Here is a 115,343-nt window from a genome sequence, read left to right as displayed (position 1 = left end):
CGTTCTCGAATGCATTCCTTGGCATCAACCATTCACTTGCCCATAAAATCGGCGCTGAATTCCATATTCCGCACGGCCGGGCTAACGCGATTCTGTTGCCGCATGTCATCCGCTATAACGCGCAAAAGCCGAAAAAATTTGCGGCATTCCCGAAATACGAACATTTTATTGCGGATCAACGCTACGCGGAAATCGCGCGCGTACTTGGTCTTCCGGCAAGCACGACAGAAGAAGGTGTCGAAAGCCTTTGCCAGGAAATCATCCGGATGTGCAAACTGTTCAATATTCCGCTTAGCCTAAAAGCAGCCGGCGTGAACCGGGCGGACTTTGAAAAACGGGTTGCCATTATTGCAGACCGCGCATTTGAAGACCAATGCACACCTGCAAACCCTAAATTGCCGCTTGTCAGCGAATTGGAAGACATTTTACGCAAAGCTTTTGAAGGCGTTGAAGCAAAATAATGGCTTTCATTTTGGAAGAGGCGCACTTTACGTGAAGGGAACCGAAGAGGTTTTGGCGAAAACGCTCATGTAGCCCGTGTCTATGAAAAAGAAGCAATTTAAAAATTGTTGATCCGTTAACATAGAGCCCGTCTAAGTGAAGGAAATAGCCAGAATTTTGGCGATCACTTCACTTAGACGGGTTTTTAAGGTAAGGAACGAGGATCTACGTTAAGATAGGGATGATTTCTGGCGGTCTTCCTTAACGTAGAATGGCTCTACGTTAAGAAAGGGACGATTTTTTTCGATCTTCCTTAATATAGAGCGGGTCTACGTTAAGAAAGCATGACTTTTTTTCGGTCTTCCTTAACGTAGAATGGGTCTACGTTAAGAAAGGGGCGATTTTTTTCGATCTTCCTTAATATAGAGCGGGTCTACGTTAAGAAAGCATGACTTTTTTTCTGTCTTCCTTAACGTAGAGCGGGTCTATGTTAAGATAGGGACGATTTTTAACGGTCTTCCTTAACATAGAACGCCTCTAAGTTAAGAAAGCGTGACTTTTTGGAGGTCTTCCTTAACGTAGAATGGCTCTACGTTAAGAAAGGGGCGATTTTTTTCGATCTTCCTTAATATAGAGCGGGTCTACGTTAAGAAAGCATGACTTTTTTTCGGTCTTCCTTAACATAGAACACCTCTACGTTAAGATAGGGACGATTTTTGGCGGTCTTCCTTAACATAGAACGCCTCTACGTTAAGATAGGGGCGATATTAAGCGATCTTCCTTAACATAGAACGGGTCTACGTTAGATAACTTTTCTTTTCCATACGGGATAGTGTATGATAAAAGAACTGGAAAAGGAAGGTTAGGGAAAAAACAATGGAACCTACATTCATTCATCATTTACAGCCTTTTTTACAACAGGCATGGAAAAATTCAACGTTTGAACATCCTGCTTCTGTACAGGAAAAAGTGATTCCTGCTGTGCTGGACGGCCGGGATGTGATTGCTGCAGCACCGACAGGATCGGGAAAAACACTCGCCTACCTGCTGCCTGTGCTCGACCGGATGGACCCCGGAAAACAAACGGTTCAAGCTGTCATTCTGGCGCCTTCTAAAGAACTGGTCATGCAAATCCAAGAGGAAGCCGGAAAATGGTCACAGGGAAGCGGAATCCGGAGCATCCCGCTGATCGGCGGCGCGAATGTGAAACGGCAAATTGAAAAACTGAAAAAACACCCGCACCTTGTTATCGGGACGCCTGGACGCATCCTTGAATTGATCCACCAGAAAAAACTGAAAATGCATGAAGTGAAAATGATGGTGCTCGATGAAGGGGACCAGCTGCTCGGAAAGGAATACAGCCGCACGGTCGGACAAATTGTAAAATCCGCCATGCGTGACTGCCAGCTCCTTTTGTTTTCAGCCACTTTGCCTGATGCTGCAGCCCATAAGGCTATGGAACAGATGAAAGAACCCCTGTTGATTCGCATTGCAAAAGAGGAGGCGCGGAGCCCGGTTGAACATATTTATATCGTAAGCAGCGATCCGCGCGACAAAATCGAGCAGTTGCGAAAGATAGCCCGAATGGGGGTCCGGGGACTCGTGTTTTTTAATAATAAATGGGATGTTTCGGTTGCAGTGGAAAAACTCCGGTTCAAAGGGCTGGCCATCGCCGAATTGCATGGCGATATGCGCAAGGAAGAAAGAGAAAAAAGTATCCGGTTGTTCCAAAACGGCGATGTCCCGCTCCTTTTGGCAACGGATGTCGCTGCCCGCGGCCTGGACATTCCGGCGATTACGCATGTGATTCAATTTGATTTGCCGGAAGATGGTTCCGCATATGTCCACCGTTCGGGACGGACAGGCCGGCTCGGTTCAAACCCCGGCACAGTTGTCTCTCTTGTCACGCCGAAAGAAGAAACGGTGTTGAAAAAATATGCAAAAGCGCAGCATGTGGAATTGAGGCGAAAAGACATAAAGCGCGGTGAGCTGGTAGATCCCGAATAGGCAAATCAGTTTTTTTGAATGCGAAAAATTTGTCCGGAGGATGGCTTCATTCCCTGGGCGGATTCCAAAAGCGGGAAGATTATTCTGCTTTAAAAAGATGAAATACAAAGTTTCGTTGTCTTTCATGCCGCAGAAGGCCTGCCGGAAATCGATTCTCCGGCAGGCCTTCTGTTTTGGACTTCCTTTTAATTGGGCATAGGCAATCGTCCAGCTGTGTATTGAGACTTCCTTTTGAATAGGTACCGGCCATCGCCTGGTCGTGTTTTGAGACTTTTATTTGAATGAGTATCAGCAATCGCCCGGTCGTATTTTGAAACTTCCCTTTGAATGGGCATTGGCCATCGCCCGATTGTATTTCGAAACTTCCCTCTGAATGGACATCAGCGGAAGCCGTTTGGGTCGGCAATCGCCCGATTATATTTTGAAACTTCCTTATGAATTAACATCGTCCGGGAGGCTGGCCGGTGACAAGCCGGCTTTTTTAAATACTTTGCCGAGTTCATCGTTGGCTTGTTCCAGTTTTTTGTTCGCAGCATCCAGCGAAGGGTTCGTTTTTTTCAACTCATCCGCTTTCATTTGGTAGGACTGTTGCAAATCTTTTACAGCCGTTTTGATCTCCGATTGATAGCTACTTATTTTGGATGGGATTTTCGTATTTTTAATTTCTTTCACTACATTTTCTGCGGATGACTGCGCTTCCTTCTGCATGGTGGCAAGCTCAGTTTTCGGCGGTTTTTCGTCCGTCTTAGCGATCGCCTGTTCATACGTATTTAAATCCCTGTCCTGGGCATTGATATGATTGGTGAGATTCATATAAAAATTCATCAAAGCTGTTTTTGTGCTGCTTTTTGCCGGTTTCTTTGCCCCGGACTGCCCTGAATTTCCGGAACATGCGCCAAGTGCAAGCACAAGGGCAAGGCTAAAAGTTGCAAACCAAATTTTTTTCATGCTGTAACCCCTTCCTAAATCTGTAAATTTTTAATAGACTTGCAGCACGATCATAGCATTTTTTGTTTCTTATGGTAAATAGGGGAGGAAAAAATAAGATTTATGGAAAAATTTTAATTCATATTTTTGTATCCCGGTTTAGATTTCCGGGGAAGGGGTAGAGGTAGGAAAAAGTGCAAAAAAAACATCGGGAGTTTCCGAAGTTTTTTGATCTCAAAGTCTTTTTGCCCCGACGTACCGCGGTTTCCAGTAAGGATTGCTCAGGCTGTCGATCTTTACGCCCTGCGATACGGAGTGGATGACTTGGTTATGGCCGATATAAATGGCGACATGTGAAACGCCTTTTGAATAAGTATGGAAGAAAACCAGATCGCCCGGTTTTAAATTTGACTTGCTGACTTTTTTTCCTTTTTTGTAAATGCTTGCTGCTGTTCTCGGCAAGCTTTTTCCGTTCTTTTTAAATGTATAACCTACAAAGCCGGAACAATCAAAACCTGATGGGCTTGTGCCGCCCCACCTGTACGGGGTCCCTATATATTTCTTTGCCGTACTGATGACTTTTGACGGGGAATAGGATGCAGCAGCCGCTTGTTTAGCAGGCAGTAAAAAACCGGTTCCCAGCATGAATGCAAGCAGTATTGGAGCTACTTTCTTCAAATTTCCCACCTCTGTCTATGAATCTTGTAATCCCACTATACCAATATTTGTCGATTCTTTGGTTACGCTCACATTAAATAATATTACAAAAACATTACGTATACGACAAAAGTGTGAAAAGTTTGACGGCGTCCGGCATGCGGGGCACGGCATCCTTTTTTGTTCGGGTGAACCATGGATTTTGATATCTAACGTTATTTCTATATAATGGAGTCATGACTTTAAAGCAGAAAGGAACGTTCAACATGATCGTCAAGTCAGAAGCGGATTTGGAAGGACTGAAAAAAATCGGGAGGCTTGTTGCCAGCATTCGCGATGAGCTGAAGGAAAAAGCCAGGCCCGGCATCACAACAAAAGAGCTGGATGAATGGGCAGGCAAGAGGTTTGCAGAAAACGGGGCGGTCTCCGGGCCAAAGGGAGAGTATGACTTCCCGGGTTACACCTGTATCAGTGTAAATGAAGAAGTGGCGCACGGCATTCCGGGAGACCGCGTGTTAAAAGAAGGGGATCTTGTGAATGTGGATGTATCCGGATCGCTGGATGGATATTATGCGGATACAGGCATCTCTTTTGTTGTCGGAAAAGGAGATCCCGAATTATTTGCGCTGTGCGAATGTGCGCAGCTGGCGTTTGACAGCGGCCTGAAAAAAATCCGGGCCGGCAATCGGCAGAATCAAATCGGCCGGGCGGTTGAAAAAGCAGTGTACGACAATGGTTTTGAAGTACTCTTGAATTTGACGGGCCACGGTGTCGGGAAGGCCCTGCATGAGGATCCCGAGTATATTTTAAATTACTATGACCCAGACGATACAGGTTTGTTACAGGACGGCATGGTCATTGCGTTTGAACCGTTTGTCTCGACCGGCGCTGATGAAGTGGTAGAATCGGGCGACGGCTGGACGTATGTAACGCCGGACGGAAGCTTTGTAGCGCAAGTGGAACATACCGTCATTGTAACAAAAGGAACCCCCATCGTTCTAACGCGATAAGCGGTGCGCCGGAGCATTGTCCTCCCTAGAGAATCACCGTTTCGGGCGGCTACAGTGGAATAAATAGCCCGCCTCGTTTTAATCATCAAGCGGGGGTCTGAAGTATGCATTTGGAAAGATCCCGTCGTTTTAACGCAGTAAACGGGGAAATGCCCTGCTCCGGAATACTGTCCCACCCGAAGAATGCACCGTTTCAGGCGGCTGCAGCGGGATCGGATTTAATCGTCAAGCGGGGGTCTGAAGTATGCATTTGGAAAGATCCCGTCGTTTTAACGCAGTAAACGGGGAAATGCCCTGCTCCGAAATACTGTCCCGCCTGAAAAATCACCATATCGGGCGGGGCAGTATAAGCGGGGCCATTCTACCGTTTTAACGCAATTAGCGGGGAAACGGCTTTAATCCGGTGTGCCAGCCAGCCCGCAACCAAGGACAAAATGATGTCTTTTGGCAGGGGCACCGCCATCCACACCCAGGCAATTTTGTAGCTGAACGCTTGTGGGGCCTGCGCCCATATTTTGTACGCGGCGTACATCCAGTTGGTCCCAATCAAATAGTTTAAAATCAGGCCAATGATTGCCGCAATAAAGTACGTTGTCAAGTTTTGGCGTTTTTCCACAATCTTGCCCGTTGCCCAGGCTGCGGGGATAAAGCTAAGAATAAATCCGAATGTTGGGCTTAAAACGGTTTGAAACCCGCCGCTGAACTGCGCAAAAACCGGTGCTCCCAGTAAGCCGATCAGCATATAGGCGACCATCGAGATCGCTCCAAGCCTGCTGCCGAGCACTAAACCTGCCAGCACGGCAAAAAAAGTTTGCAATGTGATCGGCACCCCGCCGATAACAAGAAACGGCGCAATGGATGTAATATTTGCCCCAATGGCCATCAGCGCCGCAAACATACCCGCATAACAAAGATCAATGGCACGGAATTTTTTCGCTGCCATTTTTTCACTCCCCTTTTTTCCTTTATCTATTAATAGATTAAAAAACTGCGGCATATATGTCAACCTAAAAATAAAATTGGTTTACATATTTCGGGCTTTGTGTCTTGAAGTTTACTGTAACGTAGAGGGGAGTGACATGGTTCCAAAACACCGAGTGTTGTCAATAATATAGTGAATCAAATCAGTGGGGAGGTCTTCTTCTCTCACTAAAGGCGAAGGTCTTTGTCATCCTAATCGGATTTTTATCCACCCTAAAAGGTTTAATTGTGTCTTGACTATTGGATTTATATATGGAATAATTTGTCTATTAAGAAGATGATCTGTATATTTTTTGAAATTTTTTCAAAACGATTCTTCGTTCAGTACCGGGAAGTTTTTTAAATAGTATTTTTAAAAACTTAAAAAAGTTTGGTGATATCAATGGGTCAATCCTCAACACGTAGAAGCTTTTCATCCGTTATATATTTAGTTGTCGGTTTACTGGTTACTTTTATTCAGCGTACACCAGTTTACTGGGGTGCATTTATCGTCCTATTTTTTATGTCCTTGTATAATATTTATAAAAAACCAAGCTTAGGGAATATTCTTTTCTACATCATTGCTTATTTACTCCTTTTTGCTTATCTATGGTTTTTTATATTACATTAAGTTAAAAACAGGGCAGGTAGAGAGGGAGACACATTTATTAGGATGGAAGAGGTGTTTTTATCATTCCCACTTCCACTCCTTATGAAGAATACGGGTATGTTGCTGCTTCTTGCGTTGTTTAATTTCATTTTCTGAACGGTGTTTGAACTTCCTCTGGTCACTTCCTTAAAAACTTCCTTCAAAAACCAACCAATTTTTCTTTAGCATTCGCTTCGGCAACTTTTCAATACATTTAGGGAAATATAGGCTGGCATAATCAACCAAATCCATGACATGCAATCCCAAAATGGTGCATTCCTGTATAATCGTATTCCCCTCCAATTGTTTCATAATGATAAAAGGAATCCACAATTTATATCTTGAAGTTTACGTTAACGTAAATTGTATGATAGAGGCAAATGGGAAGGAGAGGGGTGCATGACCTGCAAAATTTCTGAACTGGCAGCTGAATTTGGAGTATCCACAAGGACCATCCGCTATTATGAAGAGCTTGGACTGCTCAAGCCAAAAAGAAGCCAAAATGGCAGGAGATGCTATTCGAAAAAGGACTACACCAGGTTAAAGCTCATTTTCCGCGGGAAACAACTGGATTTTTCTTTGGATGAGATTAAAGAAATGATCGAACTGTTCGATTGCGACCGCTCCGGCATAAAACAACTCGAAAAAACGATCGAGTATGGCAAACAAAAACGCCGGGAAGTTGCACAGCAAATTCAAAACCTCCAGGAACTTCAATCCGAACTGGAAAAATATCTGGCAGAATTTGAAACTCGTTTGAAACGCTTAAAGGAGGAGCAGGGATGAATATTTCTGAACTGTTGGCGCGGAATGCAAGAAAGTATCCACAGCAGGAAGCATTGGTTTCGCCTCGTGAACGGCTGAATTATCAGGAATTAAATGTCAGAGTAAACCGTTTGGCGCATGCCCTCCAAAATTGTAACTTCAAGCAGGGAGACAGGGCGGTCATCGTGATGCCAAATACAAATGCGTTTGTCATTGCCTATTTTGCCGTGATGCGGATTGGCGGTATTGCCGTGCCGGTTAATGCCAAATCAAGCCGCGCAGAACTGGAGTATATGTTGGACGATAGCGGAGCAAACGTGTTATTTGTCCATGAGCTGCTTTTCGAGGAACTCAAAGAAGCCACTTTTCCGCCCCATCTCGTAAAAATAAAAACAGGCGAACGTGTGACAGGCTGGCAAATTTTCGATGAAATGATTAACCGTTCGCCTGAAACGGAGATCCTGTGCCGGCTCAAAGAAGACGATGATGCTTCTATTCTTTACACATCGGGCACGACTGGAAAGCCAAAGGGTGTTTTGTTCACCAACCGCAATATTTTGTCAGCCGCCTGGATGATGTGTGTGGAAATGGCAATGAAACCGGAAAGTAGAATCCTACACATGATGCCACTCAGCCATTCAGCGCCTCTTCATCTTTTTTTGGTTGCAGGCACGGTTGTAGGCGCCACACATGTGCTTTCGCCTGTATTTACACCGGAAGCATTGGTGGAAACTGTAGAAAAAGAACGAATCACCCATTTCTTCGGTGCCCCGGTGGCCTATTTGTTCACGGCAAAACTACCGAACTTGCAGGATTACGATTTATCCACCATGGAGTATTGGGTATACGGCGGTGCGCCGCTTTCCAGACCAGAAGTGGGCCTGATTCAAAATGCTTTTCGGTCGGACCGGCTCGTGTGCGTATATGGCCTGACAGAAGCGGGGCCGAACGGGACATTGCTGCTGCCTAAAGAGCATGCGGAAAAAGCTGGAAGCATCGGAAAACGCGCTGCACTTGGCATGGAAATCCGGCTTGTGAATGAAAAAGGCGAAGACGTAGCGGCGGGGGAAGTCGGGGAAATTGCGTTGTACGGGGAAAGCGTCATGAAAGGATATTTCCGGAAACCAGAAGAAACGACCCGCGTATTTCAAAATGGCTGGCTGTTAACTGGCGACATGGCGAGAAAAGATGAGGAAGGGTACTACTGGGTAGTGGACCGTAAAAAAGATATGATCCTCTCAGGCGGTGTAAACGTGTATCCGAAAGAGATCGAGGACGTATTGATTACCCATCCGAAAATAAGGGAAGTTTCTGTGATCGGTGTTCCGCATCCGGAATGGGGGGAAACGGTCAAAGCTTTTCTCGTGCTAGCAGAACCGATGGACAATATCGAAGAAGAATGTAAACGCTTTCTGAAGGGGAAACTGGCGTCCTATAAAATTCCGAGGCTGTACGAAAGAATAGAAGAACTGCCGAGGAACGCCACGGGAAAAATTCAAAAACAAGTATTGAGGAGGATGGCCAATGAACTTTTACCATGACGATCCGAACCTGGCACGGCTTTTGAAACAATATTTGGATCCGCTGTTTTTTGATTGGGCAGAAAAAGAACTGGCCGAATTCGGGGAAATGTGCGCCGGAGAAATTGACGAACGGGCGGCCCACACTGACCGGGAAGGACAGCCCAAGCTGATCAAATATAACCGCTACGGGGAAGATGTATCGAAAGTGTGGGTAAATGAGGGTTATTTAAAAACGGTTGAGCAAGTGTATAACAAAGGTATTGTCGGATATGTCCATAAACCCATTCCGGCATTAGGCCAAAAAGGCAATTATGTGTATGCGTTTGCGCAAGGTTATTTGCTGTCGCAATCAGAACCCGGATTTTATTGTCCGGTCACATTGACGGCAGCAGCCGCCTATTTGCTTGACCATTATGGCAGCCATGAACTGAAACAAGCCTATTTGCCGCAGCTAATTTCAACAGTTGAAGCGGAGCGCTACGAAGGTGCCACTTTTTTAACGGAACGCCAAGGCGGGTCAGACGTTGGCGCCAATGAAACAAAAGCCGTTTCGGAAGGCGGCTGTTACCGGCTTTACGGCGAAAAATATTTTGCCTCTAATGTGGGCATGTGCGGTGTAGCCATGGTGCTTGCAAGGCGTGAAGGGGCACCGTCCGGAACAAAAGGACTAAGCTTGTTTTTGGTGCCCTGGGAAAAAGAAAACGGCGAGAAAAACGGCATCTATATCCGGCGTTTGAAAGATAAACTCGGCGTGCGCGCGGTGCCTTCGGGTGAGGTGGTATTTGACGGTGCAAAAGCTTACTTGGTTGGCGACCCCCGCAAAGGCTTTTACTATATGATGGAGGCCCTAAACCTTTCGCGCATCTGCAATGCCGTTGCTTCGATCGGCATCATGCGCCGGGCATACCGGGAAGCGCGGTCCTATGCGCTGAGACGGACGGCGTTTGGCAGCCGGCTCGCAGATTATCCAATGGTAAAAGAAACACTTGTCAAAATGGCAGCCAAACAGGAAGTGGAAACAAGCGCGGTGTTCCGGCTTGCCACACTTTTTGACCGGACGGCTTCCGGCAAGGCGGATGAAAAAGAAAACATCATGGCAAGGCTTCTCATCGCCATTTTGAAAATGGAAACAGCCGAGCAGGCCATCCATTTTGCCCATGAAGCGATCGAAATGCACGGCGGAAACGGCTATATCGAAGACTTTGTAACGCCAAGGCTTTTGCGTGATGCCCAGGTGCTTACTGTCTGGGAAGGGACCGCCAATATTCTCGGCCTTGAGGTGCTCCGACTGATGCGGAAATTTAAAGTGCACGACATTTTTATCGGCATGATGCGGGAGAAAATAGATCAGCTGCAGGCCGGTACATGGCTATCTGCCGGACTGGAGCAACTCGAAGAAACTTGCCGTTTTGTCATGGAGGAGAAAGAGGAAGCCGTGCAAACGTACCATTGTAAAAAAGTGGCCAAGCAAATGGTTAAAATATATGAAAGTGTCACAGCCCTCGAAGACGCACTGGCCGGGCAGCGGCAAAAATGGATCGCGGAAGCCTATCTCAGGCTGGCTTGGCACGACCCGCTTGCCATCGATCCGGAACTGGCGCTTGTGAAACATTTCGAAGAGATTGTGATGGAAAAAGTGCCGGCAAATGAAGGAAATTAATTGTCACCCACCGGCTTTTAGGCGAATACACTGAATGGAAAAAGCCTGGATAAAGAGGTGGTCCATTTGTATTGGCAGAAGCCAGATATGTATTTTTCCCGGACGGAACCGGGTTACCGCAATCATCCGCAAAAATATGCCTTTCCGCCGCAGCACCAGCCGGAACAGCCAGGGATTGAAAAACTGATGCACCCGCGCCCGCTGATTGAAGACCCGTCCTATAAGGGATCTGGAAAGCTTGAAAATAAAGTGGCGATTGTAACCGGCGGGGACAGCGGGATCGGCGCAGCTACCGCGATTGCGTTTGCAAAAGAAGGCGCGGATGTCGTGATTCCGTATTATTCCAATTATGAAATAGAAGATGCCGTCCGGACAAAGCGGAGGATTGAAGCGCTCGGGCAGCGTTGCCTGCTGATTCCGGGGGACTTAAAAGATCCGGAGCATTGCCAAAACGTTGTGAAGCAAACGGTGGATACATTCGGGCATCTGGATGTGCTTGTGAACAATCACGCCATGCAGTTTGTGCAGAAGGACTTGCTGAATATTACGAATGAACAATGGGATTTTACCTTTAAAAACAATATTCACAGTTTTTTCTACTTGGTCAAAGCCGCATTGCCATATTTAAAAGCCGGCAGCTCGATCATTTTTACCAGTTCTGTAACGGCGTATGAAGGAAATCAAAATCTGATCGATTATTCTGCAACAAAAGGGGCAATTGTGGCTTTCACCCGGGCTTTGTCGCAAAATCTGGTGAGAAAGGGCATCCGGGTCAATGCGGTGGCACCGGGGCCGATTTGGACACCGCTGATTCCGGCAAGCTTCTATCCGGAACAGGTTGCCAAATTTGGCCGTGATGTGCCAATGAAGCGGGCCGGCCAGCCGTACGAACTGGCTCCGACTTATGTTTATCTTGCATCCCGTGATTCCAGCTATGTAACAGGGCAGGTGCTGCATGTAAACGGCGGGACGATTACGGATTCTTAATGGCAAGGGAGCGTGCTGTGCAAATCGACTGCATTCATGCGAAATCACAAGCGGCCGTGAAAACGGGTGAATGAAGATATAACAAACCCGAAGCTGATATATCGATAGCGGCAGGCAGCAAACGAACGCTGATGGATCAATTGGCCGCTGCCGAAGTTGCGCTGAGCGCAGATTGGGTCGCCCAACGCTGATATATGGATAGCGGCAGGCAGCAAACCTAACGCTGATGGATCAATTGGCCACTGCCGAAGTTGTGCTAGGCGCAGATTGGGGCAACCCGATGCTGGCGTATCAATACGAGCCAGCCGGACTGTTGTGCATGCTGGAGCCTGTCCGAAAAGAAATCCGAAAACTAGCGATGCGTTTTTTCCGCTTCTGCATATAAATCATTCAAATATTGCGCGGTAAAGTCGACGAGCGCCCGCTGTTGGATAAGTCTTGACGGGGCAGCGCCAATAAAACCGGTTTTTACTTGATGGCTGCGTTCAAAGGCGCGGCCAATTTTATTAAATAAATCGGAGTTTTCCTCGTAATCTTCATAGGATTGCCAGACCCTTTTTCCGTTTATCGTCATCGCGCAACTCTGCGTACACCGTTTTGTATGCTTCGCCCTCGATTCGCCGAGATGCATGGATGTATTGACGTGGTAATCAACGCCGAGCAGCAAAATACAGCCATCCCGATCATAAATCCGGGCGAGTGGGGACTTTTCTCCGAACGGGAAGTCGAGCGAATGTCCGCTCAAAATCGATTTTGCATCCCGTCCCCAAGCAGTAAACGAACAAGTTGGATGATGGCTTCTTAAAACCCCCGGAAACGTCCGAAAAAGCTCGGCAACCCGGCCCATGCCATAAGTCGGTGTGACGGCGGGATCGAATGCGGGCATAGAGCGTCGTATTTCGTCCCACCATGCTTCCGGAACGGGCGGGTTTTCCCAAAAGGCGGGGTCGGTATTATTCGCTGTTTGGGCCGGCATCACAATGGTGCCACGCTCTGTCACCACTTCCATTAAAGCCAGAATGACGGCAACCTCTCCCCCGCAAACCCAGCCGAGCGCGCTTAAAGATGAGTGGACGATGACCACCATGCCTTCTTTCAGCCCGAGCTTGCGAAAATCTGTTACTAATCTTTCTTTTGTTATGAGCGTTTGTTTTTGACGAATCACGTTTTCTTCTGTCATAGGAGCGCCTCCCATCTCTGCTGATTTATTTGTAATGATTCTCCAGGCTTGCCTCATATCCTTTATAATGGAAAAAGTTTTTCTTGATAAGGAGAAGAGGAAGAACATGGCAGTGTTTTTTAAAGGGGCATTTATGCTGATTGGCGTTGCTTTTATCGGAGAGTGCATTGAATTTTTAACCAATATGGTACTTGCAAATGAACTTGGGGCGCACGGCATGGGGCTGTACATGTCTATTTTGCCGGCCATTTTTTTAATTGTCACCATCGCCAGCATGGAACTGCCCATCTCCATTTCAAAATTTGTTGCGGAACAGGAAGAAAAATATCATCGTGATATGCTGCGGTTTACAATCCGGCTGGCATCTTTGTTTGTCCTATTGCTCATGGCGGCAGTCGCATTGTTGCTGCCGGCGCTTCCAATTTTCCATCATTACCACCCGTATCTTCGCTGGCTGATCATTGCGCTTATCCCGATGATCGCCTTTTCCTCGATTGCGAGAGGTTATTTTATGGGTGTCCAGCAAATGGGGAAGATCGCTGCTGCCAACTTCCTGAGAAAAATGATGCAGCTTATCCTGCTTGTCTTGCTATTTCATTGGATGGAATTTGACGTGCAAATGTCGATTTTTATCGCGATATGCACACTTGTCGGCAGTGACCTGATTGTGCTGCTGTATCTTTTTCATATGTTTGTGCTGCAAATGCGGACGCTCAAGAAAAAAGAACAGGCTCCAATGGGGGGAAAGGAAATCAGAAGGAGCCTTCTTTCTGTTTCCTTGCCGACAACGGGCATGCGCGTATTTCATGCCGTCACAAATGCGATTGAACCATTTTTTATCAAATGGGTATTGCTTAAATCCGGGATGACGGAGGGGATGGCAAACGAACATTTCGGACTGGTGGCTGGTGTTGCTTTTACGATCGGATTTTTTCCGGCCTTTATTGCCCATTCCTTGTCTACCGTTTTGATTCCGACTGTTTCGGAAGCTTATGCCAAAAGAGACGGCATAAAGCTGCAGAAACTGCTTCAGCAGGTGATGATGATGACGTTTCTTTACGGGCTTCCGGCTGTCATTGTCATTCAGTTGTTTTCCGTGCCGCTCACAACTTTGTTTTCCCATTCGGCTGCCGCCGCCGTTTATGTCCGTCTGTTATGGCCATATTTTCTGTTTCACTATTTTGTCATTCCGATGCAGGCGTTTTTAATCGGCCTCGGCCTGGTCAGGGATGCCCTCGCGCATTTTATTTGGTCAACAATGGTTACGTACTGTCTCATTTATTATCTTGGCTCAAATCCCCAGTACCAAATGGCAGGCGTCATTATCGCCATGAATACGGGAACATTGCTTATCATGATGATGCACTATTTAACGATTTGTAAAAAAATTGAAATCTCCCTGATTCTCCGCAAACCGGTGAAACATACTTTCTAACGGGATATGCGGGTTCAAGCAGGCGTCCGTGTTTGTGACCATCCGCGGTACTTCAACTTAGCTTGATCGTTTTATAAGGGGGGAAGCGAGAAAGGATCGAAATTTTTGATAGTAATTTCACATAGAGCGGTTCTACGTTAAGCAACAGACAAAAAATCCGGTCAAAAGTTCACATAGAACGGTTCTACGTTAAGGAACAGACAAAAAATCCGGTCAAAAGTTCACAAAGAGCGGTTCTACGTTAAGGAACGGACGAAAAATCCGATCAGAAGTTCACATAGAATGGTTCTACGTTAAGCAACAGACAAAAAATCCGGTCAGAAGTTCACATAGAACGGTTCTACGTTAAGCAACAGACAAAAAATCCGGTCAAAAGTTCACAAAGAGCGGTTCTACGTTAAGGAACGGACGAAAAATCCGATCAGAAATTCACATAGAGCAGTTCTACGTTAAGGAACAATGCAAAAATCCAACCATAAGTTCCCGTAGAGCACGTCTAAATAAAGGAAAACAAGGGTTTTTGGGGATAAGTTTACGCAAGGAGGCACTTGCCCGGTTCAATTTTAAAAGCCTGTCCGGTATTTCAGGACAGGCTTTTGAAACAGGATTATTTTATAATCAGAACCGGACATTTGGCGAGCTGGGTGACTTTCTGGCTGACGCTGCCAAGCATGAGCCCCTTCAGATTGCCGAGTCCTCTGCTTCCCATAATGATAAGCTGATAGTTTCCTTCTTCCGCCTTTCTGACAATCTGGGCAGCGGGATCGCCCGTTTCATAAAATTTCTCTATCTCAATTTCTTCCTCTTGAGCAAGAGTGGCGGCTTGGTCTAGCAAATCGTCCCCGTCCCTCTGCTGTTCAGAATAAAGGGTATCTATTGACGCATTTGGCATCCCCTCCGGAATCACCGGATTTTTCTCCACATGGATGACACCGATTTTTGTAAACCTTTCTTTTGCAAAATTTAGTGCGGATTTCAGTGCTTTTTCACTCATTTTTGAACCGTCTATTGCCACAAGAATGCGATTAAACATAAAATCATCTCCATCGGCTTTCTTCTCATCAACCTTATCATATCATAAAAAATTGCAACAATTAACAGAGAATACGAGAAAAACATAAAATCTCTCCCCCTTGGGATGGACAGGTGTGGTTTATTTTTTGCATGTTTGACGGATATTTTCTGTTTTTTTCGGAAAAATAAAGGGTATTGAACTATACGAGGTGATATGAAATGGACGATAAGAAAAAGAAATCGCAGGGGAAAATGGACAATCCCGAACAATTTGCAACAGAAAACGAAGACATGCACGATAAATTTATGAGTGAACAAACAGTTGACCCGATCCCAATGGAAGACTTGCGAGAAGAAAAGCTGGAAGAAAAAACGGATCATGACAAAAAAACGACTTCTTCAAGCGAAAAAAAGTACAATCCGTAAACCTTGTAAGCAAGCACCCGCGGGATGGCCGATAAAAACGGAATCCGAATCCCTGGGTGCTTCTATTATGTTTTTCGCCAAGATTCGAGTGGGTACTGTCGCTGCAAACAATGGAACAGCAATGGATCTGTCTTGCCCGGAGGGTAGTTCCTGGCCCTTGCAAAACCTTTGGACAAATGCTAAAGCAGGTTAGCCTGCTGGAAACCCGCCATAAGCAAACGGAACAGGCAGTTGCAGCGCCTGTTCCGTTAATTTTTTTATAGCCAGCCTCCACCAAGTGATAACCTGCATCTGCTTTTTGGTTGCAGCGGCTGTTCCGTTTATATGCTTACAGCCAGTTATTGTCATCCGATCCGCTGTCCCATCCGCCGAAGTCATTGTCATCATTGGAAGTGAAATTGGCTAAATCGAAACCGGTACCCTGCTGGCCGTTGTCTCCATTATCCCCATTGTCATGGCCATCATGGCCGCTGTCTTCAAAGTTCCTTAACGAATCCTCAAGATGGTCAATTTCATCCTGCTGTAAAATATTTTGCTCTTCCAGCTCATGCAGCAGGTCGCTGCCGTCAAGATTTTGAAAATGCTCGAACTGGTCATAACCGATTCTGCCCTGTTCCAGTAAATACGTCAGCAAAGCGCCTGTTGCCATCCCGCCGGCAAACGTGCCAAACCGGCCGATTCCGGCATTACCCCCATCGTTCCATCCGGTTTGCTCCGGGTGCGGGTCATAGGCATCCCCATTGTAAATGCTTCTTCGCGGTTCAATGATTTGCGGGCGGTTCCGCTCGATCAAAGGACGGATGATTAAAAAATACACGAGCAAGATAATAATGATAATCCCGATAAACCAACCCAATTTTATTCCCTCCTGATTAAAAGTCATTTTATGCTACATCCAATCATCTTTGTTGCGTATTGTAACGCATTAGAATGAAAATAACCAGGATAAAAGTAGTTGAGATTACGAGAAAGCATGGGGCAGGCGCACCCCATGCTTCTGCCATTTTTAGCCCATCCTGGAAGAGGCGCCCTGCATGTCGATGACTGCTTTTCGTTGGGTAAAATCAATATTTTTATAGTAAGCATTTTTGACTAAAATGTTCGGTCCGAGACATTTGACTTGCGGGCAATGGCAATTCAGCGATTTTGCAATGGGTGTTTCGAGCCATTTTTCAAAGACGTCGGGCAGCCTGTCATGCTGGATATTGCCAAGCGGTGGTGTATCGCCAAAATCCGTGACAATCACATCACCCGTAAAAATATTGACATTCAGGCGGGAGCGGCCGTCCGGATCATTGCGGAGGGTCACATTTTTGCTTTCGTACAATCTTTTCAATAAGGCCTGGTCTTCTGGATTAGGGCTGCACGGATAAAATGGCAGCGTGCCAAACAGCATCCACACGCTTTCATCACGGATATCGAGCAAATGGTGGATGGCTTCTCGAATTTCATCCAAGCTGAGCACTTCAAGATCAGCAGCAAAATCGCTTGGGTACATTGGGTGAATTTCGTGCCTTGCACATTTCATTTCTTCGACAATTTGATGATGGATTTGTTCCATATAAGGCAATGTGCGCTTGTTTAACATCGTTTCCGCAGAAACCATCACGCCCATCTCCGACAAGGCGCGGCTGTTTTCCACGATACGCCTGAACAATTTTTCACCGTGCTGATCGCTTGGCTTGATCCGCATGTTGGCAAACCCGCCGTCAATATAATCACGGACAGTTCCCCAGTTGTGGGAAATGTGCAGCACATCGAGATAAGGCGCAATTTGCACATATTTTTCGAGTTTCATTGTTAAATTGGAATTGATTTGGGTGCGAATCCCTCTTTCATGCGCATATTGTAACAGCGGCAGAACGTAATTTTCAACAGATTTGGTTGACAGCATCGGCTCGCCGCCGGTAATGCTGATGCAGCGCAGTGTGCTGATTTCATCCAGCCGCCTGAGCAGCAGATCAAGCGGCAGCGCATCCGGATCTTTTGGCTGCAGCGTGTAACCGACCGCACAATGTTCGCAGCGCATATTGCATAAAGTGGTCGTTGTGAATTCAATATTCGACAAAGTCAGTTTGCCGTGCGTCGTGATGTCCATGTATGCTTCCCACGGATCGTATTCAGGCGTAATGCTTCGTTGTGTTTCTTCTTTTAACATGTTTGTGCTCCTTTTTCAAAAAGTCAATCCGGGCGCCTGCTTTGCGCATGATTCCACCTCCAAACGGCAGGCCCCTCCTTTTTCTGCTTTTTTCCTATATATGCCATGGTTCATTATAACATGCAGCCTGTTTCTTTTTTCGCAGATTCCATTTCCTGGGCTCCGGGTGTTTTTCGTAAAAAGTACGGTATGCTGCCTTTGCTAAAGCAGTGACGTCTGTCTTAAAAAGTTGCACCGGCTGTTTGCCATTTTTCTCTGATGCAAGGCTCGTTATGGCACGGGCACCTAGATCGACGCCATTCATCCGTTTTGATATTGGATTTTTTTCTTTATAAACTGATTGAACTTTTCTGCTTCATCGCGGATACTGATGTTTTGTTCCCATGACGCAGCGAGATGAAGAGCTTCCTGACTGGAATAAAGGGCGTATGCCAAATCGCCTTTTTTGGCAAATAATCTGGCCATGCCGTAGTGATAGTACATTAACTCAATCGGGTTGGCTTTGTTTTTTTGATAAAGCATCTTTTCAAATGCCGCCGCCGCTTTTTCAAACTGCTGATTTTCCACGTATGCGATGCCGAGATTAAAATAGGCTTCAATCGTCTTTTCCCCGCCGTAAGAATGGCTGATTTGATTAGCAGCTTCATATGCACGGATGGCCTCTTTGTATTTTTTTCGTTCCAAATATAAATCGCCCTGGACTAATAAAACACGGTGCTTGATCATCGGGGTGGAGGGGACCGGAATGACTTTGCCGAGAATGGCCTCTGCCTGATCGGGGTCGCCCGATTTAAGAAGCACCCTTGATTTTAAGGCATGCCCCCAGACCATCAAGTCGCGGGTATCCTCATTGCCAGCATCCAGGCCGGATAGCCGCTTTAGCCCGGCATCAATTTGTGTGAGCGCCTCTTTCAGCTCATTCATTTCCATCAGCGCCCATCCAACCGTATCAATCCGAAAGAAAGCTTCGAGCATGCTTTTTCCCAGTGCAGCAGTAAAATCAGCTGCTTTTCGCCCGTATTCGACCCGTAAAGGCAGATTGACCCGGCTTAAAAAATGGTTGGTACGGACTACGAATTCAATCAATATTTCCTTTTCGTCTGATTGGCTGGCCCATTCCATTACCTTGCGAATGTTTGTCCATTCCTGCTTCAGATCATCGAGATCCCGGCCAAGCAGATAGCGCCAATAGAATATATTGGGCTGTTCCCGTTTTAAATGGGTATCCAAAAAATGGATATAATAGCGAGCCCATCGTTTTCGTGCCTCTTTTTCCAGCTGCCGGTTTTCCGACAAGTGCTGTTCACCGTAAGCAATCACGGTTTGATGCGCGGGGTAGCGCAATTTTCCGTCTGTCCGATCAGGATGGATCAGCGCATAATTCCGCATTTGTTCAACTGCTGCATAAAAGCCCCTGGCATCTAATCCTGCCGCTGCGGCCCAGGCAGCTTCAACGGGCGGCTTTTCAAAAAAACAGAGCACCTGCCATAAACGGCGGGCTGCTTCATCGATGCGCTTCCATGTTCTCCCGAAAAGAAATTCAAATAACTCCAGTAATGAATACCCGGCGCTTTCGATTTCCTGAATGAGTTGTTCTGCCGGAATGCCGCCGTCACTGATATAGGCAACACTGAGGGACAGCGCTTTTGGATTCCCGGCGGCCGCTTTGATCAGCTTTGCCTGCATCTCCGGTGTCAGATGCCGCAACTCTTCCTGGTTAGGTGCACTGCCGGTTTGCAAATGTTCGCGGATGACAAATGACAAATATGAAAGTGCCTCTTTTTCGTTTAATCCCTTTAACTTGACAATTGTGAAATTTTGAAAAGCGTCTTTATAATCTTGATTGTAGTTTTCACGGGAAGTCAGCATCGCTTTTACGCCTTGAGGGAGGTTGATAATGAATTCAAGCACCTCTTTTTCAGCGGCGTCCATACTATCCACAATAAGCAGTATCGGCTGTTCCCTGGAAAAAAGCTGTAAAGCATGCCGCACTGCAAAACGTTTTTCCATGACGGGTTTATCGATTTGTTCTGTCAGTCCAAGCTGGTAAGCGATTGTATTTAAAAAATCATTGAAACTTAACCCTGTTAAATGGGTGCTGAACCAAATGATGCAGTGAAACGCGGGCCACTTATCAGAGACATTTGCAGCTTCTTCGCCCGGTTCCCCTGCACAAGCATAAGCGGCTTCAAGGGCGAGTGTCGTCTTTCCCACGCCAGGCCACCCTGTAATGGAACAAACAGGCGAAGGGGAAAGAAGCCAGTGATAGATGGCTTGTAAATCTGGTTTTCTCCCGATAAAGCGCCCTGACCAGCGTGCGGGCAGGTTGTGCGCGGAAAATATGTTTTTCTCTTCGTTTTGAAGCATTGCAGTGTTTCCAAACAGACGGGTGATGGTCATATTGATTTCCTCGGGCGGGGGTGTACCGATTGTCCCGTTATCGTTCATCGTTTTTGCTTTTTTAAGGCAGGACGCCACCCATGCCGGCAAGGCCGGTTCGATGACAGGGATGGAAGTGGTTTTCAGCAATTCCACGAACCACGTTACATTCATGCATCCTTTTTCAAGAATGAGCCAGATGACGCCGAACAGTTTGGCATCCTCGATCCGGCCCGGGATATACTTCGGTCCCATTTGGCCGATCCAGCTTTTAACGGTGTTAGGGGATACACCCAATTTGTATGCGATTTTTTCCATGTAAGATTGCCCGGTTTTGTTCCCGGCTTCTCTATTTGTCTTGTAATCCGGGTGTTGTTTTAAAGCTTTAACACCGGAAGATAGCAGACTGGAAAACTTTTTTTGGTTTTCAAGTTCGGCCAAAGCCTGCACCTCCTTTCCTATATTTTATCAATATAATAACCGATGTCTAAGATTTAAGCATAAAACATACAGTGCGGCTGTCCTTTTATACAGCAACAATAGCTGGTTCCCCTTTCATCCGTTTTGTATGATAAAAATAGTGAAAACAGAATATGCCAAAATGAATGCACTTTCATCACGGTATATTCCGGAAATCCAGTTTTTCAAAGAGAGGGACTTTGAAGATGACAAACCATATACCTGAAACAATGAAAGCAGCAGTGATGCACGGGACACGAAATATTTCGATTGAGACATTGCCTGTTCCGCAAATTGAAGAAAATGAAGTTTTAATTAAAGTCATGGCGGTCGGCATTTGCGGTTCGGATTTACATTATTACGAAACGGGCAGAATTGGAAAATATGTAGTGGACAAGCCGTTTATTCTCGGGCATGAATGTGCAGGGGAAATTGCAGCAGTTGGTTCAAAAGTCCGCCATTTTAAAGTAGGGGACAGAGTCGCTGTTGAGCCAGGTGTCACTTGCGGGCATTGTGAAGCATGTAAAGAAGGGCGTTACAATCTTTGCCCACATGTCCAATTTTTGGCAACCCCTCCTGTAGATGGTGCCTTTTGCCAATATATTAAAATGCGAGAAGACTTTGTGTTCGCCATTCCGGATGCGCTTTCTTATGAAGAGGCTTCTCTTGTTGAACCTTTTTCCGTTGGCATTCACGCAGCCACAAGAACAAAACTGCAACCGGGATCGACCGTAGCGATTATGGGAATGGGTCCGGTCGGTTTAATGGCTGTTGTGGCAGCGAGGGCCTTCGGAGCGTCGAACATTATTGTAACGGACTTGGAACCATTGCGGCTTGAAGCGGCAAAAGAAATGGGCGCTACCTATGCGTTCAATATTCGCGAACAAGATCCTTATGAAGCAATTCAAGACATCACCAATGGCAAGGGGGTTGATGTTGCTTGGGAAACAGCAGGTAATCCAGCAGCGCTCCAATCAGCGCTTGCATCTGTACGCCGCGGCGGGAAGCTGGCCATTGTCGGTTTACCGGCTCAAAATGAAATTCCGTTGAACGTCCCATTTATCGCGGATAATGAAATTGATATTTACGGTGTTTTCCGTTATGCGAATACGTATCCAAAAGGCATAAAATTTTTGGCTTCCGGCATCGCGGATGTGAAAAAACTGGTGACGGATCAATATGCCTTGGAAGATACTTATCAGGCGATGGAACGCGCACTGAATTTCAAGAACGAATGCCTGAAAGTCATGGTTTATCCGAACAACTGAAAATACTGAGCCGTTCATTTATAACAAGAGCGAGGCATCCCTATTTAGGAAAAGGGTAGTATCATTCGTTCATTTTATAGAAAATGGTTGCAATCTACATGCGCGGGCCGGATGGGTTTCACCGGAAAAATAGGATCGAAATCATGATGGCCTGTAGGATGTCACACGAATCATAGAATGGGGAGGATGATGCGGGCTGGCCGATGAATTTCAAGCCACCCGCATCCATCATCCATTTGCATGTTTGAAGGAAAAGCCGGTACAAAATGTCTGTTTTTCTGCAGGCAGTTGAATGAACGAATCATTGAAAACGCATTCGGAGGTATCACCTATGTTGGTTTCTGATAAAACAGTACGATTCCATGCAGCGGAAAATCAAAAGAGCGCTTCCGGCGGCAGGTTGTCTTGGACGGAACGAATCGGTTACGGGCTCGGGGATATGTCTTATAATATTATTTTCCAGTTCGTAAACGCCTATCTGTTATTCTATTATACCGATGTGGACGGGATTTCACCTGCTATCATTGGCACTTTGTTCCTTGTTGTGCGCGTTTTGGATGCCGTTTTTGACCCGGTGATGGGCGTCATTATGGATAAGACAAAGAGCAGATGGGGGAAAGCCCGGCCGTACTTATTATGGGCGGCAGTTCCTCTTGCTTTGTTTACTTTTTTATGTTTTACAACGCCCCATTTTAGTGTGGCGGGCAACAGAATTTATGCATACGTGACCTATATTTTGCTCGGGATGTCATTCAGCATGCAGACGATACCGGTAAACAGCCTGACTGCAAGAATGACGGACAATTTACAGGAACGGACATTATTGACAACGATCAGGATGATTTTGGTCTATATCGGAATTCTTCTCTCCATATCTTGTGCAACACCGCTTGCCCAATATTTCGGCGGCGATGACCAGGCAAAAGGATTTCAACTCACGGCGCTTGTTTATGCGGCCGCAAGCTTTGCATTAAATTTGATCAGTTTCCTGACAGTGCGGGAGAGGGTCGCTATAAAACCAGAAAAAAACACGGTGTAAAGAAAACATTGGCCGTCTTGATCCGAAATAAACCTTTGCTCATCCTGGCTTCTTCTTTCCTGGCTTTTGCCGTCGGTTTTAACATTAAATTGACGACAATGGTTTACTACTTCACCTATAATGTCCACCGCAAAGATTTGGTGTTTATGGGGACGCTGTTATTTTTTGGTGCTGCGCTGATCAGCAATATCTTCATCCCCAGCCTGTCCAAAAAATGGGACAGGAAGAACGTCATGATGATTTCGGCAGCCCTTTCCCTGATTTCTTATGTCGGCTTGCAATTTACAGCATATTCCTCCATTCCACTGATTTTGTTTTTACTGTTTGTTTCCGGGTTTTTTACCACCCCGCTGAACACGCTCGCATGGGGGATGCTTGCGGATTGTGTGGACTATGCAGAGTGGAAAACGGGAATCCGCGCAGACGGTGTGGTGATTTCGAGTATGAGTTTTACCAATAAACTGGGTGTTGCGCTCGCCGGTTCGTTTTCAGCGTTCTTTTTAAACAAGGCCGGCTATGTTCCAAATGTAGCCCAGTCCGTTTCATCCCTTCAAGCGATTAAGGACATGAATGCCATCATCCCTGGCATTTTCATCCTGCTGTCTGTTTTGCTGATCAGCTTTTATCCGATTACAGAAAACAGATACAAGAAGATGATGAAGGAACTGGAGCAGAGAAGATGAAACCGCATGTACGGGGGTTTTTGAACAGATCAAGGGGCCGGCCGGGATGCCGGTCCCCTTTTCCCCGGTAAAACGGGAGGGCTGCAGCAACCAGCCCTTTTTTGCATGTCCACATCTTCACCGGCGCTTTTCTGTTTCAACATCGAAACGGATTTTGCAAAAATAAAAATTGACATGAAATGCGTTTCATCATTTACACTATAAATACATAAAAATGAGCCTGCTGGCAGGGGCTTGGTTTAAACACTTCCATCCTAAAGCATGGATGCCTGCTGAAAAATCGCAAGTGTTTTAATAGGTGAGGTTATGACAAATATTAGAGACTTGGCGAAAATGGCCGGCGTGTCTGTGACGACCGTCTCCCGTGTGCTGAACAATCATCCGTATGTGAGTGAAGAAAAAAAGAACGCTGTTTTAAAAGCGGTGAAAGCGACCCGGTATCATAAAAACATCAATGCCGTCCATTTAAGTAAAGGGAAAACAAAATTGATCGGGGTCGTGTTGCCATTTACAGATCATCCTTATTTTGCCCTTTTATTGAAAGGGATCGCAAAGCAGGCGCTGGAGTATAACCATAAACTGCTTTTGTTTCAAACAGACTATATGGAAAGCAGGGAAACGGAAGCCTTACAAATGCTGCAACAAAAGCAAATTGACGGTTTAATCATTTGTTCGCGCGCCTGCAGTATGCGCAAAATTGAAGAATACTTGCCATTCGGGCCGATTGCGCTTTGTGAATGTGTAAAAGGCGGCGAAATATCGTCAACCTATATTGACCACTATAAAATTTTTATGGATGCACTGGAATTTTTGTACCGGAAAGGCCATACGAAAATCGGGTATTGCATCGGCAGGAAATCCGGCACCAACAGCCGGAATCGCGATAAAGCCTATTGGGATTTCCATGAAAAATACCATTTGCCGCACCATCCGGAATATATTTTTGACCAATGCTACGACTATGAGGATGGAGAAAGGGTTTTGAGCCGGGTAAAAGAAATGGACCCGCCTCCTTCGGCATTGCTTGTAACAAGCGACCAGGTTGCAGCGGGGATTGTCATCAGTTGCAACAAACAGCAAATTTCTATTCCGGATGAGTTGGCGATCATCGGATTTGACAATGAACCGATTGCCGGAATGCTGAATATTACAACGATAGATATTCCGCTTGTTGAAATGGGCCGGAACCTTGTCCACCAGGTTTTGACAAAGGAAATTAAAAACAAGGAAATCTCAGCAACACTCATTGAAAGGGGCACGGTATAGGGAAGAGAGTCTGAGGGCTTTCCATTCAGTTATGCCGCGTGTAAAGCCCGGCAACCTCAGCCTGCCAATACAAAAAATTGTACCCGAAACGCCGTCATCAATATGGATGCTTGTGCTTTATCAAACGGGGAGGGAGAAAAGTGAATATACTGGAAGATGCAAAGGGCATGGTTTTAGAACTGTATGCCAGTTTGTGCAGTAAAGTAGGCGATCAACCATTAGAGCAGGTTGTAGATGTGATTGGCCGGTCGAACCGTTTGTTTTTGGCGGGAACGGGCTGTTCGGAAATGATCCTCCGTGTCTTTGCCAACAGGCTGGTCCATTTGGGGTTCCGGGTTGGGATGATCGGCGATTTGATTTCACCTGTTCCTGAAAAAGGGGATACCATCCTGTTCAGCTCAAAATCGGGAGAAAATCCTACTTTATTGAATGCCGCCCGAAAAGCCAGGCTCCACGGCATAAAAATTGTGGCCATCACGGCTTCTCCCGAATCAACTCTTGCAAAAATGGCGGATTTGACGGTTTTGTTGCCGGATGAATCGTCTGAATTTGAAAGCATAAAACAGGCCGGCCCCACCCCGGATAGAATCGGAACCTTATTTGAACTGCTGAGTTTTTTGATTTATGATGTCATTACAGCATCTTTAATGAAAAAACGGCATCCTGAAAATGAGTATGCTTGAAATAGAACGGGAAAGGATTATGAAGAATATGAAGCAACAAAGCGTGATTTTTTTTGATATCGACGGGACTTTGCTGACACATGAGAAGAAGCTGCCTGTCACAACCAAAAAAGCGATAGATAAGCTGAAAAGCGATGGTCATGTCACAGCCATTGCAACGGGCAGGGCCCCGTTTATGTTTGAAGATTTGCGGAAGGAACTCGGGATGGATACTTTTGTAAGTTATAACGGGCAATATGTTGTTATGAACGGAGAGGTATTGTTTAAAAATCCGTTAAACAGGCAATCGCTTGAAGAATTGACTGCATATGCCCTTTCCCACCAGCATCCGCTTGTCTACATGGACCATGAAGACATGAAGGCCAATGTGCCAAACCACGAGGATATTGAAAAAAGCATTACGTCTTTGAAAATTGGCCGGTTGCCTGCGTATGACCCGCATTATTATAAAGGGCGTGAATTGTACCAGGCGCTCCTGTTCTGTTCAGAAGGGGAAGAGAAACAGTATGAACAGGCGTTTCCGGATTTTGAATTTATTCGCTGGCATCCGCTTTCCGTCGATGTTTTGCCAAAAGGCGGGTCAAAAGCGAGAGGAATTGAAAAGATTGTTGAAAAATTGGGCTTTCCTCCAGAACGCCAATATGCATTTGGCGACGGGTTAAATGATATTAAAATGCTGTCCATGATTAAAAACAGTGTGGCAATGGGAAATGCGGAAGAAAAGGTAAAGGCTGCCGCCAAATACATTACAAAATCGGTGGAAGACATGGGCATTCCCCACGGTCTGCAAATTGTAGGGCTGTTATAACCTGTACAGAGCTAGCTGAATAAGCAAACTGCTTAGATTTGGCAAGGATGCTGACAGCTTTGGCAACCATTTAAATGCTAGTTTTACAACAAATCCGGTGAAAAGCTTGCACTCGTAAGCCAAATCAGATAAAATCACCCATTTCTGCAAAAGAATTCTGCTATATTTTGAGACAGAGCTTGCAGACAAACTCAGAATTGGATTCGTTCAGCAAGCCCTAAATAAAGGTGTCACGTTTACTGTGGCAGGAACGTCTATGCCGTTTTTGGGCATTTAAAAAAATACACAAAAAAGAAGCGCCGGCAAAACTATTCTCTTCCGGACGCTTCTTTTTCTTGGCTGATTTTGCTGAAGTATGCATATTCTGTTTCAAGTTCCGTCAATGTCAGGGTGAAAAGCTGCTTGTCATCTTCCTGATAGGCGCCAAGAGCAATCAGCTGTTCTATCAAATATTGCCGTTTTTTCTCTATCGCGTGCCGTAGAAAATTTTTCAAATGAGCATCCTCCCATTCTTTTGGAGCATGATTTAAAACTCATCATATTTCCGTACGGGTTTCGATATGCGCAATTTCTTGAACAAATAATGAACATTGGGCCGCAATCCATTCTTTTTCATGATCCATTGTTGCGACATGATAAGAGTTGCGGAGCGGTACGATTTTTTTCCGGCTGGCATGAATATGTGCGGCAATATACTCTGTATTTTCAGGAGGCACGACATGGTCTTCTGTTGATTGGAACAAAAGTGCGGGGCAATGGATGGCGGAGAGGTTTTCCCGCGTTTCCCACATCACGGACAGAAGCTCACGGATGGAAGCCACCGGCACTTTTTCATATGAAATTTCATGCACGCCCGCTGCTTTAATATCCGGCGGGCCCTCTTGAATAAACCGTCCTTTCGCCAGGCATTTTTCCAGTTCAGGAATGCTTTGGATAGCCGCGTTGATACACACTATTCCCCGGATATCCGGGTGTTTTTCCGCGAGATGCAAAGCCAGTGTGCCACCCATTGACTGGCCAATAACAAAAATATCATGGCAATGCCGTTTCAGCAGCTGATAACCTTCTTCAAGGCTAGCAATCCAGTCTTTGTAAGTGCAGCGTTCCATGTCCAGGATATGCGTCCCGTGTCCCTTTAATCTTGGCGCGCAAACCGTAAACCCGTCCGATGCCAGTGCCTCTCCCAAAAAGCGGACGCTCTGCGGGGTGCCGTTGAATCCATGCGAGATGAGAATGCCAATTTCATTTCCTTTTATAAAAAAGGATTCTGCACCCGAAAGAACGGGATAGTATTCATGCATAAAAAAGCTCCTTCCTAACATTTATATGGTCAGTGAATTTAAAATGTTAACATAATTTTAAACCAATTAATCCTAGTTGTAAAGTATGTTTTATCGGTAAAATGGAATAGGTTAGGTAAAAAACAGAAGGATGCAAAAGAGGCTGGTCTTATGTCAAGAAAGTAGACACATAGATTTGAGATATTTTTATTTAAAACCCCTACCGCACTTCGTTTGGTTAGGCATCAGAAATGATCAATCGAAAGGCGTGATTGATCATCTCTGACGCCGTAAGAGGAATTTGAGTAATTTATGAGATATCTTCTTCTGTTATTTGTTGGTGCTTCCTCTCAAATTGGTTGGGCGAGACATACCCTAAGGTGGAGTGCTTTCGCCGTTCATTGTAAAAACTGCTAATATAGTAATTTATAGCTCTCATTGCCGCAGCCCTGGTTTCAAAGCGCCTCCTGTGTATTAAATCCTTCTTGATAGTGGCGTGAAAAGATTCGATACAAGCATTGTCGTATGGATCTCCTTTTCTGCTCATGCTGATTTGTATTCCGTTTGCTTTTAGAATATCTGTATATTCTTTGAAACAATACTGGGATCCTCTGTCTGAATGATGGACCAGCCCTTCCCCAGGTTGCCTTGAAGTAATCGCCATATTCAATGCTTGGATTGGCAACTCTTTTTTCATACGTCCGCCCATACGCCATCCCACTATTTTCCTCGAAAACAAGTTCATCACGGATGATAAATATACCCAGCCCTCAAGCGTCCAGATATAAGTAATATCCACCACCCAAACCTGATTCGGCCCTTCTGTATTAAACTGGCGTTTGAGAAGATTAGGATAAATCTTCATATCGTGATTGGAATCTGTTGTAACAACGAACTTTTCTTTAGACGAGGCTGACAAACCCATTTCCTTCATCAAACGGGCTACTGTTTTTTGGGAAATGGTATAGCCCCATTCAACCAGGTCATTGTGTACTCTTGGACTCCCATACGTCCCCTGGCTCTCATGAAAAGACTTGCTTATTTTCTGTCGAATTTCTTTCAGAAAAGCCTCTTTTTTTGATGGCCCCTGGTTGCGCAACCACTTGTAATATCCACTTTTAGAAACCTCCAGGACTTTACACATCTTCACGACTGAATGTTCATCATAATGAGCTTGGATAAACCGGTATTTTACTCCTGGTTTTTTGTGAAGATGCGCATGGCCTTTTTTAAGATTTCGTTTTCCTCCCGTATCTCAGCCAATTCTTTCTCATGTTGTTTTTTCATCTTTTCTAATTCTGAAGGGGTAATGTAGCGCTCTGCCGTTTGTTCACCTTTTACCCGTTGCCTATAATCAGCAACCCATCTGCACAACGATTTGTAGGATACTTCCAGTTCATAAGCTACCTCAGTATCCTTTCTCCCCTCCTCAACCACCAATTTTGAAGCATAATCCTTATACTCCCGATCGTAATGTTTCCCCATTATGAACACGTCCTTTTTAATGATGATTGTATTATATACTAATCTCATTTCTCCGTGTCCACTTTTTAGACTAACTTAAAAAGCCCCTGCCGCCGCGGAAGAACTGTCCCGTTAGGTGTTCCAATTGGACATAAGCTCCACAAATACATTATGGGCGGGAAAAGGGGAGGAGTTCAAGAAATTGACTTAGAGATAAAATCAAATGCCTTTCTCTTCTTTTTGTTATGTAAGTTGGTTTTAAATGATAGACAAATAAACCTATTGCAGAAGCAGCTGCTTCCGCAATAGGCTAATCACTGATACTCCGGGCTCACCGGAATGAAGCCATTATTGATACAATTGCCCGCTGTCTCCGGCATTTGGGTTCTGGGACTGTGCCATGTACTGCTGGATTTGCGGCTGGTTTTCCGGAACAACCTGGTACATGGCGCCGATTTTTGCCGTATCCACAGATTCTGCCTGGTCAACCGGATAGTAGCCTTTCGATGCCATATACTGCCACATGTCATAGGCGTGGGCGCAGCTCATCATAAAGGCAGTCTGGCAAAACGACCGGATTTCAGGATTTGCCATTTCCATCGCCGCCCATGCATATTCCCGCCCGGCCCGTTTCAGCGTTAACAGATACGCAGTTGCCATTTCGCGGTCGTTCATATCTTCAACCATCGTCCGCGGCTGGACAGGGACAGCCGGCGGGGCCATTTGCAGTGCCATGTTGGAAATCTCTTGGTTTTCATTTAACAACGGCAATTCTTTTTTTGCCCCTTCAGCTTTGTTTAAAAATTCGACTTTCATGTTGTAGTCCCGGATATGGAGCGGAAAATGTTTTTCAAGAATTTCTTTGAACGCCGGATCCTGGACATGCTGGAGCATATATGCCATGTTCGTAATCGAGTTGACACAGCTCATCGCCAGTTCATTTAAATCGTACAGTTCATGTGCGGCTAATTTCATGATTCAACCTCCACTTCATTTTTTAAACCAATCTTATTTTGTTTTAAACGGGGCAGGATATACAGGAACGTTTTCATTGTTTTTTGTAATGGCCGGTGCTACTGTAAAAATAAAGCCGTCCCGGAAATGGGCAGAAGGAGGAGAGCGTTGTGAAGACAGAAACTTTACGTTTAAAGGCGCATCAGAATGCTGAACTGACAGCGTATGTGCTGGACGGATCCCCTGAGTTCAGCAATATTGAGGCGCGCCCGGCTGTGCTTATTTTTCCCGGTGGCGCCTACCGGTTTACCTCGGACAGGGAAGCGGAACCGGTTGCAATGGCATATTTGGCGGAAGGATTCAACGCGTTTGTACTGCGCTACTCTGTCGGGGAAACATTCCGGTTTGAAGCGGCTTTACAAGATGCGGAAGAAGCGATTGCGATGATCCGCGCGCATGCGAAAGACTGGCATACTGACCCTGAAAAAATTGCAGTTGTTGGTTTTTCTGCAGGAGGCCATCTTGCTGCTGCACTTGGTACGATCGGGAAAAATAAGCCCAATGCCTTGATTTTAGGCTACCCATGTATTTTGGATTCGATGAGCGAAAGCCTTGCTTTTCCGGTGCCGTCTGTTGACAAGGAAGTGACTGCCGAAACGCCGCCGGCTTTTCTGTTTTCAACGTTTGAAGACCAAACCGTGCCGATTGAAAACTCAATTGCCTTCTTGCAGGCGTTGAATGCGCATGGCATTCCATTTGAGTCGCATATTTTTCAAAAAGGCAAGCATGGATTGTCGCTCGCCAAACCCCACACTTCAAACGGATTAAAAGCAAATGTGGATGCAGATGTTGAAAAATGGTTTGGCCTGAGCGTTTCCTGGCTTCATAAAGTGCTCGGCCAGTTTCCGGCTAATGCTTAATTGAGGGGAATTTGACGGTCCGGGAAAACGGTTCTTGATGGCTCAGAAAAGGGTTCAAGAAAATCAGAAGTTTCATGTTTTTGGTGCTTTATCACGCGCACAGAGTCCGTCTATGTAAAGGAAGCTGGCGTAAAAATCGCTGTTCCTTAACGTAGAAGGCGTCTACTTGAAGGAAGCGCGCAAAAAATGTCTTGTTCCTCAACATAGAGCGTGTTTATGTAAAGAAAGCAAGCAAAAAAATCGTAGTTCCTTCACATAGGCTGCAACCGAAACGGCCGGTGCTGTATTATAAACCATTTTTGTAAAATTGGGAGGAATGTATATGTCAAGTCTACATGAAACTTTTGTATTGGAAAACGGGGTGGCGATCCCGAAAATCGGCCTTGGTACATGGCAAGTCCCGAATGGCGAAACCACTTACCATGCCGTATCTTTTGCTTTAAAAAACGGCTATCGCCATATTGATACAGCCTATGCTTACCATAATGAAGAAAGTGTCGGCAAAGCAGTGCGGGATTCCGGCATTGACCGGCGCGACATTTTTGTCACGTCCAAGCTGCCGGCGGAAATCAAGTCGTATGACAAAGCGCTGAAAACATTTGACGAAACAATGGAAAATCTTGGCCTTGAGCAGCTCGACCTTTATCTGATTCATGCCCCGTGGCCATGGAGCGAAAAGGGGGCCGATTATACGAAAGAAAATATTGAAGTTTGGAAAGCGATGGAGGAAATCTATGAAAGCGGGCGCTGCCGGGCAATTGGCGTTTCCAATTTCAGCGTTTCCGACCTGAAAGCCGTGATGGAAAATGCAAAAATCAAGCCGATGGTCAATCAAATCCGTTACTTCATTGGACATACACAGGAAGATGTGACAGCATTCTGCCAGGACAATGGCATTCTGGTTGAGGCCTATTCGCCGCTTGCTACTGGAAAAATTCTGGAAAACACCGAGATACAAAAAATTGCAGACAAATACGGCAAAACACTTCCGCAAGTTTGCATCCGTTACTGCTTGCAAAAAGGCGTGCTGCCACTCCCAAAATCGACGCATGAGGCATTTATCCTGCAAAATGCGGACGTAGACTTTGAAATTTCCAGTGAAGACATGCAATATCTCGATCAGTTGAAAGAGACAGAAAAATAAACGGAAAGAAAAAGGCTGTTCATTTGGACAGCCTTTTGAAATGTACCGGAGCCGATTCCGAAGCGCGATTAAGTGCAACCGTTCTTTTTTCATATTATAATAGTTACAAAAGAACAAAGCAGCAGTTTACAGAAAAGGTATAACAGCAATAACGCCGGCAGTCTGTCAATCCCGGCCGGCACAGGCTGTTTGAAAAAATAGAGAAATCGGCGAACTTTTTACCAGCATTGAAAAATATACAGCAAAGAACCAGGGGGAGCATAAATGAAGATTGTTGCACTTTCGGGCTCGCGAGTCGGCTCGAAAACAAGAACAGCGATGAACTACGCGGTAAACGTGATCCGTGGGAAATATCCAAACGCGGAAGTCACGCTCCTTGATCTGGCGGATTACGATGTGCAGTTCAGCGACGGGCGCCATTATATGGATTACGAAGGGGATACCAAATTTGTGGCGCAAACTGTCATGGACGCGGATGCGCTTATCATCGGCACGCCGGTTTTCCAGGCATCCATTCCGGCGACATTGAAAAATGTGTTTGACCTGCTGCCCGAAAAATCACTTCGGGATAAGGTGGCAAGCATCATTGTCACGGCCGGCTCACCGAAACATTATTTGATTGCCGAGCAGCAGATCAAGCCGATTTTGTCTTACATGCGGGCACAAATTGTCCAGTCTTATGTTTTTATAGAGGAAAAAGATTTTTACCAGAAAGAAATTGTCAATGAAGACGTCCTCTTGCGCATCAGCCGGCTTGTGGAGGACACCGTCATGCTTACGGAAACGTATGCAAAAATAAAAGAAGCAAAAGAAGCAAAAGAAGCAAAAGAAGCAGCGTACATCTCCCGTGATTAAAGCCGCGCACGTACCGGACGATTCAGAAAAGGGCGGACAGCTAAAACTGTCCGCCCTTTTCTGATGCAGGTGGTAGGAGAGTAAAGGAAAATCCCGTTTTTGCAGCTCTCCGGGAAGAAAAAAGATACCAAAAACTGGTGAACGATATTCAATATAAACTGGGAATTAGCCAGGTGTAACTCCTCTGTTTAAACTACAACGGCTTGCAAAAAAACTTACCTAAATATAAAAATTTTTCAGAAAAACGGTTTTTCTCTTGATCATTCCCTCCCTGTCCATGTAAAATGAAAATAGCAAATAAATGTTCTCGTTTTTAAATTTGGGAGGGAGTGCCTTGTCTTTTTCATTTATCCATGCGGCTGATATTCATTTGGACAGCCCTTTGGCCGGCCTGGAGCAATACGAGGGGGCACCAGTGGAAAAAATCCGCGGCGCAACCCGTGAAGCATTTAAAAATTTGGTGGATGCGGCGATTGAACGGCAAGTCCATTTTCTCATCATTGCCGGCGATTTGTATGACGGCAACTGGAAAGATTACAATACCGGCCTCTTTTTCACAAGCCAGATGGTGCGCCTGCAGAAAGAAGGCATTCCTGTTTTCCTCATCCGCGGCAACCATGATGCGGCCAATTTGATGACGAAATCTCTGAAACTGCCGGAGAATGTGCACGAATTTCCGGTAAAAGCGCCGGAAACGGTTACCCTTGATGCGTTTGGCGTCGCCATTCACGGGCAAGGTTTTGCACAACGGGCAGTGGAAGAAAATCTTGTGAAAAACTATCCGCCGAAAAAAGAAGGCTATTTCAATATCGGCATTTTACATACAAGCGCGACGGGGCGTGAAGGGCATGAAAATTACGCGCCGTGCACGATAGAAGATATGATGGAGAAGCAGTATGATTATTGGGCGCTCGGCCATATCCATATGCGGGAATTGCTCCATCCGCATGACCCCGCGATTTTGTTCCCGGGAAATATCCAGGGACGGCATATTCGGGAGACAGGAGAAAAGGGCTGCACCTATGTGGAAGTAAAAGACGGTACGATTGAAAAGATGGAACCCATCCCGCTTGATGTGTTGCGCTGGACATTATGCCCGGTTGATATGGGCGACATCGAAACGGTGGACGGGCTCATGGACGCGGCCCGCAGTGCGCTTGAAAAGGCATATGCGGAAGCAGACGGGCGTTACTTGGCGGTGCGTTTTGAATTGGCCGGCGCAACGAAAATGCACAGGGAACTGATTGCAAAAAAAGACCTCCTCTTGAACCAGCTGCGTTCCATTGCGCTTGAGACAGGTTTCGGCGAAATCTGGGTGGAGAAAGTAAAAATCAAGACAACAGGGCTGAACGATGCCGATGCCTTTTCCGATGAACAATCGCCAATCGGGACGGTGCTAAAATTTATCCGCAGCACGGCCGAAGATGAGGAGATGCTTGAAGCGCTGCTGGATGAATTCAGCGATATCCGCCAGGCCATTCCGCATGAACTGAAAGAAGGGGAAGACGGGTTTGATTTTTCCAACCCTGGCCTCGTCAAAAAGCGGATAAAAGATGTGGAAGACTTCATTCTTTATTCCTTAACGGAAACGGGGGCGGAAAAGGCATGAGATTTGATTATTTGAACCTGCTTGCTTACGGGCATTTTACAGATCAGATGTTTTCCTTTGATCCGGAGAAAAACTTCCATCTGCTGTTCGGGCCGAACGAAGCCGGAAAAAGTACAACACTCCGCTCGATTACGCATTTTTTATACGGATTTCCGCAAAAAACGAACGACGCTTTCCTCCATGGCAATACGAAATTAAGAATTGAAGGGCTTTTGCGCAACACAAAAGGGGAAGCCCTGCAGTTTACCCGTAGAAAAGGGAAAAAGAATACGGCACTTGACCCGGACGGCAACCCGGTCCCGGAAAATACGGTCGCGGCTTTTTTAAACCATATGCCGGAATCCCAGTTTTTAAACATGTTTGCCCTTGACCATGTCCGTCTTCGTGAAGGCGGCGAAAGCCTTTTGGAAAGCGGGGGCAATGCCGGGGAAAGTTTTTTCACCGCCGCTTCGGGCATCAATGTGCTGCGCCGGGTTCTCGAGAACTTTGACAAACAGGCAGGCGCACTGTACAAAAAAACCGGTTCCGTCCCTGAATTAAATCAGCTGCTCAAGCGGGAAAAAGAGCTTTCGAAAAAAATCAGTGAGCAGCAGTTGAAAGTACAGGCATGGAAAGCTTTCGAGGCGCGTTACCGGGAGTTGGAAAAAGAACTCGGCGCCCTCACCGCAAAAATAAAGACGCTGCGCAGCCAAAAAGAACAGCTGCAACGGGTCAAATGGATTTTGCCGAAGATCGCAAACCGGAAAAATCTTTTGCAAAAATTGGAAGCGCTCGGCGATGTCCCGGATCTTCCGGATAATATTGCAGAAGTCCGTGCCGAAGCGGAAAACAAATGGAACGCTTCCCGGGCAAACTTGGACAAAATTTCCCGGCAACTGGCGGGCACCGAAGCGGAAATGAAAGAAATCAGCATTCCGGAACACATTTTAGAACAGGCTGCCGCGATTACAGCCCTTTACCGCCAAGTGCAACAGTACGAAGACGATGAAAAAATGCTGCCTGAGCTCGAAGGGAAAAAGCAGCAGCTCCAAGCCCAATTGATGTCCGTTATGAAGGAGATCGACCCGGGCCGTGCAGCCGTTGAAAATATAGAACTTTACCGGCTGCCTTCCGCCCAAAAAGAAATGATCCGCGAGCTTTGCAAGCAAAAGCCGTTGCTCGACCAGGCTTATGAATCATTGAAACGGGAAGGCGAAAAACTGGAAAAAGAGCTGGCAAAGAAGCTGGAAGAATTGGCTGCCTTGCCTGATCTACCGGACGTGGAAAAACTGGAAGCCGTCCTGACCAAGGTGAACCGTGCGGGAGACGTGGAAGCGGCGATACACGAGCTGGCCGCGGAATGCCGGCAAAAACAGCGGCAAGTGGAAGAAGCCGTCCGTGCTTTGCCGTTATGGGATGGCGGGGTGGAAGAACTTGTCAAACTTCCGGTGCCCGGTTTGGAAGAAACGGTGAAAAAGTTTGAAAAAGAAGCGGAGCAATTGACGCGGCAGCTGGATTCGGTGCAAAGCCGGATTTCCCGGTTGAAAGAGGACATCGAAGTTTCAGAAGAAAGCATCCGCCGGCTTGATTCCATTGCCGAGATCCCGTCTGAAGAAAAGCTGTCGGCCGTCCGTGCCTTAAGGGATGCCGGCTGGCAGCTGATACGCACCAAACTTGAAACCGGCCATTGGCTTGAAACGGCTGAAACATATACAAAGGGAGAGCCGGCCGCGTCGGTTTATGAGAAACATGTCCTTGAAGCTGACCAGATTGCGGATACGATGCGGCTGGAAGCGGAAAAAGTCGGCGAGAAGAATAAACTTTTAGCCGATATTAGAAAGTTCCGCGGGAAAAAAGAACAGCTTGAAAAAGAGAAATCCGGGCTTGAAGAAGCTTTGCGTGCGTGGGAATCCGCCTGGCAAGATCTTTGGGCGCCGGCGCAAATCCGTCCGCTTACGCCTGGAGAGATGCGGGAATGGCTGCAAAAACACGCGCAAATTAAAAGCTTGATGCAGGATTATGAGAAGGCGCAAGAAAAAATGCGCGCGCTTCATGATAGCCATGCGGACTGCTGCAATGCGCTATCTGCCGTGCTGAAAACATTTGCCGCCGTTTCAGAAGGGCAGCCGCTTGCGGAACTGGTAAGTCTTGCAGAAAACGAATTGAAACGAGTCCGCAATCTTGCCGCAAAGAAGGACAGCCTCGAAACGGCTATCCGCGATTTAAAAGAAAAACGGGAAGAGATGCAAACGGAGAAAGCGGAAATCGGGAAGAAACGCGAAGCATGGCTGGCAAATTGGTCTTCGGCTGTCGCGGGCACGGCAATATTGGAAGAGGTGCCGCCGGCGGTTGCTGAATCCCTGCTCGCCCGCTATGAAACATGTATGCAACTCTATGATGCATACAACCAGACTGAAAAAGAGCAGCAAGCCGTTACTGAAAAAATGGCGCGCTTTGAAGAAAAAGTGCAGCATATCCTTGAAACGGCCCAACTTCCATCGAACGGGGAGAATGCCGCTGTTGCCGTAAGCCAGATGTATCAGCTATTGCAAAATGCCCAACAGGACGATGCCGCTTTGAAAAAGCTCAAACGCCGTTTAGAAGACTTGGAGAATGAGAGAAAAGAAGAAACAGAAGCACTGGAAGCAGCTGAAGCGGTTTTAACAGAACTTTTCCAACAGGCAGGCTGCAGCACAATCGAAGAACTAAAGCAAATTGAAACAGCTTTCCTGCTGAAAAAAAGTTTTGAAAAAGACATTCGGCAAATCGAAGCGGACATGCTGGATGCGGGTGCCGGTAAATCACTGCAGGAATTGCTTGATGAGGCGGCCCGGTTTGATGCAGATTCGATTGACGCCGATTTGGCGGAAACCGGTCGTGAACTTGACCGTTTGGAAGCCTCGCGTTCCGAGGTGGAGCAGGAATATGGGGCGGTCAAAAAAGAATACGAAGAACAGATTCGCGGCGCCAACATGACAGCCATTGAAGCCGGCCAGGAAAGGGAAAGCGTGCATGCGCAAATCGCCAGTTTGACGGAGCAATATATCCAGTTGAAACTCGCTGCCGCTTTGCTGCAAAAGGGGATTGAATTTTACCGGAGCCAAAATCAAAATCCGATTTTAAATCGTGCGGGTGATATTTTTGCGCGGCTGACACTTCATTCTTTTGACGGGTTGGCGGTGGATTACAACGAGCAGGACGAGCCTGTTTTAATGGGCGTGCGCGGCGGGGAGAATGTGCCGCTGAACGGGATGAGCGACGGGACGACCGACCAGCTGTATCTGTCCTTACGCCTTGCGAGCATTGAAAAATACGCAGCTGAAAACGAGCCGCTACCGTTCATTGTCGATGACATCCTCGTCCATTTCGACGATGAACGTTCAAAAGAAACATTGAAAGTATTGCTCGAACTTTCCAGCTGCACGCAAATCATCTTTTTCACACATCATCAGCGCCTTGTCGACATGATGCAGGAAATCGCCCCGCCGGAAGCCGTCCAGTACTTGGCTTTCCACGGGCAGAAAATTGCCGTGCATTAAACAGGGCTTGCCGAACAAATCCGTTTTTGCTTTTTATCCGGCCCATTCAGTAAGTGCTGCAATGTTTACCAGATACAGGTTGATTCTTTTCTATCTATGGCTGTGGCTTTTGAATTAAGTTTTTTCGGGATCACTATAAAAGCAAGACAAAATAAAAAAGGCCCCGCTTTGTGCGGGTCCTTCTTTTACATCAGGATTCGGTGGAAGAATATTTGTAAAAGCCTTCTCCTGTTTCTTTTCCGAGTTTGCCTTTGTCAATGTATTCCGTTTTCAGCAAGTCTGCTATTTTTTTATACAGTTCATCGCCGGTAGTTTCTGCTTTTGCCAAACTGATATTGTAGGCGGTGTTGATGCCGACAACATCCAGAATTTGGAATGGTCCGGCCGGGGCGCCTGTTGCAATGCGCCATGTTTTGTCAATCGTTTCCGGATCGGCAACCCCTTTTACCAGCAGCATTTGCGCTGCTTCCAACAGCGGTACGAGCAAAGAGTTCAGAATATAGCCCGGCTGCTCTTTGTGCAAAGGCAGCGGCACCATGCCAATTGCCTCTGCGAATGCGATCACATCCTGAAACACTTTTTCATCTGTGCCAGGATGTTTCATGATTTCTGCTGTATTGTTTTTCCAAATTTCATTGGCAAAATGGAGCGCCAGAAATTTTTTCGGGCGGCCGGTTGCTTCTGCAAACTGGCTTGGCAGCAGGGTCGATGAGTTCGTGGCAAAGACCGTTTTTTCCGGTGCCAATTTTCCAAGTTTTTGGTAAAAGTCCTTTTTAATGGAAACCACTTCCGGAATCGCTTCAATGACCAGATCGGCATTGGCTACAGCTTGTCCTAGATCATCAGAAAAAGAAATTCTATGATAGGCTGCGTCCACTTCTTGCTCTGTTGCACCAAGATCTTTCTGGTACCGGGCCTTCAACCCGGAAATTCTTTCTTTTGCCTGTTCGATTGCCTCGGCAGAAATATCATAAACATATACATGAAAGCCTTTAAAAGCCGTTTGATAGGCAATTTGGCTCCCGAGTACGCCGCTCCCTGCAATGGTGATATTTTGAAAGTTCATCATCATACGCCCTTTCTCGCGTTTTATGTAACCCCTTACAATCCTATCGTATCACCATGGAAATGAAGCGTCAAAATTTGAATGGCTATCAATGGAAAAATGCAGTTTTACAGGCCTCATTTGGCGTGCTGGCGCTTATTTTCCGGGTTGCCTGCTATTCACAAAATCGTAAATTTCGCTAGGCGAAAAAGCTTTACTCTTTTTATCAAGGTGATATAATATGGGTTGCATTCAAAAGAACGGATGAAAAAGCCCGCAAAATGAAGAAGAGAGGTCTTATGGAAATCAAAGCTGTCAAACTCAAGCAGAAGTCTACTTTTTACCTGAACAGATATTTAACGGGGGATTCTATAGATTATCGGGAAGTTATTGGCATTATTATCCCAATTTTGGTGGATCAGGCGTTTTTGATCTTAATGAGTTTTCTAAATACGGCGATGATCAGTTCTGCCGGCGTCAGTGCTGTCAGTGCCGTGAACATGGTAGATTCATTGAATATTTTCCTTGTCAACGTATTTATCGCGATCGCAACCGGTGGAACGGTGATTGTTGCCCAGTATAAAGGAATCGGCAATAAAGAAATGGTGTCAAAGACGGCGACACAGGCCATTTCTGCTGTTGCTATTTTTTCGGTCGTGCTTGCCGTGTTTGTGATTGTGTTCAACACGCCGACATTAAATTTGCTGTTCGGGAAAGCAGATGCAGCCGTTTTTCATAATGCGAGAATTTATTTGATTGGCAGCTGTCTCTCGTATCCTTTTATTGCGATTTTCCAGGCAGTATTAGGCGGTTTGCGCGGCGTCGGAGAAACAAAGCCATGCCTCGGCTTGTCACTGTTTATGAACTTAACGAATACCGTGCTCAATGTTGTATTTATCACTATTTTTCATATGGGTGTCGTCGGCCTTGTGATATCCATTTTATGTGCAAGAATTTTCGGTATGATCGCTTCCATTTTTTATGTCATGAAGTACAATGAGACGATCCGTTTTAAAATTAAAAATGCGCTTCACCTCGACTTTTCTTTATTGAAGAAAGTGATGTTTATCGGGATCCCGTTTGCGGCAGAACAAATATTTTTTAACGGCGGGAAACTGCTGACACAGACATTTATTGTGCAGCTTGGGACATTGGCGTTGACGGAAAATGCGATCGCAAGTTCAATCACGCTGCTCTTCCAGATAGGACCGAACGCGCTTAGCATTGCGATTGTAACGATTGTCGGACAATGCATGGGCCGGCGGAATATCGATGACGCACGGAAATTTGCAAAGTCGTTTATTGTTTTGTCTTCGCTGCTTTATGTTGTAACGACAGCGGTTCTTTTGCCGTTTTTCCCTGTCATGATGCAATTGTTTAATCCGCCTGACTCGATTATTCCGACGATCTTTACGATTGTCCTGATTTCTGCGTTCGGGCAGCCGCTGTTATGGCCGCAAAGTTTTATTATGCCGGCCGTGCTCCGGGCAGCAGGTGACTCAACATTTACATCGGTCGCTTCGCTGCTGTCAATGTGGCTTTTGCGGGTCATACTCGGCTATATTTTAGGGATTACATTCGGTTTTGGCATCATTGGCGTCTGGGTCGCGATGATTGCCGAATGGGGTGTGCGCGGGCTCATTTTTATGAACCGCTTCAAAGGTGCCAAATGGTATGCGCATAAACTGGTTTAACGACGGAAAGCAGTGCGGTTGTCCGCACTGCTTTTATTTTTTGAAATGTGAAAACGTTAACAATTTCGACACAGCTTTTTTCGGCTGCCCATGCTATACTGCAAGTGTAAGGAAGGAAAGCCCTTACAGTTTGGGATTGCAGGAGACTCAACCATCCCGATTGGTTCCGTCTTCACGCGTATATTTCGAAAAGCCCAGAACGGTGAGCACAACCGGTTCACTAAAAAGGAATTGGCGAATGCCCTCCGCCCGTTCAGGCAGCTGAAAAGCAAACCTTTTGCCGGAACATAAACGATTGCCGAAAAAGTGATTTGAAGCATCATGGAAACTCCAGGCACTTGAGTAAATGAATGAAAGCCATTGGGGAACCAGTTTCCGACGATGAAAGTTTTCTAAGGAAAGTTTTCTAAGGAAAAGGCCGCAAAGCAATTCATTCATGAGAAAAAGTGCTGAACAGTCAAATGAAATGTCAATGAACTTTCAGGCAAAAGAATATGGTAAGGCAAAGGAAAGCCGGATCAGTTACGGATCTTTTAAGGCACAAGCTTTAAAAGCAGCAAATCTTAACAACGATTTGTATCTGTCACGGAGCCGACGACAGGCATCCTGATAACATCACACTCCGGCAGCCGGGAAAAGGCTGAAAACTCCATTCATACATTGGGGAGTTACCCCCCGAATGTGAAAATGTATACAGGATGCGGCATGGTTGGGTCCCCTGTAATACCAAACTAAAGGCAGTGCGATGAAGTACCCGTTCATCGCACTGCCTTTTTATTTGGGAAGCATGCCGTTCAAGAAAAAAACAGGATTGCCAAGAAGGTGGGGCTTCCGTTATTTGGAAAAAATGGAGTGGCCGCGATCGGAATAGGGGGCGAAACAGGTTGGGCTGCAGGGTTCAAGAGGAACAAAAGCGAGTTTGACAACGCCGGAATATCTTTTTTCTCGCTTCTTCCCGCAGGTCAGCCAATTGGACAAAACGAACGCCGGTCGGGGAGCTTTTGTCTAATTGGACCTTCTAATTAGACAAAACATTCAGGGAGCGTTGAGCTTTTGTTCAATTAGAGGGGTTCTAAGTCAAGATTGTCTTTTTCCTCCGCTTTCTTAGGCCCAGCCCCCAATCCAAATGCCTGTGCGCCGCGAAACATCCGCGTCCAAAATGTCTTCATCAGGCAGCGGGAGACAAAAAAGGGAGCAAATTCAGCTCCCAGTTTAAGAATGGGCTCCTGTTTTTTGTTTTTTCAACCACTGCCTCATTTGAAATGTTCAGCGTTCCCGTGTACTCCACTAAACCGATCTTGCAGCCGGGGCCGATTTCGATATTTTCCCCGCGAACCGTGCCGGCTTCAGTGTATTCCAAATAGATTTGATCTCCTTCAATGATATCAGCGTGCAATAGATGCCGCTTTTTTCCAAACATGCCGGGAAGCCCGCCTTGCATGCGGACGTCAATTTTCTTCCCGCCGATTTCGCCCGCGCGGCTGTTGCTATACTTTAACGCAATTTCAATTTCTTCCGCATTTAACAGGCCGCCAACTAGAAACTTTCCTTTTAAAATAAAAGCCTCTGCTTCGACATCTTCTTTGACGTCAAGCGAACCTTTGATCTCTGCTTTTTCCGTGCTGAACCGTCCGCCGATTTCCATCTCCCCGCGTACAAGGCTGGTCTTGATTTCCGCATCCCGTTCAATTCGGCAGCTGCCTGAAACTTTCAATTTCTCTGCCTCTACACTGCCGGCAAATATCCCCTCGCCAAAAACTGAAATCGTTTTGGCGGTTGTATTGCCGCTTACCTTGCTTGTACCGCGGATCGACAAGTTCAAACAATCGAGCGCATCGACAATTTCCGCTTCTCCGTTCACTTTTACATTTCCGTACAATCCGCCGCCATAAGCGCCCGAACCATTCACAATCAAAGGATTTCTCTCCATGTTCTGCACGCCTTTCTTTATATTTTCCGGTATTCTTTCACAACCGCTGAGCTGTCTTTTTCAAACGTATCCTTGTACTCCACAAGATCAATTTCGCATTTTGGACCGATTTTTACACGGGCGCCCCGCACCACTTTCGCTGTCGTCATTTCAAGCACAATATCATCCCCTTCAATACTGTCAACCGTGAGGCCTGTGGGCGTAAACGGCTTCAACCAGCTTGAAATAGAATTGACTTTTTTCACCGTGATCTGCTGCTCACCCATTTCGCGGATAAAACAGCGCCACAACGGGTTCATTTCAATCTTTTCGGCATTCAGTTCGCCTTCCATTTTGACGGTGCCGTGGATGTTGATTTCCTCGGCTTCACAATCTCCGGCAACAGACACATTCCCTTCAAGCAGGATTTCCGTTCCTTTCACTTTGCCGCCAAATTTTGCATTCCCGGATACGTGAAGATTTTCTGCCAGGACATCATCCAAAAACTTGGCCGATCCCGAAACCTCCATGCTTTTACTGGAGAGACTACCGTGAAAGGTTGCCGTTCCATTGACAGTGGCATTTTGTGAAACAATGTTTCCTTTAAAAACCGCTATTCCGTTTGATTCCAAATTTTTACACTTGATTTCACTATTCACTGTTCCTTTTCCGCTCACGATTACGTCGTCAAAAGTCCCGCCGTTTGAGGATGCGACTCCGTTTATGACAAGATTTCCCACTTTTGCCCGCCTCCTATAGCCATTTTCCTTTTAATTCTGCTGATAACTCCATCAGATCAAGGTTGACAATCACTTTTGCTTCACGGTCAAACAAAATATCTTCCGCTTTTTTTGTCAAAAAGCAGGTGGAAACGCCGAACTTCCGGATCAGCCATACGTTTGTGCCTTCCGTTGCAAAAGATTTTTCTGCATCCTGCAAGAGCCCAACCAGCATTTTTCCTTCCTCAAGGGAAATCTCCCCGCCGTGCAAAAGTTTTTCCAATAAAAAAATGGCGAGCACTTCCTCAAAAGGAAAAGCCTGTTCTTGCGCCTGCGTTTGGTCGATGTAAAAATTTAGTACAAAATCGGAGGCAATACCCCGTTTCAGTATATCTGCCTTGCTGATCCGTTTCCCGCCGCCCGGTGCAAACATTTCGGCAAGCGCATCAAGCGAAAGGTTTTCTTTCATCGCCTGGATTTTTTCAATCCGCTCCAAAATGCGTTCACGGGGGAAAAAGGTTTCCTGCCCGGTAAACGTCGATTTGCGGATAAACCAGTCTTCCGGAATCAGGTTTTTCCGTTTCCACCGGTATAATTGCCCATAGGAGATGCCGGTTTGTTCGAGCAGATCTTTTTTGGAAATTAAGTCTTCATCCATTTTCGCCACTCCTTTGCTGTTTTTAATATAACATAACACTGTTACACTGTAAACAAGAAAGCAAATTTAGAAAATTTCATCATAACGGGCTCAAAATATGTTATAGTTATATCTATACATAGGATTGATGTTCAGGAGGAAGAAAAACATGATTGCGGAAGAATTCAAAAGGATGCTCGGCCAGAAATCGGTCATCCGGGAAATTGCTGAATACGGGGCAGTGCGGGCAAAGGAAATTGGGTCTGAAAATGTTTTTGATTATAGCCTTGGCAATCCGAGCGTGCCGGTCCCTCAAGCTTTTACCGAAAAACTTATGGAACTTGCGAAAAATCCGGCGGTGCACGGCTACAGCCCGAGTCTTGGGATTGATTCCGTACGTGAAAAAATTGCAAATTCCTTAAAGCGGCGGTTTGGCATGCCGTACCGGAAAGAACATATTTTTATGGCGACAGGAGCAGCCGGCGCCATTGCACACGCGTTAAGGGCGGTAACCGTACCGGGAGATGAAGTGCTCACGTTTGCGCCGTATTTTCCGGAATACATGCCATACGTCAATCAAACGGGCGCGGTGTTAAAAGTTGTTCCTGCTGATACAGAAAATTTTCAAATTCATTTTGACGCGTTCCGCCGGATGATTTCGCCCAAAACGGCAGCCGTTTTAATCAACACGCCGAACAATCCTTCAGGCGCTGTCTATTCGGAAGCTACGATCCGGGAATTGGCGCAGATTTTGCAAGAAAAAGAGCAGGAATTCGGGCATGAGATTTATATCATCACAGATGAACCGTACAGGGAAATTGTGTTCAAGGGGGTAGAGGCCCCATACGTTGCAAAATATCATCCGTACACGATTACATGCTACTCTTTCAGCAAGTCGCTGTCGCTGCCAGGCGAGCGGATCGGGTACGTGGCTGTGAACCCGGACTGCCCGGATGCGGAATTGATTGTCAATATGTGCGGCCAGATCTCACGCGGCATCGGCCACAACTGCCCGCCGTCAATCATCCAGCTCGCTGTTGCCGAAGTGCTGGACATCACGGCGGATCTTTCAGTCTATGAAACCAACATGAATATTTTGTACGATGCCTTGACCGATATGGGTTTTTCCATCACAAAGCCAGGTGGTACATTCTACATGTTTCCGAAAGCCTTGGAAGACGATGCTGTGGCATTTTGCAAAAAAGCACTTGAATATGACCTGCTGCTCGTTCCTTCTGATACGTTTGGTGTTCCGGGCTACTTCCGGATTGCCTACTGCATCCCGACAGAGAAAGTGAAACGGTCGCTTGCAGCGTTCAGGAAACTGGCAAATGAATATCAACTATGAAGCATTTGGCCAGTCCGCCGTATGTCGTGTAAAAAAGACTTAGGCTTTTGCATCGGGGCCAATTTAACCATTTTCATGGTGTTTGCGGCCGGTAGCAAAATAACAATGTTTCGACCGTTTTATAGAATAAAGTGAACTTAACTTTAAAGCCACTTATCCATCTGCATGGTGTTTGCAGTCGGTGGCAAAATAACAATGTTTCGACTGGTTTATCGAAGAAACTGAACTTAATTTCAAAGCCGCGCATCCATTTGCATGGTGTTTGCAGCCGACAGCGAAAAAACAATGATTCGCTCGGTTTATCGAAGAAGGTGAACTTAACTTCAAAACTACGCATCCATTTTCATGTGTTTGCAGCCGGTGGCAAAATAACAATGTTTCCCTGTTTTATAGAATAAAGTGAATTTAATTTCAAAGCCACACATCCATTTGCATGGTGGCTGCTTTTTTCCGGCAGGGAGCATCTCCTGTGGTTCAACAATCCCAATAGTGCTAGAGACAGGCAGCTTATGATTTTGAGATCATTGAGTCTAAATACTTGATGATCTCTTCTTTGTTTCCGGAGACGGATTCTTCCCTAAGCTGGTCTTTTTTCATTTTTTCCTGTGCTTTTTGCAATATTTTTTCTCCTCTTTCTGCCGGTACCACAACAACTCCGTCCGCATCGCCCACGATAATGTCCCCGGGATGTACGGCTACTCCCCCGCAGGAAATGGGGACGTTTATTTCGCCAATACCGCTTTTTCCGCTGGCGGCTACCGTTGTGCCTCTGCAAAAAACAGGATAGTTCAGTTTTTTAACGCCATCTATATCGCGAATGACGCCGTCCACAACGATCCCGCTTATGCCTAAAGTTTTTGCCATCCCGACCACAAAGTCGCCAGCAATGGCCCTGTACTCATCCCCCTTTGCATCCACGACAAGAACATCGCCAGGTTGTGCATGTCTGATGGCTTTTAGGACGGCTAAATTGTCACCCACCGGCATTTTAACAGTAAAAGCTTTGCCGCAGAGAAAATAGGAAGATTTCAATGGCTTAATCCTAGGGTGCAAGTTATTCAAGCCATCCATAGCATCTGATATACATGTGGTAGGAATAGAACCGAATGCCTCTACGAATGCATCCATCGCTGAACCCTCTTTCTTTAAGACTTGTTTTATGTATACTATACTAAAATATAGAAAAAAATGAAAATAAAAAATTGTTATATTCATTCATAATAAAAATGAATAGAGGAGAGGGGAAAAGCCGCTGAAAAAGTCCAAGAGAAAACGGCAAGACACCCCGCCATTCATAGTGTCTCACCGTTTTTCAGTGTCCTCTGCCGGGGAAGAGGGGCGGTGTTTTTACTCGTATACCACCTTAAACTCCATCTTGTAACTTGCAAAGTCCTGTTTGTTAAACAATGGCAAATACAGCCCGATGTTCATCAGTTCGTCGCCGCCGTAGATTTTGTCTGTTTCAATATGCCGGTAGTTTTTGTCCGGGTCAAGGCCTGCCAGTTTTAATATTTTCAACGGGCCGGCTGCTTCAGACAGTACGTTGAAAAAATAGGCAATGGTATGGTTGCGGTCCGGTGAGACAAATTGCCAGGCGGCGCTGTTGCCTTCAAACGGGCTTATCAGGCGGTAAAACCGGCCAAACTGGAACAATTGCCGGTGTGCCTTGTAAAATGCAATCTGTTCCCGGATCACCGCTTTTTCATCTTCCGTGCATTTTGTCAAATCCAACTCATAGCCGAAATTGCCGCCCATTGCCACGTCACCGCGCGTCGATAACGGCGTAACCCGGCCGGTTTGGTGGTTCGGAACGGCCGAGACATGCGCGCCCATCGTAACCGGTGGGTAGGCGAGGCTTGTGCCGTACTGGATTTCCAGACGGTCGGCCGCATCGGTATTATCGCTCGTCCACGTTTGCGGCATATAATACAGCATGCCCGGATCAAAACGCCCGCCGCCGCCGGAACAGCTTTCAAACAAAATATCAGGGTAACGCGACGTCAACTTTTCTAAAAAGTCATACAGCCCAAGCATATAGCGGTGGGCGGTCTCTCCCTGGTTTTCCGGCTCCAGCAGGGCGGAATGGACTTCTGTCATATGGCGGTTCATATCCCATTTGATGTAATCAACATGGACATGATCCAGAATGTCTGTCATCTGCCGGAAAATGTTTTCGCGCACATCCCTACGGCTAAAATCGAGCACATATTGGGAGCGCCCTTCAGAAAGCCCGCGGCCCGGAATTTGCAGTGCCCAGTCCGGATGTTCACGGAAAAGGTCGCTGTCCCGCGAAACCATTTCCGGTTCAAACCAGAGCCCGAATTGCATCCCGCGTTTATGGATTTCTTCCGCCAGGTTTTTGAGCCCCATCCGGATTTTTCCGGCGTATTCATACCAGTCCCCTAAAGAACTGCGATCATTGTCCCGGTGGCCGAACCAGCCGTCATCCAGCACAAACAGCTCAATGCCGAGCTTTTGCGCCTCGTCGGCGAGTTCAAGCAGTTTTTCATCATGAAATCGGAAATAGGTCGCTTCCCAGTTGTTGATCAATACAGGGCGTTCCGCATCTTTATGCTTGCCGCGCAAAAGGTGGCGGCGGTAGAGCGTGTGAAACGTTTGCGACATCCCGTTCAGCCCGTCTCTGCTGTATACCATCACCGCTTCAGGGGAATAAAAAGTGTCACCCGGCTCCAACGTCCAGCTGAACCCGAAATCATTCAGCCCGATTCCAAAGCGTACCTGCCCGAACTGGTCCTGCTGCACCATTCCGGCAAAATTGCCGCTGTAAACGAGGTTCACTGCATATGCTTCACCTTGGAATTCCGTTGTTTCAGGCCGGACAAGCGCCAAAAACGGATTTTCCTGATGGCTGCTGGCGCCGCGCTTGCTGTCTATCCGCTTGATGCCGTCCGTTACGATTTCTCTTGCTATTTGCCGTTCGCGTTTATGGGCGCCGGGGAGATGCAAAAGTTCAAAACTTCCGGCTGGGAAATCGACATTCAGGCTCATCAAGCGTTCAATTCGAACAGGTTTGTTTCCGCCGTTTGTCAGCACAGCCGCGCGGGAAATCGCCGGAAAATCGCGAAAGATGGTATATAAAAGCGTTAATTGAAGGCCTGTAAGCTTGTCTTCCAACATGATTTTCAACGTTTCGGCTTCATTTTGATTGGCAAAAGTAGCGGGAAGCCCGGGAAGCGCCGGCTTGCCCTTTAAAATGTCATACGCCCGGTAGCGGAAGTCCGTGACCGTTGACCCGTCCGCATGTCGGATAATATGTGCCGGCTCACGGAAATCGCCGTTGCCGTAACCCGGGAATTCCTGCAGTACCGTATCAAGCGAAAATTTGCGGTCTTTTGCACCGGGCGGGTTCGGGGAAAAACTGCGGCCAATGCGCGGATAGGCGCGCCCTCCGTGATAGGCCCTCACCGGTTTTCCCCAATACAGATGTTCCACGTAGCCGAATGCATCCACTTGTAAAAGGTAACTCACTTCATCATTTTGCAAATGGAAAGTTTTCGTTTGTTCCTCAAAACTAATCATCCATCTTCCTCCTCGTTTCGTAAGTGCAGAGGCCATTTTCAGTTTTGTCGCATCAGTTGGAATGGCCGAGGCATCCCCGGTTTTGTTCAATATGATAATACGGTTAGAGAAAATTCTTTTGGGTAAAGGAATGGTGCATATGCTTTACCGAAAGAATCCGTTTACACTTTACTATCATTTTAGTGTTTGCATCCGTCCTTGTCACTTGATTTGTAGAGTAGCTGTGCGGGCGCATCCGCATCCAAGGAATGCGGCAGCGGCCTTTCCACGGAAAAATTTGGCATAAAAAAGTTAGCGTCAGGTATTGCATTCTTGTGCTGGCGTTGTAAAATGACTATTATTAAAAGTAGATGAGAAACAATTTGTTAACATTTACACAATGGAGCTGATGATGATGCGGGAAACCATTTCAAAAGAAAATATCCGGGAAAGAGTGCGCGACATTGTGTTGAATGATTTCGATGATGACCCTTCGGAAATAAAGGACGACACCCTTTTTGTCGATGATCTCGGTGCGGACTGGATCGATCTTTCAGAGCTGGCTGTGGAGTTATCGGATGAATTTGATTTCGATATAGAGGAAGATGAAATCAACAAGCTTGTTTCCATTGAAAAGGCAACAGACTATATATATGAAAAACAGCGAAAATGTCGTGAACATCTGGCGATCAAACTGCCAAAAATACTGGAAATCAGAAAGCAAAACAAGGCCCGTGGATAACTCGAGATTCACGGGCTTTGTTTTGCTTCGGGTTTGTTGAATAAGCAAAATTTATAGATTTGGTTTATAAAAATCTAGAGAAAAGATTGCACTCGAGCTGTTTCATCGTACTAGAAGACAGAATCCCTCATTTTGCAGATAGTTTCTTCTATATATTGAGACAGCATCTGCTGATCAATTGGGTAGAAAATCGGATTCGCCCAGCAAGCTCTACTTACGGGATGGCTTGCAACGGCGCGATGCACATTTGCAAACCGCTTTTTTTCCATTATACTATTACAAGGCAGTGAAACGCCCGTTTTTTTGAATCGAAAATTTTACACTTTAAACGTGTTCAAGATATTTGTTTTTCAATGGAAGGAGTGATTGGATTGGCCATTTTGCAAGGGGAATCATTGGTGACAGAAATCCGCGGCCTTGATGCAAAAGGTTCCGGGCAGGCGGTTGTCTGGCGTGAAAATGAACTTGGTAACGCGAAAAAATTAAAACTGACCATTCCGCGTACGCTTCCGGGGGAAAAAGTACGCGTCACCGTGGATCAGCCGGAGAAAAGAAGAAGAAAGGCGCTGCCGGATGAAATTCTGAAAGCCCATCCGGAAAGGGTGGTGCCCATGTGCCCGCACTTTGACCGTTGCGGTGGCTGTGTCTGGCAGCACTGGGCATACGAGGGCCAGTTAAAACAAAAAACTGCTCATGTAAAAGAAGCCATTGCCGCACAAGGCTTTGACCCGGCGCTTGTCCGTGATACGATCGGCATGGACAATCCTTGGCATTACCGCAATAAAATGGAATTTACATTTGCTCCGGATGGATCGCTCGGCCTCCATGAGCAAGGGAATTTCCGGAAAGTGATTCCACTTGAAACCTGCCTGATTGCCGGAAAAGAAATGGTGGATGGCACGATGGAAGTGGCCGCGTGGGTAAAAGAGCATGGCTTAAAAGGCTATGACAAAGATGCGCACGAAGGCCTCTTACGCCACTTAATGGTGCGCCAGTCTTTTGCAACAGGGGAAATGATGCTCGCCCTGTTTGCAACAAAAGCGCCGGATGGGGAACTAGCTGAAGCGGCCCGCGATTTGGCAGAGCGGATCACCGGCAAATTCCCGCAAGTAAAAAGCCTGCTCTGGCTCGAAAATACCGACTGGGCAGACCGGACACAGGCGGAAAAAACACATGTCCTCTCTGGACGTGATTTTATTTACGATGAAATGGGCGGTTACCGTTACCGGATATGGTTCGATACATTTTTCCAAACCAACCCGGTACAGGCACAGAAACTCGTCGATCTTGCGCTTGAAATGGGCCGGCCGGAGAAAACGGAAAAAATGATTGACCTGTTCTGCGGCGTCGGCACATTCTCGCTGCCGTTTGCGGACCGTGTCGGGGAACTTGCCGGCATTGAAATCGTCGAAACCTCGATTGAATCTGCCAAACGGAATGCAAAAGACAATGGCATTTCAAACACATATTTCCTTGCCAAAGACGCACGCAAAGGGATTGATGAAGTGCTGGAAAGCTTCGGCAACCCGGAACTGCTGCTCCTCGATCCCCCGCGTTCCGGCGCCGGCGGCAAAGTGATGCGCAAAATCGGCCGGGCAAAACCACAGCGGATCGTCTATGTTTCCTGCAATCCGGACACATTTGCAACGGATATAAAAGAACTCGAACCGTTTGGCTACAAACTGACTGCCGTCCAGCCGGTGGACCTGTTTCCGCATACGGTGCATGTGGAGTGCGTCACATTGATGTGTGCGTCCAGCGAAGCTGGCAAATGCTAACAGGTGAAAGTCCTGTAGTGGTAAAGGTAGGGCAGCCACTTAGTCAGTAACCAGCGTATGAAGCAATTTATGCGTTGAAGCGTTACGGAATGCTCTGAAAAGAGCAGACAAACTGACGGGTCGTAACATGAAGTGAATACTGCCGCACCGTTATTGACATTCCCGAAAGGGAACAACAGGGAGTCGAGCTGGGACATCAACAGCGAAGACAGCAGACGGTATGAAGAACCCTAAATGCAATACCTAGGAACCCTGCGGTGTAGAGGTAGTGACACGTTAGGAAAGTATTTGTCGGAACTGGAGAGAGCCTACTTTGCACAGGAAACTGTAAAGAGGATGCATATAAGCGATAGCGAAGTTGCAATCCTGCAAAGAGGCAGTCAGAAGTGCTCATAGTACCGAAGATTGTACAGACAGCAAAACTGTACATAGGAAAGGGGCACAACTTTATTCATGTCTGTAAAGGAGGTAGTTACCGGTGATTGCCGATAAAGCTATTAACACCCATGAAAAAGTACGAGACTTCCAAAACAGACTATACCTTGCAGCCAAAGCTGACCGAAAGAGAAAGTTCTATGCAATATATGACAAGATATACCGTAAGGATATCTTAGAAGAAGCATGGAAACGGGTAAAACAGAATGGTGGAGCAGGTGGTGTCGATAAAGTCAGTATTGAAGACGTGAAAGCGTACGGCGAAGAAAAACTGCTGAACGAAATAGCGGAAGAATTGCGGACAGAGAAATATCGATGCAAGCCTGTTAGACGAACCTATATTCCAAAACAAGATGGTAGAAAAAGAGCATTAGGAATACCTACGATTAAGGACAGAGTAGTACAGATGGCTACAAAGATAGTAATAGAACCAGTATTTGAAGCCAATTTTCAGCCTTGTTCGTATGGCTTTAGACCGAAACGAAGTGCTAAACAGGCAATGGATAGGATATTCGAAGTAGCTGACAAAGGTGGGGCATTATGGGTAATAGATGCTGACATAAAAGATTATTTCGGGAGCATCAACCATGACAAACTACTTTTGCTGGTCAAACAGAGAATAACTGACCGTAGAGTGCTGAAGCTGATAAAAGGCTGGCTGAAGGCAGGAGTGCTGGAAGACAGTCAGTACAGTGAAAGTACAGTTGGGGCACCACAGGGCGGAGTTATTTCACCATTGTTATCCAACGTATATCTGAATTATTTTGATATATATTGGAATAAAGCTTTTGGACATCTGGGTGAATTAGTACGTTATGCAGATGATTTTGTGATACTGTGCAAGAGATTATCTCATGCAGAGGAAGCCTTACGTGCAGTCAAGTGGATTATGAGAAAGCTGGAATTAACACTACATAGTGAGAAAACAAGGCTGGTTGATATGTATTTTGGAAAAGACAGTTTTGATTTTCTTGGCTTTAATAATAGATTTCAGCGTTTCAGAAACAAAAGCTGGCAGTGGTATTGGACATTACAGCAGGTACCGTCCAAGAAGGCTATGAAGAAAATGAGAGCCAACATAAAAGAGGTGTTTGCAAGTCCGAGTAAACTGCTGTTGAGCATGGAAAAAATGGTGAAGCTGCTCAATCCAAAAATCATTGGTATGAGAAACTATTATACCAGACGATTTGCCAGACCATGGTTGTGGAAGATAGATAAGTATATCAATCACAAATTTACCCGGTGGTACAATCGGAAGAAACAACGCAACTACAGGCTTGCGAATGCGGCTAAGGTCAGAGAATTGACCGTACAGGCAGGACTGGCAAGTATTTGCGGCTGAATGCTGAAGGAAGAAGAATATCGGAAAGCCGTATGCGGGAAAACCGCACGTACGGTTTGATGAGGGGACGGTGGTATTCCCACTGTTCTACTCTATCAAGAGTTGAGTAATAAAAAACTGAAAAGCTTGTAAATAAAGGGTTTCCAGACATTTAGCTTTTCTCAAGGCCGATCTGCCGGATGTGTGGCAATGTCAGGAAACCCTATTTTTGTTGCTTGAGGGAACATATCAACCGTCCCGAAAATCTATAGTTGAGTTACCAGATTAGATAACCGCCGTTTTTTCGGGGGTTGAGGATACAGGATAGATGTAAATCAAATATAAATTTAGCAATATTTGTATAAATGCGATATTATAAAAGCCGATTCATATCTTCATCAAACTCTTTACGTCTTAAATCCCTGTTAAAGAAATGGAATCCCCATATCCTGTAATTATTGTCGTCTGCAAATTTAACTACAGGAATGGCATTTGATTCAAGTTGTAATAAAAAGTCTTCTTTCCATCCATCATTTTTTACAAGATGGGTACCTTTCGGCTCAATAAATATCTGTAGTTGTTCATACCCATTAACTTTAGGCGAATGTAAAAATAATAGATAATCTGGTTCGAAGCGTTCACCACCATCAAAAGAATATATTGCTAATTGGCGCTCATTCCGTATTAGGTAAACTTTATCATACTTAGCTTTTAGTTTATCAACATATTGTTTGAAATACGCAATAAATGCTTTTTCTTCTGATGTTCCATAGTTATCTTCAAATACAAACCAATTTTCTTTAGATAAATCAAGCTTCCAGGCCATAGGGACAGTACTATCGTTTTGTGAAACACCTAAGCCTCCATCTGTAGGATTAGTATAATTTACCCGCTTATCTTTAAATACCTCTCGAATATATTTTGCAATGAACGTTTTAGATCCTTCATAAGTTTCTTCAATACTAGAAATTGAAGTAGCTATTTTTTTCAAAACATTGACGCAAGCCTCATAAAGGATAGCAGGTGAAGGATCCTCATATCTTGAAGTAATATCTATTTTTACATTTCCAAGATAATTATCGTCAAAGATAAATTGGCTTATAGATTTTAATTGTGGGAAATAGCTTTTTAGTCTATTGAACTTAAACACATCATACTTACGAAGAGCTCGATGTACTAACGAATAATTAATCCTTGCCATTTCAGCAAAAGATGTATGTTTAGTGTATGTTGTTACCGAACTCTCTTTTGTTCCTTCTTCACCTAACATTATAGTATCCTCAGCTGCACGACCAGTTGCAATAGTTACATCATATGAATGATTGCGTATAGTAGGTGATAGACCTGTAACTTCTGATCTGTTTTTTATCAGCCTTTCATTATAGAATACATATCCTTGCTGATAAAGTGGATCTGCTTTAAATTCATCCTTTAATTTATATGTTCTCGTGACTGTATTTTCCATATAGAGACCAATTTCTTTTAGTGCTCTATATAATTCGGCAATATAACGAGATTCATTTTGGCAATGATAATATAGTTCTTCACAGACGCGAAGGGGGTGATCCAAATCTTTATCAAATTTTCGCTGATATTTATTTTGCCATTCTTCCACTTTAAACGGATAATATCTTGCTCCTCGTCCTATAAGCTGTGCTTCTGCTATTGTCGTTTTGCCGGGGACGCCATTTTTTGCATCTCGAGTTTCATAAAGACGTACAATGTCAAACAAATTAAGTACATCCCAACCCTCATCTAGTTTTCTTACTTCAAAAATTGCTCGATAGGGATTATCGGCATCTTCGAGCGAATTGACAATTATTTGATTCTTTTCTGCCTCAGAATCTTCATTAACTGAAAGGCACTTATCTTCCCCAAAAGCTTCTTTTATTTCTTGTGCCAATTGCTCAAAGGTTATTCCGTTTTTTTCAAAATACGAATATACTTTTTTCATAGTGTCTATTTCCGTAATAGATGCCAGCCGTTCTAGGACTGAACCATTCAGATTTTTTATGGTATCAATAAACTCTTTCATAAACGCTTTGCTTTCAGCAATAGTCTTAGCTTTAAATAAGACAACTGGTTTGCAGCTAATGCGAAAATCTTCGAATATTTTTAAGCGGTATTGACTTAATACAATCGCCTGTAATGCTCGTTCCATAATTGGTATGTCGGAACGCATGGTGCGTATTTCCTTTGAGTATCCATCTTCCCTAAACTTCTTTAGAGGATAATCGAATATTATTTTGTTCTCGTATTCGCGTTTTATATTTTCGTTTGCAAGGTCACATGTTGCAGTAAATTCGAGTAATACATTTTGATTGTTCATTTCAAAAATACTCTTAACTGTACTTTCCCAGCTCCTATAATTTTCAATTTCTTTTTTGTTGCCGCGGCGAGTATCAACATTGAGATGGTGGGCTTCGTCCGATATAAGAACTATTTTATTATCACGAAAATCATCTATAGAAACAGAGTTTTCTTTGACAAACCATATATCTGAATGAAGCCCTTGTATAGTTGTAAAGCAAATATTTATCTCATTCGGATCGCTTGCTTGGAAGTTATTAACTTCACGAATTTTAACTTTTTCTCCGTCAATATTAATTTCATCAGCAAAAAGATACTTCGATGAAGTACGATTTAAGAAATTTTCTTTTGTTTTTTGTACGATATTAGATAAATTTACAAAAAAGAGAAAATTTCTATATCCTTGTTTAAAAAGATATAGCATAAGTCCTGCCATAATAAGTGTTTTTCCACTACCAGTTGCCATATGAAAAAGTGTCTGTGTTGGCTTTCTACAAAGTGCTTCATTTTCGAAATATGTTATAAAATCGCAAAAGGCATCTTTTTGATACGGACGTAATTCAAAAGAAGGATTTAGATTATCAGGAATATATTTTGGTAATTCTTTGTATGCTCCATAATTCTTTGCTTGTTGAATTTGCTCATATAGGTACACTATTATACCCCCTCGTAAAAGCTTTTAGTAAATGCCTTGTCAGCTTCTGAAATATTATAATCCTCATCATCAATGTCACAGTAATTAACGTAGAGTTGATTTTTATCAAGCAGCTCCATAAGTAAACGCTTTTTTTCATCAAATGAGAGAGATTTAAAATCTTCTGACTCGATATCAATGTCTTTTGGATTTACATAGCAGCTTATAAAACCGGTTTCCTTCATTTCGTACCAAATACCGGAAAGTTCATTATCATTTTCGGCAATTTGTATTTTATCGGCATAATTCTGATTTAGCTTTACAAGCTCGCAATAAACAAAAGAGCCGCCGCCTTGCCAGTTGTTCTTTTTTGATATGCCGCTTTGTTCTCCTTCGATAACCTTATTCATACGGCGAATACAGATATCTATGTGTTTATCGAGTTGTTCACATACTATATAACGTCGTCTTAATTTATGGGCAACTGCAGCGGTAGTACCGGTACCGCCGAAGAAATCCAATACGATATCACCCTCATTTGTATGCGCTTTTATTATTCGCTCTATTAATTTTTCGGACTTCTGACCTTTTACTTCATCCTGAGGTGTGAGCATTTTTGAAACGGTTTCTCCGGAAAACGATACAATAGCAATGCTATTAAGGTCGTCGTATTCATTTGCGTTCCAAACATCTTCGATAGGGTACCTTTCGATATTAGTATTTGCTATTTCCTTGAATTCGCTTTTTGGAATATAATTTTTTATGAATTTGAGCCTTTTATAATCCTTTGAATAAAATAGTATTGTATCGTGATTTCTTATCCAGTTGTTGTCTGTCGTTTTATAGCCTGACAACCAACCGATTCGCCATATAATTTCACGCTGAAAATTGCTTTCCCCGAATATTTCATCCATTAATACTTTAGCATAATGAACCTGATGATAATCCAATTGAACGTAAATGGCACCCTCAGGAGACAACAGCTTCTGAGCAATATCCAGACGGTTTTTCATAAATGTGAGCCATGTCGAACGCTTAAAGTTATCGTTATATCCGAAAGAATCCGTTCCCGTATTATAGGGTGGATCTATGTAAATAAGATTTATTTTCCCCTCATATCTTTTGAGTAAAGAAGAAATTGCAAGCAGATTATTTCCTTTTATAATGAGGTTATCAGTGTCTTTAAACTCGGTGACGGGCTCTGTACCATCGGTATAATAACGCTTTGCATTGCTGAATACCTTGGGGTATAAGAGCCTGTCCACTTCATCCGGTGCAAGCGTTTCATTGTAAAATATCTCTTCCCGCTTTTGGTCTTCTTTTGTCTGACCGCCTTCAAGTATGCAGTCTTTATAGGGAAAAACGAGTTCCACATCTTTTGATGTAGATATATACTCATCTCGGCTGTTTGCGAGGCCTATTTTATTTTTATAACGAGTATATGAATCAGGCAAGAATTCTCTGTTGTTTATTACCCATCCGAATCCTACTTTATCGAAAACGAGAATTCCGTCAATATCAGTAAAGAAGCGCTTTTTAGTTTCTTCGTTTGATAATAGTAATTTAATGAGATTTGAATCCATTTGCATTGCTGCTTCGTATACAGAATTACGTAGCAATTCCCCGTTATCAGTAAAAAAACGTTGATCCTGTTTTAATATCTCAAGAACAGTATTAAAAAATTGATTATTCATCTCTATAACCTCACTTCAAAATATTTTATTAATTCCAGCTTTGTTCATAATAAATCAATTAACATCATTGTTGCGTTACTATTAAACAAAAGCTGATGCTACACTATTCATCCGGCTCAATCTCCATAATATCAGAAATATCACACTTTAAGGCCTTGCAAATCTTCACAAGAACATCAGTCGTTACATTTTCGTTTTTCCCGAGTTTTGCCATAGAAGATGTACTAATACCAGCCGCTTCTCTTAAATCTCTCTTTTTCATATCTTTATCAATTAAGAGTTTCCAAAGTTTTTTATAGCTTACGGTCATAATTTTCACCTCGCCATTATAGAGAATACCACAAAGTAGGATGAAACACAATAAAAATTTGAGCCCGCAAATTAATTATTGTGTTTTGCGAAATTCATGCTATAATTTACATAAGGAAATATCTGGTCTGTATGATGAAGTGTTATTGGGAGGTACGGTATGGCAAGCGTCAGCTCGTTCAGAGATGTTATTGCAAATATGTATTACAATGAACTCTTTGACGAATTGTCCGAGTATATTGAGGACAACCCGGATAAGCTGGAATCCAACTCATACCGTGTGCAATCACCGGATGAAGCGGCATTATCCGACTTTGACATTATAACTATAGACATAACCGACTCGCCAGGTAACAGTATTTTATTTGATGTAATTATTTCCGCAGAAGTTGAAATAGCAGAAACAGTACGAAGGAATCGCGAGACTGACGGTATAGAACAATGGTTCCGTATCTCCTGTAAAGCTGACCTTGATGACGGGATTCAGAATTTTCAAATCAACTCTGTTTCAATATATAACAAGTACAGAGAGAGCAAATTAGGCCGACTGTCTGAGTATTTAGTGCCAATTATAGAAAAGGAACAGTTTGACGATGTTGCTACTGAGTTTCTAAATGAGTTTTGCCCAGAAGCATTAAGTGTTCCTATGCCCATTCCAGTAGATGAAGTAGTGAAAAGAATGGGGCTTAAGGTTAAGGAAATCCAGCTTACAAAGCATTTCACTATATTTGGTCAAATAGTCTTTGACGATTGCACAATAGAGTATTACGACAGAAATGAAAGAACATATAAGCCTTTGGAAGTTTCAAGAGGAACAATTCTCGTAGATCCTAATGTGTATTTCATGCGAAACATAGGGTGTATGAACAATACCATTATTCATGAGTGTGTTCATTGGTATAAGCATAGAAAATACCATGAGTTAGTTAAGACATATAACAGCGATGCTTTGCTGATAAGCTGTAGAGTAAACGAAACAACAAAATACAAAAAGCAATGGACACCAGAAGACTGGATGGAATGGCATGCTAACGGAATAGCACCTCGCATCCTTATGCCTAAATCAATGACCATTAAAAAGATTGAGGAGCTGATAATAAAGAATGAGCTCCTTTTTGGTACTCATGACAGGTTAAATATAATGGAAAACGTCGTGTATGAATTGGCAGACTTCTTCCAGGTGTCAAGGATAGCAGCCAAAATAAGGATGCTTGACCTTGGATATAAGGAAGTTGAAGGTGTATATACATACGTCGATGACCACTTTATCAGCAATTATTCATTTAAAGCAGACTCATTACATAAGAATCAAACATACAGTATTAGCCTAAGCGATTCCTTTTTTGAATACTATGCAAATCCGGAATTCGCAAAGATTATAGACAGCGGTAATTTTATTTATGTTGATGGTCATTACGTTATTAACGACTCAAAATACATTAAAAGGTTAGAAAATGGAAGCCTCGATCTTACAGATTATGCAAAACTGCATGTAGATGAATGCTGCCTTCTATTTGATTTAAAGCTAAATAAAGCCTCCAAAATTGACATTGTAGTATACCTCGATTCTATAATGTTCCGTAAAGCTACACCGGATTATAACAGAGTGCCGACGTTTAATCCGGACAAGCATAATATGGAAGTATTTAATCGTTCAGAAGAGCTAAAGAAATTTCACGAAGAATTCGTCGAAGAGAGCCAGCATTGAGCCGTACAACCCAGACATTTTCCCAAATACGTGTCAGGTTTTTGTGAAAATCAATTTTTCCAAAATTAGGGCTATTTTTTATTCAACATCGAAAATCTCCAATAAATGGCTTATTACCGGAACCATAATGAATATTTATGATTTGCAATAAAATTTTCCGAATTTTTCTTTTCGCTGAAGTTTAATAAAATAAAGCTGGATAAAATGTGCTAAACATTGCTATTTTTTTGCTGGCTGCGAAGCAATCATGATGCAGAATGGATGACTTGGTCTTAATATAAAAACCTAAGTTCAGTTTTTAGAGTAATATGATTTTTCAATAGAGATGAGGGATAAGAAATGGGAATTGATTTTCACAGTAGGCAAAATCGATTGACTTATACAACCCGTGTTGCGGATCGTTCCTGGATTGACATGATGAGAAGTCTGCTAACTGTCGAGCATATATCAAACGCTTTAGATATCGGGTGCGGAGGAGGGATTTATTCAAAAGCCTTGGCAGATATGGGCGTTCAAACTGTTATAGGCATCGATTTTTCGGAACCGATTCTTGAAGGAGCGAAGGAAAATTGTAAAGACTATAAAAATATCTCCTTTCAACTCGGAAACGCTTATGATACAGGCTTAGAAAGCCAAAGTTTTCAATTGGTGATTGAAAGAGCGTTAATACACCATCTTCGGGATTTGCTTGCTTGTTTTAAAGAAGCACACAGACTGTTAAAGGATGGCGGAGTTTTCATTATTCAAGATCGCACACCCGATGATTGCTTATTAGAAGGAGATAACACAAACATCAGAGGGTATTTATTTGAGTTATTTCCAAAATTAATTGAAAAGGAAATAAAACGCAGGCATAGCAGCCAAACGGTTATCGAGGCTTTGCAAGAAGCGGGGTTCAAAAAAATCGAAGAAGTTAAATTATGGGAAATAAGAAAGGTACACGAGAATAAAGCGCAATTATTAAAAGACATAAGTGAGAGAACAGGAAGAAGCATTTTGTATGAACTGGATGATCAAGAACTAAGTTTGCTGACCGATTATGTCCAGAAAAAGGTGACAAAGGAAAATAACATCGTTGAAAAAGACCGGTGGACAATATGGAAGGCAACTATTTAGCTGATTGACCGCCTGCAGGGCAACGGGTAAGAACAACTACCCACTTTCCCCAATTTTGCAGGCGTAAAATTAGAAGATCCGGAAATGCATCAAAAGGGGGATGTTCAATTTTATTTACTAAATCCTGAACAATATTTATGTGTTTATGAGGCTTCCTCTATGAATAGTTATAGAGCAGATCATAACAATTATAAAGACATTGATAAAATAGATTTCCGAAAATATAAGTCCTGAAATTGAAGTATTTTTAACCAATTTCGGCCATTTCCTGGACAGTGCCGAAACGCGGCAAATTAGGGAAAGTGGCCGGTACTGCTATTTTAAGGCCGGGCCAGAATCAATACCCTTCAATGTCGCAGCAAACGCTATTGATTGAGTATCGTTTTAAAAGATGTCTCATGGCTAACCCAGATTCTGCTTAACGGATAGGACGTCCTGATATCTCACAGCACCTGAGCCATGTGGAGTGTGTTTGCATTTAAAAAATATAATGAGAAAATAAACCACAAGGCGGTGAAACGTTTTGAGAGTGAGCCGTGAAGAATTAAAGCGGATGATTGATCAAATTCCTGAACAAGATGTCCTTGAAGTGTATGATTTTATTGAATTTTTAACCTTCAAGCGGGGAGAACAAGCACTAAACGAAAAGGAAGTTGAATATCTGGCAAAAGATGAAGAAGTTGTTCGTCAGGTTCAAAAGAGTCGCGAAGATCGGCGAAACGGACGCATTTACAGCAAAGAACAGGGGCTTAAGTATCTTCGGAGATGTTTCAAGGGGTCTTAAGCGTGGACAAAGAGTATCGTGTATTTTGGTCACAAACTGCGCTGGACGAATTGAGCAATATTCGGGGATACAAACAAGAAGGCATATGCTTATTGGTGTTAGTATGAAACATAAACGCTTGGAACAAAAAGGATCGCTTGGTCAGCTTTCATTAGCTCGTAAAGTAACGATAAGTCGAGAAACCCCTACTTCGAGTGACCCATCGAAGTGAGAGTAGTTCACTGTGGAGCCATTTTTATACGTATATGTCAATTCTATTTCGTGCAATGTTTGTGCTCGCCTAAAGCGGGAGAAGGGAGAAAAATGAACAATCAATTTCGACGAGAAGATATTGACTTTTATTCAAATGGAACAAGGTGTAGCGCGTGGCTATATCTACCCAATGTAGATAAAAGGTGCCCGGTCATTGTAATGGCTCATGGCTTGGGTGGAGTGCGTGAAATGCGGTTGGACGCATATGCTGAAAGGTTTGCTGCTGCCGGGTATGCCTGCTTTTTATTTGATTATCGTAACCATGGAGCAAGTGACGGAAATAAAAGACAACGGATAAATGTAAAAGAACAACTTGCAGATTGGAACTCTGCCATTGATTTCATCAAAAAGAATGATAGCATTGATGATAGTAAAATACTCCTGTTTGGAAGTTCGTTTAGTGGGGGACACGTTATAACCCTATCAGCTCATCGAATAGATATTCTTGCAACCGTGGCACAGTGCCCATATACAAACACCTTAGCTACAGTGAAAACGGTCTCACCACTATCTGCCCTAAAAATATTCCCCTTTGCCATAGCTGACGTTTTATCTTCTATTACCGGGTATCATCCGGTCATGATTAAATTGGTGGATGCGCCGGGGAAAGTAGCGATGATGGCTGTTTCTGACTACAAAAAGGTTTTTAAGTTGATGCCTGAAAATTTAAAGTTTGTGAATAAAGCCCCCGCAAGATCGGTTTTAGAATTCTTTAAATATTCGCCTAGTAGATACACTAAAAATATAGGAATACCGATATTTTATGCGGTTTGTCGGAAAGATACATTAGCACCTGCTTGGGCAACCATAAAGTGTGCAAAACGCTCCAAGAAAGCAACGATAAAAGAGTATGACTGTGGACATTTCGATATTTATTTAGGTGATTATTTTGAAAATGCAATAGTAGATTATATAGGCTTTTTTGATAAAATTACAAAAGGCTAGTTGGATAATCAAATGCAACAAGCTAAATAAATGAAAAAAAACATGATAAACCGTTTGCGATAAAAACGCAATCAATACGGGGGTTTATCTATGGTGAAGATTGCCACCCTTCGTGCAGAAGGAAATCCATGCAAGTAATCACTGATATGGTTGGCTGTAATAAAAATACCGTATCTCGGGAACTGAAGCGTGGTACGGGCAGCATTTGAGTCAACATTCTTTGGCTCTGTTTCCATATTTTACAAAAACTTAAAAGACGGACAATAAATCTCCTGTTGCACAAAATACGATACTATGATATGGTAAGAGTAATGTAAATGAATATTCATAATAATCTACTAGGGGCGCCGGGTTGGCTGAGAAGTACCCTTTGAACCTGATCTAGTTCGTACTAGCGAAGGGAAGTAGGTGATGAAATTACACCTGATGATTTGTAATTGATACACCCGCTTTCCGATGGAGGGCGGGTTTTTTATTTTGAGGAGCCGCCTCTGGCTATCGCTCGGGGCAAGGGTGAAATCAGCTTGCAAACCGCATTCGGTTTCCCGGTAAACAAGGAGGAATCATTGTTGAAACGATCTTTTACAGAAAGGCTATATCAAAGTGTCCAGCCGATTTGGGAGAAAAACCATAACCATCCTTTTGTCGTGGGACTGGGGAACGGAACTTTAGAAAGAGATAAATTTATCTATTATTTAAAGCAGGATTACGTATATTTAGTTGAGTACGCAAAACTGTTTGCCATGGGTGTTGTGAAAGCGGGTAACCTCGACATGATGACGAGATTTGCTGCGGTTCTCCATGAATCGTTGCATTTTGAGATGGAACTGCACCGCCAATACGCTGCCGAGTTTGGCGTTACTCGGACGGATTTAGAAGCAACCCAACCAACACCGGTTAATCTTGCTTACACGAGTTATATGCTGCAAGTGGCCGCCAATGGAAGCTTGGCTGAACTTGTTGCCTGCTTGTTGCCGTGTGCCTGGGATTATTGGGAAATTGGGAAGCTGCTGAAATTAAATCATCGAGACAAATTGGAGGCCAATCCTTACAAGAAATGGATCGAAACCTATTCTTCAGAAACGTTCGGCTCCGGAACGCAGTGGTTAATTGACTTAATGGACCAACTGGCAAGCGGAAAATCAGAAACGGAACTGGCAGTCTTAGAACGCCATTTTCAAATAGCCTCAAAGTATGAGTATTTATTTTGGGATATGAACGATAAAAAACAAGACTGGCCGGTCTGATTTTCATTCGCAACTAAAAAGGAGGGAAGGTTGGTTCTAATGAGAAAAACACAAAAAATAACAGCAACTGCAGTTATTGCAGCTATCACAACTGCATCCAGCAGTTTGATTTATATCCCGGTTGGTTTTGCAAAAATTTTTCCGGTACAGCATTTTGCCAACATACTCTCGGCTGTTTTGCTCGGCCCCGGTTATGCGGTTGCGCAAGCTTTTATATCCTCGCTTTTACGTAACTTGCTTGGGACGGGGAGTATTTTTGCCTTTCCGGGAAGCATGATCGGCGCGTTTTTGGCAGCTTATCTGTACGCGAAGACGAATAAGCTCATTTTTGCCTTTGTTGGGGAGGTCATGGGGACAGGCATTCTCGGTGCCTTGGCATGTTATCCCATTGCTGTTTTCTTACTCGGCCAAGCGTCAACGCTTTTCGGATTTATCCCTGCCTTCTTTTTAAGCTCTTTTGCAGGGGCCATTTTTGGCTATGTTTTGATAAAAGTTTTACAAAAAAATAAAGGGTGGGACAGAATGATCAATCATACCGTAAGCAACCGTAAGCTTTGAGTGAAGCACCACGGAGGATTGAAGGCATTTGCCATGGTGCATACAGGTTGCCAGCCATTGATAACCGGTCAAAATCCATGCCAGCAAAACCAGGCTCTTGAAAACAGCAAGCTGTCTTGCGTTATTTTTATTCCTGTCCCGAAATCTGTGCCAGCAACAACAGGCTCTTGAAAGCAGAGCCTGATGCTGTTAGCATTATGACGGCACTCCGGCATAGTCTGAGACCTTCGCTGGCCGGATCCATTTGCCAACCGGCTCGCCTGTGATACCACCGCCATCCAGATCGAATATGAGCTGACCTCTTAAAAAAGTTTTCGTAACCCGGCAATCAATTTTTCTGCCGATATACGGGCTGTGCTTATGGCGGTAATAGAGGTCTTCCGCACTTACCGTGTATGGCCGGTCGGGATCGAGAAAGAGAAGATCCGCATCTTTTGCGAGCGCAATTTCCCCTTTCGATTTTAAGCCAAAACGTTCGGCAGGGTTGGTTGCAATCATGCGCGTAAATTGCGTAATGGGAATACTGCGCTTTTTGACAGCCTCATCGAACATCAAATCGACATTATGCTGGCACCCGGTTATGCCGCCCCATACCTCAAAAATATTTCCGGTTTCGCTGTCCTTCATTACAGGCGGGCAAGGGGAATGGTCGGATGTCAGCATATCGATTTTTCCTTGTTTCAATACTTCCCAAAGTTTTTCCTGCTCCGCTTCGCTGCGTAAAGGCGGGGAACATTTTGCAAGTGGGCCGATTTCCGCAAATTGGGCTGTTGTGATGGTAAAGTAATGGGGGCATGACTCAAGCGTGACATCCTGTCCTTCGTTCCGCGCTTTCGTAATTTCTTCCACTCCTTCCGCACTGCTGACATGGACAAAATGCAGTTTGCACCCGGTTTGTTTCGCAAAATACAGCGCCCGCTTGATGGCATCCACTTCTGTAAATACCGGCCGTGTTGAAACATAATCAGCCGGACTTGTTTTCCCTTGTTTGATCATCTCCTCTGCTAACCCATCGGTAATGGCGGCATTCTCTGCATGAATCAATAAAATATGTCCCAGCTCGGCTAATTTTTTCATCCCCGCATAAAGCGTGTAATCATCTACATTTTTAAAGTCTCCCGGCAAATCGGTTCCGCAGCTGGCCATAAAACATTTATAAGCGACCACGCCGCAATCAGAGAGTTCTTTTAAGTGATCGAGATTACCGGGCACTAATCCGCCGTAAAAGGCGTAGTCCACATAGTTTTTTTCGGCGGCAGCGGCAAGCTTTTTTTCTAAAGCATCTTTTGTTGTCGTGGCAGGCAGCGCATTTAAAGGCATATCTACATACGTTGTCGTTCCCCCGGCGGCAAGCGCCTTTGTTCCGGTTTCAAACCCTTCCCATTCCGTCCGTCCCGGTTCGCACATATGTACATGGATGTCGACCATTCCCGGCATTACATATTGGCCTGAAGCATCATAAACTTGTTCTGCTGTTTCCTCAATTTTATCCGCAATTACAGCAATTTTTCCATTTTGGATGGCAAGATCAGCGATTTTAACGCTGTTTCTAAAAACAACTTTTCCATTTTTAATGAGCGTATCATATTTCATTGTGAATGCCCTCCCTGTGATTTGGTTCGAGAACGACTGTGTTTTGAAAAATTGTATCCTTTTTAAATTTTGAAAATGGAAATGCGTATTTTGACAGAATGACATAGGCTAAACCAGCCGCAACAAAGCCGATGATCCATGCCAGTTCCACTTTTGCAAGTGCGGCAGCCGCGCCAATTACTAATGAAATGACAGCCGCAGGGTTATAGCCGGAATAAGGCCCGTCTTCCGCGTACAAGTCGGCGATATTTACCTTTTGTTTTCGGAAGATGTAGTACTCAATCAATAGAATGGCTACAATCGGACCTAAAAATGCCGAGTAAGCCAGAATAAAAATGTCGAGCCCCTTTGCTGAAGAATCCCGGACAAGCACCCATGGAAAAGATGCAAAAGCAAGCAGCCCTGTAATGGTGACAGCATACTTATACTTTAATTTCGTAAGCAATGTAATGACGTAAGTTGGCGGAATAATATTGGCAACCATATTCACCGAAACGGTCCCGATCACGATAAACGCAGACACGAAAAATGTAATATAAGGATTATCGACCACCACCGAAAAGGCCTTTACAGGATTTGTAATACCGGTAGCAGAAGCAAGCATGGCCCCCATCGTTAAAGCAAACCCGTATGCGATAAAGATCGGAATAAAATACAATAACCTTCTTTTTGTATGGCTGATCCCGGCTTTCAATTCTCTTGAATAATCCGCTGCACTTAAAAAGATGGCGGCATAATTGCCCATAAACGTCATGATAAAAGCAAAGAATGGCAGCCCCCACGTTCCTTTTGCATGCACCCATTTGTTTGCAATCGTGGCGCTATGGGATGTGAGAAGAATGCTGAACACATAGAAAAGTGCAGCTAAAATCACGACTGAAGTCAGGGCCTCCACCCACTTAATCGCATGAAAGCCATAGAGGGAGAGCGCAATTTGAAACAATTGGAGCACGATAAAGCAAACAGCCGCATTGTCAAAAGCTCCGCCCGTTGCAATTTTGGCCATTTCATTTAAAGCCGTGCCGCCAATCCAGCTTTGGTATCCGTACCAAACAATGGCAGGTATACCGCGGCAAAGCGATGTGAATATCGAACCCTTTACGCCGAAGGACATTCTCAGCTGGACAACGTACGGAATGCCTGTTTTGTAGCCTAATCTGTCGTTCAATGAAAAGATGGTTGAAATAATACTGATGGCGATCAATGCCGCAGCAAAAGTTTGGTAAATGTTTAATGTCGCCATCCCGGCCACAATCAGACTTGCACCAAGCGTAATATTTCCAATATTGACCCCGTCCCCAATCCACATAAAAATATAATTCAAAGGGCCAACTGTTCTGTCTGCATCTGTTTTCGGGATCAGGGAGGGATCCATACTCGCCTTCTTCTGCGGTTGCGGATAAGCACTTTCCAATTGAGTAGCCATTGCTTCAGCTCCTTTTCAATAAATTTACGGTAGTGAATTTGGGATGTTTCTTTTGATGTCATTTAATATCACATATAATGTCATCTGTATTTTTAATATAGCAAAGGATAAACGATTTTTCATTAGCGATTTTGCACAATTCTTTATCTATTTATTATTCAAAATAGATAAAGTAGAACCAGTGTTGGTGTTTTCTTTGTTTTTTATGTAAGGTAACTTAACATGAATAGGAGGGAGAGCTGAAAGATTTTTTCTTGGTGAAAACAAAAGCTTGGGTTTGAGGAGACATCCTTTATCCAAATAATCGCTGCTGTAGGAAATGTAAAAACAGCAGATTCTGCACATGATTCAACCAGGATTTTTTAGCAAAAATGGTCACGGCCGGATTTGTATGGATGTTTTGCACCGAAAACTCGCCTCAGCAATTTCCCCATTCAGTGCTACCAATTTTGTTATAATAGAAATGCTAGGTGAGAGCCCAAAAATATCAGTGATCATTTCTGGTGAGCGAGGACAAATATTGTAAGCGGTTAAGTATAGAATGGTTTTTATATATTGTTGTGTTTACATCAAATCCATTTAGGAAAAGGAGCGTTGCGCATGTCCTATATCGTTGATTTCAAAAATGTGTCTGATGTTGGTCTAGAGTCTTCACCTGTTGCGAAGGCGCTAGCCGGTTTGCGTGCGAATGAGGCGCGCTATTTTATGAATAAATACAAACACGTATTTACTGTTTTGCCAGCTGCAGAAAGCGGAGAGACCCTAGAATATGTGAATAGGATTTTGAAAGAAGAACGCGGCATTGAATTTGCAGCCAAGCCATTGGAAACTTCGCGTTTTCAAGTGGAAAATATCCAATTTGCTTACGTCTTTTACGAGGATGGCCTCGTTGTCAATGTAATGTATTCCATAGATGATCCGAAGAAGCGGGCGGTTGGTTTTAAACTTTCTGAGGGGATGGAAGTACCAAAGGAATTAGAAGGGAAATTTAAATTTGCCAGACAAAAGTCAAAACTGGCCGGCACCATACGGGGGTCATTTTTTGTCATAAAAGGCGAGTATTAAAAGCAATAATCTGGACGAGCTTGCTGGACGAGTCAGAACAGGCCAAAAGCTGATTCGTCCGGCAAGCTTCGTTACTTTTCGTTCTTCAAGGACGTAAACTATTCTATCAACTGCCATCTACATAACCAATGCCACATTTTCCATCACTTTTTATTAATTTCATTTGTTTTTTCAACTTAACTGTAAGATATTCCAATTTCCGCCCAGCTGAGAAAAACTCCCCATTCTAGTCGTGCTGTTTTAGTTGATCCTTCAATTAAGCAGCCCAATTTTGCACATAGTCTTCTGCACTGATTGCGCTTACATGTTTTAACATTTGTTATATGATGAAAATGTAGGAAGGAGGAACAAATGGGAGTGAAAAATATGGGCGCTTCCAAGAAAAAGCTCATTTTAAACTACTTAGCACATCAAGAAGGATACACATCTGTTGAAGATTTATCAAGCACCTTTAAAATTTCCAAAAGAACGGTCTATTATATTTTCAACGCTCTAAATAAAGAATTGCTTGCAAAAAAAATGGAGCCCATTCAAAATGTCAGGAATGAGGGCTACTATCTAAAAAAAGAAACGAAAGAAAAAATACTTAAAACAGGGGATGCCATCGAAGAATCAACACCGATTAAATATTCAAAAGATGAAAGATGCAACATAGATATTCTGCTTAGTTTAATCAGTACGAAAAAAGTTACCCTTGAAGGGCTGTCTGAACTTGAAAATATCTCAAGAAATACTGCTATAACAGATATTGATCGGGCCAGAAGCCTGCTTAAAAAGTCCAACCTTGCCCTTAAAAATGATCCTAAACACGGCTACTGGTTAAGCGGAAAAGAAGAAGATATCCGTTGGTGGTTTCATGAATTTATTAGCAATCACTCAAATTTGTACAAAAAAATGATAAGCAGTGAACATTTTCAACACTTCATCGATTGCAAAGCTGAAAATCAATTTATACGTGGAACCGGTGCATGGTTAGAAGATGTAGAAAGATTGACGGGAAAACATTTTTCGGACGACGCTATAAACATTTTATCGGTTTATATCCCGTTTGTTATTCAGCGAATTAAAAAGAATAGAACAGTCGGACCATTAAAAGAATACGAATTAAATGTTCTGAAAACGTACCCTGAATACGAACTGGTTTCGCAGCTGTTAAAGTTATTTGATATTAATCCTGAAGTATATGAAAACGAAATCTTTTATATAGAAACACTTCTTTTGAGCAGCCAGATCAATTTTATCAGTTCGGAGTCCAAATATGCACCGCAAAAATTTACCGGATTGGATACGGTCGTTGAAAAAGTGATTTTACGTTTTCAACAAATATCCGGCATCAATTTCGATAATATTTATGAATTGAAAAAGAATCTGTACGTGCATCTTCTTGCTTGTTACTATCGGGTGCGCTATGGTGTGAAGTATCAAAACAGGCTGTTAAAGGAGATCAAAAAGAATTACGGGAATGTATTTTCATTTACAAGATTCTCCATTCAGCCTTTTGAAGCCTTTTGTAAACATTCTATCAGTGAAGATGAAATCTCGTTAATCTCGATTTATTTTGGTGCGGAAATTGATAAACAAAGAAAAAACTGGCCTACAAAAGCAGTTCAAAAAGTTTTGCTTGTCTGCAGCAGCGGTGTTGGAACTGCAGCCATCTTGAAACAAAAACTTCAATCGTTGTTTCCATTTGTAAGTTTTGAAGGTCCAATCACAGAGCGAGAGTATTTAAAACAATCGGAAATACAGGAAAACCTGGTGATTTCCACGGTAAACATTCCGGAAAAAAATAAAAAAGTCATTACAGTTCATTCCATCCCGGATCATCAGGATTTAAAAATACTCACCAAAAATCTTGTTCAATTTGATATTTATCGAAATGAACTTGTCTCATCTATTTTGGATGTTGTTAGTGATTATGCGAAGATTCATGACTTTAATGGCTTAACACAAGGATTAATTCAGCTGTTTAATAAACCAAACTTCAAGAGTGGAACAGGAGGGATCTATCAGCCAATGCTGAGTGAGCTATTAACTGATCATACAATTCAAGTTGTAAAAAATGATGGCCTCGATTGGATGAAAGCCATTCAAAAGAGCGCAAGCCCGCTCTTAATGGAGGGCAAAATTAACCAGGAATATATTGATGCCATGATAAACGTTGTCAATCAGCATGGGCCGTTTATCAATATTGGCAGAGAAATTGCCTTGGCGCATGCACGTCCCGAAAATGGTGTCAAGCACTTAGGAATGTCACTGTTGAAGCTTGATAAACCGGTTGATTTAGTAGATAAAGAACATCCGGTTAGGATTTTTATTACTTTAGCAGCCATCGATAATACGGCCCACTTAAAAGCATTATCCGAGCTTGCAACATTGCTGGGGAAGGAAGAAAAATTAGAGCAACTTTTACATGCGAAAACGAAAGAAGAAATTTTATCCATTATTACAGAGGAGGAGAATATTCAATGAAAATTGCAGCTGTATGCGGATCAGGTTTAGGTTCCAGTTTCATGATTGAAATGAACATCAAGTCGATTTTAGATCAATTAGGGATTAATCAGGATGATATTGAAGTGACTCACTTCGATATGGGAAGTGCTACCCCGGATTCTGCAGACCATTTCTTTGTCGGCCAGGATTTAGCTGAGGCAACTGAAAAACTTGGAGCCGAGAAAGTAACAGTATTAAAAAGTATTATTGATAAAAATGAATTGAAAGAAAAAGTGGTTCAATTTTTGCAAGAATCCGGTCGTTTGCCTGAATAATTCATGGATAAGCAAAAAATTCGTGCATGGATGCGTTTTTATCCAGATCTAACCAAAGATGAATGAACAAAGCATTATTTTTTCATTCAGACAAATTGAGGTGACGAGATCATGAAAGATTTTTTAAATGTATTAATTGGTATTGCCAGTACGCCGGCACTTCTTGTTGCTTTAATTGCCGTTATCGGTTTAATCCTTCAAAAGAAATCGATCAGTAACATATTGCTGGGCGGTATAAAGACGTTTGTAGGATTCCTGGTTTTAACAGGGGGTGCGGGTATTGTACAGAATTCTTTAACACCATTTGGGGAAATGTTTAAACATGCTTTTTCCGTTCAGGGTGTTGTCCCAAATAATGAGGCGATTGTAGCCCTTGCCCTCACAAAATATGGTACACCGACAGCATTGATTATGCTGGTTGGCATGATTGTCAATATTTTCATTGCACGATTTACGAGATTTAAATATATCTATTTAACAGGGCATGCGACTTTATATATGTCCTGTATGATTGCGGTCATTATGACGGTATCCGGTTTTACATCCGTACCCTTAATCCTTTTAGGCGGATTGATTCTCGGAATGGCAAATGCCTTGTCACCGGCTATCATGCAGCCATTCATGAAAAATGTTACTGGTACAGATGAAGTTGCACTTGGACATACCGGTAATTTTGGATACATGATTTCAGCTGTTATTGGTAAATTTTTCGGAAATCAAAACCATTCAACAGAAGATCTTAAAGTCCCAAAAGGCCTTTCCTTCTTGCGTGATTCAACGGTTGCCATAACGCTTACGATGGGAGTTATTTATATAATTCTAGCTATTTTTACTGGCAAAGGATATATTGAAGCAAAACTAAGCGATGGAACAAACTTTATTATTTATGCCATCCAAATGGCAGGTACTTTTGCTGCAGGTGTGTTTGTCATCCTTTCGGGTGTCCGTTTGATCTTAGGCGAAATCATTCCGGCGTTTAAAGGGATTTCTGAAAAATTAGTTCCAAACTCTAAACCGGCACTTGACTGTCCAATTGTTTTTCCATATGCCCCAAATGCTGTTTTGGTCGGCTTTTTCTCAAGCTTTATCGGCGGAATCGTGAGCATGTTTCTGATGATTGCCTTCCACACGATAATCGTTTTGCCAGGCGTCGTTCCCCACTTTTTCTGTGGTGCAACAGCAGGGGTATTTGGCAATGCAACAGGCGGGCGCAGAGGTGCGATACTCGGTTCATTCATCCATGGAATCGTTATTAGTTTCATGCCGATTGCGCTGATGCCGGTATTAGGCAATCTTGGCTTCGAAAATTCTACATTCTCTGACACAGACTATGGTGTTGTCGGCCTTTTCTTAGGAGGTTTAGGGGGATTAGGAGGCGCTGTACTGATAACGACAGGAATTTTTGCTGTTCTTGCCATTATGCTTATTCTAACCGCGTTCAAAAAGAAAAATGCAAATCCTGCTGGAAATAAATAACCAATTGGTTTGGGGAATTTTAGAGATGAGATAAGTGGAAATGGTCCGGACATCCATGGCTGCCATTTTAAAAGACTAAAGCGGATGAATGGATCCGTATGAACGGATGTACTGCTAAAATGCTGTGGACTCTTCAAATCACTTAAAAAGGAAAAGCAATTGGCTTAAAAATGAAAGAAAGCTCTTCTTGTAGCCGCGAAAAGAGCTTTCTTTTAATGTAGAAAGCCGAGTTGCTGATGGTGCCTACTCATGCGAATGTTTAAAATGAAAACAACGGTGTTAAGAAAAAGCCCTTATTATATAAAATGAACTTAAGTTTTTCATCAAGCACGAGCAGCAATTTGCATGAGGCCTACTTTATTCAGCAGGCAACGGAGCCGCGATATTTTGTTCATTTATATAGGAGCTTTTTTAAGATGTTTTTTTCGTGATTACATCTATTAATTTGATGGATGCTTTTATTATAAATGTGATTACTGCAGCGATCACAAAAGATACAAAGATCAAGGCAATATAATTAACATTTATAGCTGGAGACATTATTTGTGATGCAAATGCAACTAAGACAATCAAATAAGTAATAATAAACGTTTTAGATAAAAAGAAGCTTTTCAAGCCGTACACCTCCATTCATCATTCATGCTATGCCCAGATCAAGCTTTGAGCAATTTTATTATAGCATCCTTTCGAAATCGCCTCCATAAAATCCAAGGAAAATTAATTTTTTTCCGAACTGTTAACTGTTTTCTCTTTTCTATGTGGTTATCTTCCCGATCATAGGTTACAATCTTGATCAGACACGGCTGCAATAAAATCTTTTCTGCCTGTGGTCAGAAAAAAGGTATTGAAAAGAGAAAAAATTCATTCTATAATATGCGCATAGTGTTGTTTAGCCAACCGTTGTGATTTTCCGGGCATGGGGACCCCTTTTATATCCAAAATTCTGGCTACTGGTTTCTTCAGTTTTATGGTTGGAGGATGGTTCTCTGTCGGAATGTAATGTGAATAGGTGAATCATTTGTCAAACCCTTCACTGAATCCGCTTACAAAAATGACTTCGAACAGGGGTATGGCATGGCAGATGGCGAAAAATCGATATGGGTGGCAGTGGGGAGGCGCCCGTTTCGCAGAGAAGAATGAAAGTCATCCAGTACATTTTTCAGGATGAATGCCATGCCAGGGCGAACATGGCACCGTCAAAAGAACGGAAGCCCATACCCGCCAGCAGCAAGGCAGTCGGAATATTGCCATTGAGCTGCTTTTGGCCGGGAAATGGGGGGAAGGATGCACACTGTTTTTACGCGCAAAAAAGACGACAGCGTGTAACTTAATCAAGGGGATGGGAGGATGAATGCATTTGCAAACAAAAACGTTACAGGAAACAGATGAAAAATATTTATGGCATGCCATGAGGGGAGCCGCAAGTCCCGGGCAGCCCAATTTGATTATCACAAAAGCGGAAGGTGCTTGGGTAACGGACATTGAGGGTAACCGCTATTTGGACGGGATGGCCGGGTTATGGTGTGTGAATACCGGTTACGGCCGGAAAGAATTGGCGGAAGCGGCATACAAGCAGCTTCTTGAGATGCCGTACTATCCGTTATCCCAAAGCCACGTGCCTGCCATTCAGCTGGCCGAAAAATTAAACGAATGGCTTGGCGGGGATTACGTCATTTTCTTCTCTAACAGCGGTTCGGAAGCCAATGAGACGGCTTTTAAAATTGCCCGCCAATACCACCGGCAAAGAGGGGACCTGGACCGGTACAAGTTTATTTCCCGTTATCGCGCGTATCACGGCAATACGATGGGGGCGCTTGCGGCAACAGGCCAGGCACAAAGAAAGTATAAGTATGAACCGCTTGGACAGGGATTTCTTCATGTTGCACCTCCTGACACGTACCGGCATCCGGATGACGTGGAAACGCTTGAAAGTGCCAAGGAAATCGACCGTGTAATGACGTGGGAGCTAAGTGAAACGATTGCCGGTGTTATTATGGAACCGATCATTACTGGCGGAGGGATTTTACTGCCGCCTGATGGTTATATGGCGAAGGTGAAAGAGATTTGCGAAAAGCACGGTGCCCTTCTGATTTGTGATGAAGTGATCTGCGGATTCGGACGGACCGGAAAGGCATTTGGTTTTATGCACTACGGCGTGAAGCCGGACATCATTACAATGGCAAAAGGGATTACGAGCGGTTATCTCCCGCTATCAGCGACTGCTGTCAAAAGGGAAATTTACGAGGCGTATGCGGGCAGTGAAGATTATGACCGTTTCCGCCACGTCAACACATTCGGAGGAAATCCTGCAGCCTGTGCACTGGCTTTAAAGAATTTGGAATTAATGGAAAATGAAGCGTTGTTTGAACGTTCCCGCATACTGGGTGAACGGCTGCTAGAAGCGCTAATAAGCCTGAAGGATCATCCAAATGTAGGGGATGTCCGCGGAAAAGGATTGCTGATTGGCATTGAGCTGGTGGAAAATAAACAAACAAAGGAACCGGCTGCAGTCGAAAAACTGAATAAAGTGATAAGCACCTGCAAAGAAAAAGGCCTGTTAATTGGCAAGAACGGTGATACTGTTGCTGGATTTAACAATGTATTGCAGCTTTCCCCGCCGTTAAGCATAACCGATGATGACTTTCGCACGATCGTGCAAGTTTTAAAAGAAAGCATCTCCCAATTGTAAAAACGTTTCTTGTTAGAAAATGCGCTTCAAAGGAGAGAGAGGGTTTGGAGAATCAGCAACTGAAGAAGGACTTGAAAATTCGCCATATTACGATGATTTCGATCGGAGGAGTCATTGGCGCCGGCTTGTTCATGGGAAGCGGCGCCGTCATCCATTCGGCCGGCCCGGGTGCAGTCATTTCGTATGCTTTGGCAGGTTTACTTGTCATTTTTGTTATGAGAATGCTGGGGGAAATGGCATCGGTGAACCCGACAAGCGGTTCGTTTTCCACCTATGCGCGTGAAGCCATTGGCCCTTGGGCAGGATACACGATTGGCTGGCTGTACTGGTTCTTTTGGGTCATTGTCATTGCGATTGAAGCAACTGCGGGGGCAGCGAATATTCAATACTGGTTCCCGGAAATGCCATCGTGGCTTTTAAGTTTAATATTAACCGTTTTATTAACGCTCACAAATGTATATTCCGTTAAATCGTACGGTGAATTCGAATATTGGTTTTCAATCATTAAAGTGGCCACCATTGTTTTATTCCTGCTGCTCGGCCTCTCCGTTATTTTCGGCATCGTTCCGGGCGTCCAATCCCCAGGACTTTCCAACTTAACAGGGAATGGCGGTTTTATGCCAAATGGCTTTGGTAGCGTCTTATTGGGCATTACGGTTGTCATCTTTTCTTTTATGGGGACCGAAATTGTGGCGGTGGCGGCGGGGGAATCCTCCGAACCGGAAAGGGCAGTCAGAACGGCTACCAACAGTGTCATTTGGCGGATTCTGATCTTTTATGTCGGTTCGATTGCGATTGTAGCCACCTTGCTTCCGTGGAACTCGGCGAATATTTTAAAGAGCCCGTTCGTCGCCGTTCTTGAACATGTCGGCATTCCAGCAGCGGCTCAGATTATGAATTTCATTGTGCTGACCGCCGTACTTTCCTGTTTGAATTCTGGTTTATATACAAATTCACGGATGCTGTACGGGATGGCAAAAGCCGGCGATGCCCCGAAAATTTTTCTGAAGTTAAATAAAAACGGGGTACCGGTTTATGCCGTTTTGTGCGGGACGGTTTTCGCTTATGTCGGGGTTATTTTTAATTATATTTCCCCGGATAAAGTATTCTTGTTTTTAGTAAATAGTTCAGGCGGGATCGCTTTATTGGTTTACCTTGTTATTGCCTTTTCCCATTTGCGCATGCGCCGGACGGTGGAAAAAACGAATCCGGATGCCTTGAAGGTGAAAATGTGGCTGTATCCGTATTTAACTTATGTCACCATTTTGGGCATTGTTGCGGTTTTAGTCGCGATGATCTTTATCGACTCATTGCGCTCGCAAGTATTGCTGACTTTGCTTATTGCCGTTCTCGTGGTCGGCTCGTATTTCCTTTTGCATCCTAAAAAAACAAATGTGCTGCCACTGGATAGTGAGGATTCAAGTATAAAATCTTAAGCACCGCAAAAAGCACCGCCTCTTTTAAAAAGGCGGTGCCCATTTTCCAGCTGTTAATCTGAAGCCGGTTTTGTTTGCATGGTTTTCTTTCTGTTTTCCTTTTTGGCGCCTGGTTTAAATGTATCTGCCCGTTTCACAAAAAGGGACATGATCAATACGACAATATTAATCGCGAGCGCGACGTAGAAAGAATATTGGATGCCGGCCAGCAACGCTTTTTGTCCTAAGGCGGCTTTATCAGCTGCTGTAAAGTGAAGCGGATTGATCCCGGACATCAGGTCTTCCGCTTTCGATTTTGTGACAGCATTCATGATCGTGACAAAAACGGCTGTTCCGATTGACCCGGAAACTTGCTGTGCCGTATTATTAACCGCCGTTCCGTGCGGGTTCAGCCGGGAAGGCAATTGATTCAAGCCGTTCGTCATAATCGGCATCATCACCATCGACATCCCGAACATCCGGAGCGTGTAAACCAGAATAATATAGGTGTAGCTCGAGTCAATTTGCAAATTCGCCAGCATATAGGTGGAAACAGCTGTGATGGAAAGCCCCGTGACAGCCAGCACGCGGGGGCCGAATTGATCAAACAGCTTTCCGGTGATCGGCGACATAATCCCCATGACAATTGCGCCCGGCAGCATCATTAAGCCGGAGTCAAGCGGAGAGATGCCCCGTACGTTTTGCACATAGGCAGGTGTTAAAATCATGCCGGAAAACATGGCTGCCGCATTTACAATGGCAATGACAGAGGCAAGGGCAAACATCGGATATTTATACACGCGCAAATCCAATAATGGTTCATCCATCATAAACTGCCGAATAACGAAGGCGATTAAAGCCACACTGCCGGCAATCAGTGCCGTTAAAACCACCGGATCTGTCCAGCCGTCCGAACTTGCAGAACTGAATCCGTAAAGCAAACCACCAAACCCGATGGAAGACAAGACGACCGAGAGATAATCAAGCGTTGCTTTTTTATTTTGCTCCATGACGTTTTCCGCTTTCCAGATCCCCAAAACGAGACTGATAACGGCTAGTGGCAAAATCATTTCAAACAGAAAGCGCCAGTCAAAGTATTCGACAATGTAGCCGGATAACGTCGGGCCGATTGCCGGGGCTGTAATCATGACAAGGCCAAAGACTCCCATGGCTGTTCCACGTTTTTCAATCGGAAAACTAACCAGCATAATATTCATGAGCAATGGCCCCATGACAGAAGATCCTGCAGCCTGGATCATCCTTCCTGTCAGCAACAGCCCGAAGTTCGGGGCAAATGCTGCCAGCGCAGTCCCTAACGTGAAGATCAACATGGCCGTAATAAACAACTGCCGGTTTGTAAAGCGGGTCAGCAGAAAAGCAGATGCAGGAACCAGCACGCCGCTGACTAGCATATAACCTGTTGCGAGCCACTGAATGGTGGAATAATCTTTGATGTGTAAATCTGCCATGATGGAAGGCAGTGCTACATTGAGCAGCGAGTTATTGAGAAATGAAACGAAAGCGCCGATAAAAAGAACCCCGATCATGAGATAGGGCGGCTTTTTATGTTGTATTGCTGGATTCATATTATCTTTTTCCCCTTTTTGTAAGTTGTTTTTATTCCTTGCCTGAAAATGCCGGAGAAGGTTCCCTGTACAATCCTTTTTTAAGCAGTTCCATTTGGGCAAGATAATGATCGAGTGCTTCTTCGGCCGTTAATTCCCCGGCAAATGCTTGCACAAGATTATGAAAGGTGACGGCCTCCAAAATCGTGATCATATCCTGCAGTTCCCGTTCGTCATTGATGTTCAGTTTTTTTGTGTTGACGGACCGGAGCAAAGCCAAATCCTGCTTTTTCAGATCCTCTTCAAAAAAATTTTCTGCCAAAGTATTTTCAGTTTTATAATTCATATTGGAAAAAGCATTTTTGAAAAAATTGGCATTTTCCTGGTTTCGGATGTCTTGAATGGCAAATTGAAAGACCTCGGTAAAAGCCGCAAATAAATCCCCGCCCTTTTTTTGGAGAGTGGAAATAAACTGTTCTTTGCTTTTTCGTGAGAGCAAACGCAGCAAATAGTAAAACAAATCTTCCTTATCTTCAAAGTATTGGTAAAAGCTGCCTCTTGGAATGCAAGCCTCCTTTACAATGTTTGCGACAGAGGATTCGTGCAGCGGCGCTCTTGAAAATTCCTTTTTTGCAGCTTGAATCAAAGTATCCTGTTTTTCTTTCGGCAATCGGAAAAAAGTTGGCTTCGGCATGGCAGCATATTCTCCTATCTTGAAAAATTACGGCACGGGCAACTATCCTGAAAATGACACCGTGTCATAAAAGAAACAATAAGAAGATTATATATGACACCGTGTTAAGATGTCAATGAAAAAATGACACCGTGTCACTGGAAACATTTCTTAATAAAGTGCACCGGTCTCTTCGCCGCAGCTTGCCGGGACAAAATAAGGACAACCGTATCTGAAAACACAAAACAGGCTGGGGAAGTTTTAAATCCGGTCTTACCGGTCGCGAATCTGCGGGGAAATCGTCGCAGGTCCAATTATGGAAACACAGGCTGGTGCCCGTCCCAGTTTTTACTATATAAAGTGAACGGAAAAAGGCTATTCTGTTGCCTGCAAAAATAATCGTCCTGAAGTATAACGAAATATTGCCTGCTGTAAGCTATCATACAATGAATGGTTTGGCGCTCATCAGAATTTTTCCTTCATTAAAAATAAAATTTCAAAGGCCGAAATGGAAAAAATCGGTGATTGTTTAGACAAAATTAGAGAAAGCAAATCCGAACTCGGCATTTCCAATGTGATTGACCCGATCCATACGCCGGAAGCCAAAAGTTCCCTTTTATCAAAAGACGGCACCACGCTTATGGTCAGCTTCAAGCTGGATAAAAAAGGGAAAGAAATCGATGACATCCAAAAACAGTTTGATGCCAGGCTGAAACATTCGCCTGTCGATTATTATTTGAGCGGGGAAGATTTTATTAACAATGACTATTTGAAGGCCTCCCAAGCCGGTGTGGAGCGGAGCGCAGCATTAACGGTCATTTTTATTCTCGTTGTGCTGGTGATTGTGTTCCGCTCCGTTGTGACCCCGCTCGTCTCGTTGGCGGCTGTCGCTTTTTCCTATTTGTGTTCAATGGGGATTGCCGCCCAGCTTATCGACAAAGCCGGATTTCCGGTGACAAGCTTGACGCAGATGCTGCTTGTGCTGATTTTATTTGGAATTGGAACCGATTATAATATCCTGCTTTTTAACCGGTTCAGGGAAGAGTTGTCCCACGGGAACCCGATTGATGAAGCGATTGTCCGCACATACCGGACGGCGGGAAAAACGATCGCCTATAGTATTGTGACCGTTTTTATCGCATTTCTGGCGCTTATATTTTCCGAATCGCCGATATATCGGTCAGGTGTCGTTGTGGTGATCGGGGTAACGATCCTTTTGCTTGAAATTTTAACCCTAACTCCTTTCATCATGAAAGTCCTTGGTACAAAGCTGTTCTGGCCGTCGAAAAATGCAAGCGGGCATAAGCCGAACCGGTACTGGGGAAAAGCTTCTTTCATCGCCGTAAAACATCCGATTATTACAGTCACACTCATTCTTTTGATCATTGCCCCAGCATTGATCTTTCACCAGGAGAAGCTGAATTTTGATACGGTTGGAGAACTTGGCAATAAATATCCTTCTTCCAAAGCGATCAACCTTGTTGCTGAACATTTCGGGAAAGGGCAGTCCATGCCTGCGGAGGTTGTGATTGAGAACGGAAAAGCAATGGATAACAACGCATCCATGGCTGTCATTGACAATATTACACAAAGGCTGAAAAAAATAGACGGTGTCGGGAAAGTTTCTTCGGTTACGCGGCCTGAAGGAAAGAAAATGGAGGACTTTTACATCGACAAGCAGATGATTACGGTAACGGACGGCTTGTCGCAAACGCAGGACGGGGTTGACCAAATCAATGCTGGATTAAAGACAGCCCAGGAGAAACTCGGATCCGCCGATTTTTCGAAAGTGAACGACATGGTAGATGGAACCGCCAAACTTGAAAATGGAATGGCCGCTCTCACCACCGGGCTCGAAAAAATTCAAAACGGCATTGGCAATGGGTCCGGCCAGCCGGAAACACTGGCAAACGGCATCGCTACCATTGAAAAAAATCTTTCCCAAATGAGCAGCGGGGTCAGCACATTGTCAGCAAATTACGGGAAAATGCAGGCCGGCTATGCTGAAATGGGCAAAAATTATCAGCAGGCTGCACAAGCACTGCTCGGTGTAAAAAGTGCGATTGCGCAAATGCAGACGCTCGTGACGGCGCTCGGGCAAAGTACGCCAAGTGTGCAGAGCGACCGGAACTATTTGGCGCTGAAGCAAATGACAAACCAGCTCTCATCATCCCTCAAGCAAATCACGCCGGAAGGGATCAACACGCTGAACAGCAATTACGACAAGACGACAGCCGGGTTCAAGACAGCGAACGACAATCTATCCAAGATGGCTGGCGGGCTTTCGCAAATGGCAGACGGGCTCAAGAAAACCGAAAGCGGGATTGGCCAGGCGTCTGATGGCATCGGCAAAATAGTAACCAATATGAACGATGTGACAAAGGGGCTGGGCCAGATGAAATCGGGCCAGCAGCAACTCGCTTCCGGCCTTAGCGGTTTTAAACAGTTCGGCGATAAGTTGTCGGATGTTAACCGCGGATTAAAGCAAATTTTAGACGGCCTTGGCAAAACAAATGACTATCTGGCACAGCTGAAAACGGAAAAAACATTCCATATTCCGAAAGAAGCGCTCGCCGACAAAGATTTTAAAAAAGCAATGGACACGTATATGTCGGATGACAGAAAAGTGACGAAACTGACTGTCGTGTTGAGCAACGATCCTTATTCAAATCAATCATTGGATACCATTGATAAGATCAATAAAACGGTTGTCACCGGGCTGAAAGGAACTGTGCTTTCAAAAGCCGACAGCGGGACAGCCGGAACGAGTGCAACGACCAACGACATGAACCATATTCTGTCAAGGGACCTTGCCAAATCAACCGTGATCGTGACCATCAGCGTGCTGCTTGTGCTTCTGTTGGTTATACGGTCTTTCTGGCCGCCGGTTTTCATTACGGCATCCCTTGTCGGTGCCTATTATACAGCCATGTTTGTCATCAACTCTATTTTTCTTGGCATGCTGGGCTATGAAGGCATTTCTTCGTTTGTGCCGTTCTTTTCCTTTATCATCATCGTCTCGCTTGGTGTAGATTACAGCATTTTCCTGATGATGCGCTATAAGGAATACCCGCAGCTTGACCCGAGGGAAGCGATTATACTCGCTTCGAGACATACAGGCGGTGTCATTATTTCCGCGGTCGTTATTTTAGGCGGCACATTTGCCACGCTGATGCCTTCAGGAATGCTGCTGCTGGCTGAATTGGCAATCGCCGTCATTACCGGCCTTGTCGTGCTTTGCTTTATCCTATTGCCATTCTTTCTGCCAGGCATGATCGCCTTGCCGGAAGCCTTGGAAAAAATATTTTCGGACAAAAAGAAAGAAAACTTGGAGCTGGAGAAAGAATCATCCAAGCGATAATGAAAAAAGCAGCCGCTTATCCAAATTGGGAAAGGGCTGCTTTTTTTGCTGGCACGGTTTTAGATCGAGGCGGAGGAAGCAGGTAACCTTTTAGCTAAAGTACGGTAAAGAGATGGTAAGTGAGCAAACAGGCCAACTATTTTTTTGAAAAGTGAGCATAAAACGAGTATAGGTGAAGGAGCGGGCGCAAAAACTGGTGTTTCTTAACGTAGAACGGGTCTAAGTGAAGGAAGCGCGGAAAAAACGCGTTGTTTCTTAACGTAGGATGCGTCTAAGTGAAGGAAGCGAGCGAAAAATCTGGTGTACCTTAACGTAGAAGGGGTCTACGTTAAGGAAGCGGGCGAAATTCCGACAAACAATGTACGTAAACGCCCATATCACAAAAAATACATGCCAGCGGAAGAATAAAAATCCCGTCGTAAATCAGGATAGACCGCTTCGAAGTGCCTAACCCCGTGAAAGATGCCATTTTAGCATGTATCAATTTCCGGGGTTCCTCTATACTAAACGTAAAAGCATTTTAGAAAGAAGGGGCAAGCATGAACTATTTTGCGGGTTTGCTGATTGTCTGTGCGCTCGTGCTCGGCAATGCGGGGTGCTCCGCAAAAGATGGCAAACAAAGCCGGGAAGCTGCAGCAATCAATACGGTTGCGCATTCTGGCTGCACGGCAAAGCAAAAAGCGGAACAGACCAAAATGGGGGTTGCCTGGTACCGGACATCCGGGGAAGCAAAAGCGCTCTATTATCAAGGATACAATATCGGAAAACAGCGTATTGAGGAGAGCCTGAAAACCAAGGTAAAAAAGAAGCGGGCCATCGTGCTGGATCTCGATGAAACGGTGCTGGATAACGGGCCGTACTTATCTTATATGGTAGAAAAAGGCATTTCGTTTGGCAGCGGCTGGGGAGCATGGGTGAAAAAAGCAAAAGCAAAACCGCTCCCGGGGGCGCTTTCCTTTTTAAAATATGCCGACAAAAAAGGAATCGATATTTATTACATTTCAAACCGGGACGAAAAATATATGGATGCCACCCTTCGCAACTTGAAAAAAGAAGGGATCCCGCAGGCCGTCCGTTCCCATGTGCTGTTGCAAATAGGAACAAGCAGCAAAGAAGCACGCCGACAAACCGTTGAAAAGAATTATGAAATCATTGCCTTGTTCGGTGATAATCTGGGTGACTTTTTTAAGACATTTGACGGAAAAGGAAACAAGGCGCGCAGCCTGGAAGCAGACCGTTTCCGCCATGCATTTGGCCGCAAATTTATCGTATTCCCGAATCCGGTTTACGGGGATTGGGAGCATGAATTGCCATGTGGTTCATAAACGCAAAAAAATTCCGGAGTTCTCCGGAATTTTTATATGCACTATGTATGGCGGAGAAGGTGGGATTTGAACCCACGCGACGGTCACCCGCCCTAACGCATTTCGAGTGCGTCCCCTTCAGCCGCTTGGGTACTTCTCCATATGGAAAAAAGAAAGATGCTGGTGAGAGGACTCGAACCTCCGACCCCTTCATTACGAGTGAAGTGCACTACCAACTGTGCTACACCAGCATGGAATCAATCAGGACAATGTAAATTATATTATAATAAAATCCGGATTGCAAGAGGAAATTTAAAAAAAGTGTTGTAATGTTTTTCCGGCATGTTTCCGGTAAAATAAGAGAAAAGATGTTTCCGGGGGAGGAAAGGATATGGATTTTTTAAAAGCCTCAACGCTGGAGGAAAAACTGGACCTAATTCAAACGCTTGCCGGCCCGTTTTCCGAAAGGGCGGCTGCCAATGACTTGGAAGGACGGTTTGCTTTTGAAAATATTCAAGATTTAAAAGAAACAGGCTATACAAAGCTGACTGTGCCGCAAAACTACGGTGGGGGCGGCATTTCGCTGTATGAGCTTGTCCGCCTGCAAGAGGCCATCGCGGTTGCGGACGGGTCGACTGCCCTTTCCATCGGGTGGCATATGGGGATTTTAATGCATTTGTCCGAAACAAGAACATGGAACGGGCAATTGTTTGAACGCATTTGCCGTGCGGCAGCAGGGAAGGCCGCCCTCATCAACACTTGCGCAACCGAAGCGCAAACGGGCAGCCCGACGCGCGGTGGCATGCCGGAAACAACGGCAACGGAAAAGAACGGCGAATGGGTGTTAAACGGGAGAAAAACATTTGCCACCATGTCTCCGGTGCTCGACTTTTTTATCATTACCGCAACGATTCCGAAAAAAGAAGCGGTTGGCAGTTTTGTCGTTCCGCGGGAGACGGCTGGCCTTTCCGTCGTCGAAACATGGGACAGCATTGCTTTAAGGGCAACCGGCAGCCATGATGTTGTGCTGGAAAACGTCAAAGTCCCGCTTGCGAACCTGGCGGAGATCCAGACGAAAAAGAAAGAGCCGGCCGGTTATCTGCTCCATATCCCTGCCTGTTATTTAGGCATTGCCGAGGCAGCGAAACGGGAAGCGGCCCGCTTTGCTAAATCGTATACGCCGAACAGCCTGAACCATCCGCTTGCGGAACTGCCGGCTATCCGCCAGAAATTCGGTGAAATCGAGCTGAAATTGATGCAGGCGCGGCATTTTCTGTATTCAGTTGCGAAAATGTGGGATGAAGCCGGAGCAGAACAAAGAAAAGAGATGGGTCCGGAACTTGGGGCGGCGAAAATGGCGGTTACGAATCATGCGATAGAAGCAGTTGATTTAGCGATGCGAATCGTAGGTGCCAGAAGCCTGTCCGAAAAAAGCCCGCTGCAGCGCTATTACCGTGATGTCCGCGCCGGGCTCCACAACCCACCGATGGATGATGCCGTCCTTATGCAGCTCGGCGCGCGCGTGTAAAATCAAAAAGCACCCGATGGTCTAAGCAGCCGGGAAAAAAGGGGGGGCGCAAAGCAGCAAAGCGCCGCCGCTTTTTTTCGTCCCGCTTTGTCGCTGTCGCTAAAAAGCGGCAACTGCTGATATTGCACTGTTGCCGCTCCATGGCTCGCTTACGTTCTATGATGTACGGGTAAGCCCGTACGTTTTCATCCAGCCATTTTTCAAGGATTTTCCTGATAGTTTCCGGGGTGGTTTTCGGCTTGCGGGTGTAAGACAGCAGGCCGTTTGTTTCCTGCTCGACATCTGCAAGCTGCGTATAACAAAAGCCTCCTCCTTATCAAAACGTATTATAATAAAAATTTGGAAATAATTTATTGGGGAGGTATTTTTTATGAGAAAAATCTATGAATTCATGAGTAGAGATGAGAAGAAGAAGGCTATATCTTTGCTTACTAAAGATATAGATGAGCTAAAGAAGGAACAAAAACTAGAAGATGAAAAGGGATATCCCCGAGTAATAAAAGACGCAATAGAAGAAACAATCCAAAGGTACATAAAAGATATGGAGTGCTTAAAAGATGATTTAAAAAAAGAAGAGAAAAAATCTTAAATCAATTATTACAGCAGTGGATCGCATTGGAATGGTAAATGATTGTACTGAGGCTGTATTATTTAAGGCTTGCTGAATAAGTAAAATTCCTAGATTTGGCAAGAGTGCTGACAGCATTGGCAACAATTTAAATGCAAGGGTTTTACAACAAATCCAGGGAAAAGCTTGCACTCGAAAGCCGATTCAACGTACTGAGAAGACAAAATCACGCATTCTCACATATATTTTGCGACTGAGCTTGCAGACAAATTGGGTACAAACTCAGAATCGGATTCGTTCAGCAAGCACTATTTAGAAATGGAATATTACCAGTAAAAATTTTAGTAAAAATGTTGCCTTTTTTTACTTCTGCGTGTAAGATGGAATTGAAGAAAACGTTTGCAATCTTTTTATTCTATTCTATTACACTTAGGGGGGAACGAACATGAGCAACCCAAATTTGCCTCAGGCTTTCAAGGAGTATTTCGGGACGGCGGCGGAGCGCGCTTTTTTTGCGCCGGGCCGGATTAATCTGATCGGGGAGCACACCGACTATAACGGCGGCCATGTATTCCCGTGCGCGATTACCATGGGAACGTATGCTTTGGCGAAAAAACGCGATGACCGCAACATTCGCTTTGTATCTTTGAATTTTAAAGAAAAAGGCATCATCGAATTTACGCTTGACGATCTGGCATACAACAAAGCACATGACTGGGCCAATTACCCGAAAGGCATGCTGAAATATTTGAAGGAAGCGGGGCATGAAATAGAACAGGGTTTTGACTGCCTCGTGTACGGCAATATTCCGAATGGGGCCGGCCTGTCTTCTTCCGCCTCCATTGAACTATTAACCGGCGTGATGCTTGAAAAATTGTTCAACCTGAAAGTGGAACGGCTCGGTCTTGTCAAGCTCGGGCAAAAAACGGAAAACCAATTTATCGGCGTAAACAGCGGAATCATGGACCAGTTCGCGGTCGGGATGGGCAAAAAAGACGCGGGCATTTTGCTCGACTGTGCCACACTTGCGTACGAATATGCCCCGATCAAGCTGGATCACCATAAAATTTTGATTATGAACACGAATAAACGCCGTGAACTTGCGGACTCTAAATATAATGAACGACGTGCGGAATGTGAATCGGCACTGAAACAGCTGCAAAAGAAACTCGATATCGAAACGCTCGGCGATTTGACAGAAGAAGCATTTGAAAAAAACAAGGAAATCATAGACAATGAGATTGTGAGGAAACGGGCAAAACATGCGGTTTACGAAAATGTGCGCACGCTAAAAGCACTTGACGCATTAAAACGTGGCGACCTGCCCGCTTTCGGAGAACTGATCAATGCCTCCCACCGTTCGCTGCGGGATGATTATGAAGTGACCGGCAAAGAACTCGATACGCTGGCCGAAACCGCCTGGAAGCAGGAGGGCGTGCTCGGGGCGAGAATGACGGGCGCGGGATTCGGCGGGTGCGCAATCGCAATTGTTGAAAATGACAAAGTCGATGCGTTCATCAAAAATGTCGGGGACGTCTATGAAAAAGAAATCGGCTACCGGGCGGACTTCTACACCGCAAGCATCGGTGATGGAGCAAAAGAAATGACAATGGAGGAACTTGTATGAGCATTTTAGTTTTAGGTGGAGCCGGTTATATCGGCTCGCATGCCGTATATCAACTGATCGACCAAAAATATGACGTGGTGGTGATTGACAATCTGCAAACCGGCCACCGCGCCGCAATCCATCCAAAGGCAAAATTTTACGAAGGTGATATTCGCGACCGTGCCTTTATGCAGGAAGTTTTCGGGAAAGAAAAAATTGACGCGATCATTCATTTTGCAGCCAACTCGCTTGTCGGCGAATCGATGGAACAGCCGCTGAAATATTTCGACAACAACGTATATGGCACGCAAATTGTGCTTGAAATGATGAAAGAATTCCATGTGCCGCATATTGTGTTTTCTTCGACCGCTGCAACATACGGGGAACCTGAACGCGTGCCGATTACAGAGACAATGCCGACCGTTCCGACCAACACTTACGGCGAGACAAAACTGACGATGGAAAAAATGATGAAATGGTGTGAAAAAGCGTACGGCATCAAATACGTTGCACTTCGCTATTTTAACGTAGCCGGCGCAAGATCAACCGGCGAAATCGGCGAAGACCACCATCCGGAAACGCATCTCATCCCGGTTGTATTGGAAACGGTGCTTGGAAAACGCGAGGCAATCACCATTTTCGGCGAAGACTATGATACAAAAGATGGGACATGCGTCCGCGATTACATCCATGTGGAAGACTTGATTGATGCCCACATTCTCGCGCTTCAATATTTGCAAAACGGCGGTGCAAGCGATGTGTTCAATCTTGGATCAAGTAACGGATTTTCTGTCAAAGAAATTGTGGATACCGTCCGGGAAGTGACCGGCAGAGGCTTTAACGTCAAAATCGGCGACCGCCGCGCCGGGGATCCGAGCACGCTGATCGCTTCATCCGACAAGGCAAAGCGTGTGCTCGGCTGGAATCCGAAAAAAACGGATATCCACCAGATTATCAAAGATGCATGGAACTGGCATGAAAGCCATCCAAACGGTTACGACGACAGAAGGTGAAACCAGTGGCAATTTTTGAAACGGTCGAGCAGCTTGTAAACAAGGCTGTCCGTGCCGGGTTAATCGGGGAAGAAGACCGGGTGTATGCGAGAAACCAGGTGCTGTCACTTTTGCATCTGGATGAATTTCATGAACCGGAAGAAGGCGGGGCGGATCAGGATATTCCTGATCTCCTCCGCATCCTTGTCCGTTACGCGTGCGAAAAAGGCATCATTCAGGATGTATTGGATGAGAAAGACATTTTTGCAAGCCACATCATGAATGTGTTTACGCCGCGCCCGTCAACGGTAAACCATATTTTCCGGGAAAAATATGCGGAAAGCCCGGCTGAAGCGACCGATTATTTTTACGCATTAAGCAAACACAGCAATTATATCCAAACGAAGCAGATTGCGAAAAACATTGTATACAAGACGCCAACGGAATACGGCGATCTTGACATTACCATCAATCTTTCAAAACCGGAAAAAGACCCGAAGTCAATTGCCAGGGAAAAAAACGCCAAAAAAGGCCATTACCCGAAATGCCTGCTTTGTATGGAAAACGAGGGATATGCCGGCAGAACGGGGCATCCGGCACGGTCGAACCACCGGCTTATCCGCCTTACCCTCGGCGGCGAGCCGTGGTATTTGCAATATTCACCGTATGTATATTACAACGAACATTGCATCGTGCTGTCGGAAACGCACCGTGATATGAAAATCGACAAAGCGGCTTTTCAAAGATTGCTTGAATTTGTCGGGAGGTTCCCGCATTATTTCCTTGGTTCAAATGCCGATCTGCCGATTGTCGGCGGTTCGATTTTGTCGCACGACCATTATCAGGGCGGGCGTTATGAATTTGCGATGGCAAAAGCGGCTGACGACTGGCAGTTTGAAATGAAGGCATTTCCGGATGTGGAAGCCGCCGTTATCAAATGGCCAATGTCGGTCATCCGGCTGCGAAGTGCAGAGGCGGCACGGCTTACAGAGGCCGCGGATCATATTTTGCAAATCTGGAAACAGTACAGCGATCCTTCCGCCGACATTCTCGCGGAAACAAACGGGACGCCGCATAACACGATTACGCCGATCGCAAGAAAACGCGCGGGCCGGTTTGAACTTGATCTTGTGCTCCGCAACAACCGGACAAGCGAAACCCATCCGCTTGGCATTTTCCACCCGCACGCCGAGGTCCATCATATTAAAAAAGAAAATATCGGGCTGATTGAAGTGATGGGGCTTGCGGTTCTGCCGGCACGGCTGAAAAATGAGCTGGCCGAAGTGGAGAAATATTTGCTCGGGCAGCCGAACGCCATTGCCGCCTACCATCTTGACTGGGCAAACGGTTTAAAGAAAAAATACGAAGGCACGGTGGCAGCGGAAAACGTGGAAGGCATCGTCCGCAACGAAGTGGGCAAAGTCTTCTTGCAAGTTTTGCAGCACGCCGGCGTCTTTAAACGGGACGAAAGAGGAAAACAGGCATTCCGGAATTTTTTGCGTAAGTTGTAGGCGGTCCGTTCCAACCTTTTTTTGCGCATGTTCACGGTGAAAGGGTGCGGGCTGCTAAACGCCTTCCGGAATGTACCGCGCACACCAAACAGCAGGCCGGTTTTTTACGTGGCTTTCAGGCCGGCTGCGGATTCCGGAAGCGATTGGCGCGGCCGCGGGGAACAGGAGCCGGCAACGCGTTCCAACATTTTTAGCATACGCTTTTGACGCATATAGGGGGCTGCAGATCACATTCCGTAACTTTTAGCTCAGACGGGTACACCGGGCCGTTTTATATGGCCCGCAATCTTTAACGGAAAAGGGCTGATCAAAATGGAAATAAAAAAGGCATTGTTTGGGGAATTGGAAGGGCGTCCGGTCCATGCTTATGAATTGAAAAATGACCGCGGCATATCTGTAACGGTGCTTGAATACGGTTGCATCATCAATAAGATCATCGTGCCGGACAAAAACGGCAAACCGGAAAATATCGTGCTCGGGTATGACAACCTTGACGGCTACCTCCATGGTGTTCCGTATTTCGGCGCTATCATCGGCCGTATTGCCGGCAGGATCGCCGGAGCTTCTTTTGAACTGGACGGCAAAACATACAAGCTTTCTGCCAATGAAAACCGCAACCATCTCCATGGCGGCTTCAAAGGGTTTAACGCCGTCATCTGGGACAGCACACCCATTGAACAAGACGGCGCAGTTGGTGTGAAATTTACGCATATAAGCCCGGACGGCGAAGAAGGCTATCCCGGAAATCTCGATGCCACCGTGACCTATCTTTTAACAAATGAACAAGAACTGAAGCTGTCTTATCAGGCACATACGGATAAAAAAACGATCGTCAACATGACCAATCATGCATACTTCAATTTAAGCGGCGATATGAAACGCGATGTACGCGGGCACAAATTGCAAATCCCGAGTAACCGTGTGCTTGAACTTGGCCAGGAAACGCTGCCGACAGGGAAAACTTTCGATGTCACCGGCACCGCGTTCGATTTTCGGAACGGGCGAAAAATCGAAGACGGCACGGTATCAGATCATCCGCAAAACGTCCTTGTCGGAAACGGCTATGACCACGCGTTTTTATTGCCGGAAACGGAAAAAACGATCCGCTTAAAAGACGAAGAGAGCGGGCGCGTGCTGACGGTGGAAACCGACCAGCCTTGCGTCGTCGTTTATACTTGCAATACAATGGGCAATGACGAATATGAAATCCGCGGCCGCAAGCCTTCAGATTATTTGGCGGTCTGCCTTGAGACGCAGGGTGTGCCGGATGCGATCCATCACCCTGAATACCCGTCTGTGATTCTAGAGCCGGGTGAAACATACCGTGCCCATACAAAATGGATTTTTGGTTGAAAAAGATTGAGGTGTAAGCATGGCAACGATTAAAGATATTGCAGAGAAGGCGGGTGTTTCCATTTCAACGGTTTCACGCGTGCTGAATAACGACCCGTCACTTTCCGTTAGTGACGATACGAAAAAAAGAATCTTTGAAGCGGCTGAAGCGCTTTCCTACAAGAAAAAAACAGCCCGGAAACCGGAAAAAATTAAAATTGCGCTAGTGTACTGGTATACGGAACAAGAAGAGCTGAATGATTTGTATTATTTATCGATCAGAATGGGCATTGAAGCACGCTGCAGCATGAAAAATATCCGGCTGACGAAATACGATTTGACGCATTTGGAAGAGATGGGGAAAGAGCAAATCCAGGGCATTATTGCTGTCGGGAAATTCAGCCTGGCGCAAGTGGAGAAGCTTCTCTCTGTTACCCCGAATATCGTATTTGTCGACTGCTCGCCTGACGACAACCGCTTTGATGCTGTTGTGGCCGATTTTGAAAAAGCGACAGAAAAAGTGCTCGCCTATTTTACGGAAAAAGGCCATACACAAATCGGCTTTATCGGCGGCAGGGAAAATTATAAAGATGCGTCCGCCACGATTGAGGATCCGCGCGAAACGGCGTTCAGGCGCTGGATGCAGACAGCAGGCCGCTGGAATGAAAAATGGGTATATATCGGTGCGTTTTCGACTGAAGACGGATACCAGTTGATGAACGAGGCGATCCACGAACACGGGGACGCACTTCCGACCGCTTTTTTTGCCGCCAATGATGCGATTGCGATCGGGTGCCTTAAGGCGCTTGCGGAAAACAACATCCCGGTGCCCGGCCGCGTGAGCCTTATCGGCGTCAATGACATCTCGCTGTCCAAATATGTTTTCCCGCCGCTTTCTACTGTGAAAGTGTATACGGAATTGATGGGCGAGACAGCAGTCGATACGCTGCTGGAACGTTTGGAAGGCAGAACCGTTGCAAAGAAAATTTTTATTGCCACAAAACTTGTTTGCCGCAAAAGCGGATGAGTGAGTGGGAAAGCGGGTAAAAATGATTTTGAGGCTGTCTGTTGCGATCTTGGTTTTGAAATGGTATGGCCGCGAACTTTACGGAAAGCGGAGTAAATTTTAGGGCAGATGATGCAAAGGCGTCGAAGCAGTGCAGGTCCCGGTTTCAATAATAGCGGGGGCACGAAAGAAAATGGGCGGGCTTTGCGAAAAGTAGAGTAGCGATTAAGGCAGGCTTTGCAAATGCATCGAGCAGTGCGGATCCCGGCTCCAGCCCGGTTCCAGGCTGCAGCACTTGCCTCGTGCAAAGCGGAGGCCCGCATAAAGCCGGGGCCGCATGCATATAATAGAAGCATGCACGAACGCACCGGGACGGTTTGCACACTTGCCTGCATACGTTAACGCAGCAGGGCCGGTCCCCTTTTTTGTGTTAAAGTGTGTTATACTAAACATAAGAAGGGAGTCTTTTATGATGGCATATTTTAATAACCAGAAGGAGCCGGTGCCTGAGGTGGAAACGACCGTATGGGCCTGCACAAACGATGATTGCAACGGTTTTATGCGTGAAAACTTTACTTTTGAAGAAAAGCCGCACTGCCCGCTCTGCCACTCCGATATGAAAAAAGAAGTACGCGTGCTGCCAGTTATCGGAAGTTAAAAAAACAGTTATTTTTTGTTGCCATTTTTCGGGCCTGTTGAAACCCCTGTTTTCAACGGGTTTTTTACTATCTGCGGGAATCGTTAAGCCATTTTTTGTAAAACCCGATTGCGCGCGGTCTCCAGCATACAAAAGGGGTGCCATGAAAGCACCCCTTTATCTCACTTTTTTTCTTTCCATTCGGCGAATATCTCATCCGCGATTTCTTCCAGAGATTTCACTTTGCCGTGCGGGTTTTGCGATTCTTTCCGGACTTTCCACTGTCGTTCTTCTTCGCGCTTTGATTTACTCACTTGGATCACTCCTGTTTGCCATCTGTAAATTTCGCGAATCTTTTCATATCCTTATCCGTTTCAAGCGCTGTCACAGCAAACGGTTTATAAGGCTTATGTTCACTGAACAAGCCAACCTGGTTGCTCCCATGCGCATCATTGACAACCGTTTCCGCCTCATTGTCCCGATGCGTCACCTCACGTTTGTCAGGCATAGTATTTCCACTCCTTGTTCAAAATAAAATCATGTTTTCCGCCGATCAATGTTATAATTACCTATTATGAAGCAAACGATTTACGGAGGAGGAAACTGCTGCAATGGATTTAACACCAGGAACCGTTGCCGAACTTACGGTGGTGCGAGAAGCGCCGTTCGGTTATTTTTTATCTACCGGGACAGAAGACGTGCTCCTGCATCACCGGGATATTACGGAACCCTTTGATCCGGAAGCGGTGCAATCGGTCTTTCTTTACCAGGACCATCAGGGTAGGCTGGCCGCGACAAATGTGATTCCGGACATCCGGCTGGGGACATACGGCTGGGCGGAAGTTGCCGGCACCAAAGAAAAACTTGGCGTTTTCGTTTCGATCGGAATTCACAAAGATATGCTTCTTTCTGTTGATGACCTGCCCCCGATCCGCTCGCTCTGGCCGGAAAAAGGCGATCATTTATACATTACCCTTGATCTTGACAAACATGGGCGCTTATTCGCAAAATTAGCCGGAGAAAACATAGTCAGGGATTTAGCGAAACAAGCCGGCCGGGAAATGTGGAACAAAGATGTCACCGGGCATGTGTTCCGACTGGCAAAAGCGGGTTCTTCAATCATAACCGATGAGGGCTATATTGGCTTCATCCATGAATCACAGCGCAAAAACGAACCGCGCCTCGGGCAGAAAGTGGAAGGCCGCGTCATTGATGTAAAAGAAGACGGGACATTGAATATCTCGCTTTTGGGGCGCGCTTATGAAGCATTGGATAAAGATGCGGAAAATATCCTTGCCTATATGGATTCGCGCGGCGGAAAAATGCCATATTGGGATAAAAGCATGCCGGAAGAGATTCAGGAGCGGTTTGGCATCAGCAAAGCGGCGTTTAAACGTGCGCTCGGCCGTCTGATGAAAAACGGCACCGTCTATCAAGAAGAAGGCTGGACTTATCGGAAGGAGGGAAAGTAATGGCAGCTCCAAGGTTGAAACGCATTCACCATATTGCCATCATTTGTTCCGATTATGCAAAATCAAAGCATTTTTATGTCGATTGCCTCGGATTGGAGCCGGTGCGGGAAGTATACCGGAAAGAGCGGGATTCCTACAAACTGGATCTTTCGGTCGGCGGCGTATATCAGATCGAGCTGTTTTCCTTTCCGGATCCGCCCGCGCGCCCGACATTTCCGGAAGCTGCGGGCTTGCGGCATCTTGCATTTGAAACGGACGATGTAGAAGCGGATAAAAAGCGGCTTGAAGAAATGGGCATTCAAGTAGAAGACATCCGCATTGACCCGCTTACAGATAAAAAATTCACCTTTTTCCAGGATCCCGACGGTCTTCCAATCGAATTGTATGAAAGCTGACCTGTTACTGCGGATGAAAAAATTTGCAGACAAACGGCCGGTGCAAAAAAACAGATTGGCAGATAAAGAAATAGAAAACGCCCCCGTATAAACACTAAAATTTGGCAAACAAAAAAGCGGCATCCGGACAGCAAAAAAATGGCAGGCAAGAAACGAAAAATGGTTCCAAATGGGCAAAAAATTTTTCGCTCAGAAGATAGCTGAAGACAAACGGCCGATTGAAAAACACGGGGATACCGGGACAGCAAAAAATGGCAGGCAAGAAATGAAAAACGTCCCCAAACGGGCAAAAAAATTTTGCGTGCGGAAAGCAAATGGCCGGTGCAAAAACACGGGATAACCGGCGCGGGTGCAGGAGCGGTATGCTATAATGAAAAGGACTGAAAATGCTTTGTTCATATTTGAGCAAAGGATTGCCTTTCAAGGAGGAAGATTTGAATGAGCGAGCCTTTATTTCTTGAACCGGTTTTTAAAGAAAGAATTTGGGGAGGAACCGCGCTGAGGGACCGGTTTGGTTACCGCATCCCGTCTGACCATACAGGGGAGTGCTGGGCTATTTCCGGCCATCCGAACGGCCCGTCGACTGTAAAAAACGGTGAATTTGCCGGCAAAACCTTGATGGAACTGTGGGAAGAAAGACGTGACTTGTTCGGCGGAATGTCTGGAAAAGGATTCCCGCTCCTGACGAAAATTCTCGATGCAAATGCAGATTTATCGGTTCAGGTTCACCCGGATGATGCATACGCCAATGAACACGAAAACGGAGAACTTGGCAAAACGGAATGCTGGTACATCATTGATTGCAAGGAAGACGCACAGCTCGTTTACGGGCATCATGCCAAAACGAAAGAAGAATTCGTCCGCCTGGTTGAAGAAGGAAAATGGGACAGCCTGCTGCGCAAAGTGCCGATTCACCCGGGGGACTTTTTCTATGTGCCGAGCGGGACGATTCATGCTCTTTGTGAAGGGACGCTTGTGCTCGAAACGCAGCAAAGCAGTGATACAACGTACCGCGTTTATGACTACGACCGGACGGATGCTGCCGGCAACAAACGTGAACTGCATTTGCAAAAAGCCATTGATGTTACAACGATACCGCACCGGGATGCCGCAGTCCGCCCCCGTACGGAAGAAAAACCGGGTGTTACCATCACAACGTTTGCAAAGGAAGCCTTTTTCTCTGTATATAAATGGGATGTAAAAGGAACCGCATCGTTTACCCAAAACAAACCGTTCGAACTGGCCAGTGTGCTTGACGGGGAAGGGGCCATGAAAGCCGACGGAAAAACCTATCCGCTTGAAAAAGGGATGCATTTTCTGCTGCCGTCCGGATTTGGCCATTTTGAACTGGAAGGCCATTTGACGCTGATCGTATCCCATCCGTAAAATGTCTGTCTATCAAGAATATTGCAGCAAACGGCAGAAAACCGATATAATGAAAAATACATGACAACTGAGTATGGGGGAGACGTTGAAAATGCCAATCAATATACCGAAAGATTTACCTGCCGGAGAGCTGCTGAGACAAGAGAAAATTTTTGTGATGGATGAGGACAGGGCGAGAACGCAGGATATCCGTCCGCTGAATATATTAATCTTAAATTTAATGCCGGAAAAAGAAAAGACGGAGTTGCAGCTGCTGCGCCTCCTCGGCAATACGCCGTTGCAGGTCAACATCACTTTTCTTCGGACGTCGACTTACCAATCCAAAAACGTCAGCAGCTACCATTTAGAACATTTTTACACGGTTTTTGACGAGGTGAAAAGCCGCCGTTTTGACGGGATGATTATTACCGGTGCCCCGGTTGAAAAAATGGATTTCGAAGCGGTGGATTATTGGGACGAGCTGAAGCAAATCATGGATTGGACCAAAACCAATGTCACGTCGACATTACATATTTGCTGGGGCGCGCAGGCTGCATTGTACTACCATTACGGCATTGAGAAGTACGAACTGCCGGAAAAGTGTTTCGGCATTTTCAAACACCGCTTGTTTTTGCCGATGGTCAAGCTGGTCCGCGGATTTGATGAGGTTTTTAACGCGCCCCATTCCCGCTATACGGATGTTGCACGCGGAGCCATTGAAAACCATTCGGAACTGCAGCTCGTTTCCATATCGGAAGAGGGTGCGCCATTCATTGTGATGGACGAAAACGGGAAAAATATTATGATCACCGGCCATTTGGAATATGACGCTACAACCCTTGCTGATGAATATGTGCGCGATCAGCAAAGGGGCCTTGGTACCGCCCTCCCGAAAAATTATTTTCCGAATAACGATGCCAATGAGAGGCCGCTCCATACATGGCGCTCGCACAGCTACTTACTTTTTTCCAATTGGCTGAACTATTATGTATACCAAGAAACACCATACCAATGGTAAACAAAGAGCTGTCCCACAAACAGGGGCGGCTTTTTTGGTGCTTGGGGATTTCAAAAGAAAGTTACCGTTCGATTCAGCTGGCTTTTGTTCCTTTGAAGCTTGCTAAAGGACAATGCGTAAACGGCAAAAAGCCCCCAACTGCTATCAGAAGCATCCCAAAAAAAGAGGCAGCCCCGCGTATCAGGACAGCCCCTTTTCGCTTTCCGCTTTCGGAACCGCGAAAGAGAGAATAAAACAAACAAGTGAAATTATGGCAAGCAGGATGAAGATCGAATGAATGCCTGAAAAAAGCACATGCCGCAGCCAATCGCGCGCCGCTTCCGAAAACCGGCCTGCACTTTCCGGATTGATCAGCCTGTTCAGCGAATTCGTCGTAAACCCGCCCGGATTGTCTTTCGCAAGTTCCTCGGCAACTTTTGCATTGAAATACGTACCGAATACAGCGGAACCGGCCGACTGCCCGAGATTCCGGAAAAATGTATTCGATGCCGTCGCCGCCCCGCGCAAAGACCAGTCCACCGCCGACTGAACCGAAACGAGCGAGATCGTCATCACAATCCCGAACCCGAACCCGGAAATGGCGGAGAAAACGTAAAAACTCCATTCCTGCGTTCCCAATGAAAACAAGCTGAGCCAGGCAGTGCTTCCCAAGATGAAGGCCATCCCCGTTAAAAACGCCAAACGGTCCCCGTATTTCAACTGAAGCCTTCCGCCGGCAAAAGAGCCGAGCATCCACAGGACGGGACTCGGTGCCAGCATAAGGCCGGAAAGCGTTGCGCCATGCCCTTCAAGCCCTTGGATCCACATCGGAATATACACGTTAATCCCCATCAGAACGGCACTACCCAAAAAACAAACCAGATTTGAAACCGAAATGGCCCGGACGTGGAACAACGAAAGCGGCATTAATGGATCCGGATGCCGGTACTCAATCAAAATGAATAAACCAAGGAGAATAACACTGCCAGCTAACAATCCCAAAATCACCGGGTTTCCCCAGTCGCTTGTATCCCCGCCTTTTTGCAGGGCGTAAAGCAACGCGAGCATCCCGGCGGAAAAGGTGGCAGCCCCCCATACATCAATCGCATTTTCCGTTTTTTCCACCTGCTCATGTAAAAACAGGATGACCATCAAAACGGAAATCAGGCCAAACGGCAGATTGATAAAAAAGATCCAGTGCCAGGTGAGCTGGTCGACAAAGAAACCGCCGAAAAGAGGCCCGATGACACCGGCAATGCCCCATGCCGCGCCCATAAACCCGAGCATTTTCGCCCGTTTTTCATGCGGATAAATATCGGCAACGATGGTATTCGTAACCGGCATGATCGCCCCGGCCCCGATTCCCTGAATGGCACGGAACACAATCAGCTGGCCCATCGAACCGGCGAGCCCGCACAATGTCGAACCGGCAAGGAAAACAACGGTGCCGGCCGTGAAAATTTTTTTGCGACCGTACAAATCCGCAAGCTTCCCAAAAATTGGAACCGTTACCGCTGAAGTGAGTAGGTAAATGGCAAATACCCAGTTCATCACGCCGATCCCTTTCAGGTCGCTCACAATCCGCGGCATCGCGGTGCTGACAATCGTCCCCTCAATGGCTGTTAAAAAGGTGGCCACAAACAGGGCGATTGTGACCGCCTTGACATTGGTTTGTTTCATAAAAAGTCCTCCATGATTTGTTCGTTCTGCACTTTTTCTAGTATATATCAACTTGCCGCGGAAAAATAGATTTACAGACTCAGGAAAGAACCTGCATAAAAAGAAATCATTTCCCCATAATAAAGATTGACATCTGACACATCATGAATGATAATTGGTATAGACAACTATATAAATTTTAAAAAAGAGGTGTTTTCCGTTGACGGAAAAAGTGCTGATCCACAGCAATCTTTATACAGGGAATGAACATATTGCAGACGGATTTATCCGGTTTACAGATAAAATCATTGAAACCGGCAAAATGGCAGATTACCGGCCGAAAGTAGGGGAAGAAGTGATCGACGGGAAAGGGATGACAACTATCCCGGGCATGATTGATGTCCATATCCACGGCGGCTATGGCATTGATGCGATGGATGCCGATCCGGAGGCGCTCGTTACATTAAGCCAAAAATTGCGGCAGGAAGGGGTGACTTCCTTTTTCGCGACAACGATGACCCAGGATTACGGAAAAATCGAAGCTGCCTTGCGCGCCGTTAAAGCGGCAAAAGAAAAAGGGGGCACAACGATCGAAGGCATTCATCTCGAAGGGCCGTTTGTTTCGAAAAAAAGAGCGGGGGCCCAGCCGCTTGAATATATCAAGGCACCGGATACGGAACTGTTTTTAAAATGGGTTGAAGCTTCTGGCAACCTTATTAAGCTTGTCACCTATGCCCCTGAAAATGAAGGCGCACGGGCATTTGAAAACGTGATGATCGAACGCGGCATCGTGCCTTCCATGGGCCATTCAGATGCCGTCCGCGCTGAACTTTTACAAAGCAAGGCAACACACGCGACCCATCTTTATAATGCCATGCGTGGCCTGCACCACCGCGAACCTGGCGTTGCGGGACATGCGCTGTTGTCGCCTTATATACAAGTGGAACTGATTGCTGACGGCCTTCATGTGCATCCGGATATGGTGAAGTTCACGTATGAAATAAAAGGACCGGAAAAAATCTCTGTCATTACCGATGCAATGCGGGCGAAAGGGCTGCCAGACGGGGAGTCGGAGCTCGGCGGCCAGAAAGTGCTGGTGAAAAATGGGGAAGCCCGGCTTGAAAATGGTGCGCTTGCCGGCAGCATCTTAAAGATGGACGATGCATTCCGCAACATTATGACATTTACCGGCTGTTCGATTGCAGAAGCGGTACAGATGACTTCCGTGAACCAGGCGCGCGAGTTCGGCCTCGAGCAAAAAGGAAGTCTTACGGCCGGAAAAGATGCCGATTTCGTACTGCTGGATGAACAATTGCAAGTGAAAGCAACGTATCACCTTGGAGAGCAACCAGTCGCGCAGTAAAAGAGTCTTACAACCGGTAAAGATTAGGTAAAAAAACATATCATCTTGGAAAGCGGGGATAAAAATGGATGTGCACGTTTTTAAAACAAGCGATGAAGCAGCAAAATACGCCTATGAACTGATCGAAAAAGGGATTCGGGAAGGGCAAATCCGCACGCTCGGGCTTGCAACGGGCGGCACGCCGCTGAAGCTGTATGCTTACATGCGGCATGCCGGACTGGACGTTTCAAACGTTACCACTGTGAATCTTGACGAATATGTGGGCCTCAAAGATACCGATGAACACAGCTACCGTTATTACATGGAAAAAGAACTGTTTTCGCATATGAATTTTAAACAATCGTATCTGCCTGATGGAACGGCGGAAGACCTCGAAGAAGAATGTGCAAGGTATGAAAGAATTTTAAAAACGCATCCGGTCGACCTACAAGTGCTCGGCATCGGTAAAAACGGGCACATCGGCTTTAATGAACCGGGCACTTCCTTCGATTCCAGAACGCATATTGTCGAACTGACCGAATCGACGCGGGAAGCAAACCGGCGCTTTTTCGAAAGAGAAGAAGATGTGCCGGATCGCGCCCTTTCGATGGGGATTGCTTCGATTATGGACGCGAAAAAAATCGTACTGCTGGCATTCGGCAAAAGCAAGGCTGAAGCGGTCCGCAGCATGATCAAAGGGCCGGTGGACGAAGCCTGCCCGGCATCCGTTCTGCAAATGCATCCGAATGTCGTTGTCGTTGCCGATGAAGATGCCGCTTCTTTGCTGGAGGATGCCGGGAAGCGCCATGATTGACAAAACCTCCCCGATCCCGATTTACTTTCAAATTCAGGAAGAAATCCGGAAGAAAATCAGGGAGGGGGAATGGAAAACAGGCGAAGCCATTCCGTCTGAACGGGTGTTAAGCGATCTTTTTGAAGTGAGCAGAATGACAGTCCGCCAGGCGGTACAAGGTTTGGTGGATGAAGGCATTTTAATGAGAAAACGGGGAAGCGGCACGTTTATCAGCGAACATAAGGTGGAGCAGCCTTTGGAAGGGCGGATGAGTTTTACGCGGCTGATGGAAGAGCGCGGGATGAAAGCTTCGAATAAAATCGTGGCGTTTTTTGAAAGGGAAGCCTCCGCGCAGGAAATGGAGGCACTTGCGCTGGAAGAGCCGGAAAACGTTCTCCATATCGAGCGGCTCCGCTACGGGGATGAGATCCCGATTGTATTCGAATCGATCATCACCCCGGCAAGGATTGCGGCAGGGCTTACTGAAGAAAAATTGAACCGTTCTTTCTACCAGTTTCTTGAACGGGAAAAGGGATTGCGGCTCGGAAAAGGGTACCAGACAATCGAAGCCGTTGCGGCGAGCGCACGGCTGGCAAAACTGTTAAAAGTGGCCCCAGGTTCACCGGTGCTGTCCATTGAACGTGTGACTTCGCTTTCAGACGGCACGCCATTTGAATATGTCAAAGCGCAATACGCCGGCAGCCGCTTTAAATTTTATATGTAGGAAGAATCAAACAGGCTATGCCGGGGCAAGCCGGTCCAGATGCAAAAAAACCGCGGAAGATCCGCGGTTTTTTTGGTTCAATTTATAGAACATTAATAGAAACGTTTATAGCTGTCAAAATGGGATTTCCAGTACGTGTAGCTGACAGAAGAAACAGATACGCCATCGGAATTCGCGGCGATAAACCGGCCGCCGCCGAGATAGATACCAACATGTGTGATCGCGCTCGGATTGGTTCCGTACGTGCCTTCAAAGAAGACAAGATCTCCTGCCTTTGGGCTGTTCACATAGTAAGAACGGTTATAAAGGCCTGCTGCGGACATGCGGGAAATGCTGTACCCGGCTTTTTTGTATACATAATAGATAAAACCGCTGCAGTCAAATCCGGACGGGCTCGTACCACCCCAAACATACGGCGTGCCGATTAAGCTGTTCGCAATGCTGATTAAAGAAGATACAGAATGGGTACTGCCTGAAGTTGTATCGACTGTTGTGACCGATTTGGAAGAATCGGACGGGCTGCCGGTTACTTTCAGCTTCTGGCCGGCATAAATCAAGTCGGAACTCAGATTGTTCAAAGATTTGAGCTTGCTGACGGTGATTCCGTACTGTTTGCTAATGCCGGATAATGTGTCTCCGCTTTTTACCGTGTATGTAGCCGTAGGTGGAGCCGGAACTGTTTGAACTTGCAGCGCCTGCCGTTCCCGATGTGGAAGAACCGGATGAGCTGCTGCCGGTTACTTTCAGCTTCTGGCCGGAAAAAATCAAATCGGAACTTAAATTGTTCAAAGATTTTAGCTTGCTGACGGTTGTCCCAAACTGTTTGCTAATACCGGATAATGTGTCTCCGCTTTTTACTGTGTATGTAGTCGTGGAATTGGAACTGCCGGTTGAACGCGAACTGCTGCTTGAACTGGACGAGGAAGCGGAACCTGTCCCTTTGGAAACAGCCAATACGTCACCGGGATGGATCAGCGATGAAGAGAGCTTGTTCCAGCTCATTAAGTTTGAAACCGATATGCCGTGGTTTAAGGCAATCGCGCTCAATGTATCCCCCGACTTGACCGTGTACGTTTTGGCAGAAGAGGATGGGGCCGAAACAGAACGGGCTGAAGCTTTTGCCTTGGACGCTGAAACGTTCAGTACCTGGTTCGGGTAAATCGTGTCAGATGCCAAATGGTTGGTTGATTTCAATGCATCAACGGACGTATTATACTTCTTTGCAATTTTCCAGAGGGAATCCCCTTTTTGGACTTTATATGTCTGGGCAAATGCCTGCGATGTAAACGAAGTGGCCAGAATGGTTGTAGCGGCAACAGAAAAGACAGTTTTCTTTCTCACACTCGTGTAACCTCCATTTATATTTTTATCTCTCTATTTAACATTCTATCAAAATTTTTTCACAATGGTACCCCATTTCGGCATTTTATAGGAAAAGATTGCACTTTTTTCCAATGAAAGCGGCAGAAATAGCGAAATTTGTTAAGATATCCGGCAAAATCGAAGGTCTTTCTTAACATAGAGTTCGTCTACGTTAAGATACCCGGGAAAACTGAGGGCCTTCCTTAACATAGAGCGGTTCTACGTTAAGATATTCATAAAAATTCCGCGTCTTCCTTAACATAGAAGCGTTCTATGTTAAGATACCCAGCAAAACTAAAGGGCCTTCCTTAACATAGAGTGCGTCTACGTTAAGATATTCATAAAAATTCCGCGTCTTCCTTAACATAGAAGCGTTCTATGTTAAGATACCCGGCAAAAATGAGGGTCTTCCTTAACATAGAGCGCGTCTACGTTAAGATATTCATAAAAATTCCGCGTCTTCCTTAACGTAGAGTGCTTCTATGTTAAGATACCCGGCAAAACTGAAGGTCTTCCTTAACATAGAGCACCTCTATATTAAGATATCCGTCTGCTAAATCATTTGATCGGCAAATTTTTCCTGCATTTGTTCGGTTTTTGCCCGGAACTGCTCCGCCTGGGCAGCCGCTTCATTGAGCGTTTCTGCAATCGTATGATGGTCATTCGTTAAGCTTTCAATCGTCGCCGACATTTCTTCTAGGCTGGCGGAAGTTTCTTGAATGATGGCCGCGAGTTCGCTTGATGCGCCTTCCACACCATGCGCCTTTTCGGTCACTTTTTTGGATAACGTATCGAATTCTTTAAACTTCTCAACCTGTCCGTTTAACGTTTTTAATAGTTTACGGAAATAGGTGGTTACATTCTGGCTTGATTCCGCTGTCGTCAAAATTTGCGTGCTGCTTAATTCCAGCTTATCCCGTGCTGCCGCGTTGCTCTGATTCAAATCAGCCAAATTATGGTTAATTTTTTCGGTGGTTTCGTGTGTCGTTTCCGCAAGGCGCCGGATTTCATCGGCAACAATCGAAAACCCGCGGCCTGCTTCTCCGGCGCGGGCCGCTTCAATCGAAGCATTCAGCGCAAGCAGGTTCGTCTGTTCTGTAATTTGTTTGATGCTGTCGGTAAACGTATTCGTTTCTTCCACTTTTTGCGTTAACACTGTAAATGTGTTGTTCAGCTCCATAATCGTATCTACCACATCACTGATTTCAAGCGTTAAATTTTCTACCGCCTTTTCACCGGCTTTTGCCGTCTCCTGTGCTTCAAGCGATTCGTTTGTCAGTTCACCGGACATTTGTGTTAAAAATTCCATCGATTGCACCGTATCTCCGGCGTGTCCGGCAATTTGCGTAATCTGCTCACTTTGGGTTACACTGCCTTTAGAGATTTCATGAACGGCGGACTTCATTTCGTTTTGGGCATGTAAATTGGTCTGAATATTATCGTTCACATTGGAAACGCGGTCAAGAATCTCCGCCATTTCCTGCCGGTAAGCCGAGCCTTGATCTTCCATGGTTTGAAGGGTTTTCTTTATGGATAAAAGAAAAGAATCCATCAAATTTTGATGCAGGTAGATCATGGCGTATAATAAAATTGCGGTTAAAACATAGCAGAGCAAAGCGGTCGGGACCAGGTTATGAATGAGGCCCGAATCGTCGGCCGGCACCAAGTAGCTGGCAAGAAATCCGGCAATGCCAAGTCCGGCTCCGATAAAGAAAAGGACATTTTCAAACTGCAATGCCGCATAAGCAAGCAGAAAGAAAAACAAAATGTCTACGGAAAAGCTGTTTTGAACAAAAAGGGTGGCATATATTCTGAACAAATAAGAAATGATGACGCTCGCATAAGAAAACAGGCGAAATTTTTTCATGGCGCGCCCAAGTGTAAAATACAGTGCCAGAAGAACAACGATTTCCACGCCGTACAGGACAGCCATTCCGGACTCTTGTTTGTAAAGATATGTTACAAAAACGACCAGCAGGGCAACAAGCAGGGTAATAAACATGAGAAGACTTTTTTTGCGCATGTTGTCTGCTTTTAACTGTGTAATGATGTCCACGTTCTTACCTCCAAATCTAGTTCTTCTTATCTAACACAAATGTAACACAAAAACCGGCAAACTTCTCCATTTTTTTCTCAAAAGGTGGAAACTTGTCGTTGTCAGGGAGGAGATTTTTTGAGGAAATATGTATTTATCATCGGTTTGCTGCTCGGGGTTTTGGCGGCCCTTGCCGGTTGCGAAAAAACGCCGACACCGAATGAACGCCTTGCAGATTATGTAAAAGCATGGAAACAGGAAAAATTTGCGGAAATGTATCAAAGTTATTTATCGGCTTCCGCAAAAAAAACGTATGCGAAAAAAGATATGGCGGACCGGTACAAAAAAGTTTACGGGGACTTGAATGTTTCAGATTTAAATGTTTCATACCAATCGTTGGATAAAGATGCCTATAAAAACAAAGAGAAAGTTACCGTGCCGGTCAAAATTTCGTTCCAAACCTCAGCCGGCAAAGTCGCCTACAAGGATAAAGTGGCGCTTGTAAAGGAAAAACGGGACAAAAAAGAAAACTGGTATGTCAATTGGAAGCCGGATCTTATTCTCCCGCATTTGGCCAAAGGGGATACAATTAAAGTGTCCGACCAAAACGCTGTCCGCGGGGAAATTTTGGACCGAAACGGAAAAGCGTTGGCCAAAAACGGCAGCGTGTACCAAATCGGCATCATTCCGGAACAATTGAAAGGGGATAAACAAGCGGATATACAAAAAGCTGCCGACCTGCTCGGTATGTCAGCGGACGAAATCAAACAAAAACTGGACGAGGACTGGGTGCAGCCTCATTTGTTTGTCCCGTTGAAAAAAGTCCCGATGGAGAAGAAGGATCTCGTGAAAAAAGTTACATCCATCCCGGGCTTTTCTTCGCAAACGGTTGGTGCCCGCGTTTATCCTTATGGGAAAGCCGCTGCGCATTTAACCGGTTATATCGGTGCGATCACTGGCGAAGAACTGAAAAAACTGCAAAAGAAAGGCTATACTGCGGAGAGTGTAATCGGCAAGCGCGGGCTCGAACAGTTGTATGACCAAAAGCTCCGCGGCCAGGCAGGAGAAAAAATTTACATCGAGAAGCAGGACGGCAGCACCTATACCGTTGCTGAACAAGAAGTGAAAAACGGCGAGAATATCAAAGTCACCATCGATGCCGAATTGCAACAGAAAATTTACAATCAAATGAAGGGGGATGCCGGCACGGCCGCGGCCATCCATCCCAAAACGGGTGACGTGCTTGCCCTTGTAAGCACGCCTGCTTTCGACCCAAATGATTTTATTTCAGGCATGTCTTCTTCCGCTTACACGAAACTTGAAAAAGATCCGGATAAGCCGCTCATTAACCGGTTTGCCCTTACGTATGCGCCGGGTTCAACAATCAAGCCGGTCACTGCGGCTATCGCGCTTGATACCGGGACGACAACAGCCGCGGCAACGAAAACCATTACAGGGACTTCGTGGCAAAAGAGCGCCGACTGGGGCAGCTATAAAGTGACCCGCGTCCACGCCAATAACAGCCCGGAAAACATGGAAAAAGCGCTCGTGTTATCCGATAATATCTTTTTTGCCCAAACCGCGCTTGATATCGGGGCGGACAAATTTGCAAAGGGCCTGAAGGGTTTCGGATTCGGGGAAGACATTCCGTTTGCGTATCCGTTGAAGGCATCGCAAATTTCGTCTACCGGCAAGTTCAGCAGTGACATCCAGCTTGCAGACACGGGTTATGGCCAGGGGCAGATGCAAATGAATATTCTCCATCTCGCCATCAGCTACACGCCGTTTTTAAACAGCGGCGATGAACTGAAGCCAAATTTGCTTGCAGGTGAAAAAACAAAAGTGTGGAAACATGCCGCAAGCAGTAAAATCACCGGGGAGATTTCCGGTATGCTCCGCCAGGTCGTTGCGGATCCGTCCGGCACGGCGCACGCTGCCAATATCTCCGGAGCGCAGCTTGCGGGGAAAACGGGCACCGCTGAACTGAAAAAGAGCCAAAAAGATCAAAGCGGCAAAGAAAACGGCTTTTTCGTCGTATATGACGAAAAGAACCCGAATATGCTTGTTGCGATGCTGATTGAAAATGTTAAACATCGCGGCGGCAGCGGGCTTGTCGTGAACAAAGCCGTAAATCTGTTTCAATAGTTAACTTTGCAAGGGCCATCCCCGCTGCAAAAAAGGTTAAAGCTTCATGCTATATAAATTGAAATAAAATTTGTGACGCGGGATGAGATAAGAAGACTGCGTTCTTTATAACGATCCATTCGGAGGGGAAAGCCTAAGCTCATTTTATATAGCGTGAAAGGGCGGCATCTCGGGGAGCGGCATGGATGCCGGTTGTCCAGCCGCCAAAAAGATTTGTTTGCTGATGCCGGCCACTTAAACAATGCGGTTTTTGTATCTAAAGGTATCCCTGATGTCAAAGTGACCGGGGATGCCTTTTTTTATGTTTTTTGGCGGTTGCTGCGAGAAAAAGCATGAAAAATAGTAGAATCGCTCAAATGTTAGTGGATAAATTGTCGGAGAACAATTATAATGGTTACAGTGAATTTCGGGTAAATATTTTTTTAAGATTGCTTTAAGAAAGTTAAGGTATAATGTTTTTAAGAAAAAGTGAAACGGTTATCATGCTCAGGCATCGATGGCGGGTTCACGATCACTTCAATCCTTATTGGTTATGATCAACCAAAGGAGGCAGCACATTGATATTCCTGACCTTGTTTATATGCTTTATGCTCACATTACTCCTGACGCCGCTGATTAAAAAACTGGCGATCCGGATCGGGGCAGTTGACAAGCCGAACCAGCGAAAAGTTCATATGAAAGTCATGCCCCGTTTAGGCGGTCTTGCTATTTATATCAGTTTTATCGCCGGCGTTCTGCTGCTTCAACCGGACAGCCCGCATTCGCTGCCTATTTTGCTCGGCAGCTTGATTATTGTCATTACGGGCATGGTTGATGATGTAAGAGAGCTGTCACCGCGCGTCAAACTCATCGGCCAACTGGCAGCCGCACTGGTTGTTGTTTTAAGCGGTATTCATGTCGAATTCATCAACCTTCCTTTCGGCGGACAGCTGGAATTTGGGATTTTTAGTATCCCACTGACGATTTTGTGGATTGTCGGCGTCACGAATGCCATCAACTTAATTGACGGATTGGATGGGCTCGCTGCGGGGGTTTCCTCGATTGCGCTGTTAACCATTTCCGGCATGGCGATTATTATGGGGGACGCCTATGTGACGGTGCTCGGCCTAATTTTAATGGCCAGTACGATTGCGTTCTTATTTTATAATTTTTATCCGGCAAAGATTTTTATGGGCGATACCGGTGCCCTTTTTCTCGGCTACATGATTTCCGTGCTGTCATTGCTCGGTTTTAAAAATGTAACCTTTATTTCCTTGATTATTCCGGCGCTTATTCTCGGTGTGCCGATTTCGGATACTTTCTTTGCGATTATCCGCCGGCTTGTCCATAAGCAGCCTTTATCGGCCCCGGATAAATCGCATTTGCACCATTGCCTCTTGCGCCTTGGCTTTTCACACCGCCAAGTCGTGCTGATTATTTATGCGATCGCTGCCATGTTCAGCCTCGCCGCCTTTATCTTCTCGATGGCGACGCTCTGGGGTTCGCTCATCTTTATCGGTGTGATCCTGATTACAATTGAGATTTTCGTTGAAAGCATTGGCCTGATCGGAAAAGATTACAAGCCACTGTTGAATTTTATAAAAAACCGGTCATAGCCGTCCGGATCCACCTGGGCCGTTCCCGAAATAAATAATCCGGGGCAGCACCTGCACAAAACCGCAACTGGCAGTTTCAGGTTTGCGACTTTGGCAGCTCCGTTAACTGCAACGATGATGAGGTTCCGGCCGGCTGTAAACCTGTTTTGCAAGTCCCAGTTTTAACGGCAATCTGGCTGAGATTTCAGCATCTCCTGCTCACGGCCGGTTGTATCCGGCTCAGCGGCTGTTTTGCGTGCCGTGTTGGATTGATACCTGTTCGTCCGCTTCCGGTTTAAAAAAGCAGAAAGCCGGATGACGGGCTTTCCGCTTCTGCTTTTCCGATTTTTATGCTTCTCTTTACCGGGCAACATCCGTTTCCAAATATAGTTTTTCCCCCTCGGCCACATCCGCCTGCCCGTTTGTTAAATCAGAGATCCACGTTTCAAAAGCATGCTGTTCCCCTTCTTTTACATAAATATCCAATTCCACCTGCGCGAGATACCGGATTTCTTTTATTTCATACGGGGAATGGTGTAGCGCATTCTCGACTTTCCCGAGCCACGTATAATCCAGTTTGACATGGAAAGTGGCGGTAAGCGTCCTTTTGACGATGCCGCATGCGTTGATGCCTTCTGAAGCTGCTTTGCTGTACGCACGGATCAATCCGCCGGCTCCGAGTTTAATCCCGCCGAAATAGCGCGTCACCACGACTGCCGTATCCTTCAAATCCTTCTTTTTCAGCACTTCCAGCATCGGAACGCCCGCAGTTCCGGCCGGTTCGCCGTCATCCGATGCTTTCTGAATGAGATTCTGCTCACCGATCATATAAGCGGAACAGTTGTGATTGGCGTCCCGGTGCTTCTTTTTCACAGAAGCGATAAAACTGAGCGCCTCCTCTTCCGATTCCGCTCGCTTCACATGGGCGATAAACCGTGATTTCTGGATATCTATTTCATGCACAGCCTCGCCTTTGACTGTATAATATTCTTTTAACATTGCAACCTTCCTTTAGCAAAACCTGTTTTTCCCTCATTATAACACGGTTTTGTATGGTATAATTTTAATATATAAGAATATGTCGAAGCTGCCGTATATCGGTTCACATTTTCCTACAAAAGTACCTAGGAAAATAGTCCTGATATACGGTTATACTTTATTTTCTGATCGTTTACCGGCGGTTTTCGCGTTAAAATAACATTAGCCGCGTGTGTGCTGCGGCTTGCCCTGCTCTCGGATAAGCCTTTATTATACCTTTTGGGGGAAGTAAGATGACTTTTAAAACATTCGACTCCAAAGTATTGGATACGATTCTGGAGAAGATGATTACAACAGTTGAAGAAAGCAAACACGAAATTTTTGAAATTGGAGAAAGATGCCGCCAGGATTACGATGCGCTCATCAATGAGCTTGAGGAAGTCAAAGCAACAGTGGCTAAAGTTATTGAGCAGACAGATGAGCTGGAAACGAAGTCCAAATTTGCAAGGCGACGCCTGGCGGAAGTAAGCCAGCATTTCCGTGACTTTTCCGAACAGCAGGTGCGCGAAGCATATGAAAAGGCACATACGATCCAAATTCAGCTGTCCATGAACCGGCAGCGCGAACTTCAGCTGCGCGAAAGAAGAAATGAACTGGAACGCAGGCTGCATTCACTAAAGGATACGATTGACCGGGCCAATCATCTCGTCTCGCAAACAACGGTCGTATTAAATTATTTAACAAGCGACTTGCAAAGCATCAGCGAGGCGATTGAAGATGCAAAGCATAAACAGGAATTCGGTTTGCGTGTCATTGAAGCGCAGGAAGAAGAGCGGAAACGTATTTCCCGGGAGATACACGACGGGCCCGCACAAATGCTGGCCAATATGCTGCTCCGTTCCGACCTGGTGGAAAAAGTTTATCATGAAAATGGCATGGAGGAAGCCATTGCTGAAATGCGCACGTTAAAAGAACTGGTGCGCGATTCATTGAAAGAAGTGCGGCGCATTATTTACGATTTGCGGCCGATGGCATTAGACGATCTCGGGCTGATTCCGACGCTCAAAAAATATTTGTCTACGATTGAAAGCTATAAAGGAAGCCCGGTCATTACATACAGGCATCTCGGGGAAGAACGAAGGCTTCCGACTAATTACGAAATCGCGCTTTTCCGTCTCATCCAGGAATCCGTCCAAAATGCGTTAAAGCATGCGAAGGCGACGGAAATCCAGGTGAAATCGGAGCTGAGGAAAAACAGTTTTATCGCGACAGTCAAAGACAACGGCGTCGGTTTTGATATCCGCAGCATCCACGAAGGGGCTTTCGGGATTGTCGGCATGAGAGAACGTGTCAGCCTTTTAAATGGTGAAATTTCCATTCATTCAAAAATAGGAGCGGGAACATTGGTGATTATCCAAATCCCGATGCAATTAGACTTGGAAAAGGAGAAAAGGTGACCATGACGGTAAAAATTGCGATTATTGACGACCATCAGTTGTTCCGAGAGGGCGTCAAGCGGATTTTGGAATTTGAAAAAACATTTGAAGTGGTAGCCGAGGGTGAAGACGGCGAAGAGGCGCTGGACATTATTGAAAAATACCATCCGGATGTTGTTCTGATGGATATCAATATGCCCCACCAAAACGGGGTAGAGGCAACAAGAAAGCTGATCGAGGCATATCCGGAAACAAAAATTATTATTCTTTCCATTCACGATGATGAATCGTATGTCACACACGCATTAAAATCAGGCGCAACCGGTTATTTGCTGAAAGAAATGGATTCCGATGCGCTGATTGAAGCTGTAAAGGTGGTTGCTGAAGGCGGCAGTTACCTGCATCCGAAAATCACCCATAATTTGGTGGAAGAATTCCGCAAATTGTCGAATCGCTATACACCGGGCGGCGCCTACCAGCAGCCGCCGGCAGTTGTCCCGCCGCTGCATTTGCTCACGCCGCGCGAATGCGAGGTTCTGCAGCTGCTCGCGGACGGAAAAAGCAACCGGGCGATTGGAGATGCTTTATACATAAGTGAAAAAACAGTGAAAAACCATGTAAGCAATATTTTGCAAAAATTAAAAGTGAAAGACCGTACCCAGGCGGTTGTGACCGCCATTAAAAACGGGTGGGTTGAAGTCCGCTAAAACAAGGCCCTGGCCGTACACTTGTGTATGCCAAGGCTTTGAATGGTGCGCAGGCGCCATGCCACAATCATGCAACACCGGCGCAGAAATGAAAATCACCAAGTGCAAATTTACAGGATAGAAAAAGATTCCCGGGCGTATGCGTGCGCCCGGGAATCTTTTTTTGACTTTATGTCTGCTTCAATTTTCCGATATGCGGCCAAGCCGGGGCAGCAATGCTTTTGTGGCGCCCATAAGCCGCTGTTCTTCTATTTCTAAGCCTGCCCGGATACCTGCCCGGCATTCTATGCAGGCGTTCTTTTGTCCGCTGGGCAGGTGTTCCTGTTGTCTCCCTATTTCAATTTTTAACCGGATCAGCCGGTGTTCTGTCATCTTTCCAATGCCCGAGTTCACTGTGCCGATACCCGTATCCGAAATAAATGGCAAGCCCGATGATGAACCATATGAGAAAGCCAATCCAGGTCACTTTCGACAGGTGGACCATTAAATAACCACACGCGATTACTGCCAGCACCGGAATAACCGGGACGAACGGTGTCTTAAAACTGCGCGGGATGTCCGGCCGTGTTTTTCTGAGCACAATGACACTGATCGAGACAACAATAAAAGCAAACAAAGTGCCGATATTCGTCAATTCTGCAAGCTGGTTCAACGGGACAACTGCTGAGAAAACCGTTGCCATCAGCCATGTCAAAATGATGCTTCTTGTCGGGGTTTTTGTCTTTTCCGTCAGTTTTGAGATCGATTTTGGAAGCAGACCGTCGCGGCTGATCGCAAAGAAAAGGCGCGTCTGCCCGTACATCATGACAAAGAGAACGGTTGTAATGCCAAGAATTGCACCGAGTGAAACAAAGCCTGCCACCCAATTCTGATGAACAACCCGGAGCGCAAACGCAACCGGATCGCCGACATTCAGCTTGGCATACGGAATCATCCCGGTCAGCACTGCAGATACAGCGACATAAAGGACAATGCAAATCGCAAGAGAAGAAATAATTCCGATCGGCATATCCCGCTGTGGGTTGCGGACCTCTTCAGCCGCAGACGAAACGGCATCAAATCCGATATAAGCGAGGAATGCGGTTGCCGCCCCTTTTATGATGCCGCTAAAGCCATAAGGCATAAATGGTGTCCAGTTCGCTGGTTTGACATAAAAAATGCCGACAGCGAGGAATAAAAGAATGACGCCGATTTTAATACAGACCATGACATTATTGATTTTGCTCGATTCCTTCACGCCGGTCAGCAATACAGCAGAAAGGAAGAACACGATCACTACAGCCATCAGGTCAATATACGAACCTTTGGCCGGATTATAAGCGCCGCTTAAAGCCTGCGGCAAATGGATGCCAAATCCGCGTACAAGATCCTGGAAATAGGCGGACCAGCCGCTCGCTACAACTGAACAGGCCAGGCCGTATTCGAGAATTAAGTCCCATCCGAGCACCCAGGCAAACAACTCGCCAAACGTTGCATAACTATAAGTGTACGCACTTCCTGAAGCAGGGATCATAGAAGCGAATTCAGCATAGCATAAAGCTGTTAACGCACAGGCAATCCCTGAAAAAATAAAGGACAGAATGATTGCCGGGCCTGCCGCCTGCGCAGCAACAATACCGGTCAAAACAAAAATGCCTGTTCCGATGACCGCCCCCACGCCAAGCATAGTCAAATCAAAGGGGCCAAGGGCTTTTTGCAGGCTCTTTTTTCCGCGGGCCTGCTTAAGCATGTAATCCATTGATTTTTTCCTGAATAATTCCATGTCGAAAATCTCCTTCTATTTGCAGCCAACCCAGTGATGAAGATGTGATCCAATAATTTTGCCAACGGAGAATTTTCAAATATTTTAAATCTGAACGATACACCTTTTGTCTCTGAGTTGCATGCACCATTTGAGTTACCTTAGACATTCTACAAAATATGACATGATTTGTAAAGGACAGATAAAACAGAAAATTAAGTTTTGAAAAAGGCGAAAACACGAACGTTTTCTGGAAAAGATTTATTTTTCCGTTAAAGAAAGCGCCATCAAGTGAATGATTGTATGCTGAACCATACGGATTCTTCCTTTTTTGGCTTCCGGACCTGGTATTATTTACAATTTTGTATCATTTGCGAAATCTTGAAGTGAAAAGGAAATTTTTGCAGTGAAGGGAATCTACGGCAGGATTGAAATAGCATTTTACACACTTGCAGGAGAATTGGGGGATTTGGCAAAAAACACCAGCCACAAAACAGATTTCCATATTGCAAAAAGGTATGTGTAAAATTTTACTCGAAGGGGCAAATGAGTGGAAAAAAATGGGAAGACACTCTATCATCTAAATGTACACAGCTAAATGAACATCTAGAGAGAGGTCTTCCCATGGATATTATATCAATAATTGCTGGATTATTAAAGGGTACAAAGAGTCTTATGGAATTTGAAGAACAAATTAAAATTCTGATGCAGAAGGTTTTTACACAATGGGTTGGGGATGTATTTGAGGAGTTAGATAAAACAATTAAACAAAAGAAGTTGGAGGAAGGCTGGGAGTACTGCCGTAGTGATAACAGAAGCGTTCAGTTTCTATTTGGAAGTGTGACTTTTAAACGTTCATTAATGCGTGATAAGAGAGGGAACTCACATTATCCCTTGGATGAATGTTTGGGGCTGGTACCACACCAACGATACAGCCCGTTAGTGGAATTAAAGGTGGCAGAGTTGGCAAGTGAGAACACCTATCGGGAGGTGGCGAATATTTTAAAAGAATGGACAGCCGTGAGTCTTAGTCATACAACTGTAGGGGAAATGGTGAAACGCGTAGGGAAAACGCAGGCGGAAGCCGACAAGGCCCTTGTAGAAGAGATGGAAATAGCTGCTTCACTGCCTGATGGGAAGAAGATAGACTACCTGTTTTCCGAAGCAGATGGCGTATTCATCCGGGGACTGGAAAAGAAACAGGGTATGGAAGTCCACCATGCCATTCTCTATGAAGGTTGGGAAACCAATGGAAAAAGGGTCTCCCTGCGTCA

At 45.2% G+C, this 115,343-nt stretch carries 91 protein-coding genes, 2 tRNA genes, 1 pseudogene and 1 riboswitch (2 of these 95 cut by a window edge); of the genes and pseudogenes, 58 read left to right on the top strand and 36 right to left on the bottom strand.

Annotation, left to right across the window (positions count from 1 at the left end; genetic code table 11):
* On the top strand, positions 1-461 hold the 3' portion of the coding sequence (gene adhE / locus ABR335_RS13935) for a bifunctional acetaldehyde-CoA/alcohol dehydrogenase (RefSeq protein WP_350346267.1). It extends 2,152 nt beyond the left edge of the window; only the last 461 of its 2,613 coding nucleotides appear in the window; the start codon falls outside the window, past its left edge; the stop codon is at positions 459-461.
* Between the two features lie 856 nt (positions 462-1,317).
* Positions 1,318-2,448, top strand: coding sequence for a DEAD/DEAH box helicase (locus tag ABR335_RS13930; protein WP_014095986.1), 1,131 nt, complete (start codon positions 1,318-1,320; stop codon positions 2,446-2,448).
* A gap of 432 nt (positions 2,449-2,880) precedes the next feature.
* On the opposite strand, the gene ABR335_RS13925 is transcribed toward ABR335_RS13930, so the two are convergent.
* Positions 2,881-3,396, bottom strand: a complete 516-nt coding sequence (locus tag ABR335_RS13925; protein WP_014095985.1) for a hypothetical protein — start codon at positions 3,394-3,396, stop codon at positions 2,881-2,883.
* Positions 3,397-3,609: 213 nt separating this feature from the next.
* Positions 3,610-4,053, bottom strand: coding sequence for a C40 family peptidase (locus tag ABR335_RS13920; RefSeq protein ID WP_014095984.1), 444 nt, complete (start codon positions 4,051-4,053; stop codon positions 3,610-3,612).
* 245 nt (positions 4,054-4,298) lie between these two features.
* On the opposite strand from ABR335_RS13920, the gene map reads away from it, so the two are divergent.
* Positions 4,299-5,042 carry a type I methionyl aminopeptidase gene (gene map / locus ABR335_RS13915; protein ID WP_014095983.1) on the top strand — a complete coding sequence of 248 codons (744 nt, stop codon included), beginning with the start codon at positions 4,299-4,301 and terminating at the stop codon, positions 5,040-5,042.
* Positions 5,043-5,403: 361 nt separating this feature from the next.
* On the opposite strand, the gene ABR335_RS13910 is transcribed toward map, so the two are convergent.
* The gene (locus tag ABR335_RS13910; protein ID WP_014095981.1) at positions 5,404-5,985 is read right to left on the bottom strand and encodes a biotin transporter BioY; all 582 of its coding nucleotides are present in this window, start codon (positions 5,983-5,985) and stop codon (positions 5,404-5,406) included.
* A gap of 1,065 nt (positions 5,986-7,050) precedes the next feature.
* Between ABR335_RS13910 and ABR335_RS13905 the strand changes: the two genes are divergently transcribed.
* The 4 genes from ABR335_RS13905 (at position 7,051) to ABR335_RS13890 (ending at position 11,586) form a co-directional block, all read left to right on the top strand.
* Entirely contained in the window at positions 7,051-7,437 is a 387-nt protein-coding gene (locus ABR335_RS13905) for a MerR family transcriptional regulator (RefSeq protein WP_026685083.1), read from the top strand.
* The gene (locus ABR335_RS13900) at positions 7,434-8,957 is read left to right on the top strand and encodes a class I adenylate-forming enzyme family protein (protein ID WP_350346266.1); all 1,524 of its coding nucleotides are present in this window, start codon (positions 7,434-7,436) and stop codon (positions 8,955-8,957) included. The genes ABR335_RS13905 and ABR335_RS13900 overlap by 4 nt, the downstream gene beginning before the upstream one ends.
* Complete coding sequence (locus ABR335_RS13895; protein WP_350346265.1) at positions 8,941-10,599, top strand: acyl-CoA dehydrogenase family protein; 1,659 nt, start codon at positions 8,941-8,943, stop codon at positions 10,597-10,599. Before ABR335_RS13900 ends, ABR335_RS13895 begins: the two co-directional genes overlap by 17 nt.
* Before the next feature lie 87 nt (positions 10,600-10,686).
* Positions 10,687-11,586, top strand: coding sequence for an SDR family oxidoreductase (locus ABR335_RS13890; protein ID WP_350346731.1), 900 nt, complete (start codon positions 10,687-10,689; stop codon positions 11,584-11,586).
* 352 nt (positions 11,587-11,938) lie between these two features.
* On the opposite strand, the gene ABR335_RS13885 is transcribed toward ABR335_RS13890, so the two are convergent.
* Positions 11,939-12,766 (bottom strand): aminoglycoside N(3)-acetyltransferase, encoded by an 828-nt coding sequence (locus ABR335_RS13885; RefSeq protein WP_350346264.1) that lies wholly within the window; start codon positions 12,764-12,766, stop codon positions 11,939-11,941.
* 106 nt (positions 12,767-12,872) lie between these two features.
* Here ABR335_RS13885 and ABR335_RS13880 point away from each other — a divergent pair, with 106 nt between their 5' ends.
* On the top strand, positions 12,873-14,201 hold the full coding sequence (locus ABR335_RS13880; RefSeq protein ID WP_350346263.1) for a polysaccharide biosynthesis protein: 1,329 nt from the start codon (positions 12,873-12,875) through the stop codon (positions 14,199-14,201).
* A gap of 607 nt (positions 14,202-14,808) precedes the next feature.
* Here the strand turns inward: ABR335_RS13880 and ABR335_RS13875 are convergent.
* Positions 14,809-15,234 (bottom strand): universal stress protein, encoded by a 426-nt coding sequence (locus ABR335_RS13875; protein ID WP_350346262.1) that lies wholly within the window; start codon positions 15,232-15,234, stop codon positions 14,809-14,811.
* Between the two features lie 200 nt (positions 15,235-15,434).
* Between ABR335_RS13875 and ABR335_RS13870 the strand changes: the two genes are divergently transcribed.
* On the top strand, positions 15,435-15,641 hold the full coding sequence (locus ABR335_RS13870; RefSeq protein WP_350346261.1) for a hypothetical protein: 207 nt from the start codon (positions 15,435-15,437) through the stop codon (positions 15,639-15,641).
* Between the two features lie 328 nt (positions 15,642-15,969).
* Here ABR335_RS13870 and ABR335_RS13865 read toward each other — a convergent pair whose 3' ends face one another.
* The 3 genes from ABR335_RS13865 to ABR335_RS13855 all read right to left on the bottom strand — a co-directional run bounded on the left by ABR335_RS13865 (position 15,970) and on the right by ABR335_RS13855 (position 20,619).
* Entirely contained in the window at positions 15,970-16,497 is a 528-nt protein-coding gene (locus ABR335_RS13865) for a hypothetical protein (protein ID WP_350346260.1), read from the bottom strand.
* A 150-nt stretch (positions 16,498-16,647) separates the two neighbouring features.
* Entirely contained in the window at positions 16,648-17,799 is a 1,152-nt protein-coding gene (gene yfkAB, locus ABR335_RS13860) for a radical SAM/CxCxxxxC motif protein YfkAB (protein ID WP_014095971.1), read from the bottom strand.
* A gap of 300 nt (positions 17,800-18,099) precedes the next feature.
* Positions 18,100-20,619, bottom strand: a complete 2,520-nt coding sequence (locus ABR335_RS13855; RefSeq protein WP_350346259.1) for a tetratricopeptide repeat protein — start codon at positions 20,617-20,619, stop codon at positions 18,100-18,102.
* Between the two features lie 224 nt (positions 20,620-20,843).
* Between ABR335_RS13855 and ABR335_RS13850 the strand changes: the two genes are divergently transcribed.
* The 5 genes and pseudogenes from ABR335_RS13850 to ABR335_RS13830 all read left to right on the top strand — a co-directional run bounded on the left by ABR335_RS13850 (position 20,844) and on the right by ABR335_RS13830 (position 26,384).
* Entirely contained in the window at positions 20,844-21,905 is a 1,062-nt protein-coding gene (locus ABR335_RS13850) for an NAD(P)-dependent alcohol dehydrogenase (protein WP_061086926.1), read from the top strand.
* Positions 21,906-22,236: 331 nt separating this feature from the next.
* Positions 22,237-23,627 (top strand): annotated as a pseudogene (locus tag ABR335_RS13845) (MFS transporter).
* A 306-nt stretch (positions 23,628-23,933) separates the two neighbouring features.
* A complete protein-coding gene (locus ABR335_RS13840) occupies positions 23,934-24,893 on the top strand; it encodes a LacI family DNA-binding transcriptional regulator (protein ID WP_014095967.1) in 960 nt (319 codons plus the stop codon).
* Positions 24,894-25,033: 140 nt separating this feature from the next.
* Positions 25,034-25,576 (top strand): SIS domain-containing protein, encoded by a 543-nt coding sequence (locus ABR335_RS13835; protein ID WP_276210990.1) that lies wholly within the window; start codon positions 25,034-25,036, stop codon positions 25,574-25,576.
* A 28-nt stretch (positions 25,577-25,604) separates the two neighbouring features.
* Positions 25,605-26,384: a Cof-type HAD-IIB family hydrolase gene (locus ABR335_RS13830; RefSeq protein WP_014095965.1), complete on the top strand. Its 780-nt coding sequence runs from the start codon at positions 25,605-25,607 to the stop codon at positions 26,382-26,384.
* A gap of 308 nt (positions 26,385-26,692) precedes the next feature.
* Here the strand turns inward: ABR335_RS13830 and fbpA are convergent, their stop codons facing one another.
* The 5 genes from fbpA to ABR335_RS13805 form a co-directional block, all read right to left on the bottom strand.
* Positions 26,693-26,878, bottom strand: a complete 186-nt coding sequence (fbpA, locus tag ABR335_RS13825; RefSeq protein ID WP_014095964.1) for a Fur-regulated basic protein FbpA — start codon at positions 26,876-26,878, stop codon at positions 26,693-26,695.
* Positions 26,879-26,920: 42 nt separating this feature from the next.
* Complete coding sequence (locus tag ABR335_RS13820; protein ID WP_014095963.1) at positions 26,921-27,685, bottom strand: alpha/beta hydrolase; 765 nt, start codon at positions 27,683-27,685, stop codon at positions 26,921-26,923.
* Positions 27,686-27,974: 289 nt separating this feature from the next.
* Positions 27,975-28,844 carry an IS3 family transposase gene (locus ABR335_RS13815; protein ID WP_230090539.1) on the bottom strand — a complete coding sequence of 290 codons (870 nt, stop codon included), beginning with the start codon at positions 28,842-28,844 and terminating at the stop codon, positions 27,975-27,977.
* 11 nt (positions 28,845-28,855) lie between these two features.
* Complete coding sequence (locus tag ABR335_RS13810) at positions 28,856-29,149, bottom strand: transposase (protein WP_064505187.1); 294 nt, start codon at positions 29,147-29,149, stop codon at positions 28,856-28,858.
* 327 nt (positions 29,150-29,476) lie between these two features.
* On the bottom strand, positions 29,477-30,103 hold the full coding sequence (locus ABR335_RS13805) for a spore coat protein (protein WP_251459839.1): 627 nt from the start codon (positions 30,101-30,103) through the stop codon (positions 29,477-29,479).
* A 149-nt stretch (positions 30,104-30,252) separates the two neighbouring features.
* Here ABR335_RS13805 and ABR335_RS13800 point away from each other — a divergent pair, with 149 nt between their 5' ends.
* The 5 genes from ABR335_RS13800 (at position 30,253) to ABR335_RS13780 (ending at position 38,128) form a co-directional block, all read left to right on the top strand.
* The gene (locus ABR335_RS13800) at positions 30,253-31,002 is read left to right on the top strand and encodes an alpha/beta hydrolase (protein ID WP_350346258.1); all 750 of its coding nucleotides are present in this window, start codon (positions 30,253-30,255) and stop codon (positions 31,000-31,002) included.
* 322 nt (positions 31,003-31,324) lie between these two features.
* Positions 31,325-32,146 carry an aldo/keto reductase gene (locus ABR335_RS13795; RefSeq protein ID WP_035182318.1) on the top strand — a complete coding sequence of 274 codons (822 nt, stop codon included), beginning with the start codon at positions 31,325-31,327 and terminating at the stop codon, positions 32,144-32,146.
* A gap of 264 nt (positions 32,147-32,410) precedes the next feature.
* A complete protein-coding gene (locus ABR335_RS13790; protein ID WP_071451741.1) occupies positions 32,411-33,001 on the top strand; it encodes an NADPH-dependent FMN reductase in 591 nt (196 codons plus the stop codon).
* 334 nt (positions 33,002-33,335) lie between these two features.
* Entirely contained in the window at positions 33,336-34,610 is a 1,275-nt protein-coding gene (locus tag ABR335_RS13785; RefSeq protein WP_035189872.1) for a metallophosphoesterase family protein, read from the top strand.
* Positions 34,607-38,128: a YhaN family protein gene (locus ABR335_RS13780; RefSeq protein WP_035189871.1), complete on the top strand. Its 3,522-nt coding sequence runs from the start codon at positions 34,607-34,609 to the stop codon at positions 38,126-38,128. The genes ABR335_RS13785 and ABR335_RS13780 overlap by 4 nt, the downstream gene beginning before the upstream one ends.
* Before the next feature lie 190 nt (positions 38,129-38,318).
* On the opposite strand, the gene ABR335_RS13775 is transcribed toward ABR335_RS13780, so the two are convergent.
* On the bottom strand, positions 38,319-39,194 hold the full coding sequence (locus ABR335_RS13775; RefSeq protein WP_061577398.1) for a 3-hydroxyacyl-CoA dehydrogenase: 876 nt from the start codon (positions 39,192-39,194) through the stop codon (positions 38,319-38,321).
* A 278-nt stretch (positions 39,195-39,472) separates the two neighbouring features.
* Between ABR335_RS13775 and ABR335_RS13770 the strand changes: the two genes are divergently transcribed.
* Positions 39,473-40,867: an MATE family efflux transporter gene (locus ABR335_RS13770; RefSeq protein WP_104851262.1), complete on the top strand. Its 1,395-nt coding sequence runs from the start codon at positions 39,473-39,475 to the stop codon at positions 40,865-40,867.
* 1,168 nt (positions 40,868-42,035) lie between these two features.
* On the opposite strand, the gene ABR335_RS13765 is transcribed toward ABR335_RS13770, so the two are convergent.
* Genes ABR335_RS13765 through ABR335_RS13755 form a run of 3 tightly spaced genes read right to left on the bottom strand, consistent with a single transcriptional unit; the run spans position 42,036 to position 44,153 of the window.
* Positions 42,036-42,797: a hypothetical protein gene (locus ABR335_RS13765; protein ID WP_350346257.1), complete on the bottom strand. Its 762-nt coding sequence runs from the start codon at positions 42,795-42,797 to the stop codon at positions 42,036-42,038.
* 17 nt (positions 42,798-42,814) lie between these two features.
* Entirely contained in the window at positions 42,815-43,516 is a 702-nt protein-coding gene (locus ABR335_RS13760; RefSeq protein WP_014095950.1) for a polymer-forming cytoskeletal protein, read from the bottom strand.
* Between the two features lie 13 nt (positions 43,517-43,529).
* Complete coding sequence (locus ABR335_RS13755; protein ID WP_014095949.1) at positions 43,530-44,153, bottom strand: YhbD family protein; 624 nt, start codon at positions 44,151-44,153, stop codon at positions 43,530-43,532.
* Between the two features lie 148 nt (positions 44,154-44,301).
* On the opposite strand from ABR335_RS13755, the gene ABR335_RS13750 reads away from it, so the two are divergent.
* The gene (locus ABR335_RS13750; protein WP_350346256.1) at positions 44,302-45,480 is read left to right on the top strand and encodes a pyridoxal phosphate-dependent aminotransferase; all 1,179 of its coding nucleotides are present in this window, start codon (positions 44,302-44,304) and stop codon (positions 45,478-45,480) included.
* Positions 45,481-45,987: 507 nt separating this feature from the next.
* On the opposite strand, the gene ABR335_RS13745 is transcribed toward ABR335_RS13750, so the two are convergent.
* The gene (locus ABR335_RS13745; protein ID WP_014095946.1) at positions 45,988-46,608 is read right to left on the bottom strand and encodes an RraA family protein; all 621 of its coding nucleotides are present in this window, start codon (positions 46,606-46,608) and stop codon (positions 45,988-45,990) included.
* 219 nt (positions 46,609-46,827) lie between these two features.
* On the bottom strand, positions 46,828-49,020 hold the full coding sequence (locus ABR335_RS13740; protein ID WP_014095945.1) for an alpha-galactosidase: 2,193 nt from the start codon (positions 49,018-49,020) through the stop codon (positions 46,828-46,830).
* A gap of 394 nt (positions 49,021-49,414) precedes the next feature.
* Here ABR335_RS13740 and ABR335_RS13735 point away from each other — a divergent pair, with 394 nt between their 5' ends.
* From ABR335_RS13735 to ltrA, 3 genes are all read left to right on the top strand, one after another.
* Positions 49,415-49,741, top strand: coding sequence for an acyl carrier protein (locus tag ABR335_RS13735; protein WP_014095944.1), 327 nt, complete (start codon positions 49,415-49,417; stop codon positions 49,739-49,741).
* A gap of 371 nt (positions 49,742-50,112) precedes the next feature.
* Complete coding sequence (gene rlmD, locus ABR335_RS13730; RefSeq protein ID WP_014095943.1) at positions 50,113-51,519, top strand: 23S rRNA (uracil(1939)-C(5))-methyltransferase RlmD; 1,407 nt, start codon at positions 50,113-50,115, stop codon at positions 51,517-51,519.
* A gap of 478 nt (positions 51,520-51,997) precedes the next feature.
* Positions 51,998-53,296 carry a group II intron reverse transcriptase/maturase gene (gene ltrA, locus ABR335_RS13725; RefSeq protein ID WP_350346255.1) on the top strand — a complete coding sequence of 433 codons (1,299 nt, stop codon included), beginning with the start codon at positions 51,998-52,000 and terminating at the stop codon, positions 53,294-53,296.
* Positions 53,297-53,648: 352 nt separating this feature from the next.
* Here ltrA and ABR335_RS13720 read toward each other — a convergent pair whose 3' ends face one another.
* The 3 genes from ABR335_RS13720 to ABR335_RS13710 form a co-directional block, all read right to left on the bottom strand.
* On the bottom strand, positions 53,649-56,240 hold the full coding sequence (locus ABR335_RS13720; protein ID WP_014095941.1) for a DEAD/DEAH box helicase family protein: 2,592 nt from the start codon (positions 56,238-56,240) through the stop codon (positions 53,649-53,651).
* Between the two features lie 2 nt (positions 56,241-56,242).
* Positions 56,243-57,913: a DNA methyltransferase gene (locus ABR335_RS13715; protein ID WP_014095940.1), complete on the bottom strand. Its 1,671-nt coding sequence runs from the start codon at positions 57,911-57,913 to the stop codon at positions 56,243-56,245.
* Between the two features lie 103 nt (positions 57,914-58,016).
* Positions 58,017-58,223 (bottom strand): helix-turn-helix domain-containing protein, encoded by a 207-nt coding sequence (locus ABR335_RS13710; RefSeq protein ID WP_014095939.1) that lies wholly within the window; start codon positions 58,221-58,223, stop codon positions 58,017-58,019.
* 159 nt (positions 58,224-58,382) lie between these two features.
* Here ABR335_RS13710 and ABR335_RS13705 point away from each other — a divergent pair, with 159 nt between their 5' ends.
* The 6 genes from ABR335_RS13705 (at position 58,383) to thiW (ending at position 64,832) form a co-directional block, all read left to right on the top strand.
* On the top strand, positions 58,383-59,930 hold the full coding sequence (locus tag ABR335_RS13705) for an ImmA/IrrE family metallo-endopeptidase (RefSeq protein ID WP_014095938.1): 1,548 nt from the start codon (positions 58,383-58,385) through the stop codon (positions 59,928-59,930).
* A gap of 339 nt (positions 59,931-60,269) precedes the next feature.
* Entirely contained in the window at positions 60,270-61,046 is a 777-nt protein-coding gene (locus tag ABR335_RS13700) for a class I SAM-dependent methyltransferase (RefSeq protein WP_014095937.1), read from the top strand.
* 529 nt (positions 61,047-61,575) lie between these two features.
* Positions 61,576-61,830 carry a hypothetical protein gene (locus ABR335_RS13695; RefSeq protein WP_225621020.1) on the top strand — a complete coding sequence of 85 codons (255 nt, stop codon included), beginning with the start codon at positions 61,576-61,578 and terminating at the stop codon, positions 61,828-61,830.
* A gap of 303 nt (positions 61,831-62,133) precedes the next feature.
* Complete coding sequence (locus tag ABR335_RS13690) at positions 62,134-63,027, top strand: alpha/beta hydrolase (RefSeq protein ID WP_014095935.1); 894 nt, start codon at positions 62,134-62,136, stop codon at positions 63,025-63,027.
* Between the two features lie 330 nt (positions 63,028-63,357).
* Positions 63,358-63,447, top strand: a riboswitch (TPP riboswitch).
* A 146-nt stretch (positions 63,448-63,593) separates the two neighbouring features.
* A complete protein-coding gene (gene tenA, locus ABR335_RS13685) occupies positions 63,594-64,274 on the top strand; it encodes a thiaminase II (RefSeq protein WP_407067039.1) in 681 nt (226 codons plus the stop codon).
* 39 nt (positions 64,275-64,313) lie between these two features.
* Entirely contained in the window at positions 64,314-64,832 is a 519-nt protein-coding gene (gene thiW, locus ABR335_RS13680; RefSeq protein ID WP_029142551.1) for an energy coupling factor transporter S component ThiW, read from the top strand.
* Between the two features lie 195 nt (positions 64,833-65,027).
* On the opposite strand, the gene allB is transcribed toward thiW, so the two are convergent.
* On the bottom strand, positions 65,028-66,425 hold the full coding sequence (gene allB, locus ABR335_RS13675) for an allantoinase AllB (protein WP_328229882.1): 1,398 nt from the start codon (positions 66,423-66,425) through the stop codon (positions 65,028-65,030).
* Positions 66,415-67,851: an NCS1 family transporter gene (locus ABR335_RS13670; protein ID WP_014095931.1), complete on the bottom strand. Its 1,437-nt coding sequence runs from the start codon at positions 67,849-67,851 to the stop codon at positions 66,415-66,417. The genes allB and ABR335_RS13670 overlap by 11 nt, the downstream gene beginning before the upstream one ends.
* Before the next feature lie 600 nt (positions 67,852-68,451).
* Here ABR335_RS13670 and ABR335_RS13665 point away from each other — a divergent pair.
* From ABR335_RS13665 to gabP, 6 genes are all read left to right on the top strand, one after another.
* Positions 68,452-68,916, top strand: a complete 465-nt coding sequence (locus ABR335_RS13665) for a hypothetical protein (RefSeq protein WP_026684858.1) — start codon at positions 68,452-68,454, stop codon at positions 68,914-68,916.
* 351 nt (positions 68,917-69,267) lie between these two features.
* Entirely contained in the window at positions 69,268-71,385 is a 2,118-nt protein-coding gene (locus tag ABR335_RS13660) for a BglG family transcription antiterminator (RefSeq protein ID WP_061577777.1), read from the top strand.
* A complete protein-coding gene (locus ABR335_RS13655) occupies positions 71,382-71,681 on the top strand; it encodes a PTS sugar transporter subunit IIB (RefSeq protein WP_035182291.1) in 300 nt (99 codons plus the stop codon). Before ABR335_RS13660 ends, ABR335_RS13655 begins: the two co-directional genes overlap by 4 nt.
* Before the next feature lie 111 nt (positions 71,682-71,792).
* Positions 71,793-73,157, top strand: a complete 1,365-nt coding sequence (locus tag ABR335_RS13650; RefSeq protein WP_350346254.1) for a PTS ascorbate transporter subunit IIC — start codon at positions 71,793-71,795, stop codon at positions 73,155-73,157.
* A gap of 1,351 nt (positions 73,158-74,508) precedes the next feature.
* The gene (locus tag ABR335_RS13645; protein WP_017551599.1) at positions 74,509-75,846 is read left to right on the top strand and encodes an aspartate aminotransferase family protein; all 1,338 of its coding nucleotides are present in this window, start codon (positions 74,509-74,511) and stop codon (positions 75,844-75,846) included.
* Positions 75,847-75,890: 44 nt separating this feature from the next.
* Positions 75,891-77,282 (top strand): GABA permease, encoded by a 1,392-nt coding sequence (gabP, locus tag ABR335_RS13640; RefSeq protein WP_326244090.1) that lies wholly within the window; start codon positions 75,891-75,893, stop codon positions 77,280-77,282.
* Positions 77,283-77,335: 53 nt separating this feature from the next.
* On the opposite strand, the gene ABR335_RS13635 is transcribed toward gabP, so the two are convergent.
* Together ABR335_RS13635 and ABR335_RS13630 are read right to left on the bottom strand one after the other, a co-directional pair.
* Positions 77,336-78,847, bottom strand: a complete 1,512-nt coding sequence (locus ABR335_RS13635) for a DHA2 family efflux MFS transporter permease subunit (RefSeq protein WP_014095926.1) — start codon at positions 78,845-78,847, stop codon at positions 77,336-77,338.
* A gap of 31 nt (positions 78,848-78,878) precedes the next feature.
* Positions 78,879-79,520, bottom strand: coding sequence for a TetR/AcrR family transcriptional regulator (locus ABR335_RS13630; RefSeq protein ID WP_350346253.1), 642 nt, complete (start codon positions 79,518-79,520; stop codon positions 78,879-78,881).
* 487 nt (positions 79,521-80,007) lie between these two features.
* Between ABR335_RS13630 and ABR335_RS13625 the strand changes: the two genes are divergently transcribed.
* Together ABR335_RS13625 and ABR335_RS13620 are read left to right on the top strand one after the other, a co-directional pair.
* Positions 80,008-82,860, top strand: coding sequence for an MMPL family transporter (locus ABR335_RS13625; RefSeq protein ID WP_350346252.1), 2,853 nt, complete (start codon positions 80,008-80,010; stop codon positions 82,858-82,860).
* Positions 82,861-83,399: 539 nt separating this feature from the next.
* Positions 83,400-84,185, top strand: a complete 786-nt coding sequence (locus ABR335_RS13620; protein WP_035182278.1) for a 5'-nucleotidase, lipoprotein e(P4) family — start codon at positions 83,400-83,402, stop codon at positions 84,183-84,185.
* 48 nt (positions 84,186-84,233) lie between these two features.
* Here the strand turns inward: ABR335_RS13620 and ABR335_RS13615 are convergent.
* Together ABR335_RS13615 and ABR335_RS13610 are read right to left on the bottom strand one after the other, a co-directional pair.
* Positions 84,234-84,324, bottom strand: a tRNA-Ser gene (locus tag ABR335_RS13615).
* Between the two features lie 18 nt (positions 84,325-84,342).
* Positions 84,343-84,415 (bottom strand) — tRNA-Thr (locus tag ABR335_RS13610).
* A 140-nt stretch (positions 84,416-84,555) separates the two neighbouring features.
* Here ABR335_RS13610 and ABR335_RS13605 point away from each other — a divergent pair.
* The 8 genes from ABR335_RS13605 (at position 84,556) to ABR335_RS13570 (ending at position 93,365) form a co-directional block, all read left to right on the top strand.
* Positions 84,556-85,692 carry an acyl-CoA dehydrogenase family protein gene (locus ABR335_RS13605; RefSeq protein ID WP_035182276.1) on the top strand — a complete coding sequence of 379 codons (1,137 nt, stop codon included), beginning with the start codon at positions 84,556-84,558 and terminating at the stop codon, positions 85,690-85,692.
* 370 nt (positions 85,693-86,062) lie between these two features.
* Complete coding sequence (locus tag ABR335_RS13600; RefSeq protein ID WP_350346251.1) at positions 86,063-86,281, top strand: hypothetical protein; 219 nt, start codon at positions 86,063-86,065, stop codon at positions 86,279-86,281.
* Between the two features lie 424 nt (positions 86,282-86,705).
* Positions 86,706-87,887, top strand: coding sequence for a galactokinase (locus ABR335_RS13595; protein ID WP_350346250.1), 1,182 nt, complete (start codon positions 86,706-86,708; stop codon positions 87,885-87,887).
* A complete protein-coding gene (galE, locus tag ABR335_RS13590) occupies positions 87,884-88,879 on the top strand; it encodes a UDP-glucose 4-epimerase GalE (protein ID WP_350346249.1) in 996 nt (331 codons plus the stop codon). The genes ABR335_RS13595 and galE overlap by 4 nt, the downstream gene beginning before the upstream one ends.
* A 5-nt stretch (positions 88,880-88,884) precedes the next feature.
* The gene (galT, locus tag ABR335_RS13585) at positions 88,885-90,369 is read left to right on the top strand and encodes a UDP-glucose--hexose-1-phosphate uridylyltransferase (protein ID WP_035182270.1); all 1,485 of its coding nucleotides are present in this window, start codon (positions 88,885-88,887) and stop codon (positions 90,367-90,369) included.
* Between the two features lie 312 nt (positions 90,370-90,681).
* Positions 90,682-91,722, top strand: coding sequence for an aldose epimerase family protein (locus ABR335_RS13580; protein WP_251459820.1), 1,041 nt, complete (start codon positions 90,682-90,684; stop codon positions 91,720-91,722).
* A 19-nt stretch (positions 91,723-91,741) separates the two neighbouring features.
* Positions 91,742-92,728, top strand: a complete 987-nt coding sequence (locus tag ABR335_RS13575; protein ID WP_014095914.1) for a LacI family DNA-binding transcriptional regulator — start codon at positions 91,742-91,744, stop codon at positions 92,726-92,728.
* A 448-nt stretch (positions 92,729-93,176) separates the two neighbouring features.
* On the top strand, positions 93,177-93,365 hold the full coding sequence (locus ABR335_RS13570) for a cold-shock protein (protein ID WP_014095913.1): 189 nt from the start codon (positions 93,177-93,179) through the stop codon (positions 93,363-93,365).
* Positions 93,366-93,526: 161 nt separating this feature from the next.
* Here ABR335_RS13570 and ABR335_RS13565 read toward each other — a convergent pair whose 3' ends face one another.
* Positions 93,527-93,658, bottom strand: coding sequence for a DUF6254 family protein (locus ABR335_RS13565; protein ID WP_014095912.1), 132 nt, complete (start codon positions 93,656-93,658; stop codon positions 93,527-93,529).
* Positions 93,659-93,663: 5 nt separating this feature from the next.
* Positions 93,664-93,852 (bottom strand): hypothetical protein, encoded by a 189-nt coding sequence (locus ABR335_RS13560; protein WP_014095911.1) that lies wholly within the window; start codon positions 93,850-93,852, stop codon positions 93,664-93,666.
* Between the two features lie 103 nt (positions 93,853-93,955).
* On the opposite strand from ABR335_RS13560, the gene ABR335_RS13555 reads away from it, so the two are divergent.
* The 4 genes from ABR335_RS13555 to metA all read left to right on the top strand — a co-directional run bounded on the left by ABR335_RS13555 (position 93,956) and on the right by metA (position 97,594).
* On the top strand, positions 93,956-94,816 hold the full coding sequence (locus ABR335_RS13555) for a CvfB family protein (protein WP_026684384.1): 861 nt from the start codon (positions 93,956-93,958) through the stop codon (positions 94,814-94,816).
* On the top strand, positions 94,816-95,211 hold the full coding sequence (gloA2, locus tag ABR335_RS13550; protein ID WP_014095909.1) for an SMU1112c/YaeR family gloxylase I-like metalloprotein: 396 nt from the start codon (positions 94,816-94,818) through the stop codon (positions 95,209-95,211). Before ABR335_RS13555 ends, gloA2 begins: the two co-directional genes overlap by 1 nt.
* A gap of 438 nt (positions 95,212-95,649) precedes the next feature.
* Positions 95,650-96,597, top strand: coding sequence for a mannose-6-phosphate isomerase, class I (gene manA / locus ABR335_RS13545; protein ID WP_026684386.1), 948 nt, complete (start codon positions 95,650-95,652; stop codon positions 96,595-96,597).
* A gap of 91 nt (positions 96,598-96,688) precedes the next feature.
* A complete protein-coding gene (metA, locus tag ABR335_RS13540; RefSeq protein WP_014095907.1) occupies positions 96,689-97,594 on the top strand; it encodes a homoserine O-acetyltransferase MetA in 906 nt (301 codons plus the stop codon).
* 180 nt (positions 97,595-97,774) lie between these two features.
* Here the strand turns inward: metA and ABR335_RS13535 are convergent, their stop codons facing one another.
* Complete coding sequence (locus tag ABR335_RS13535) at positions 97,775-99,253, bottom strand: MDR family MFS transporter (protein WP_014095906.1); 1,479 nt, start codon at positions 99,251-99,253, stop codon at positions 97,775-97,777.
* A gap of 199 nt (positions 99,254-99,452) precedes the next feature.
* On the opposite strand from ABR335_RS13535, the gene nagA reads away from it, so the two are divergent.
* The 3 genes from nagA to ABR335_RS13520 all read left to right on the top strand — a co-directional run bounded on the left by nagA (position 99,453) and on the right by ABR335_RS13520 (position 102,091).
* A complete protein-coding gene (gene nagA, locus ABR335_RS13530) occupies positions 99,453-100,595 on the top strand; it encodes an N-acetylglucosamine-6-phosphate deacetylase (RefSeq protein ID WP_104851271.1) in 1,143 nt (380 codons plus the stop codon).
* A 64-nt stretch (positions 100,596-100,659) separates the two neighbouring features.
* Complete coding sequence (nagB, locus tag ABR335_RS13525; RefSeq protein ID WP_434063165.1) at positions 100,660-101,388, top strand: glucosamine-6-phosphate deaminase; 729 nt, start codon at positions 100,660-100,662, stop codon at positions 101,386-101,388.
* Positions 101,381-102,091, top strand: coding sequence for a GntR family transcriptional regulator (locus ABR335_RS13520; RefSeq protein WP_104851273.1), 711 nt, complete (start codon positions 101,381-101,383; stop codon positions 102,089-102,091). The genes nagB and ABR335_RS13520 overlap by 8 nt, the downstream gene beginning before the upstream one ends.
* Positions 102,092-102,183: 92 nt before the next feature.
* Here ABR335_RS13520 and ABR335_RS13515 read toward each other — a convergent pair whose 3' ends face one another.
* The 3 genes from ABR335_RS13515 to ABR335_RS13505 all read right to left on the bottom strand — a co-directional run bounded on the left by ABR335_RS13515 (position 102,184) and on the right by ABR335_RS13505 (position 105,509).
* Positions 102,184-102,669, bottom strand: coding sequence for a C40 family peptidase (locus tag ABR335_RS13515; RefSeq protein WP_350346248.1), 486 nt, complete (start codon positions 102,667-102,669; stop codon positions 102,184-102,186).
* Between the two features lie 37 nt (positions 102,670-102,706).
* Positions 102,707-103,432 (bottom strand): LysM peptidoglycan-binding domain-containing protein, encoded by a 726-nt coding sequence (locus tag ABR335_RS13510; RefSeq protein WP_350346247.1) that lies wholly within the window; start codon positions 103,430-103,432, stop codon positions 102,707-102,709.
* 574 nt (positions 103,433-104,006) lie between these two features.
* Positions 104,007-105,509, bottom strand: coding sequence for a methyl-accepting chemotaxis protein (locus tag ABR335_RS13505; RefSeq protein WP_350346246.1), 1,503 nt, complete (start codon positions 105,507-105,509; stop codon positions 104,007-104,009).
* A gap of 117 nt (positions 105,510-105,626) precedes the next feature.
* Between ABR335_RS13505 and ABR335_RS13500 the strand changes: the two genes are divergently transcribed.
* Both ABR335_RS13500 and ABR335_RS13495 read left to right on the top strand, forming a co-directional pair.
* On the top strand, positions 105,627-107,633 hold the full coding sequence (locus ABR335_RS13500; RefSeq protein WP_350346245.1) for a penicillin-binding transpeptidase domain-containing protein: 2,007 nt from the start codon (positions 105,627-105,629) through the stop codon (positions 107,631-107,633).
* Positions 107,634-108,190: 557 nt separating this feature from the next.
* Positions 108,191-109,228, top strand: coding sequence for a glycosyltransferase family 4 protein (locus ABR335_RS13495; protein WP_035182257.1), 1,038 nt, complete (start codon positions 108,191-108,193; stop codon positions 109,226-109,228).
* A 339-nt stretch (positions 109,229-109,567) separates the two neighbouring features.
* On the opposite strand, the gene ABR335_RS13490 is transcribed toward ABR335_RS13495, so the two are convergent.
* Positions 109,568-110,206 carry a YigZ family protein gene (locus tag ABR335_RS13490; protein WP_017551629.1) on the bottom strand — a complete coding sequence of 213 codons (639 nt, stop codon included), beginning with the start codon at positions 110,204-110,206 and terminating at the stop codon, positions 109,568-109,570.
* 272 nt (positions 110,207-110,478) lie between these two features.
* On the opposite strand from ABR335_RS13490, the gene ABR335_RS13485 reads away from it, so the two are divergent.
* On the top strand, positions 110,479-111,642 hold the full coding sequence (locus ABR335_RS13485; RefSeq protein ID WP_035182255.1) for a sensor histidine kinase: 1,164 nt from the start codon (positions 110,479-110,481) through the stop codon (positions 111,640-111,642).
* Between the two features lie 2 nt (positions 111,643-111,644).
* Complete coding sequence (locus ABR335_RS13480; RefSeq protein ID WP_026684742.1) at positions 111,645-112,328, top strand: response regulator; 684 nt, start codon at positions 111,645-111,647, stop codon at positions 112,326-112,328.
* A gap of 337 nt (positions 112,329-112,665) precedes the next feature.
* Here the strand turns inward: ABR335_RS13480 and ABR335_RS13475 are convergent, their stop codons facing one another.
* Positions 112,666-114,090 carry an amino acid permease gene (locus ABR335_RS13475; RefSeq protein WP_035182251.1) on the bottom strand — a complete coding sequence of 475 codons (1,425 nt, stop codon included), beginning with the start codon at positions 114,088-114,090 and terminating at the stop codon, positions 112,666-112,668.
* Positions 114,091-114,693: 603 nt separating this feature from the next.
* On the opposite strand from ABR335_RS13475, the gene ABR335_RS13470 reads away from it, so the two are divergent.
* Positions 114,694-115,343: the beginning of an ISLre2 family transposase gene (locus ABR335_RS13470; protein ID WP_110134300.1), read on the top strand. 766 nt of this gene lie beyond the right edge of the window; 650 of the gene's 1,416 nt are visible here — the first part of the coding sequence; its start codon is at positions 114,694-114,696; its stop codon lies beyond the right edge, outside the window.

It is taken from the genome of Heyndrickxia faecalis (assembly GCF_040267745.1).
In the GTDB taxonomy this organism is placed as follows: domain Bacteria; phylum Bacillota; class Bacilli; order Bacillales; family Bacillaceae_C; genus Weizmannia; species Weizmannia faecalis.
Note: the sequence above shows the minus strand (reverse complement) of the source record. Positions and strands in the feature narration are given on the sequence as shown.

What these genes read in the sequence shown, in the direction of transcription:
- ABR335_RS13930 (WP_014095986.1), top strand. Translation starts at nt 1,318, where the DNA reads ATGGAACCTACATTCATTCATCATTTACAGCCTTTTTTACAACAGGCA.
- ABR335_RS13925 (WP_014095985.1), bottom strand. Translation starts at nt 3,396, where the DNA reads ATGAAAAAAATTTGGTTTGCAACTTTTAGCCTTGCCCTTGTGCTTGCA.
- map (WP_014095983.1), top strand. Translation starts at nt 4,299, where the DNA reads ATGATCGTCAAGTCAGAAGCGGATTTGGAAGGACTGAAAAAAATCGGG.
- ABR335_RS13910 (WP_014095981.1), bottom strand. Translation starts at nt 5,985, where the DNA reads ATGGCAGCGAAAAAATTCCGTGCCATTGATCTTTGTTATGCGGGTATG.
- ABR335_RS13905 (WP_026685083.1), top strand. Translation starts at nt 7,051, where the DNA reads ATGACCTGCAAAATTTCTGAACTGGCAGCTGAATTTGGAGTATCCACA.
- ABR335_RS13900 (WP_350346266.1), top strand. Translation starts at nt 7,434, where the DNA reads ATGAATATTTCTGAACTGTTGGCGCGGAATGCAAGAAAGTATCCACAG.
- ABR335_RS13895 (WP_350346265.1), top strand. Translation starts at nt 8,941, where the DNA reads ATGAACTTTTACCATGACGATCCGAACCTGGCACGGCTTTTGAAACAA.
- ABR335_RS13890 (WP_350346731.1), top strand. Translation starts at nt 10,687, where the DNA reads ATGTATTTTTCCCGGACGGAACCGGGTTACCGCAATCATCCGCAAAAA.
- ABR335_RS13885 (WP_350346264.1), bottom strand. Translation starts at nt 12,766, where the DNA reads ATGACAGAAGAAAACGTGATTCGTCAAAAACAAACGCTCATAACAAAA.
- ABR335_RS13880 (WP_350346263.1), top strand. Translation starts at nt 12,873, where the DNA reads ATGGCAGTGTTTTTTAAAGGGGCATTTATGCTGATTGGCGTTGCTTTT.
- ABR335_RS13875 (WP_350346262.1), bottom strand. Translation starts at nt 15,234, where the DNA reads ATGTTTAATCGCATTCTTGTGGCAATAGACGGTTCAAAAATGAGTGAA.
- ABR335_RS13870 (WP_350346261.1), top strand. Translation starts at nt 15,435, where the DNA reads ATGGACGATAAGAAAAAGAAATCGCAGGGGAAAATGGACAATCCCGAA.
- yfkAB (WP_014095971.1), bottom strand. Translation starts at nt 17,799, where the DNA reads ATGTTAAAAGAAGAAACACAACGAAGCATTACGCCTGAATACGATCCG.
- ABR335_RS13850 (WP_061086926.1), top strand. Translation starts at nt 20,844, where the DNA reads ATGACAAACCATATACCTGAAACAATGAAAGCAGCAGTGATGCACGGG.
- ABR335_RS13840 (WP_014095967.1), top strand. Translation starts at nt 23,934, where the DNA reads ATGACAAATATTAGAGACTTGGCGAAAATGGCCGGCGTGTCTGTGACG.
- ABR335_RS13830 (WP_014095965.1), top strand. Translation starts at nt 25,605, where the DNA reads ATGAAGCAACAAAGCGTGATTTTTTTTGATATCGACGGGACTTTGCTG.
- ABR335_RS13820 (WP_014095963.1), bottom strand. Translation starts at nt 27,685, where the DNA reads ATGCATGAATACTATCCCGTTCTTTCGGGTGCAGAATCCTTTTTTATA.
- ABR335_RS13810 (WP_064505187.1), bottom strand. Translation starts at nt 29,149, where the DNA reads ATGGGGAAACATTACGATCGGGAGTATAAGGATTATGCTTCAAAATTG.
- ABR335_RS13805 (WP_251459839.1), bottom strand. Translation starts at nt 30,103, where the DNA reads ATGAAATTAGCCGCACATGAACTGTACGATTTAAATGAACTGGCGATG.
- ABR335_RS13795 (WP_035182318.1), top strand. Translation starts at nt 31,325, where the DNA reads ATGTCAAGTCTACATGAAACTTTTGTATTGGAAAACGGGGTGGCGATC.
- ABR335_RS13790 (WP_071451741.1), top strand. Translation starts at nt 32,411, where the DNA reads ATGAAGATTGTTGCACTTTCGGGCTCGCGAGTCGGCTCGAAAACAAGA.
- ABR335_RS13780 (WP_035189871.1), top strand. Translation starts at nt 34,607, where the DNA reads ATGAGATTTGATTATTTGAACCTGCTTGCTTACGGGCATTTTACAGAT.
- ABR335_RS13775 (WP_061577398.1), bottom strand. Translation starts at nt 39,194, where the DNA reads ATGAACTTTCAAAATATCACCATTGCAGGGAGCGGCGTACTCGGGAGC.
- ABR335_RS13770 (WP_104851262.1), top strand. Translation starts at nt 39,473, where the DNA reads ATGGAAATCAAAGCTGTCAAACTCAAGCAGAAGTCTACTTTTTACCTG.
- ABR335_RS13765 (WP_350346257.1), bottom strand. Translation starts at nt 42,797, where the DNA reads ATGGAGAGAAATCCTTTGATTGTGAATGGTTCGGGCGCTTATGGCGGC.
- ABR335_RS13755 (WP_014095949.1), bottom strand. Translation starts at nt 44,153, where the DNA reads ATGGATGAAGACTTAATTTCCAAAAAAGATCTGCTCGAACAAACCGGC.
- ABR335_RS13750 (WP_350346256.1), top strand. Translation starts at nt 44,302, where the DNA reads ATGATTGCGGAAGAATTCAAAAGGATGCTCGGCCAGAAATCGGTCATC.
- ABR335_RS13745 (WP_014095946.1), bottom strand. Translation starts at nt 46,608, where the DNA reads ATGGATGCATTCGTAGAGGCATTCGGTTCTATTCCTACCACATGTATA.
- ABR335_RS13740 (WP_014095945.1), bottom strand. Translation starts at nt 49,020, where the DNA reads ATGATTAGTTTTGAGGAACAAACGAAAACTTTCCATTTGCAAAATGAT.
- ABR335_RS13735 (WP_014095944.1), top strand. Translation starts at nt 49,415, where the DNA reads ATGCGGGAAACCATTTCAAAAGAAAATATCCGGGAAAGAGTGCGCGAC.
- ABR335_RS13715 (WP_014095940.1), bottom strand. Translation starts at nt 57,913, where the DNA reads ATGAATAATCAATTTTTTAATACTGTTCTTGAGATATTAAAACAGGAT.
- ABR335_RS13710 (WP_014095939.1), bottom strand. Translation starts at nt 58,223, where the DNA reads ATGACCGTAAGCTATAAAAAACTTTGGAAACTCTTAATTGATAAAGAT.
- ABR335_RS13705 (WP_014095938.1), top strand. Translation starts at nt 58,383, where the DNA reads ATGGCAAGCGTCAGCTCGTTCAGAGATGTTATTGCAAATATGTATTAC.
- ABR335_RS13700 (WP_014095937.1), top strand. Translation starts at nt 60,270, where the DNA reads ATGGGAATTGATTTTCACAGTAGGCAAAATCGATTGACTTATACAACC.
- ABR335_RS13690 (WP_014095935.1), top strand. Translation starts at nt 62,134, where the DNA reads ATGAACAATCAATTTCGACGAGAAGATATTGACTTTTATTCAAATGGA.
- thiW (WP_029142551.1), top strand. Translation starts at nt 64,314, where the DNA reads ATGAGAAAAACACAAAAAATAACAGCAACTGCAGTTATTGCAGCTATC.
- allB (WP_328229882.1), bottom strand. Translation starts at nt 66,425, where the DNA reads ATGAAATATGATACGCTCATTAAAAATGGAAAAGTTGTTTTTAGAAAC.
- ABR335_RS13670 (WP_014095931.1), bottom strand. Translation starts at nt 67,851, where the DNA reads ATGGCTACTCAATTGGAAAGTGCTTATCCGCAACCGCAGAAGAAGGCG.
- ABR335_RS13665 (WP_026684858.1), top strand. Translation starts at nt 68,452, where the DNA reads ATGTCCTATATCGTTGATTTCAAAAATGTGTCTGATGTTGGTCTAGAG.
- ABR335_RS13660 (WP_061577777.1), top strand. Translation starts at nt 69,268, where the DNA reads ATGGGAGTGAAAAATATGGGCGCTTCCAAGAAAAAGCTCATTTTAAAC.
- ABR335_RS13655 (WP_035182291.1), top strand. Translation starts at nt 71,382, where the DNA reads ATGAAAATTGCAGCTGTATGCGGATCAGGTTTAGGTTCCAGTTTCATG.
- ABR335_RS13650 (WP_350346254.1), top strand. Translation starts at nt 71,793, where the DNA reads ATGAAAGATTTTTTAAATGTATTAATTGGTATTGCCAGTACGCCGGCA.
- ABR335_RS13645 (WP_017551599.1), top strand. Translation starts at nt 74,509, where the DNA reads ATGCATTTGCAAACAAAAACGTTACAGGAAACAGATGAAAAATATTTA.
- ABR335_RS13635 (WP_014095926.1), bottom strand. Translation starts at nt 78,847, where the DNA reads ATGAATCCAGCAATACAACATAAAAAGCCGCCCTATCTCATGATCGGG.
- ABR335_RS13630 (WP_350346253.1), bottom strand. Translation starts at nt 79,520, where the DNA reads ATGCCGAAGCCAACTTTTTTCCGATTGCCGAAAGAAAAACAGGATACT.
- ABR335_RS13625 (WP_350346252.1), top strand. Translation starts at nt 80,008, where the DNA reads ATGGAAAAAATCGGTGATTGTTTAGACAAAATTAGAGAAAGCAAATCC.
- ABR335_RS13620 (WP_035182278.1), top strand. Translation starts at nt 83,400, where the DNA reads ATGAACTATTTTGCGGGTTTGCTGATTGTCTGTGCGCTCGTGCTCGGC.
- ABR335_RS13605 (WP_035182276.1), top strand. Translation starts at nt 84,556, where the DNA reads ATGGATTTTTTAAAAGCCTCAACGCTGGAGGAAAAACTGGACCTAATT.
- ABR335_RS13600 (WP_350346251.1), top strand. Translation starts at nt 86,063, where the DNA reads ATGAGAAAAATCTATGAATTCATGAGTAGAGATGAGAAGAAGAAGGCT.
- ABR335_RS13595 (WP_350346250.1), top strand. Translation starts at nt 86,706, where the DNA reads ATGAGCAACCCAAATTTGCCTCAGGCTTTCAAGGAGTATTTCGGGACG.
- galE (WP_350346249.1), top strand. Translation starts at nt 87,884, where the DNA reads ATGAGCATTTTAGTTTTAGGTGGAGCCGGTTATATCGGCTCGCATGCC.
- ABR335_RS13580 (WP_251459820.1), top strand. Translation starts at nt 90,682, where the DNA reads ATGGAAATAAAAAAGGCATTGTTTGGGGAATTGGAAGGGCGTCCGGTC.
- ABR335_RS13575 (WP_014095914.1), top strand. Translation starts at nt 91,742, where the DNA reads ATGGCAACGATTAAAGATATTGCAGAGAAGGCGGGTGTTTCCATTTCA.
- ABR335_RS13570 (WP_014095913.1), top strand. Translation starts at nt 93,177, where the DNA reads ATGATGGCATATTTTAATAACCAGAAGGAGCCGGTGCCTGAGGTGGAA.
- ABR335_RS13560 (WP_014095911.1), bottom strand. Translation starts at nt 93,852, where the DNA reads ATGCCTGACAAACGTGAGGTGACGCATCGGGACAATGAGGCGGAAACG.
- ABR335_RS13555 (WP_026684384.1), top strand. Translation starts at nt 93,956, where the DNA reads ATGGATTTAACACCAGGAACCGTTGCCGAACTTACGGTGGTGCGAGAA.
- gloA2 (WP_014095909.1), top strand. Translation starts at nt 94,816, where the DNA reads ATGGCAGCTCCAAGGTTGAAACGCATTCACCATATTGCCATCATTTGT.
- manA (WP_026684386.1), top strand. Translation starts at nt 95,650, where the DNA reads ATGAGCGAGCCTTTATTTCTTGAACCGGTTTTTAAAGAAAGAATTTGG.
- metA (WP_014095907.1), top strand. Translation starts at nt 96,689, where the DNA reads ATGCCAATCAATATACCGAAAGATTTACCTGCCGGAGAGCTGCTGAGA.
- ABR335_RS13535 (WP_014095906.1), bottom strand. Translation starts at nt 99,253, where the DNA reads ATGAAACAAACCAATGTCAAGGCGGTCACAATCGCCCTGTTTGTGGCC.
- nagB (WP_434063165.1), top strand. Translation starts at nt 100,660, where the DNA reads ATGGATGTGCACGTTTTTAAAACAAGCGATGAAGCAGCAAAATACGCC.
- ABR335_RS13520 (WP_104851273.1), top strand. Translation starts at nt 101,381, where the DNA reads ATGATTGACAAAACCTCCCCGATCCCGATTTACTTTCAAATTCAGGAA.
- ABR335_RS13490 (WP_017551629.1), bottom strand. Translation starts at nt 110,206, where the DNA reads ATGTTAAAAGAATATTATACAGTCAAAGGCGAGGCTGTGCATGAAATA.
- ABR335_RS13485 (WP_035182255.1), top strand. Translation starts at nt 110,479, where the DNA reads ATGACTTTTAAAACATTCGACTCCAAAGTATTGGATACGATTCTGGAG.
- ABR335_RS13480 (WP_026684742.1), top strand. Translation starts at nt 111,645, where the DNA reads ATGACGGTAAAAATTGCGATTATTGACGACCATCAGTTGTTCCGAGAG.
- ABR335_RS13475 (WP_035182251.1), bottom strand. Translation starts at nt 114,090, where the DNA reads ATGGAATTATTCAGGAAAAAATCAATGGATTACATGCTTAAGCAGGCC.